The sequence below is a fragment of the Iodobacter fluviatilis genome, assembly GCF_900451195.1.
GTDB lineage: Bacteria > Pseudomonadota > Gammaproteobacteria > Burkholderiales > Chitinibacteraceae > Iodobacter > Iodobacter fluviatilis.
The window spans coordinates 2,703,112-2,818,454 of record NZ_UGHR01000001.1 but is presented as its reverse complement, the minus strand read 5'-3'; the positions used below and the strand labels follow the sequence as shown (position 1 = coordinate 2,818,454).

Genomic DNA, 115,343 nt, shown 5'->3' with positions numbered 1-115,343 from the left:
GGCGCGAATTCGCGTTTTGCTACGCCGCCATACGCGCGGGCAGGGCGCACAGCAGTCTATCGAGTTTGGCCAGATTAAAATCGACCTAGTAAATCGTCAGGTTTATAAAAGTGACGTGCCGGTGCATCTTACGCCTATTGAATATCGCTTACTCACTACCCTGACACGCTTCCCCGGCAAAGTGCTTACGCATCGCGAGCTGCTCAAAGCCGTATGGGGGCCATCGCACTCGGAAAGCAGCCAGTATCTGCGCGTATATATGGGCCATTTGCGGCAAAAGCTGGAAACCGACCCCGCTTTGCCACAGCATATCGTTACCGAAACCGGCGTGGGCTATCGCTTGATCAGTTAGAAAGACGTTTGTAGGTAGTTATAGGCAGTGTGGCTAAGGGCGTTAAGTGCAATAATTTTGGCTTGCGAAAGCTGCAAGAAAAATTACTTTCAATTATTTTGGATTAAATTGTGCTTAGTTCTTCCTTACGTGGTAAGTGTTCTGCCTGTGCTTCGATGTTTGTTTTGTTGGAATACGAATGTTTTTTGTTTGATAACCGTATTGATCTTGTCTGGGAGCGTCTTGGAAGCGCGCAGGGGGATTTAAGTGTTCAGTTTGAAAATAGCTCACTCAGAGACGCCCTTGATTGGTTGGTTCGGCACGGGGATACGGATGAGCCCCTAATTAAGCTGGCGCTTGATGTGCTGCTGGATGAAACCACGCCTGAAAATGCACTCTATCTTGAGAAGTTCTTAAGCCTTAATCCGGTACTGATCGGCAAGAAAATTCAGCAATTGATGTTAGATCTTCTGATAAAGCATCAATTTTTGAATGATGAAAACGCGGCTCTGGCCAAGCCGCATTTAGAGCAGGCAGGCTCTCTTTCGCATGAGCATTATTTGCTGAAGGATGTGCTTAACTGGCTGGTTGCGGAGGGGTATTCCAGTGCATCCCAGGTGCAAAATGCGATTGATACTTTGCTGGCCGAATATGCGTTTGATGCAGATACATTATTGCGAATGCGCCCGATTGATCCTGAGCGCGTTAATCCCACTTTGCACCCCTTGCTTAGCCAGCGATATCTTCAGCAGTTGCAGGAATTGGGTTTTCTCGCTCATGCACAATATCAAAATCTGCAAGCCCACTTTGATGAAGGCGTATTGCCGGAGTATGACGATACATCCATCAATGGCCTCTTAGATTATTTAATAGCCAGCCATTACATTCAGCAGCAAGAGGCGGAGCAAAGAAAAACCTATTTGTTTAGTGGGCAAGTTGAAACAAGTCTGCTGACAGAATCATTTATTCATGCTTTAAAAGCGCTGGATTTAGATCGCACGACCTCGATGTTGCAGGTGCGTCTGGAGCAAAATAAGGCTTCGGATAAAAGAATAGTTCGGTGGGGCTGTGCCGCACTGGTTCTTTTTATCGTGGGTGTGATTGGATTTAAGGGATTAAAGCAGCAACCTGTAACGGAGCCGCTACCTGCAACGACACTATTGTGCAATGCGGAGAACGTTGAAAGTAGTGTCTCTGTGACACTTTATCAAATTGAGGCCAAAAATAATCTTTTCCGCCCTTCTGCAAATAAGAATAAGGAGCAGCAAAGGTCTCATATTCATCCAGCCGAAGAAATTGGATACGATAAGCTGAGCCGATCTCGTGCCTGTCGTGTTGTTTTTGAAAGTGAGGGTGAAAAAATAGCTCTTGGTTATTTGATTGCTCCTGAGAAAGAGAAAGAGAAAACCGAGTCATTTAGTCTTACGTTTAAGCCCGTTGACTATCTCAATGTTCGTTTTGGGCCTAAAGCACTTGATCCGGCGCTGAGCGGGCCTTTGAGTGGCGAAGTTTTAAATCAGGCGGTGCGGGATGGCTTGAAGTCTATTGATGCTGCAATGGATAATAAATTGGCACGGGGCTTGAAAGATAAAACTTCACGAGTTGATGGCTTATGGGGTGTTCTGCCTGATGGAAAATGTACTTCATCTGCAAAAGAGCAGCTAAGTTGCCCAGTATTGATTGATTACACCGATTCGTTACTTTCTGCTTTGGGTGGTTCGGCAGAGGTGCAGTTTAAAGCAACGATCGATTTGAAACAGGTGGGGGATAAGTGGGTGGTGGGGGATGACTTCATATCGCAGTTTATGAAGCCTTTGGCGCTTGCCCGTGCTAAAAAAATGGTGGCTGGTAAAGGCTTTTAAGATAAAAGCGGAGAGGGCTTGCCTCTCTCTGCTTTTTGGCTAACGCTGTGCTTTATTGAGCAAACTATCAAGCGCCCGCGCAAAGTTTTGCCGGTCTGCCGTGCTCATTGCACTCGGGCCGCCGGTGTCGATGCCGCTGGCGCGTAAGGTATCCATAAAGTCACGCATATTCAGGCGCTCGCCGATATTCTCTTTACTTAAACGCTCTCCGCGTGAATCCAGTACCAATCCGCCTTTGGCGATCACATCCGATGCAAGCGGAATATCCGAGGTGATAATCAAATCCCCTGCTGTGCATAGCTCGACAATTCGCCGGTCGGCAACATCAAAGCCTTGCTCCACTACCAGCGACTTTAAAAAAGGTGAATTAGGCGTTTGAATATACTGATTAGCCACAAAAGTGCAGACGATTTTGCAGCGTTCGGCAGCGCGAAACAAAATCTCTTTAATCACCTTGGGGCAGGCATCGGCATCAACCCAGATTTGCATGGCTTAAACTCGTGTATTACATAGAAGCGGCAAATTATAGCGCGAGTGTTGATGCATCCAAACCTAAGTTTTTAATCACGGAGGGCGCGGCGAATACGGCGTTTCACGCAGAAAAACGAATGTTGATTGTTAATAGAGGAAATAACATCCGGCGATAGACAGTGATACCCTTATCCCATGATTCAATTCCGATTATGCCAATGACCTCATCTAATCATCTTTACCAGGCCATAGAAAGTGCCGAAATCGCGCTTAAACGCCAAAAATTAAAGCAAGCCAAGCTCTTGCCACTGGCATTATTGCTATTCTTTGCCGTGGTGTTTGTGATGGCTACGATATATAAATCACGCTATCCGGCGCTGGCCTATATTACGGCGTTTGCAGAGGCGGCCATGGTGGGGGCTTTGGCGGATTGGTTTGCCGTGGTGGCGTTATTTCGCCGCCCCTTAGGTTTGCCGATTCCACACACTGCCATTGTGCCTAGGAATAAACTCCGCATTGCCGATAGCATGGGCAGCTTTATTCAAAGTAATTTTTTATCGCCAGAGCGCATTGTTGGCAAAATTCGCGAATTTAACCCCGCGCTTAAAATGGCCGCATGGCTTACACAAAACGCGCGGCCTTTTTCTAATTTATTAATCAGAGTGCTGAGCTATAGCCTTCATTCACTGCATGACGGACGATTACTGGCTTTTTTAAAAAGCACTTTAATTACCGAATTACAGCGCATCGATATCAGCCAGTTTAGCGGCCATATTTTAGAATCGCTCACGCAAAATGGCCGCCACCACCATGTATTAAGCGAAGTATTGCACGAATTACAAAAAATACTTGGCCGCACCGAAACACAAGAAGCAATGGCCCATGTGGCCGCAGAGGAAATCTCATTTCTAAAATATATGGTGCTGGATAAAGTAGCAGGTAAATACCTTGCCGAAAAAATGCTTGGCGCGGTGCAAAAAGAATTAAAAGCCATGCAAGATAATCCAGACCATCATTTGCGCCTGCAATTTGATTGCTATATTGCGGATTTTGTCGATAAATTAAAGCACGATCAGCAATTCAAACAAAGAGGCGAAAAGCTTAAGAATGAATTGCTTGCCCATCCGGCGGTAGGTGAATATATCGAAACACTGTGGGCGCAATTACTGCGCTGGTTGCATAGTGATTTGCACCGGGTGGATTCCACCATCCGTGCCAATATCATGTTATTGGCTGCTGATATGGGTAAAAAACTCAATGAAAATACCGAAATGCAAGAATGGATCAACACCCAATGCGAACGCGCCATTCCGCCCATTGTTGAAGAATACCGCGAAACAATCGGTATCTTTATCTCTGACCAAGTCAAAACATGGGACGAGCAATATATGGTGGAGCGCATCGAATTAAATATCGGCACCGACCTGCAATTTATTCGTGTGAGCGGGACGTTGGTGGGGGGATTGGTGGGTTTGTTGATCTATGTGGTGGCGGGGTGGTTGGGGTAGAAAGTATGTGGTGAGAGAAAAAATATCCGTACGCAGTTGACATACGGTTGCTTGGTCTTTAGGCTGCAAAGTCTTACACGAATCTTGATGTATGGTGCTTCTGGCAATCGTGACGCTGAATTTTTGTGTTTGCTTCGCTGGTCGTAATTTATTTCATATATTGGACACGGATAAAGCGTGGTTTTTATTAGCGTTATGATATTGGTATGAATAAATATACATTTTAGAATGCGTATGTTTATAGTTTGGAATTATTTAAATATATCTGAGGTATTGTCGTGGAAGTAATTCAAAAAAAGGGTTCAAATAAGCATACATTTTTGTTTAAGGATGATGCGATCAACTTTGCATATAAAGATAAAAATGGTTCAGGTGATGTGGACTTATATTATGCAGATATACCTAAAAAGTCGAGTATTCGTATTGAACAAAATGACTGGCTTAAAAACGTGGGTTGTTTATGGCTGATATTAGGTGTATTTCAGGCAGGGTTTGCTATATATGCAGGCTACTTTACCATCGCTAAAGCCCTCTGGGTTTTTTTGGGCGCCATGTGTCTTGCTTGGTTTTATTTTACAAAGATTAAATATACTGTTTTTCATGCAGAAAAAGGCAGCTTGTTTATTGTCCAGACAGATAGTCATGACAGAATAATAGAAGAAATTATGGCCAGAAAAAACAAGCAACTATTAGCTTGGTATGGAAATATTGATTTTGATAATGAGCCTGAAAGAGAAAAATCAAAATTCAAATGGTTGTGTGATCAGGGTGTAATAACAAATGAAGTTTTGGAGATGAAAATTGCACAAATTGAGTTATACCGGCTAACGGACAGTACAAATAGCACTCGTGTCTTAAACTAAATACGTATGCGGTTACTTGAAGGCAGCCTGAGCTGATTAAATGAACAGCCCTTGCTAGTTCCTTTTATTGACTTTTGTTTGCTACTTGGCTTTAACATTGCCCCTAAGCTGGGAGCTGGAACCAAATTGATGAATCATGTAAGGATGGCTACGCCAACGGATAGTAATCGGATAGCTGAACTCTACGCACAGTTGGTTGAGAATCCGGCAGTTAATGTTCTGCCCGAATGCATTGCGAAGATTTCAGCTGACCCAAATACCTGCCTTTTTGTCTTTGAGCACAATGGATTGGTGGAAGGAACAGCATTGGTATGTCTTTGTACTGATGTTATGTTTGGTTTTCAGCCTTTCGCAGTCGTTGAAAATATTGTTGTCAGTCAAATATACAGAGGCCGTGGTTTAGGGGCTGCTTTGTTGCAGCATATTGAAGGATTTTGTTTAAGCAGAGATTGTTCAAAGATCATGCTTCTAAGCTCCGCACAAAGAACTGATGCTCACCGTTTTTTTGAGCGAGCGGGTTTTGCGGGTTCTTCAAAACAGGGGTTCGTTAAGTACAGAAGTAATTTTGAGAGTAAGCATGCCAGTGCCTGATCCTTTTTTAAAAGGCCGCCTGTTTGCAAGGCCATTTAGCCCCCATCATTAACGATCGCGGTAAAAATTATGGATTTGAAGTTTGTATGGATGGCAGTTTTGTTTTTAGCCTCTGCTGCAGCATCAGCTGAAACCTACAATACAGAGGAAAATCCTCTTTTTATAAAGCTGCCGGCAAGAATAGAGAAAGCCTTGTATGGCTCTAAAGAGAATGCAGAGTTTTTTAAAGATTCCGGGTGCAAAGTTGTTGGTGTAGCTATTGGGCTTAAAGATTCGCAAAAGAAAGATGCTTATGTGGTAGCAACCCGTGACGGTTGTGGATGGGGATCGGCTGGTGGCTCTGTTTGGATTGTTCAGGATACTGGTTCTGCCCCCGGTATCGTCCTTGATGGATTTGGGGTTTCAATCACGCTGAATGACAAGATTAAGAATGGATTTCGTACGATCAGTACATTAGAAGGAAATGCAGGCTCATGTTCAAAAAGCTTTTATGAGCATAGCGGTAAAGGATATTCATTAGTAAAAGGTAAGGGCTGTTAATTGCTTGGAAAATTCCGTAATTCCTTGAAAGGATTAAGCTGCTGCTGTACTTATTATTCAGCTATTAGGCATTTTCAACGAAAACCATAAATGAGCTGTTTGTACAATTGCAGGTACTTGGGGCAAACAATATAGCGTGTATGGGCGGTTTATACTATGTCGTAGATATGTACTTGGAATGCTTGATGCAGTGATGTGAACTTACTTTTGCTAATGTGCTGAAAATGGCCAGAGGCAGTGCGGAATTCATTTCAGAATATGGCGAGTGGGCCGCTTGTTTGTCTTTCTAGGCGAATGTTATGTTTAGTCGGTACACATCTGACTTGAGTGCATATCGCAGTATGTTGTGTTAAATATTGTCTTATTGTTTAAATAAGCAGATGCATTAAAGTATTTTACTTACTTTCTGGGCCGTAAATTTCAGGTAATTAAATGAAACAGTTAATTCAAATCCAATATGCCTTTGCATTGATGGCTGGTTTTTCTGCAACCTCAGCACAGGCAGCAAGCTTTCTTATTTCTGATGTAGCGAATGAATACACAATAAAAGTCATTGCCGAATGTAATAGTGAACAATGCGAAGGGCCCGCTGAAATTCGTATTACAAAAAAGAATGGTGCCTTGGTCCAAACCCTTAAAACACCTGATCTTGCTGTTTATTTAAATACAAACGGAAAGTTGCCAGCTAATAATACTGTGCTTTATGGCGATCAAAGCGCGGTGGTGGCTGATGATTTTAATTTTGATGGCTCCACAGATATTGCAATCAGAAATGGTAACAATAGCGCATATGGTGGCCCTTCCTATGACGTTTATGTTTATAACATAAGTAAACGGAAGTTTGTTTTAAGCGATGAGTTGACAGAATTAGCCACTACAAAGCTAGGCATGTTTTCAGTTGATAAAGCCCGCAAGCGGCTTATTACTTTTGAGAAAAGTGGGTGCTGCTGGCACCAGACCACGCATTACGCGGTATCTCCTGGGCGGGGGCTTTACGTTGTTTATTCGCTGGTTGAGGCGACTACTTCCGATGGCAAGAATGTGGAAGTGACTACTTCGTCACTTGTTGGGAAAAAGATGAAATCAAAAACGAAACTCTACCCCGTAAATTCTTATTATAAATGAAAACTTTTTGGCTCGATTTAGGTACTAGGTATATTATTCTTATTGTATGGGCTACAAAAAAATAATTCTGCTCGGTATATCTGGTGTGTTGCATGCAATGATTGCGTTCTACGGCTTTTAATATCGAATATGATGGGTGTTTTAGTTTGAAAGCATAGCGTTAGTCCAAAGTGCATATTTTGGATTTTTGCTTTTTTGTATATCTAGGTATTCAATTTCTGTTTGTGTATGGAACTGATCTGCAAGTAGATTACTCGCGACGTCTGCTTGTTCAGCTTGTGAATGTGCAGGTTCAATATGCAATATGTACCCTGTTAAATCAGGTCTGTATATATTTTTTGATTCAGCCAGTTTTATGATAAAGGCTGCTGACTCATTGTCGCTCTCTGCTCTCCAGTAGCGGAAAAATAGCAGGCAATTGAATGGTGTTTTTCGGGTTTGAGTGCCATTTTTTCTATTGGGAAAGTGCTCTTTAATAATAAGAGTGCGTAACGAAATGTCTATCGTCACACTTCGCTCCCCTATGCTTCTCCATGAATCGAGGGTGATTCCTAGATAAATGCATGCAGCAATGATTTTCGGAATAATCCAATGGACTGCATTGTTCCAAATCATAAGTGGTATGATGATAATACCTGCCCAAATGATTGTGACTGCAACTGCACCATAAAAAATATCAGCAATAAATCTACTTTTGGTATGGGTGTGTTTTTCTAAAGTAGCAATGTTGTCGTGTAATAGGTCTTGTGCAATAGACATTTAATACGTTTTCTCTGAATGATTTAATTGATAATTATATAGGGTGAGATAGCTTGCATTTCATTAGATGCTTAATAAAAAGAAGTTGGTTCGTCGTGGTGCTTGAAATGTAAGTTACCGATGGCACAATCACAGTTGCAATTGTGCTTTCGGTTTATTGGTATTTTAGTTCATATCCCTTAATCAACCACCCTCAAAACCTCATAACACGCGCCCATGGTGTGGTAGTCGGTTTTACCAGCGGGGGATTTGTGCTGGTCGATTTTCTGGTTGTCTGGGCTGAGGATGCGGTACCACGCGCCGTGTTGGTGGTCTACGAAGTGCTCCCAGCTGTAGGCCCAGATTTTATCGTAGGCTTGCCAGTATTTTTCATCCTTGGTTTGGTTCGCCAGCAGGGCAGCGGCGGCGAGGGATTCGGCTTGCACCCAGAAGTATTTATCCTGATCGTAAGGCTCGCCGTCTAAGTCGTAGCCGTAGATGAGCCCACCGTGCGCCTCATCCCAGCCAGATTCCATCGCCGCATCAAATAATTCCCGGGCGCGGGCCAGATGCCAGGGCTGCGGGTCGTGGCGGTCTAAAATCAGCAGCAGTTTGGCCCATTCGGTTTGGTGGCCGGTCTGGATGCCCCAAGGACGGAAGATGTTGGTCTTGTTGCCCCTGTTGTATTGCAAATTGGGCGTCCAATCGGTGCGGAAATGCTCCCAGATTGCGCCGCCAGTAAGGGCCGCCTGGCGCTGGGTAAAGTTGGCTGCCAGTAGTTTTGCACGGTCTAAATAGCGAATTTCGCCGGTGGCTTCAAAGGCAGCGAGCATGGCTTCGCAGCCGTGCATATTGTCGTTTTGGCCGCGATAATCATCCAGCACCCAATCTCTGCTGGCTTCGCTGGCGTATACGCCGTATTCGGGTAGCCAAAAGTGTTGCTCCATAGTGTCGTAAGTTTCATCCAACCATACTTTGGCTTCATCCATGCCACAGCGATAGGCGCAGGCGTAAGCCAGCATCACAAATGCGAGGCCGTAGCATTGATTGGTGGCATCCGTCACTTCGCCGTTTTTAACTTCCCATGCGTAGCCGCCGGTCTGCGGGTTGAAATGCACCTTGCGGATAAAATCGATGCCGTGTCTGACGCGTGCCTGATATTCTTTTTCACCAAACGCCTGCCACGCCATGGCGTTATTAAATACAAAGCGGGTGGACGAGACGAGGTGGCGGTTTTCCTTATCGTAAACGCGGCCGTCATCCATATAGTAATGATAAAAACCACCCGCCGGATCGACCGAAATCGGGTCGTAAAACGCCATGGTGTGGCGAATATGTTTAAGTAGAAATTCTCTAGTGCGAAACATGGCGATCCTTGGCAGAGAGTAAATGGGGGCGCTCTTGGGCGATTTTGCTGATCAGCTCACCCAGTAGGGTGTTGGCCCATGCAAACCAGCTGCGGGTAAATTGCTGTGGCTGATGGACGTGAAATGATTCGTGCATAAAGTAAGTTTCGGCGTGGCTATTTTTAAGCATGTGCAAGCAGTGGCTGATTTCCTTGTCCTGATCGCTGGTCATCGCGCGCATGATGATGGACATTGGCCAAATCATGGGTGCAAGGGTGTGCGGGCTGCCGTTGCCTTCAAACAGGTCCCCTTTAAAAAACCACGGGTTGTCTGTGGAGAGCGCAAAGCGGCGGGTGTTTTGATAGACCTCATCATTCCGCGCTACAGCCCCCAGATAGGGTAAGGACAATAGGCTAGGAATATTAGCATCGTCCATCAGTAGCGCACTGCCGTAGCCGTCTACTTCATAGGCGTAGATGGGGCCGTGTTTAGGATGTTGAACAATAGCGTGGGCTTGCAGCGCTGTGGCGACTTCATCGGCCAGAGCGGTGCATTCGGCGGCAAAGGCAGTCTCATAAAAGAGGTCGACCACCATGCTGGCAAGCTGGCGCAGGCTGATCACGGCAAAAAAGTTAGATGGCACTAAAAATGGTAAAACGGTGGCGTCATCCGATGGTCTGAACATCGAGGCGATCAGCCCCACCGGCCGGGCAGGATTGCCCCAGCCATCGCAAGCTAAGGTATCGGCTTGCCAGCTGCCGCTGCGGGTAAAGGAGTAAGGCCCGCGATTCTCTTTGCGCTGCTGTGCTTTCATGGTGGCAACAACCAGCTTCATGGCTGCCAGCCATTGAGCATCAAAAGGTTTACGGTCAGTGCTGCTTTGCCAATAACCATGTGCCAAGCGGATGGCGTAGCACAGCGAATCTAGCTCCCATTTGCGCTCGTGTAATTCGGGTAACATGGTGGTGCTATCCGATTGCCATTCGCTCTGGGCGGGGCCATCGTTAAAAGCATTGGCGTAAGGATCGATCAGGATGCAGGCGCTGTGGCGGCGGATCAGCCCAGCAATCATGTCGGCAAGCCTAGGGTCTTGCTGGATATGCGCTAAATAAGGCCAAACCTGCGCCGCGCTGTCCCGCAGCCACATGGCATGGATATCGCCGGTAATCACAAAGGTATCTGGCAAATTGTTTATTGTTTTAAACACCACGGTGGTGGCTAGGGTGTTGGGGTAGCACTGGCGGAATAAGCGCTCTAATGCGGGATCAGCGATGTGCTGGCTGATGTTTTCGATATGGTCGTTGACGGCGGTGCTATGGAAATTTTGTGGCTGCAAGGGATGGCTCGGCTATGGAAAGGTTTACGGTACTTGCCAGGGACTGCAAAAGTAGTCGGCGCGGGTATAGGTATTTATATCATTCAGGTGGCACTTCAGCGCTGTAGCATCCCCCTTGGTAAAAGGGGATGGAGGGGGGCTTTTTGCATTGGCGTGTGCTTTTTATATCAAAAGATGAAGTGCCCAATCCCCCTAGCCCCCCTTTTTCAAAGGGGGGAATACATCAAGATGATCTCGGTACCGGTACTCGCGGAGTACCCGCAGTCAGGATGTGAAATTAGCTGTTTTTAAGTAACTACCTTACAGCTGATTCACCTTGTGCTTTCTCAGTCTTGCCGTCACCTTGCCATTGCTATCTGTAGCAAACAAGACAGCACGCTCGCTTGCGATGGTGAGTGAGTAGCTGCAGCCACTGGCTTTGTCTTCAAAGCTGATGGCTTCTTCATGGCCTGATTCGTTGACCAAAATCCATAATGCCCCAAGCTCAAAGCTGAGTTTCTGCGCGAATACGCCGGGCTGCTCACCCGACAGCCAGTTTAAGGGGGAGCTTAGTCCCGCCCAATCCATTGCGGCCTGATAGAGCGCAAGCAGCGGCTCGGTGCGATCGTTCATTTCCAAGGGGAGCGGGCACCACATGATATTGGCGCTGGTTTGTAAGCTCCCCAGTGCATTGCCCTTGCAGAGCTTGGCGATTTTATCGCCGCCAAAGCTGGCGCGATACTTGTGGCTGCCGATATGGATGGATTCTTCACGCTGCAGATTACGCGTGTCTGATTCGCTCATCAGGGCTTGGCAAGGCTGCCAGTAAGCGTCTAAATCGCAGGGGCCGGTCAATAAGATAGGTGTTTTGCATTGGCTGATCCAATCGCGAGCGGCTTGCGAAAGGGCGTGCGGGCTGGGGATGATAATCAGCTTGGCGGGGGCGTGGTCCAGATCGGCAAGATGATATTCGCTGATGGCGCGTACCGGCACTTTTAGCTCGTACTGCATCACGCGCACCAGGCGCTGCGTGGCTTCTAGCGCAAAGCGGCGGTTGCCGTAATCGTTGCTAAAGGGGTAAATCACCGCCACGTCTTCCAGCTGTCTGCCTTGCATCATCGGGGCAATGGCTTTAAAAAAGCTGCCGAAATCTTCGCTAATCATCGCTTCGGGCTTACGGGTGCCGTCGGCGCGGCAAGCCCCAATATGCGATTCGTTGATGTTATCCATGTGGTAGTTGATATTCCACAACCACTGCACCGCACCCGCGCCGCCATTAATAAAGGCGTAAGCATATTTGCGTTCCAGCATATGGGCGAGTTCGGTTTCGCTGCGCTTACTGCGCCCATTAGGGCTTTCGATATGCATCATGCCGGTTTCTTGCACCAGGCTTGGCTTATTAGGCGTTTTGCTAAAGATGGTATCCCAGGCTAAGTCATCATTGAGCCACCAGCTGTGCACATTGGTGTAATCCACTGTCTCGGCAAAAAACATCGGCGAGGGGCGCTGCATGCCCAGTGCCTCGTCTTGGCCGACGGTAATAAGGCGGTTCGGGGCGATGGCACGGATGGTGGCGCTTAAATCGGCGATCCAGCGCTTGAGCATGGCTTGGCTAAACAGGCTGTAATCCAGCCAGATGCCGTGTTGTTTGGGCGTGATCTCGGTGGGATTAAACGCTACTTCCTGCGCCAGCGGCGGCAGTACGGCATTCCAGTCGGGCAAATCTGCGGGGCTGCGGTTCCAGCGCTGTTGCCAGCTGGCGATGTCTGCATCTTGCTCTTGCAGCCATGTTCTGAATGCGGTGATTTCAATGGGGTCTTGTACGCTGCGTGGCCCAAGGAAAATCTGTTCGGGGTTAAACATGGATGGCTCGTTGATTAAATCCCAGTGCACATGGCTGCTGTCTTTGTGGCGGCTAACAATGGCAGAAATAAAACGCTTCTGTGCGGCGATGGCGCGTGGGTCCAGATAGGGGTTCTGGCCTTCCCATGTTTCTGGGGTAAAGGTGAAAAAGGTAAAGCAAGTTTCCAGATTATGGCGTTTGGCGCAGTGTAAGAAGGCGTCGATAGCGCGTAAGGCGGCTTCTTGGGCGTGGCCGTCGGCAAACATCACTTGCCGCCATGCGGTCCAGATGCCGGTGCGAATATAGTTGATGCCCATACGGGCAAATTCGGCCATATCTTTGTCCCAAACGGCCGGGTTGGGTAGCTGCAAAAATTTGCGATGCACATCGCTGGCCATATAGGTCATGCCGACAATTGGCACTGGTTTGCCGCCACGGGTGAAGTAATCGCGGCCCGCGCACAGTGGCTGACCTTCTTCAAGTAAACGGTGATCCCTGCCCCAAAAGCCCTGCTGTAATTCACGGATTTCACCAGAGGAGGAGACGGCACGGCAGTGAATACTGTAATAGCCGTGCAAAACTACAATGGGCAACGTGCTGCGGTGAAATACGGGGCCGTGCGCGGTGGTGTTGAGGGCCAGCGTTTCCTGGATCAGTATCTTGCCCGCGTGCATGATTTTGATTTCAAATTGCCACTGACACGCCGTGTTGCTACGTAAGGCTTCAATTTGTAAGTTGAAGGTAGGTACTTCGCTGGGGTAGTAGCAGGCAAAATCGGGTTTGATCCAGATCTCTGTGACACCACGGGCGCAAAACTTGGCCCAGGCGATCAGCGCTTCGCCCCCGCCCTGGTCCCAAAAAAGGGCTGTGGCGTCGGTGTTTACAAACAGCCAGCGGCTGCCGGCAAATACACCGCGATGGTTTTCGATCAGCACTACTGGGGCGGCAATTGGGCGGCCAGTGCCATCTTTGGCGGTGAGTAAAGGGTAAATCCGTGCGTCCATTGGCCCATTGGAGCTGGACTCCTTAGGGTGATCCTTATGCTTGGTTGGCATCAGTACAAAGCCGCAGCAGGCGTCTTGCGGTGCAAATAAGCTGCAATGCTCACTCAGTAGTGGATATTCTTCAGAGGGCTCAAGACTAAGGGCTTCACTGCTGTCTATCGCCAGCATTTCGTGAATGTTTAAATCTCTGAACAAGGTGGTCGGGGCAGAAAAGGGCATATTGCCCATGCTAAGTAAATTGCCGCCGTTTTTTAGAAACTGCAGTAGTGCAGGCCAAGCCGCAGCCGGGAAGTAAGCGCCGTGCATGGCAATTAAGCAGCTGCCTGCTGATGCGCTGTTTAAAGCATTTAACAAGGTGCTGCAGTCAGCCAGGGTGCCGGATTCTTGCCAGCGGGCCAAATCATCTTGGCGTGGGCGCTCGCCGTGACAGGCCAGGTGTGCATCGTAAAAAAATATGGCGCTCATGCGTTTTCCTCTTAAACAGCGTTTGCATCAATTTGGGCCCGGGCAGCATGATGGTTCTGGTTTTGCAGCAGCAGAGCCTCTCTGCCCACCCCTTAGTATTGATTACATTTTCTTGGTTTGTATGGGTAATTTACTTTCTGTCATCTGCTATTGTTTGTAATTAAGTGCGTGGGTGTGTATAGATGAAAAGAGAAGCAAGGCCTTCACCGCACTGATATTGCCTGGCGTTTGCCTTCTGTTGATTTAAGGTGGACGAGCCTTAGCGAAGAAAGTTTCATTGAATGGTAAATTGCTGATAGTGCCAATATTTAAGGTTGCCTGATTTATTGGGTTTTACTCATTGTCTGAAAAGCAGGATATGATGGAAATCAAAGAATGAGCGCTTTGTATCGGGCTGTGTTAAAGAGTTTTTGAATTAATCGGGTATGCAGCATATCAGCTAATTAGAATTGCCAATGGCATTGAGAGCGTTTATTGATTACGCTTATTTCAATATGGCTTATTGTCGTGCTGCAAGAAAACAGGGAAGTTGATGCAATGAAAATCTTAATTTTGATGGCTTTGCTGATTACAGCAAGCGCACATGCAGAAATTTATAAATGGAAAGATGCTGACGGGATGATGCATTATTCTGATCAGCCGCCTAAGGGTAATAAAGCAGAAGTGCTAAAAACCAAGGACTTGCCTGTTAGCTCGATGTCAGGCCAACAGAAGCGTGAGGCCTCTGCTGCAAGCACCGTTGCGGTGAAAGCCAGCGCTCCGGCCAGCGCGCCAGTGGCGGCTGCTAAAGGTGAAAAAGACGAAAAAGCTTGTAAAGAAGCCATGGCCAGATTGGGGTATTTACAAGGTTCAAAAAAATTCTCCAGTGTGAATGAAAAAGGCAAGCTTGAGTTTATGGAAGCCTCACGGCGCAAAGCCGAAACTGCAAGCACAGAGGCAAATATCAAGCGTTTTTGCCCATAATCTGTAAGCAAGCCAAAACCGCCTCTTCAGGCGGTTTTTTTTCGTCTGGACGGACTGTTTTTTTTGACTGCGCTTTTTATCTTACATCAGCATGATTTGTTGTTTTATTGCTTTCATCTTGCTTTCTTTTTGCTGTAATTAATCACTAGGTCTGGAAAGTTTGAGTTTATGTATTGCTAAAGTTCTTTCGTCTGCCTATCTAGAAAGACAGCAGTTTTATCTTTTTTTTGCTTTCAGAAAATCCCTTGAGAAAAGTTGGCCATGTTTTTGTTATCCAACATGGTTTTTTGTCAGTATTAAGTTGTGCGAAGGAGAATGAAGATGCATGAACATACCAGCCAAACATCGATTAAAGACGTAATGCGTTTGCATGATATTGACGAAGTTGATCTTGAAGTGGTTCGTAAATATGGCGCTTTGGTTGTGCCCAGGATGAGTGAGTACATTACGCATTTTTATGAATGGATGCGTGAGCTGCCAGAGTATCAAACGCTGATGGCGAATGATGAAGTTAAAAAACGTGCACAAAATGCCCAGCTTACCTATTGGAAAACATTTTTTGCGGGGCATTTGGACGATGCTTATATGGAAGATCGGCGCCGTTTGGGCGAAACGCATGCGCGGATTGGTTTATCTTTGCCCAGCTATTTTGCAGGAATGAATTACTCATTTGTCCTGTTTACAAAAAAACTATACGACGGTGGTTTATTTAGTGAGGAATACGGTAAAGCAGTGGCGGCCATTACCAAGCTATTGCATCTGGATACCACTATTGTGGTTGAAACCTATAGCCGTTTGATTAATGAAAGAATTAATGAGCAAAGCCGCGCATTAATGGAAATGTCTACGCCAGTGACCATGATCTGGCAGGATATTTTAATGCTGCCTGTGGTGGGGATTATTGATTCAAAACGGGCGCAGGATATTATGGCGGCCATTTTATTAAAAATTGCCGAAACGCGTTCACGCGTATTTATTATGGATATTTCCGGCGTGGCGATTGTGGATTCAGGCGTGGCGAATCATTTAATTAAAATTACTAAGGCAACACGTCTGATGGGCTGTACTAGTCTGATATCAGGTGTCTCTCCTTCAATTGCCCAGACAATTGTGCACCTTGGCATTGATATTGAAGGAATGACGACTCATGCCACATTACGGGATGCCTTGGAACAAGCCTTCAAGAGCGTGGGCATCAGAATGAAAAGACTTGATGAGGTTTAGGGGGCGGTAATGGATGAGCGTGAATCCGGGGGAGGAGTTGCGATTTCTGTTGTTGAAGATGCTTTGCTTGCCTGTGTGCAGAGTGATTTGCGGCCCGCTACGATGATCGCGCTGCAAAGTAAATTATTGCAACAGGTCACGAAAATGGCGGCAAAAGGGGTCATGCTTGATTTATCCGAAGTAGATGCGCTGGATGTAGACGGGTTTGCAGCCTTGGTAGATTTAACGCAAATGCTGAAAATAATGGGGGCAAAAACAGTATTTATCGGTTTCAGGCCCGGGGTCATTGCCGGTTTGGCAGCGTTAGATAGCGATTTATCTGCGTTGCGTGGCTGCCAGACCATTAGGCAAGCACTGGATTTACTTCATGAAACCTAGCATGGAAATGGCAACGGTCTGGCGAAAAATCCGCAATGACGCTGATGTGGCGATGTTGGTGGCTTATACATTTTCTTTAGCTAAGCAATGCGGTTTTTCGCCTGTGGCGATCACAGAAATAACAACGGGTGCATCTGAGCTGGCCACCAATATTGTGAAATACGCTGGCGAGGGTGTGATGTCTTTTTCGTGGGTAGTGATTAAAAATCGTGAGGGGCTGGAGGTGATGGCCGAAGATCGGGGGCCTGGCATAAAAGACCTAGAGCTTGCCATGTCTGAGCACTACAGTACCAAGGGCACATTGGGGCTGGGTTTGCCGGGGACGCGTCGTTTAGCGGATGAATTTGAGATTAGCTCAGAGCCAGAAATAGGGACCCGCGTCCTGTTTCGCAAATGGAAATAAGCCATGCACTTTGAATATGCACGTTGTTTGCGTCCATGCTATGGAGAAGTAGTGTGTGGTGATGGCACTTTTATTAAGCAAATGGAGCATGGCGTACTGGTTGGTATTCTGGATGTGCTGGGGCATGGCCCTGAGGCGCATGAGCTGGCAAGGCTTTGCGAGCAGTGGCTGGAAGAAAATAGCAGCGAAGATCTCGAATGGATGCTTAAATCTTTGCATGAGCATATCCGCGGATCGCGTGGTACGGCCATTACGATGGCTTTTTTGGGTGATGATGGCAATGCGCAGTGCATTACCATTGGCAATACCGTGATGCGTAAATTGGGAAAAGACTGCTTTACCTTTCCGGCGCAGGCGGGCACTTTGGGTATTATTTTACGCAGTATAAGAATTGAGACATTTAACTTTAAAAGTGACGATGTTTTTGTTCTGGCGACGGATGGCATACAGGAACATATTGCTGCGGATGATATTTTGCTTGAGCGCAGAAATAGCCTGAACCAAATGGTTGCAAATTTGCTAAGCCGTTTTGGAAAGCTTTACGACGATGCCACTTGTCTGGCGATAAAGTGCACATTATGACTGAACTTGGTGTATTGGATCTGCGATCCGAAGAAGGTGTTTTCATTGCCCGCGATAAATTGCGCCGGGCATTGGGATGCTTAAAACTTAACCGGATGCGCAGCGATTTTCTGCTGACGGGGTTTTACTCGCTTTGTCAGTTTGTCCGGCAGTCAACCTTAAATCACCTTTTGCCGGTGGGGATGGATGGGGATGCGCTGTGCTTTCTGGTGCAGTCTGAAGGTGGATGGGCGAAGCACTCGCTCTCCGCCTTTTTTGATGTTCAGAATACTTTATCGGATGGTACGGTACAGCTGGCATTCCGAATTGATCATCAGGATCCTGATGCGATCTTGCAGGTTAAAAACATTGTTAATGAGCAAACCCGTGATGAGCTGATGTCTGTGCTCACTGTGAGCAATGCTGAGCTGGCCGCTCACAAACAGGGGCTGGAGCAGGAAGTAGGTCGTCGTGCCATGGCTTTGCAGCAAAGTGAGATGCAATCAAAGGCCGTGATTGAAGGTGCGCCGATTGCCGTTATTTTGCTTGATAAGGACTGCTGTGTTACAGATTGGAACCGTGCAGCAGAGCTGACTTTTGGTTTTGCTGCTGCCGAAGTGGTGGGGCTAAAACTGCAAAGCCTGATTCATATTGAAGGGGATGGTGATTTGCCCTTGGTGCTGGAGCGGGGATTGAGCGAAGTCACCTCTCGGATTACCACCGCAAGATTCTGGGAATTACTCGCAAGAAACCGCTCGGGCAGCCTGCTGCCTATTGAAGTAGGAATGACTGTTTTAAGTATGGATGGGCATTGCAGTGGCACTTTATTTGCAAGGGATATCAGCCAGCGCAAAATTGTGGAGCAAGAGCTGCAATTGGCTAAAACCAAGGCTGAAGAAGCCGCCTCTGTGAAATCAAGCTTTCTGGCCAATATGAGCCATGAAATTCGCACGCCAATGAATGCGGTGATTGGTTTATCTCATCTGGCATTAAAAGCAGAAATGCCACCTAAGCAGCGCGATTACCTTTCTAAAATACATCATGCAGGCACGTCTTTATTGGGGATTATTAATGACATCCTTGATTTTTCTAAAATTGAAGCGGGCAAATTAAATATTGAAATTGCACCTTTTGATTTAGAAACAGTACTCAATAATGTATGCACGGTAACCACCCAGAAAGTGTTTGAAAAAGGTTTGGAATTCGTTATTCATAATCCGGTTGATATTCCGCCTTGTTTGTTGGGGGATTCTTTAAGACTGAGCCAGATTATGATTAATTTAGTCAATAATGCGGTGAAGTTTACTGAAACAGGCGAGGTTGAAATTACGATTCGCTGCATGGAAAAAAACCATGAGCAAACACAATTAGAATTCAGAGTCAGGGACACTGGCATTGGTATGACCCAAGAACAGCTGGGTAAATTATTTATGCCGTTTACTCAGGCTGACAGTAGTACTACCCGCAAATTTGGGGGTACAGGGCTGGGGCTTTCAATTAGTAAAAGGCTGGTTGAATTAATGGGTGGGCGTATCTGGGCCGAAAGTGAAAGCGGCATAGGTAGCCAGTTTGTATTTACTGCGTGGTTTGGTGTAGAGCATAAAGAAATCAGAACACGTGCTATTCCGGCAGAAATCAATAATATGCGTGTGCTGGTGGTGGATGATCATGAACATGCACGCCTCGCGATTATTGAAGTTTTAAAACGGTTTTCGGTTCGTATAGAACATGTGGGCTCAGGACAGGGGGCGGTGGAATTATGCAGTGCAGCCCATCAGCGGGGTGATCCGTTTGGCCTAGTTTTACTGGATTGGCAAATGCCCATTATGGATGGCGCTCAGGCGGCCAAAAAAATCCAAGAGGTATTGGAAAATGACACGCCTAAAATGGTGATTGTAACGGCGTTTGATCGCGAAGATATTTATATCCAAGCTCAAAGCCTAAATATCAGCGCCATTTTAACTAAACCGGTGAATTCATCTTCATTGACAGATTGTTTGATTTCTATTTTTGCGGATGATGATGTTTCTGATGCCCAGGCCGCTCCGCGTGATGAGGAGGAAGTCGGGCTGAAGGGCATGAGGGTATTACTCACCGAAGACAACCCGATTAATCAGCAAATTGCTACAGAATTACTCAGTTCGGTAGGTGTTGATGTGGTGGTGGCTAACCACGGCAAAGAGGCGTTGGAAAAACTGGAATCAATGGGCGACATCCATTTCGATGCTATTTTGATGGATATGCAAATGCCGGTTATGGATGGCTACGAAGCATCAAAGCATATTCGTGCGGATGCTCGCTACAGCCATATCCCGCTGATCGCCATGACTGCACATGCCATGGTGGAAGAGCGCGCGCGCTGCCTTGATTTGGGTATGAATGACCATGTTTCAAAACCGATAGACCCGATTCAGTTTTTTGAATGCCTGAAACACTGGCGGGTCACAGCACCTGATGGCAAGCCCAAACTCTTAAAGACCAGTGTTGTGTCAGCAGAAATCACGCTGCCTCTGCAAGCTGCGCCAGCACCTGCATCTGCTGCGTTTGTGCCGCCTCCCTTGTCGCAAGTAGTCGCTCCTGTAGTGACGCCAGCACCTGCAACACCGGCAGGCAGGCAGGAGCTGGATGTAAAAGTAGGGCTGGGCTATGTGCTGAATAATCCTTCGCTTTATTTGCGGATGCTGAAGCAGTTTTGCGGTAGTGAATCCGATTGTGTGCAAAGAACACATGCCGCATTGCTTGCTAATGAGTTGGAGCCTGCTTTACGTTTTTCACATACATTAAAAGGGCTCAGTGCAACGCTGGGCGGGACACGGGTTTCTGAAATAGCGGGGCGGATTGAATCGGCCATTTCGCACGGCGGTGGCTTAAATGAGGTGAGGGAAGATTTGCTCTTGCTCGAAAAACATCTGAGTGTGCTGATGCGCGAGGTCAATGAATATATTAATGGCGAAGATCCCTTTGCCAATGCGCCTGCACCCTCGGGCAGAATGCCTGTCAAAGAATTGCAAAACCTGCTGTCTTGGCTGGAGCGTTTATTGATGGATATGGATGCTGAGGCGCTTACCGTCATGGGTAAATACGGAGATGCGATGGCCGATTTTTTTGATCCGGCTGAATTTGCGGCATTTAGAATTGCGCTGGAGAAATTCAATTTTGGTGATGCTTTGCCTATCCTGCAAAGAATGAGCTCAAGCATCACGGTATCTTGATTAGCTGGCGGCCTGCTTATCCTGCGCCGCCTTTTTTTGTTACTTTGCCTTCTAGTGCGCGCTGCCTGCGTATTTCTTTAGGATCGGCCAGCAGGGCGCGATAAATTTCTACCCTGTCTTTTTCGCGCAAAACGGTATCTGCTTTACAAGCTTTGGAAAAAATGCCGATTTTATTGTCCGATAAATCAATTTCCGGAAAAAAATCTAAAATGCCTGATTGCAAAATGGCTTGCTCAGCCGTGGTGCCCGCAGCCACTTTAAGAGCAATTAGCTTTTGCAGCGCAGGTGTGGCATAAACGACTTCCACATTAATTAATGTGCTCATGATGACTCAGCGAATCTTTAAGGGTAAATTTTATCGGCTTGTTTAATAAATGCATCCACAAAGGTGCTGGTGATTTTATTAAAGACCGGGCCAATTATCATTTCTAAGCTGCGGCTGGAGAATTCGTAATCCAGCTCAAATTCAACTTTGCATGCGTCTTCCATTAGCGGAATAAAACGCCACACGCCATGCAGAGCCTTAAATGGGCCATCAACAAATTGCATGTCGATCATATGCTTGGATTTGATATCACGGGTGCGGAAAAAAGTTTTTACTTTGAGAAACTCGATTTTTACCGTGACATCTAAAATGGTTTCGCTGCGTTCATGTACCTCAACGCCGCCGCACCATGGCAGAAACTGAGGGTAGTTCTCGACGCGATCGACCAAGTCAAACATGCGATCTGCACAGTGGGTAACGAGTACGGTTTTACGAATAGACTGCATAGTTTGTCTTTATATGGCAGCGTGAGATATTACTATCCGCCGCACCGTTGTTTGTAGCGTAAAATGCCGGACTTCCAGCAAGCACACCAGATGTAAAAAAATGACCGAGCATCGTAACCCCGACCACTCCATGACGCAACTTGAAAACATCCGCATGCCACCGCATTCGGTTGAGGCTGAGCAATCTGTGCTTGGTGGCCTGATGCTGGATAACAGCTCTTTTGATAAGATTGCTGATACCTTATTTGAAGCCGATTTCTACCGTGATGATCACCGCCGCATCTTTGCTGTGATCGCCAAGTTGGTTGAATTAGGCCGCCCCGCAGACGTGATTACCGTAGCCGAAGCGCTCGATACTCACGAAGAATTGTCTTATGTGGGGGGCTTGGCGTATTTGGGCTCCTTGGTGCAAAACACCCCATCTGCGGCCAATATCCGCCGATATGGTGAGATTGTCCGCGAAAAATCTGTGATGCGCCAGCTTGCATCTGTGGCTACCGATATTGCCGATGCCGCCTACAGCCCCAGCGGACGCGAAGCCTCCGAGCTCTTGGATCAGGCCGAATCGGCTGTGTTTCAAATTGCAGAGCAATCGTCCCGCGGGCAGAAAGGCTTTATCGGCATGCCACCGATTTTAAAAGAAATTGTTGAGCGCATTGATCATTTGTTTCAGCAGGATAATCCATCTGAAGTCACTGGCGTTGCGACGGGATTTTTGGATCTTGATCGGATGACTTCGGGTATGCAGGCAGGCGATTTAATTATCGTGGCGGGCCGACCTTCCATGGGTAAAACCGCGTTTTCGGTAAATATTGCCGAGCACGTTGGCATTGAGCTTAAGTTGCCGGTGGCAATTTTCTCCATGGAAATGGGCGCAACCCAGCTGGGTATGCGTATGGTGGGTTCGATTGGCCGGATTGATCTGCATAAGCTGAAAACTGGCCGTTTTGAAGATGAAGATTGGGTGCGCCTTACCCACGCCGTGGGCCGCATGAATGAAGCGCCGATTTTTATTGAAGAAACCGGCTCGCTGACCGCGCTGGATATTCGTACTAAGGCCAGACGGCTTGCGCGGCAATGCGGCGGCCAGCTTGGGCTGATTGTGATCGATTACTTGCAGCTGATGGCGGGGCGGGCGGGGGCGAAAGATCAGAACCGTGCTACCGAGCTGGGCGAAATTTCGCGTGGCTTAAAATCGCTGGCTAAAGAGTTGAAAGTGCCGATTATCGCGCTCTCGCAGCTTTCTCGTTCGGTGGAGCAGCGTACCGATAAACGCCCGATGATGTCCGACTTGCGAGAATCGGGCGCGATCGAGCAGGATGCGGATTTGATTTTATTTATGTACCGCGATGAATACTACAACCCAGACAGCCAGTTTAAAGGCCTTGCCGAATGCATTATTGGTAAACACCGTAACGGCCCGGTAGGTAAGATTCCGCTGGTGTTTGTGGGCCAGCATTCCCGTTTTGAAAACGCTTTGGTTCGTCCGGATGGCTGGTCGAGTGATCTTGAGTAAAGGGTGTGGTGGACAGTAAAATGCAAAAAGGCAGCTAGGCTGCCTTTTTGCATTTTAGGACAGTGAGTTTATTTCAGCTCTGGCAGGATGAGCTGGGCGATTTCAAAGTAAATAACGAGGCCTGTTCCATCCACAAGTGTGGCAATAAAAGGCGCGGACACTACGGCGGGGTCAATTTTTAGGCGCTTCAGAATTAATGGTGTGATGGAGGAAACAATCGCACTCCACATAATGATGGCGACAATGGTTAAGGTAACGACTAGACCAATCTCAGGCCCAACGCCGAGCGACCAAGCACGAACCCAAGCGGCCAAAGCAATCCCCATCGAAATTAATAGCGCAGTGGAGGCCTCTTTTCTAAGGACTTCGCCGATATTGCGCATGGTCACTTCACCCACCGCCATTGCACGAATAATGGTGGTGGTGATCTGGGTGCCACTATTGCCGCCCGTGCCGATTAAGAGTGGGATAAAAAAGGCGAGGGCAATGGCGGCTTCTAATTGCTCTTCAAAGGCGCGTAATACCGTCCCTGTGTAGCTTTCAGCAGCAAACAGCAGCAGCAGCCAGCCAATGCGTTTACGCCAAAGTTGCCAAGGTGTTGCTGCTAGGTAGGACGTTTCTAATGGGGAAGAGCCGCCTTGTAGCTCAGCATCCTCGGTGGATTCTTGCTCTAGAATATCTGCCGCTTCATCAACGTGAAACACCCCGATTAGCTTGCCTTGATCTTCTACGGGTAGGGATGATAAATCCCGATCCACCAAGAGGCGAGCCGCTTGTTCTTGATCTGTTTGTGCATCAATACGCACGAGGTTTGGATCCATCAAATCACTTAACTTGATTTGCGAATCGGCAATCAATAGCGTCTTAAGCGGGATGCCGCCAATTAATAGCCCGTTGGAGTTGGTAATATAAATATGCTGGAATAACTGAGCTTGGTGCCAAGCATCATGGATTACTTGCTTTGCATCACTGACTGATTGCTCAACGAGGATGCTGATATAGTTATTGCGCATATGCGCGCCAACTGATTCGCTAGGCCATTTAAGCAGAGCGGTATAGTTGTGCTTATTTTGCTCGGATAAATACGAGAGCAAATTGCCGCGATCGTTGTTTTCCATTTTGCGCAAAATAGTCAGCATATCGCGGCGGGGAATGCCGTCCTGAAGCGCGTTGATGATCTTGCTGTGCAAACGCAATAACAATTGGCCAGCATTTTCTGTGCTTAAAGAGGCAATGAGCGCACTGCCTTCATTTACCGGTAAGGTGTTGAATGCGTCGTTGAGGTCTTCTGCGCTTAGAGCCAGCAATTGATTGGCTCGTTCAGAAGGGGGTGTGGTGGCAATCCAGCTTCTCAATGCGGTTAAATCGAGAACTTGAATAGTGTGGGCGTGCTGGTGTGTTTTCATTTTGAATGGCCTCAGATCATGACAGGCAAAATCGCAAGCACCTTGATGGGTGCGTGTTAAAAGAAAACAGCAGTTGATGGACGAGTATGGGACAGGAAATAACGTCGAATGGCGCTTTTTCATCTCCACGTTCTAGCTTTAGCACTGTGCAACGTATCTGGTAAAACCAGAAGCCACTTGGGTTAACACCTTAATCCGATGAAAACTGTCCTGATCTTGGGCGTCTCTGGACGTCGTGAGATCAGTGGCCTGTATTTGCGCAGGAGCCTCGCCTAACGAGATGCTGCATAGGGTAAATGCTTATGCCCCTGGTTGGGGCAGGGGCATAGTGTTCAGATTGATCTTCAAAGTCAACGTAACGATAAATGGTAATTGTTATCACTACACAATTGCTGGGTGTGTATGGTATACCGCGTCGCCGTGCTGCCTGCTTTGTCTGAGCTTATCCCCCGCTCGCCAAGGATAGGGTAGTCGTCTTGGCATAACGCTGGTTTTTTGCTGGCCATAATGGGCTGTTAATTCAAGCTGGGGAGGTGTGTTTGAGGCGAGAGTAAGCAAAAAAACCGGAATGGTAATAAGTACGAGATGCGTTTTTTGAGTGCAGGGGTGTTTACGAGGCTTATGTTAATGGATTAAAGCATAGCTAGTATGATGAGTGGGTGGGTGCAAGGGTTTGATTGCATTGGCATAAATGCCCACCCTGCATCTGCTTTGTTGCTTGTAAATCTGCAGGGTGGGCTAAGTGCCTAGTGTTTAAGCCGCCACGCCGCCCGTCCCAAATGCCTCCGCATGAATGCGCTCCGCACTAATTCCCATTGCATGTAATGATTTGATCTGGGCTTGCATAAAGGCCAGTGGCCCACAGAGGTAGTAATCGGCGTCGGGCAAAATCATGCTGTCGGCTATTTTAGCCAAGTCCACATAGCCCAGATGGTCGTGGCTATGGTTTGGGCAGGCGTCACCATAAAACACTGCTTTTTCGACGCTAGATGCTTGAGTCGCTAGCCGATTGACCACGTCTTTAAAAGCATGTACGTCGCTATTGCGGCAGCCGTGTACAAAGCGCACGGCTCGATTGCTGCCGGTTTTTACTAAGTGTTTGAGCATTGCCATCATCGGGGTAATGCCCACGCCGCCACTAATTAAAACGACAGGCGTTGTTCTATCCTGATGCAGTACAAAATCACCCGCTGGCGGAGCTAAATCAATCACATCGCCAATGTTTACTGTGTTGTGCAGCAGGTTAGACACCTGACCGATGATATTGCCGGTTTGTTCACGTTTTACTGAAATACGCAGGTAATCATTGCCCGGTGCGTCAGATAAGCTGTATTGGCGCGGCTGCATTAGATTCCATTCCGGCACAAACATCCTGACCGAAATATATTGCCCGGGTGCGTAATCGGGCACACCGCCACCATCTGCCGGGCGTAAATAGAAAGAGGTGATTTCGCTGCTTTCTACTTCTTTTTTTGCGACAACAAAACCACGCCAGCCTGTCCAGCCGCCTTGTTTAAAAGCCGCTGCGGCATAGAGCTGCGCTTCTTCGGCAATCAAGACATCAGCAAGCTGGCCATAGGCTGCGGCCCATGCGGCGATTAATTCATCCGTAGCTGCAGCGCCCAATACTTCACGGATAGACGCCAGCAAATGGTGGCCCACAATCGGGTAGTGCTCTGGGCGGATGCCAAGGCTGATGTGCTTATTGGCAATATGGGTGAGCACGGGGGCCAGTACGCTGGGGTTGTCGATATGCTCAGCGTAGGCTGCTACGGCCATGGCGAGGGCCTGCTGCTGAGCGCCTGACTGCTGATTGCCTTCATTAAAAATTTGTTTCAGTTCCGGATTGTGCTGAAACATCCGTGCATAAAAATGCGTGGTGAGCGCAACGCCGTGTTGTTTGAGGACAGGAGCGGTGGCGCGGACTAGATCACGTTGGGCGGCATTTAGCATGGTGTATCTCAGTGTTTTTTTAAATGTGCATTTAATTTACCCATTAAAGGCTGGGGTGTATAGGTAAAATTACACGTTTAAAAAACTAAGTGATTAGATTTTGATTTATGCGCTTGCGTGTTGCTGACTAAAGTGGCCGTTACTTAGGCTGGCTGAGTTTGTGAGGTCTGCACCGCTTATCGCTGAAAAGGTGGTAAGTCTTATTGTCAGCCGAGGTTTGCCCACCACAATCCATAAAGCTTATTACTGCCTGATATTTATGAGGAGTGGACGATGGATCAGCGTTTAAAAATGTTGGCTTTAGCCTTGGTGGTCAGTGTGGGGCTTTATGCCTGTGGTGGCGGAAGCAGCGGCTCGTCGTCTGGCACTACGCCAGTGGCTACGAACCCAACATCCCTGCCGACAACGGTACCCACCGCCGTTCCAACGCCCACCCCAGCCCCCAGTGGTGGCGCATACGCCCAGGGTACCGTTACTGGCTTTGGTAGTGTGATTGTGGATGGCGTTACGTTGGACGACAGCAGCGCCAGCTTTAAGGTAGAGCAAGATCCGTCAGTCAGCAGTACCGGCACCAGTAATGACATTAAGCTGGGCATGAAGGTGGAATCCGATCAGGGCAGCGATGACAAAATCAAAACGCTGACGGCCTTGCCCGAGGTTTACGGAAAAATCACGGAGTTAGTGGTGGGCACAGGCTTCAAGTTGGCGGGGCAAACCGTCAGAGTCTCCACCGATGCGGCCGCTCCCACAGTATTTGAAGGTGCCAGCGTGCTGGCTGATTTATTGGTTGGCGATATTGTGGAAGTGCATGGCAGCCGCGATGCCACGGGCGTGATTGTGGCAACACGAATCGAGCGTAAAGACCCTGCAAGTACGGTGATGGTGCGGGTGGTTGGCGTCGTGAGCGCGCTAGACAACACGGCTAAAACGCTGGTGGTGAGTGGCCTAACGGTGAACTTTAGCGGCGCAAAGCTGCGCCCGGATGGCGTGGTGTTGGAAAATGGTCAGTTAGTCGCAGCATGGAGCGATCAGGCGATAAGTGCCGCCAGTGTGATGACAGCTAAAGCGCTGAAAGTGAAAAAACCACAGGCTGGTGATGGGCTAAAAATGCAGATCGGTGGCCTGATTGCCGGTTTGGATGCTAAGGCGCTTAGTTTTAAATTGGGCGAAGTAGTCGTGGATGCCAGCAAGGCCAAGTTTGAGAGCGGCGTAGTGGTCGATCTGGCCAATGGCAAGGCGGTGCGGGTGGGCGGTGTGTGGCAGACCGATAAATTGGTGGCTGCAGGTGTGAAATTTGTAAAAGACAGCGCAGACGCTAAGGTGTCGCTCAGCGGTGTGGTCACTGATTATATTTCTCTGGCCAGCTTTAAAGTGCGTGGCGCTTTAGTCGATGGCAGCGCGGCGACGTTTGATGGCGGCGCGGCAAGCAATCTGGCCAATGGTGTGCAGGTGAAAATAGAAGGGAGTGTCAGTAATGGTAAGGTGCAGGCTAAAACGGTGAAAATTGATACGCCTGTTGCGACAACACCGCCGCCCAATGCCAGTGCGCCGACCAATGCCAGCCAAACCGCCAGTGCAGGTGTACGCACCATTACTGGTGAGGTGAAAGATTACGACTCGAAAACGGGTAAGTTCACCCTAAGTGGTGTGAAGCTTAACTTGCAAATTAATGACAAAACAGAATATGGCACGATAGGCTCGGATGTAGTCACCAGTAAGAGCGACTTTATCAATGGGGCTAAGGTGCTGGTACGGGGTGAAATGCAGGCTGATGTATTGGTGGTTAAGGAAGTACGCTTCCCGCCTAAAGTTGAGCCACCCGTGAAATTGGGCGGGGTGATCAGTAGCGTGACGGCCAGCCAGTTCAAACTCAATGGCGTGACGATTCTTTGGAGCGCAACAACGCCTGTGGATGGTGGGAAAACGGCTGATGTGGTCAATGGGGTCAATGTCAATGTGACCGTGCTTAAAAATGGCGATAAGTTACAAGCGCAGCAAATTGAAATCAAAGGCCGTGTTGCAACTACCTTGGAAGTAAAAGGCGCGGTAAGTGACTTTGTGTTGCTGAGTAATTTTAAAGTAGCGGGTCAAAAGGTTGACGCCAGCAAGGCTGAAATAAAGGAAGGAAAAAGCGGTAGCTTGGCAAATGGCCGTGTTGTAAATGTGAAAGGCGTACTGACAAATGGCGTGCTGATGGCTAGTCAAGTGTCCTTTGCTGATTAAGGGCATACCGAGGAATGAGTAAATTCATAACTTAGCATCGGTGTTTTAGAGGAAGAAAAGCCACTCTTGGACGAGTGGCTTTTTCTTGAACCTTGCAGGGCGGGTGAAAATCAACTCCGACAGGATGCTAGCAATTTAACTGATGTTACGCAGTGATCATCTTTTTAGTGCCTTCGGCACGTTAATTTAGGAGCGGTAGCCACCGCGGGGCCTTCCTTTCTTGCTTCGCTGTATAGACCATAGACATGGGTAACACTTGTACGAGGACATAGGTAACACTTTGGCGGTGTTTTTAACCGCTTGGGATGCCTACTTACCATGCCTTGGATGCCCGTGAATATCATGTCTATTCGCTCAGAATTTGTACTCCTTACACTGCAAGATAACTGTAATTTTAAAGCGCTTTGCCAGCGTTTCGGCATCTCAACTAAAACAGGCTACAAGTGGCGGCAGCGCTATCTGGATACCCCCCAAGAAGGTTTTCAAGATCGATCTCGCCGCCCCAAATCATCGCCAACACTGACCACCGCAGAGATTGAAGCCCTCGTTGTAGACCTGCGCCAGAAGCACCCTGTTTGGGGAGGGCGCAAACTCCATCGAAGGCGACCATTCTCGCTTTAATCTCACCTTAACTGCTTGTGGTCAAACCACGGCAGCCATTGTCCAGACTCACTTAACGGATGTATTTCTTCGCTATGGCTTGCCTGCTCGTATCAACGCTGACAACGGTTCTCCATGGGGAAGCCCCAGTGATGCCAGCCATGGCATCAGCCAGTTATCTATCTGGCTGATCCGCTTGGGTATCCATGTTAGCCATAGCCGCCCAGGGCATCCGCAAACTAATGGCAAAGAAGAACGCTTTCATCGCACGCTAAAAGCCGAAGTATTAAATGGCCGGGCATTTCGCGATTTAGCCCATGTTCAGCATGCATTTAACGACTGGCGCACGGTCTATAACGAGCAGCGCCCGCATGAAGCCTTAGGGCTAGCCACACCGATTACCCGCTATAAACCGAGCTTAATTGCCATGCCTTCTGCTTTGCCTGAAATTGAATACGGCCCCAACGATCAAGTCATTACTGTGGGCTGGGGCGGTGCAGTAAAATTACAAAATCATAAATTTAAAGTGTCTAGTGCCTTACATCGTTTACCTATTGCACTGCGTGCAGATAGTCTGAACGACGGGGTGTTTGACCTCTATTTTTGCCATCAGCACTTCGGAAGAATCGATTTGAATACCTTGCAGTTAAACAACTAAAATGTGTTACCCATGTGTCCGCACGTGTGTTACCTATGTCTCCGGTCTATACATGTGGCCAAGAAAGGAAGCGAAAGAAGGCCACCCCACGAAACACGAAGGCCCCTGCGCTGCGGACAATCGAGTCGGCGGCGGGCGGGATTGGCTCGCTGCCTCGCTCCCTAGCCGAAACCCCGCCCCGCTTGTTCCTCGCTCCGGCGTGTTTCAAGGGGTGATTTAAGCCCCGTGCCGTTAGCTGCGATACGAATCCAGATTTTCAAGATTTTAAAATTTACAAAACAACTTAATTTAAGCCTTGTTCTTCTCCGTGAAACTCTGTGTCCTTCGTGTTCTCTGTGGTTCAAGATTTGGGTTTTTACTGCATAACATCAGAATTTAAGCAAAATTCATCGCTCAGTGGCTTTATCGCGTAATCCAACATTCTTTTGCGCCCAATGTTGGATTACGCTGGCTTATCGGCCTTAAATGCGTGAATAAACCCGCTGACCAAGGCGACAAAACGCCGGGGTGTTGTTATTCCGCCAATAGCAGTGCCAAAGCCGCGCTGACATCCTCAGGCGCAACGCCTTCGCTCAGGCTGACTGGCGCACCGCCTGCAATGATGGTCACACCTTCGTTTTTAAGCTTTGCAATCCATTGCCCGGCTTCCTTGCCCTGGGCAAAGCCTGTGCTTTGCAGTAACAGGCGGCCATCGGCTGCGCTGAAGTTAAAGTAAAACAGGCCGTCTTCTAAGCGGAACTGTTTAAACAGCGGCAGCGCGGCTTTTTTCTCTGCTTTGGCAGTAGGCGCAGCAATGGCTTGCATGGCACGCAGGCCCAGTGATTCGCGAACTTTCTTTAGCAGTGGTGCGGCCGTAGCACGGGCTTTGGCGGCTCCGGTTTGCAGCAGTGCTTCAATTTCTTCGGGATGCGCCATCAGGGCGTTGTAGCGCTCACGCATCGGTGCAATATCGCGCTCAATTAAATCCAGTAGGCGTTTTTTTGCATCGCCCCAGCCTAGGCCCGCACGCAGCTCGTCTTTAAATTGCCGGGTTTCTTCTTTTGAAGCAAAGGCTTCAAAAATCGTGACCAGATGCGAGTTATCCGGGTCTTTGGCATCCCCTGGCAAGAGGCTATTGGTTACAATTTTTGCGATGGCTTCTTTCATCGCTTTCTGGCCGCCTTCAAACAGCGGAATGGTGTTGTCGTAGCTTTTGCTCATTTTGCGGCCATCAAGGCCGGGCAGTGTGGCGACGTGCTCTTCGATATGGGCTTCTGGCAGCACAAATAAATCACTGCCCTGACCAAATAAATGGTTGAAACGGGCGGCGACATCACGTGCCATTTCAATATGCTGAATCTGATCACGGCCTACTGGTACTTTGTGCGGGTTAAACAGCAGAATATCGGCGGCCATTAAAATAGGATAGCAAAACAGGCCCATAGTAATGCCTGCGTCAGGGTCTTCACCTGCCGCCTCGTTGGCATCTGTGCTGGCTTTGTAAGCGTGGGCACGGTTCATCTGTCCCTTGGCGGTGACGCACGTCAGCAGCCAGTTCAGCTCGGTGACTTCAGGTACATCACTCTGGCGGTAAAAAGTAACGCGTTCCGGGTCCAGCCCTGCTGCTAGCCAAGTGGCGGCAATTTCAAGGCGAGAACGCTCTATGCGTGCCGGATCATCGCACTTAATCAGTGCATGGTAATCAGCCATAAAAAAGAAACAATCACTATCCGGGCTTTGGCTGGCAACAATTGCCGGGCGAATCGCCCCTACATAATTGCCCAAGTGGGGCGTACCCGAGGTGGTAATACCGGTAAGAACACGCAAACTCATCACTTTTTCCTATATCGCACGCTGCAAGAATGGCAGCAAGTCTAGCAGGCGACGGGCGCTTGTGTAAGCACAAAATGATTGAATAAAATCGTGTGTTGGTGATTTTTTGAAAAATATAAAATATGCTGTTTAATTAAAAACATTTTTTAATATTCTAATATTTTCTGTATTTATCCAGATATTTACAGTTGCTGTTTGATATTTGTTTTATTTTTTTGCGCTTTTTTTAACGTGTTATGTGCTGTGCGGCCATTGTATTTATGCCTGACAGTGGCTTTGTTGTTTTTTAAAATAAGTAGAGCCGGCTCAGATATAAATGTGGTATTAAAAAATAAAATGATTGTTGTGATTGATTGGGGTGTGTATTCTCTTGGCTTAAACATGCCATTTGCATTGCGTGTGTTTGCGTAAAATTTCGGGGTGAATCATGAAGAAAGTTTTCGTGCATGTATTGTTCGTTTTTATATCGGGGGTAGCCTGGGCTGATGCTGCCCGTGGTTATTTTGGCTATGGATATTCAATTGAAGCAGATGGATTTTTTTGGGACCCAACTTTGCAGTCAGTTACTATTACAAAAATAGTACCTGCTTCACCCGCTGCCAAAGCAGGAATATTAGAGGGTGATCAGGTGCTTGAGTTAGAAGGTCGTGCAATTGCAGGGGATAAAAGTGCTGTGTAAGTCTTTAAATATAGGTAAGTAAATTAAAAAATAAAATTTTATGTTTTTTTACAGTATGAATATTTTTAATTTAACTTATTATGATTGGCGAAATTATAATATTCGCGCTATAAATTCTACTTATACCACTTTGTGTTGTCTTTTTTGGACCGGCGGAGGCAGTCAATGTTGTTTTGAATTGAATATCAACAGGCTTGGGGATGGTTCATTGAAATCGCCAAGTTTTTCTCTCTTGGCTGGAAGGATAGTTGAATCATGTCTGATCTCCATTCTTTGGTTTACGTAAGCACCGCTACCCATTTAATGAGCGACGCAGAGTTAGAAGCTTTATTGCTGGGTGCTGTTGAGCAGAATAATAAAAATGATGTAACAGGTGTGTTGCTTTATAACGATGGTGATTTTATGCAGTGTCTTGAAGGCCCGGAGCGTGTATTGCGGGAGACCTTTAAGCGTATTTCAGGCAGCCGTCAGCATTCAGGTATTATTTGTTTATTTGATGAGAAAATAAATAAACGTAGTTTCTCTGATTGGCATATGGGATATGCAAAAACCAGTAAATCACAAATGTTGGCATTGTCTTCTGCTCAATGGAAGAAAATCGCAGAAGCATCAGCGGAAGAAGAAAAAGAGTGGGAGGGCTTGATTTTGTTAAGAGATTTTTGGAGTCGAAGATAGTTTTAATCCAGATTTGTTTTTTTATTAAAAACAGCCTCAATCCGGTAGCCATCGGGATCAATCACAAAGGCGGCGTAATAGTGCCCACCATAATCTGGCCGTAATCCGGCGGGGCCATTATCCTTGCCGCCATTTGCTAGGGCTGCTGCATAAAATGCTTCGACTTCTGCGTGACTCTTGGCTGAAAAGGCCAAATGAAATCCTTGCCCTATGGCAACGTCTTTGCATAATTTGATTGCAAATTTGTCGCCGCCGCCTTGAATGCCATAGCCCACTGCCGCATCATCGCCTTCAAAATCTTCCCAAACCCGAATATAGCCAAGCGGGGCGAATATGGCATCATAAAAAATAGCGGAGCGTTGGATGTCTGTGACGCCGAATGATAAATGGTGAAGCATGTTTTCTCTTTAATTAATATGAGTGGTTTTATTTGATGAGAAATAATAGATCAGTGGAACACAACCATAGGGTAGTGGTGTGGCTAAATCGAAATTATCAAATCCGGCCTGAGTATAAAAGCCAACAGCATTGGGCGATGAATTAACCCGTAAATGGCCACGGGGCGATTGAACTTGGCAGATTTCCAATGCTGCATTTAATAGCTTTTTTCCTACGCCTTGGCCATGAAATTCGGGTAATACATAGAGCTCGGCTAAGTTCCAAAAGTGTTTTACTAAAATGGTGCCAATAATCCGTTCTTGATGCACGCATTGCAAAAACAAATGTGCTGCTTGATTTGATTGCCAAAGCGAGTAGTTGGCTGCGATATGGGGTATTAATTCATCGCATTCTGCTTGGCTAAGGTTATCCAGTGAGCCTATTGCTTGGGCTGCAATCAATAGGGCTTGTTCGATATCGGTGGTGGTGGTGATTTGCATAATCGTCTTTTTTTATGGCAATGGGCGGCTGCGCTTTGATTTAATTTAGGAGTAGTTCATAACACACTTCATGTAATGGAAAGCCTGTGAGGGTTGTGGTATTGCGTGTTTCGCCAGTACTTTTAAAACCACAACGCTCATAAAGCCCCCGTGCTGCGTTAATGCCGTTCACTTAAGGTCTGTTTTCAAGATTTTTCGTGTCGGATAGCGCTTCGGCTGGGCTTTGACTACACGGGGGCATTCTCGCCCCCGTCTTCGTCCTGCAAGTAGTAAATCTCCAACCCGATTACGCTGATTTAACAGCTTTTTCGGTAACGTACCTGGGCTATTCAACGCCAACCAACTCCACTCACACAGTAAGTAGCGCAGCGCCATCTTGAAGCTCAAATCCGTCGCCGCAGCGCCCGCTTCTTTTGCGATTTCAGCCATCTCCAAGCGCACCAAATTATACGCAATCAGTGCTCCCCAAATCTCTTGTCGTACCCGTTCTGGCGTGCCGCTGCGCAAAGTAATTTCGTCGCCCAACATCGCCTGCTTGATTTCTCGATAACTCGTTTCTATGCGCCACCGCTCGCTGTATTGAGCCGCAATTTCACTCGCAGGGTACTTTTCTGCCTCAAGCAACGACGTTAATAAGATACGCTTTTGTCCTTGTCGAGTGATCGCTTCAATCGCACGAGCTTCCCAATACTCTGGCAAATCAGCTCGCTTGGCTCTGGCTTGCGGTGAGACTTTCATTCGCACCCGATAATCGTGAGGATCATTACTCAGGCGCTCCCACTGGGTATTGCTTTTGGCCGGAATCAACCAATGCCGCTGCCGACCTAGCTGTTGCAAGGGCAGCAAAATCTCGGCACTTAAAAAGCCTTTGTCGAATAGGGTCAATGAGTTATCTGGAATTTGTTCGATGATGTCATGCGCGTAGCGCATCTCATTTTTGCCGTACTCACCGAAGACGGCCTCTCGTACTAAGTGCGTTGCCAGCGCCGTGAGCGTCACTGCGCGCACCTGCGGATAGCTCGATACCACGCCTGAGGCGTAACTTTGTGCACCAAAATGAGCGCGATTTTCTGGTGAGTCTGCGGCACGTAGCGTCGTGCCATCGACGGCGTATCGACTCAAGCCACGCCAACTCTGTCCGCGTTGATGGCGCTCATCCCAAGCCGCAGCACACAAGCCGAATAAGAGCGCTAAGGGTTCTTCACCTAAGCGTTGCCGAGCTTGGGTCAGACTACTGGCGGAGATGTCTGGATTGATCTCATCAGGCAAAATCAAATTCAAATGAGCGACCACCTCGGGCATGGATTGGCGACGAAACAAGGCCATGGCAATCACGAGCCAGACTACGCGTTCAGCAGGCATTTTGCGGCGTCGCACGCTGGCCGTTCCGGTTGCAGTGAGCGCATCGTTGAGCCAGTTGGGGTTAATGCCGCGAGCGAGGATGGCGGGGTCAAAATCTTCAGGGGAGCGAACACGATGGCTGGGCATAAACAAATGCAAATTTAAACAAAAGGGCGTAATGATAAGCATAAAAAATGCCGCTCACTTGGCTTAAGTGAACGGCATTACCCGTGCTGCGTGGTTTTCGCTGATGCACCACAGCAAAATACGTTGGTAAGCAAAGTGCTTCGCCTTGGTGATGGCGTCTTGCATCAATTCAAATCCAAGCCCGCTGCGCCATGCGCTTGGGGCAACGTTAAGCGCCCAGAGTTCGGCGCTGTTGCCACTGCTTTCAAAACGAGGCTTGCCCAGCGCATAAAAGCCCAAAGATTGATTCTGCTGATCGGCTATCGCCAGATAAAAATCTCGCGATGGTGCGGTTAGCTTGGCTTGTAGCGATTCAAGCTGGGAGGCGGGATTGAGCGCTTTTAGAAAATCTTCTGGCATAAACGGCGTATAAGCGGCTTGCCATGCAGCGACACGGATCTGGCTGATGGCCAGTGCATCGCTTGCTTTGGCTTGGCGGATAATCGCTGTGCAAGTTTTAGTAAGGAGCATGAAATTATTTATGTGGGCAAAATGTCAGGTTTTGAATTATTGCGAGATATCTGCTCCCCGGCAAATTAATCTTGTTTGCCTGAGTGATTTAGAGACAATCTCAAGAACAGGCATAGCCAACGCCTATTAATAGATCGTATTCGCCTTTATATTAATTGGCGGGCTAACAAAGATAAAGTTGAGTCTTGCTCACAGGCGGGGCGTGCTGCCGTGGTTTCTTTACTGGAAACGCCAGCACAGTAATCATTTTTTACGGATACTTTTTCTTGCGGAGTTTTTACTTTGGATTTATTCAGAATGATTTAATTGGGCATTTACTGATGTATTCAGCAGCCCATTACAAGGGGGACTGCTGAAGTGCTGTTTTTTCTGATTTTTAAAACGAGTAAAGTCATTAAACATATCCGCTTAATAAAGCCTTAGCCCATTCCGGCCTCTGTCTTGCCTGCGCGAGTTTGGCCATGGCTTTATATTTATAAGGAACGGCAATTAAACTGCCAGACCAGCTGCCTTTGTCTTGCTCCACAATGGCATAACGGGCGTCGGGGCTGCCGTTTTCTACTTTATGCGGATAAGGGTGAATATCGTCGTAAGCGGGCAGGCCCACGCTGCCGGGGTTGATCATCAGCTGGCCTAAGCTGCTGCGCATCATTCTGGGGAGATGCGTATGGCCACAGGCAACTAAGCCTGCCCGCACATCGCCCATGCGTTGCTGGATTTCTGCCTGAGTAGCTAGGCGCAGGCGCGCTGGCTCTATGGTTTCCATAAAGTATTCAATATCGCTGCGCGGCGTGCCGTGGCAGAGTAGGACATCAGAATTAAGGGGGGCGCAGCTTCGCAATGTAGACAGCCAAGCCCATTCTTTGGCCCCCAGCTTGCTGTGTGTAAACGCATCGGATGCATTCATATTCTTTGCTGCCAAAAGCTGGCGCTCGTGATTGCCTGCTAAATGCACCCAGTCTTGCGCCATTAAAAACTGCGCCGTTTCTAGCGGCATCAGGGGGCCGGAAAGGCTGTCTCCTAGGTTGACCACCGCGTCCACTCCCCGGCGGGACATATCTTTAACCACGGCCTCTAAGGCGGGCAAATTACCGTGAATATCTGAAACAAGGGCAAGGCGCATGGGGTGTCCTGTGTTTGAGTGGGGGGCTTATGATTTGCCAGATGATGAGTATTCTAGGGTGGTTGCTGCCAAGATATAGCAGGGCTCAGCCCATTGGCTGGCCAGCCCCACCCAGCATCTTTTTACTTATTCAACTCCTTCAACTCTGCCTCACACCAGTGTTGTTCATCAGCGGGGACTTGCTCAAGACAGACGATGGCTGCAGCGCGGTGTAGTTCAAAGGCATCGTTCTGGTCTTTTTGAGCGATGGCCAGTACAGCATGGGCAAAAAATAGCTCAAAGGCCGGTGCATTATTTTGCGTGCAGATCTCTAAGCAGCGCCGGGCCGCTTGCACCGCTTGATCTTTAAGCCCGGCTTGCAAGTTGCTGCGGCAGAGGCGGTATTGAGCGCGCTCGGTTTCCAGCCAAGAGCCTGCCCGCTGCCAGTGCTTAAGGGCGCTTTGCGCGGCCTGCAGCATGGCGGCCGTTTCGGTTGTGCTGCGCTGCTTTTGCTCCTCTAATACACAGGCCAGATGATTGCCCCCCACGGCAAGCGCGCGATGAACGGGGATTTCTTCAGGCAGGCCGGTGAATTCTGGATAGCTCATCAGCGCTTGTGAATAACTGTCTATGGCCATGGCTAGTTTTTGCTGTGCGGCAAAGAGGCTACTTGCCGTTGCTAGTGTAATGGTCTGCTCAAGTGGCGTAAGCGAAGCCAGCGCATCCTGATCGCCCCGGCCATATTTGAGGGTGGCGGTGCTGACGGCAATGGCGCTGAGCGCGGCGGGCTCGTTTGCTAAGCGGGGGAGTGATTGCAGCAGGGCAATGCCCGCATCCCAGTCCGCAAGATGCTCGCCATACACATGGGTAATTAAGCGGGTGAAAGCCTGAATCTGGCTGCTTGTTTGTGCCAGCTGGGGCGAGGTGCTTAGTCGCTCTGCAACGACTAAGGGCTGATCGCCGTGATCTGCCCATGCTGTTTTAATAAAATTATCAAAAGTCATTAGTCATCTTGCTGTATGTGTAAGTACCCAGAGGTTAAAGGACGTTTATGACATAAGCAAGGTTGGCGTGGGGATTGCTAAAAATTACACCGCCATTTCTCCACACCGCACTGGCCCAGCGGCTTGTTTTACTGTGAAAGTGTAAGAGAATGACAGAATATCCTCACCCCAAGTCTCTTTGTTTCATGTTTTCAGTGGCTATGCGCTGCTGCTCTTGCTGATATCTTCAGCATGCAATCTGCAAAAGCCACTTTCCCATCGTCTTCACATAGCGCTGCTAGCTCTTGCAAATAGGCCGCATGAAATTGCTGGCGTGGCTCTGTGGCTAAAAATGCCAGGTCATAGCAGCCTTCAAACCAGGACCAGACTTCATCCGGGGTGTAGCGGCGGCTGATTGTGATTTTTTCAATTTTAATTTGTGTGAAATAAGGCGTCAGTGTGCTGATGATGCTTTCTTCTTTAGCAAGGCGTTGGTCGCCAAAACGCAGCGCTTTTGCGCTTTCGTGCTGATAAAGTGCCCGAAGCCGCGTTATATAGGCATCCATCACCGCGCTGGGCGGTGCGGCCGCGCCAATGACAAAAGAGAAGTGCCCGCTTGGTTTAAGTACGCGCTGGATTTCGCCGAGCACATCATCCAGCTGATCCATCAGCATCAGGGCCATATGGCAAAGCACGATATCGCAGCGTTGGTTTTCTACAGGCAGAGATTGTGCCTTGCCGTGGTGCAAAATGGTGCGATCCCCCAGCCTTTGCCGCGCAGCGGCCAGCTCGCCAGTGCTCATATCAACACCGATAAGGGTGCGGGCAGGCAAAATGGAGAGCAAAAAGCCATCGCCACAGGCCAAATCAAGTACGGTGGCATCGCTTGCCACGTCTTTTGCAAGGCATTCGTAAGATGATGTATAAAGCTGCCCGCTCATGGTCGCGCTCAGCGATTGAAAAGAATGGGAAGTAATGCCGGGTTGCTGATTATGAAAATCTATTAAAAATTGCTCGGCTGGGGAGGTGTTCATTGGGTTTTCTCTGTGTGTGCGATGCAGGCCTGTGCTGCTTTTAAGCCGTTTGCATTGTTTTCAAAACTAAGCATTTCAAGCGCGGCTTCAAAGGGATACCAGTGCCAGTTTTTATGCTCGGTTGACAGGATGGGGTCGGTATTGATTTGGGCGCAGAAAATATACTCGGTGACGTGGCTTGGCTCTGCGCCGTAAGCGGCACGCCATTGGGGCTTGATCGGATAGTGATGATGAAAGCCTGTGTTGCGGAGCTGCAGTAAACGAATGCCTGTTTCTTCCCATACTTCACGTAAGGCAGTATCGCAGAGGCTTTCTCCCACTTCCATTGCCCCAGAAACACCTTGCCAGAAATCCGGTAAAGCTAAATCAGGCCTTGCATGGCGCTGAAGTAATAGCCAATACCGTTGGCCGTGATCTTCTTTAAATAAAAAGACCTGCACGGAATGGGCTAAGCGTGCAGGAAGTGGGCCTAATTTACAAAGCATCAGACAGTAGCCGTTTCTTTGCCCCACTTCCTGAAAGCCATATTTTTCATACAGGCGCTTGGCAGGATTTTCTGGATGCACCGTCAGTGACACCTGACGATATCCTGTGGCACGGGCGGAATCCAGCGCACTGCGCAGCAGGCCAGAGCCGTAGCCTTGCTGTTGATAATCAGCAAAAAGAGCAATAGCAAGCTGGGGTGTCGTTTCATCAATCCATGCCAAGCCTTGTTGCCTAGGCAATAGACGCATCCAGCAAGCGCCGATGACGTGTGTGCCGAGTAAAGCCATAACGCCTACGTCGCCATCCTTGCCCCAATCTGCCGCATAAATACGCACGCGCTCATCGTTCAGCACTTCCTTTGGCCGCAAGCCTGAGGGTGGCGGGTCCCACAGTGCAATGTGGAGTAAATCCCAGATGAGGGCTTGATCGCTGCTTTGAATGGGGCGGTGGTGGAGCATTTTATTTGCTAAGGGCATGGTTTTTAATTGTGTTGAATGCCGGGGGAAGAAAATAAGCCCCGGATATGCCGGTGCCAAAATAGATATAAAACTGGGATGGCTAATAGTCCTGGCAGGGCGAGCCACCATTCACTTTGAAACTGGCTTAATGCATCTTGCGGATGAATTGAGGCGTTATCTGTCAGTGATACCCATTCCCAGATGCAGGAAATAAAATTATTCAGCATATGAATAGCAATGGGCAGCCACAGACTGCGGGTTTTGAAGTAAATCAGGCTGAATGCGATGGAGGAAAGAAAGTGACCTAATAACTCAGGGTGTAAGCTGGCAAATAGCGCCGAGCTTAAGATGATTCCCCAGTACACCCCAAAGCGATTGGCCCAGCGGTTTAGTAAATAGCCTCTGAATATAAACTCTTCAAGAACAGGACCAATGATAGTGATGAGGATGAAGATTAAAAAATTATAAAGTACCTCACCTTTTAGCATTTTGACAGAAGAATCATTGCTGATCCAGCTGCGTACATAGTCAGGAAAATAGACCGATATTGGATAAAAAACAGCGTAGGTACAAGTCAGTGTGAGTGCTACTAAGGGAATAGCAAGTAAAACCCACCACCAATTTTCAGGTGGCTTGCCGAGTAATTCGCGCCAGCTTAAAAACTCATTCTTTAAAATATATAAGTGCAGCAGAAGAAATATACTGGTAAATGAAAAAATATTTGAAATAAGTTGCTGGATTAAATTGCTCTGTAATGCGTGTACTACTGAAAAAAATATAATCGAGACTATTACAAATATACAAGATAAGGCTACTGAAAATAGTAAAACAATACGTGAAGGGGTGTTGTTAAATAAATGAGGAATATTAAATTTTTTCATTTTTTATTTTTAATGAGTCGGAACGAGCGATATTCGATGTATTTCATGCCATTTAGTGCTAAAAAATACTCTGACCAATTGGATTACATACTCTGCATCCCCTGATTTAAATCTGAATATTTTCAGGCAATAAGAGGGGGCTTTTTCGCTTCAATCACAATGGTTTTCGCGACCACATCATGAATGGCCCGGCGGTCTTTGCGTGCGGGAATAAGGAGCAGGGATACGATGCCTAAGCTGCATTTTATAGAAAAGCGGCCATAGGCTTGAGGCCCGCTTATTCTGCTTAGATCAGAATGGTTTCTGACCCTAAAACGCATCAGATACTGGCCAAGACTGCAGGCGAGCAGGGTAGCAATGGGCTCATAGCAAAGCAGCAGCACAATAAACAGCCCGAATGCTGATTCGTGAAAGAGAGGCTCCAGCGGTGAGTTGGAAATTGCCCACAGGATCAGTAAAACCATCAAAAAATCAATCAAGGATGCGGTATAAGGCCTGAAAATGCTGGGGTATTGCATTTCAATCACTTGTGTTTGTAAGTATGTCCAAGTATCTCTGCTTTGAATTACTTACACAAGTATTAATTATGCACATGGTATGAGGTGATGCATGGAAATAAGGAGGCGGAATGAATCCGCTCTCCTTTTGATTTTTGCTGGCACTCTTAAGCTATTGCCCGTAATCAGGGTTTAGAAGCGGCCATTAATTGCAAAGCCAAAGAATGGGATTTTCTTGGCTTTTTCATTGTTTAGCTCGTTGCCATTGCTATCCAGAATGGTGAACTTGCCGCCAGCAGCTACACCGGTGTAAGCATCAAGCCGCCAGTTGGGCTGAATTTTATAAGCAGCGTGTAAAAAGACCGGGGCGTATTGCTCTTCTAATACACCATCCGGTGCGAGGGGATTATTTTTGGCTAAGCGATACTGAAACTGACGCATGGCAGCACCGGCTCCAATCTCAAATTGAGGCGTAAGGGCCCAGCTCAGCTCCAGCCCGGCAGGGCCAACGGGGCCAACGGTAAAGGGATTGGCTAGTGTAAGGCTAGGGGTGATTTTCCAGTCGATAATCAAGAAAGGAAAGCCCTGCGTTTTTTCTAATTGACGGTATACCCCCGCGCCCACGCCCAGCAATAATGTAGGCGAAAAAGCATGTGCCACAGAGGCATTCATGCCGTAAATCCAACTTTCTTTGGTATCGGCATTTTTTTCTTTGCTATTACTTGCGTCAAACGTAGCAGAATAAAACCAGCCATTTTGGGAGTTATAACGATAGGGTACAGAAAAAGTAACTCTTTCTAATTGCTTCCAAGGCTCGCTGACTTTCCATGGGTTTTGGTCAAAGTGCCATGTTTCACGGGCCACTTGAAGATTAACCCCAATATTGTGCCGCTGGTTAATATCGTGATTGATGCCAAAGTTTGCTTGCAGGCTTTCCAGTCTGGCCTGACCACCATCATCAAAATCAAACTTGGGCGTGCCAAGCGGAGTAATGGTCATGTCAACATTGGTGCCTGCATGGGCAAAACCAATCGATGCAAGTAATAGTGTGAGCAGTGATGATTTAAGCATTGGGGCTCCTGAAGATCTGGCTTAGGTAGTAGGCGGTTTACGCTAGCTATCATAATGAGCCTGGGTGAAGTTTTTTGTGTTTGCGACAGAAAGCCGTCAGAGAGGATTAAGTGCCGAATTTAAGGGGCCAGTGGATTGGAATTATTTACTCATCAGTCATCTATACATAAGCTTGGTAGTATTTATATTTCAAAATTGCTTACATTTTTTTGCTATTTAAGGTCAGATATTTTGTCTGGCTGGAATGCTTATGTGTAAACACAAAAAACTCCGGCTTTAGTGCAAATCTGAGGGAGGTGCTTTTTTATGCTGATGGATGGCGCGGAGCACCCTCATTTTTTTAACAAAAGAGGACAGGCTAAAAAAGAGGGGAGTTGCTGGCACAATGAAGTGCATCCCTTTGCATGCAGCAATGTTTAAAACAGGCATTGCTTATGGGTAGAGTCATTGCATATCAGGCTTTAACGATTGGGGTATTGCGGGCTTGATATGCAATGAGGACGCTACTTAATTCATATTTGGCGAAACGGCAGGGCGGTCTTGTAATTCGCGTAATAATTCTTTGTCATACACTTTAACGTTGCTGCGATCTTTGCGTGGAATATTGCTGCCGGTTACATATTCCTTTTCATCCATCTCGGCATATTGCTTATTTTCTGCCGGAACACTGCTGCAGGCGCTGGCTAGTAAGCTTAAGGCAATGATTGCGATGTTTTTTTTACGCACGGTTTTACCTGCTTGTCATGTTGAGAAGTATTCTTATAATGTGCAAAGATTTTTCTGTCAACGAGGGTAAGATGGTTTTGCTGGCTTTAAGTGAAAATCACTCCTTCCTGATTCTTAGCGTTCGCTGATGAAGCGCTTGGAGGGCAGCTTTGGTAGAATCACTCTTTTACGCCAACGAAACAGCACCCATGTTAAATATCTACAACACACTGGCCCGCGAAAAACAGCGTTTTCAGCCGATTACAGACGGCAAGGTGAATATGTATGTCTGCGGCATGACCGTATATGACTACTGTCATCTGGGACACGCCCGCATGGTGGTGGTGTTTGACATGGTGTCGCGCTGGTTGAGGGCATCGGGTTATCAGCTTACCCATGTACGCAATATCACCGATATTGACGACAAAATCATTAAACGTGCTTTAGAAAACGGCGAAGCAATCAACACGCTGACTGGCCGTTTTATTACGGCAATGAATGAAGACTTTGATGCGCTTGGTGTGATTCGCCCAGATCACGAGCCACGCGCGACAGAACATGTGCAAGGTATGCATGATTTAATCGCTAAGCTGATTGCCAATGGCTTGGCTTATCCTGCACCTAATGGTGATGTGTATTATGCCGTGCGTAAGTTTGAAGGCTACGGCAAATTATCTGGCAAATCGCTGGATGATTTACGCGCAGGCGAGCGGGTAGATGTGGATGTCAATAAACAAGATCCGCTGGATTTTGTGCTGTGGAAAGCCGCTAAAAGCGATGAGCCGCAAGATGCAAAATGGGCTTCTCCTTGGGGCGAAGGGCGCCCTGGCTGGCATATCGAATGCTCGGCCATGAGCTGCCATCATCTGGGCAGCCATTTTGATATTCATGCGGGTGGCTCAGACTTGCAGTTTCCGCATCACGAAAACGAAATCGCCCAGTCCGAAGGCGCACATGGCCATGCTTATGTGAATTACTGGATGCATAACGGCTTTATTCGTGTAGATAACGAAAAAATGTCCAAGAGCTTGGGCAATTTTTTCACTATTCGCGAAGTGCTAGAAAAATACGACGCCGAAGTCGTGCGCTTTTTCATCTTGCGTGCCCATTACCGCAGCCAGCTGAATTACAGCGACGCCCATCTGGATGATGCGAAAGGCGCATTAAGCCGCTTTTACACCACACTGAAAAATGTGCCTGCTACTGAGTCAGTAATCGATTGGAGTAGCAGCTACGCCCTGCGTTTTAAAGCCGCAATGGATGATGATTTCAATACTGTTGAAGCGGTAGCGGTGTTGTTTGAGCTGGCGCTAGAAGTGAATAAACAGCAATCGGGCGAATTGGCAGGGCAATTAAAAGCCTTGGGCGCCATTTTGGGCCTCTTGCAGCGCGAGCCGCAAGCATACTTGCAAGCCAGCATCGGCGAAGCAGAGGGCGAATATAGTGCTGCGGCCATTGAAGCGCTGATTGAAGGGCGCAAAGCAGCCCGCGCCGCTAAAAACTTTGCCGAATCGGATCGCATACGTGACGAGCTGATTGCTGCCGGTATTGTGCTTGAAGACAGCGCTCAGGGTACAACTTGGCGTCGTGGCTGATTTGCATGGCGGGTTAAAAGCCCGCCGTGCAGCAACAATCGTGTCGGCGCTTGCTAAAGCCAATAGGGTTTTGATCTTGGGTCTTACTCACTCCTTTTTATGGAAATAAAATGAAATTTCTTGTGCTTTTGCTGTTGATTGGCGCTGTTTTTATGTTTATTTCCATCTTAAAAGCCAGGGCACAGGGGGCTGATACGGCGGGGGTCTGGCCGTTTTATGCTAAAAATCCGCTGACTACACCAGAGCAGGTGCTGTATTTCCGGCTGCTAAAAGCGATGCCAGAGCATATTGTGCTGGCGCAGGTGCAGCTCTCTAGTTTGCTGGGGATTAAAAAAGGGAATAACTATCTCGCATGGTTAAACCGGATTAACCGTATGAGCGCTGATTTTGTGGTGTGTAATAAGGATTCCAGCATCGTTGCGGTGATCGAGCTGGATGATGCCAGCCATCAGCGGCAGGATCGCCAGCTGGCCGATGCAAAAAAAGATAAGGCCTTAAGCTCGGCAGGGATTCCTGTCATTCGCTGGCAGGCAAAAGACTTGCCTGATGAAGCCACTATCAGGGCGGCGCTTAGACCGGTGATTACATTAGACGCCTAATTGTCAGGCTATATTCAGAGAAAGCACTCTTTATCGAGTGCTTTTTTTATTTTCATCGTGGGGGCAGCGCTGAAATTGTTTGATATTCACCAGAGGCTGTTGGCGTTTCATTCATGGCTGCGTGAATGAAACGCCAACAGACCCTAAGGGTTTTTCGGTATTAATACGGAGAACAAAGGGTAAAAAATTGTGTTATTTGGTGTTGAAAATTATGCCGTCATGGCTGTTTTCATGCCCCTCTTGCGATGAATATGCAACTGACTTTGTACAACTTCTCCTTCGTTTTTATTTGGTATATTTTCCTACAGCGCGCTCCGACCCAAGGCGCGTTAACGAGGAGCTTTACAATGAAACAACGCAGCATGTTAGCTGTTGTATTGGTACTGGCTTTAAGTGGTGCCGCACAAGCAAAAGACTTATTTAAAAAGAGTGAAGTAGAGGCTGCACTAACGGCCGCTTACGATAATTACAAAGGCTTGCAAGAAGGCAAAAATGCCGATTACATCCCTGCGCTGGCAAAGGTTGATCCAAAAGTATTCGGGATCGTGCTGGTGACCGCAGATGGCAAGGTTTACACCAAGGGTGATGTGACGACGGAAGTTTCGATTCAGTCTATCTCTAAGGTCTTTACCATGGCCAAGGTGATTGATGAGTCTGGTACTGACGCTATTCTGAATAACCAGGGCGTAGATGCCACTGGCCAAGCGTTTAACTCTATCGTTGCGATTGAGCAAAACCGTGGTGCAGAAATGAATGCCATGGTGAACCCGGGCGCGATTGCTGCCACCAGCATGGTAAAGGGCGCAAATTACGATGAAATCTGGAGCAAGATTTTAGGTTATTACAACGATTTCGCCGGCCGCCATCTGACTGTTCTGGATGAAGTGTATCAGTCTGAAGCAGCTAGCAATCAGCGTAATCAGGCGATTGGCCGCTTGATGTATGCCTACGGTAAGATTAAAGCCGATCCAGATCGCGCAACAGATATCTATACCCGTCAGTGTTCTGTAGGCGTGAATGCCAAAGACTTGGCAATGATGGCCGCAACGCTGGCTAATGGCGGTAAGAATCCGGTGACTGGCAAGCAGGCATTAAAAACAGAAAACGTGCCTGAAGTGTTGGCTGTGATGGCCACTGCTGGCCTTTATGATGATTCTGGCAAATGGCTGTACAAAACCGGCTTGCCAGCCAAGAGCGGTGTAGGCGGCGGGATTATCGCGGTTTCACCGGGTAAATTTGGTATTGCAGTGATTTCACCTCCTTTGGATGGTGCAGGCAATAGCGTACGTGCTCAAAAAGCGATTGCAGATATCTCCAATGCATTGGGCGGCAATCCTTTAGCTGCGCAGCCATTGAAGTAATCTGTACTTTGCGTAAAGCATAAAAATGGCCCGGCTGAATGCCGGGCCATTTTTTATAACGCTATTTGCTTAGTAAAACACCACAATTGAATATTTGTATTTTCTTGCATTATTTCTGTGATTCATTTTCCGCATCGTTTTTCTTTAAGTTTAACCATGCACCCATACTTTGATATGCGCGCTGGCATTCTTCTTTGACCAGATTTTCTAAATTTAAAAATGCATGGGGCAGGTCGGCAAAGTGCAGATGATCTGATGCCACACCGGCTTTTTTTAGTCGGGCCAGATAGGCAATGCCTTCGTCTCTGAGCGGGCAAAACTCTGCGCTGATCACCAGTGTGGGGGGGAGGTTGGCGCTGAATTCTGCAAAGAGTGGCGACGCCGCTTTTCTGTCTTCATTGTGCTGAAAATAGTTATTAAAGTACCAAGTCACTTTTTCTTTGGTGACTAAATAGCCTGTGCCATTTTCATCCAGCGAAGGGGCGCTGAGCGTGTAATCCAAGCTGGGGTAAATTAAGAGCTGAGCGTGGATACGAATCGACGGATCAAATTGCGCGATGCTGGCAATGGTGGCAGACAGCGCGCCCCCGGCAGAATCGCCGCCAATGGAGAGCTGCCGTTTGTATTGCAGCTGGCGCTGATCCAGTATTTCCCAAATATGTTTAACTACTGAAAAAGCATCGTCTGCGCCTGCCGGGTAGGGGCATTCCGGGGCCAGCCGGTAATCAACAGAGACCACAATATGCTGTGCTGCGGTGGCGATTTTGCGGCAAATGGCGTCATACACCGTAATGCCGCCCGCCATATGCCCACCCCCGTGAAAATAAACCAATACAGGCAGTGTTCGGCTGGGGTTGGGGTGGTAAATCCGCACGGGCACTTTATAGCGGGACGAGGGCGCCAGATCATCCTGTACCCATGGGATGGGGGGGATGTCCGTGACAAAAACAGCGGTTAAATAAGCCAGCCCTTCACGAATATTGGTACATGTGGGCTTGTAGCCATTAGCCTGCAGCTTGCTGAGCTGTTGATTAAAAGTAGCAAGCCATGGGCTGATTTTGGGGCTGAGTTGTCGCATTACTTATCTCGGTCAGTTTGTAAGAGGCTGGGTCATTGGCAAGCTGCAGACGCTTATTGCGCTATCCAGCCGCCATCAATATTCCATGCTGCACCGCGTACTTCTGCGGCTGCATCGCTGCATAAAAACAACAGTAGTGCGCCAATTTGCTCTGGCGTGACAAATACACCCGAGGGTTGCTTTTCTAGTAAGAGCTGAGACTGAGCCTCGGCATAGCTGATGCCCTGCTGGGCGGCCTTACTGGTAATTTGCTGCTCTACCAGCGGGGTGAGCACCCAGCCCGGGCATATGGCATTGCAGGTAATGCCTGTTTGGGCCAACTCTAAGGCTACACCTTTAGTCAGCCCTATCATGCCGTGTTTGGCCGCAACATAGGCAGATTTATGACTTGATGCTACCAAACCGTGTACAGAAACGATATTAACAATTCGCCCCCAGTTTTTCTTTTTCATGCTGGGTACAGCTAGGCGAGTAGTGTGAAAGCCAGCGGATAAATTCAGCGCAATAATGCTGTTCCAGCGCTCGGTAGAAAAATCCTCTACAGGTGCTAAATGCTGAATACCTGCGTTGTTGACTAAGATATCAATGCTGCCGAATTCTTTTTCGGCATAGCGCATTAAATCGGCAATCTGATCAGGGTGGCTTAAATCTGCACCGTGATAGATCACTTTACCGCCAGCCTGCCCGACAAATTCTTTTGCGGCCAGTACGTCACCAAAGCCGTTCAGTACAACATTTGCCCCTGCGTCAGAGAGTGCACGGGCAATGCCCAGCCCAATACCGCTGGTGGATCCGGTAATTAAGGCGCTTTTTCCTGATAGGGTTTTCATAACCGCCATTTCCTTTTTGGGGCTGCTTGCTGGCGGGGAGAAGCACCGCCAGCAGAGGCTCTGTTTATTGAGGGATAGTCAGTGTGGTATTGCTAAAACGAATTGCATCACTGCCAGGCGCTGCAGCAAAAGCAGGCAGGGCGCTGGCATTTAAGTTATCGCTAGCTGATGTACGTGGTGTTGTGCGTACCACCTGGCTGTCAGGCAATGCCGTACTATTGTTCAGATGCGCCCACATCGCATCTAGAGCACGGCCTGCATAGACATGCAGCGGTATAAAGCGGGTTGGAAAGCCGCTCAGGGCAAGGAAGGAATCAAAATGCTGCCCGTTGGTGACTTCGATATAGCGCAGCTTAGAGCCGCTGCCTTCTTGTGACTGGTTGAGTGCGTAATAGGCGCGGGCGGCGTGGTTTACGGGGATTAAGGCATCCGATCGCCCCGCCACAATAATGGTGGGTTTGCCATTGAGCCTTGCCGTGCGCTGCGCTTCTTTGATACCCATGGCGACGCGGTCGGCTAGCAGTTTTTCATTGCCGGTCAATGCTGCGCCGGTAAGGGGATTCAGCCCCGTGGCGAGTTTACGCAGGCAAATTGCCCCATCCAGATTGTAATCAGCCGTATTGCTTGAGGCCGAAATCGACATGGCATCGGCTTTAGCGCCACCCACGGATAAATTATTGACAATGGAGATGCCCGCTGTAGGCGGCACGCCGTTGCCGCTGCCAAAAATACCCGCCAGATTATTGGCCAGCGGTGCAATCACATCGCCGGTGGTGTTGGTGAAGGCATAGCTATAGCCACAAATATTGTCTTTGACCGAAAAGCGGCCATAGGCATTAACGTAAGTCAGTGCTACACCCAGTGTGGCGTTCAGCCCGTAATGGCTGGCGTGTAAAGCATCGGCTTCCGCCAGCCAGCCGGCAGCAATCAACTTGTTATAGGCTTCATTGGCTTGCGCTTCGAGCGTGCTACCGTTTAAAAAACCTTTGGCCGCCAGCGATGCACAGCGTGCGCTACCCAGTAACGGGGAAACCGCCGTGCCAAAGGCTGAATTTACGCCGCTTAAACGTGTCGATTGCACGGCGCAGGGCTGGTAGAGATTGGCTAGGGTGAAGTAATCAATCAGCGGCAGGCCAATAGCGGGCATTTTACTGCTGCCTTGCATAATGCTTAAGCCAGCGACTGAGGCGGGCTGAACCTGTGGCTCGCTCACGGCCACGCCATCGATTAATCCTTTTGTATCTTGCTCGGCGGCGGCTAATGCCGCACCGCCCCCATTGGATGCGCTGGCGGCAATCACCGTGACGGTGGAGGGCGTAGCGTAATCTGCTTTACGCAGGCCTGATTGAATAGTGGCGTATTTTTCGTTTAGCAACCAGAAAGCAAACTCCACCGCCCGCAAGGTATCTCTGCCCCAATCTTTTTCAGGGTTTTGCTGCGAGTGGGCGTGTTTGGATGCAATACGATAAGGAAATTGCGTGTTAAAGCTGGCCAGCTCGCTGCCCGATAAACCTGCATCAAAATTACCGCCGCCAAAGCTGCGGTTGGCGCGTGTGCCGTCGATCAAATTAACCGTATCGCTGCTTAAATCATGAATGCCTGTGCCGCTGCCTTTATCGGCATAAGCCACCGCACAGCCATGTTTCAGCCCCCATTCGCCTGCCGCTGACACCGCGCCATACACCCCGCGCGAGCCAGATGAAGTGGCGGTGACCACGCAAGGTTTGCTTTGATTAAAGCTGGAGGGGATTTGCACCATTAGCGTGACATTTTGTCGGCCCGATCCATCATCGGCATAGGCGAGGTATTCCTCTCCGGCTATTTTGCCTTCGCCCAAGGTGTCATTGCCGTTGATATCTAGATTTGGGCCGTACAGCCTGCCGTAGCCGCCGCTGCTGCTGATGTCGACAAGGGCGCGGTAATTATTATAAATAGCAGCCCGGCGCAGCTCGGCTGGGGTGGGGGCCGCCGGATCAGCGAAGGCGGGCAGGGCGAGTGCCAAGCCGCTTTTGCCTAAGCCTGCAGTCAGTAAATCATTGCTTACGCCATCAAAACGACTCTGGCTGACATTGCCCAGCCAAGATGGGCGGATATTGTTGTCAAAATAATCATTGCTATTGCAGGCCGATAATAAAACGACCATGCCTGTCAGGAGTAATCGCATTTCCTACCTCTTTGCCAATGATGGCGTGGTTTTGGGGTGAGGGGATCGTTGGCTCCCCATGTGCGCTAAGCAAAGTCACAAAGATCTTTTTTAGTGCCTTCGGCACGGTGTTTTGGTGCGGGATTCCCCCGCGTGGGACTTACTTTCTTGCTTCGCCAAGAAAGTAAGCAAAGAAGGCGACCCCACGAAACACGAAGGCCCCTCATCTGCGGACAATCGAGCGGCGGCTGCGGAACTCGCTTCGCTCAAACAGTCCTCGCCGAAACCCCGCCCGCTTGTTCCTCGCTTCGGCGTGTTTCAAGGGGAGGATTTAAGCCCCGTGCAGGGAGTCGCGGTATCCATCCATTTTGCTTAGAGTGAAATAGCTCAAAACCCAATAAATGACTCAGTTGCAAAATGTTTTTCTCTGTGAAACTTCGTGTTCTCTGTGTCCTCCGTGGTTCAGGGTTTGGGTTTTAGGTGCATAACATCAGTTGCTATTACAAATCCCGTTTCAAGCGATAAGCAATTTCACCCACAATGCCGCGCCTGAATGCCATCACGCACACCACAAATACCACGCCAATGGTGACGGTAACCCAAGAGCCGAACGAGGCCAGCTCGTGATGCAGCGTGCCTACTGTAACCGCGCCAACGACCGGCCCAAGCAGCGTTCCCATGCCGCCAAGCAGCGTCATCAGCACCACTTCGCCCGACATATGCCAGGATACATCGCTCAGTGAGGCAAGCCCTACGACCAGTGCTTTAGTGGCACCGGCCAGCCCCGCTAAGGCGGCAGACAGTACAAAAGTGGCAAGTTTGTAGCGATTCACCTGATAGCCCAGCGAGAGTGCACGCGGTTCGTTTTCTTTGATGGCTTTGAGCACCATACCAAAGGGGGAATGCACAGTGCGCCAGATCAGCCAATAGCCGCCAAAGGTAATCGCCAGCACAAAGAAATACAGTGCCAGAGGGAGCTGCTGCTGGCCCACGCTGACGGTGGCGGATAAATCAATTAAGCCAAATAGATGGCCTTTAGGGATGCCCTGTAAGCCATCTTCGCCACCGGTAAAAGGCAGTTGCAAGCATAAGAAAAATACAATCTGTGCCAGCGCCAAGGTGACCATGGCAAAGTAAATGCCCTGGCGGCGAATGGCGATGCTGCCGATGGCCAGCCCCAGCAGCGCTGCGCCGCAGGTGGCAAATAAAATACCCAGCTCCGGGCTGAGCCCCCAATTTTTAATCGCATGCCCGCACAGATAGGCTGCACTGCCAAAAAAGGCTGCGTGGCCAAAGCTGAGTAAGCCACCAAAGCCTAAAAGCAGATTAAATGCACAGGCAAAGAGGGCAAAACACATCAGCTCCATGGCAAAAATGGGGTAAACCACAAAGGGCGCAAGCGAGGCAAAAATAAGCGCCGCAATCCACGGCGTGAAGCTGGTTTTTTTTCTGGATAAGACAGCCGCCGGGACGAGTTGAACTATCGGTGCGTTCATCATGCTTCCTTACCAAAGAGGCCAGACGGACGCCAGAGTAAAACCAGCGCCATCACGATAAAAATCACGGTGTTTGCCAAAGGCGGGTAGAACACTTTTACTAGCCCTTCCAGAAGTCCCAGCAGAATGCCGGTAAGAATCGCACCCATAATCGAGCCCATGCCGCCAATCACCACTACAGCAAAGACGATAATGATTAAGTCTGAACCCATCCTAGGGCTGACTGAGTAAATTGGCGCGGCCACTACGCCTGCCAGCCCGGCCAAAGCCACACCCAGGAAATAAGTCAGGGTGCGTAATGACGGCACATCAATGCCAAAGGCGCGGGTGACATCAGGGTTTTCTGTACCCGCCCGCAGGTGGGAGCCAAACTTGGTCTTTTCGATTAAGTACCAGACGGCAAAACAGACGGTTAGCGATAAAATAATCGAAAAAAGCCGGTATTTAGGAAACACCATAAAGCCCAGATTGATTGCACCCTCCAGAATTTCTGGTTTGCCGTTGTAAGGCTCACCGGCCACATTAAAGTAATTGGTCAGCAGGCCTTCAAAAATCAGCGCCAGCCCAAAAGTGAGCAACAGTCCGTAGAGGTGATCCACTTTATAAAGACGGCTGAGCATGGTTTTTTCAATCAATACGCCAAGCAAACCCACCACAATTGGCCCCACAATCAGCGCGGTCCAAAATGACATATGAATGCTTTCATCGCCCAAAATCCGCCCCAACTGGTCGTAGCCCAATAGCGCCACAAAAGCACCCAGCATATAAAAAGCGCCGTGAGCAAAATTGACCACATTTAGCATGCCAAAAATCACGGCAAGGCCAAGGCTGAGTAAGGCATAAAAAGCGCCATTGTTTAAGCCGAGTAAGGCTTGCGACATGATGGCTTGCAAGGGGATGTCCATTTAAACCTCGATGCGATTTTTGATCTGTGAGCTGATAAAAAATGCCTAGTAAGACCTCAAACCACAGAGGGCACAGCGTTTTACAGAGAAAAGCATGACGAATGAGTCGAGCGCTTGGGTGTTCTCTGTGTCGCTCTGTGCCACTGTGTGTTCTCTGTGGTTCAAGATTGAGCTAACTGACCGTTATTTTTTAATCAAAGGACATTCGCTGCCAGCCAGCGGTTTGAATGCCACATCACCAGGAATGGTGGCAACCAGCTTGAGCTGGTCCCACGCGCCTTTAGATTCGCTGGGTTTAAGCACTTCAACCAGGTACATATCGTGCACCATGCGGCCGTCTTCGCGGATCACGCCGTGTTTAGCGAAGAAGTCATTCACTTTGGTTTCGCGCATTTTCTTCATTACCGCGTCGGCATCATCGGTGCCAGCTGCTTTCACCGCATTTAAATAATGTAGTGTGCTGGAGTAAATGCCCGCGTGGTCCATCGTTGGCATAAAGCCTGCCTTGGCAAAGAATTTCTTACCAAAGGCTTCCATTTCTGGGCTTAATTCCCATGAGTAGGCTGTGGTAAATTTCATGCCTTGTGCGGCATTCAGGCCCAGCGCTTTCACATCACTATCAAATACCAAAAGCCCTGCGATGGTTTGCTTCAGGCCAAATTCCTTGGCTTGCTTTACTGCGTTCACAAAATCGGCACCGGCATTGGCAAGGCCGACCACTTTGGCCTTGGAGTCTTGTGCCTGAATCAGATAGGAAGAGAAATCGGTAGAGGAAAGCGGATGTTTGACGGTGCCCAATACCTTGCCGCCCGTGGCCGCCACAATTTTGCTGGCGTCACCCTGTAGCGCTGCACCAAAGGCATAGTCAGCCTGCAGGAAGTACCAGCTGTCTAAACCTTGCTTCATCAGCGCGGTGGCGGTGCCTTTGGCTAGCGCATAGGTGTCATAAGCGTAATGCACGCCGTAAGGGCTGCATTCCTTGCCGGTGAGTGCGGTAGAGCCCGCGCCGTTATTGATGGTGATACGCTTTTTTTCTGCGCCCAGCTTTTGTACGGCAATGCCGACGCCAGAGTTGAGCAAGTCGTTCACCATGTCCACTCCTTGGGTATCAAACCATTCGCGTGCCTTACCTGCGCCGATGTCGGCTTTGTTTTGGTGATCTGCGCTGACCAGCTCGATGGGCTTATCTAGCACCTTGCCACCAAAATCGGCAATCGCCATTTGCGCCGCAATCACCGAGCCTTTACCGCCCACACTGGCATACACGCCCGACATATCGGTGAGAATACCGATCTTGACCATGTCGCCAGAGATAGGGCCAGCAATAGTGGTGGCAGGCAGGGCAAGTGCTAAAGCAAGAACAAGAGGTTTACAGCTTTGCATGGGGTGTATCTCCGTTTGGGGTAGATCTTGCGGGGACTGCGGTAAGTTTGTTTTTTTAATCATTAAATGCTTGTCGATGGGAGGGGTAACCCTCCTGTGTGAAATATTTCAAGCGTTAAGTAAAAGACCTTTTTAGTGCCTTCGGCACGTTGATTTTGGTGCGGGCGTCCCGCTGGACCTTCCTTTCTTGCTTCGCCAAGAAACGAAGCCAAAGAAGGCGACCCCACGAAACACGAAGGCCCCTGCGCTGCGGACAATCGAGTCGGCGGCGGGCGGGATTGGCTCGTTCCTCGCTCCCTTGCCGAAACCCCGCCCCGCTTGTTCCTCTCTCCGGCGTGTTTCAAGGGGGAAATTTAAGCCCAGTGTCGAGAGCGTAGCCATCATCTTTTGCCTTTGTTTGCGACTAATAACCAAACTGCTTAACGCACATGGGGTGCAACCTGCTAGCGAGGTTGAATAAATACGCCGGTTGCACCCGCCCTACAGTATGGCGTTGGCTTAAATTGAGGCTTCGATTAAACCCCAAGATAATGATTCAGCCTGCCTGCACTGGCAGATAGCTCGTCTGCGCTGACTGAATCCACCACTTGGCCGTGCTCAATCACGTAATGCCGGTCGGCGATGCCTGCGGCAAAGTGAAAATTTTGCTCGACCAGTACGATGGTGTAGCCGCGCGCTTTCAGCAGTTCTACCGTTTCGCCCAGCTTTTTAACAATCACAGGGGCTAGGCCTTCGGTGATTTCATCTAGCAGTAAGAGGCGCGCACCGGTGCGTAAGATTCGTGCCATGGCCAGCATTTGCTGCTCGCCGCCGGATAATCGTGTGCCCTGGCTTTTGCGGCGCTCCCACAGATTAGGAAATAAGGTATAAATCTCTTCCAGACTCATGCCATCGCTGCGTACTTTGGGTGGCAGGTTGAGGTTTTCTTCCACGTTCAGGCTGGAAAAAATCGCCCGCTCTTCAGGGCACCAGCCCACGCCAAGGTGGGCTATTTTGTGTGTGGCCATGCGGATGACTTCACGGCCATTCACCATGATCGATCCGGCGCGCTGGCCGGTTAGGCCCAAAATCGCTTTCAGTGTGGTGCTGCGGCCTGCACCGTTTCTGCCCAGTAGCGTAATCAGCTCGCCACGGCGTACGCCAAAATCAATGCCGTGCAAAATATGTGATTCGCCGTAAAAAGCATGTAAGCCGCTTACACGCAACATTTCACCGCTATGGTCCTGGCTGTTAAGCATGGAGTGTTTCCTGTGGGCTGGCGGAAATTGCAGGGCTAATCCCCAGATAAGCTTCCATCACGCGTGGGTCGGCCGACACGGTGGCGTAATCGCCTTCGGATAAATGCTGACCACGGGCTAATACGGTGATTTTGTCGGCCAAGGTAGAGACCACCTTCAGATTGTGCTCCACCATCAAAATGGTGCGCCCGACAGACGCGCGACGGATCAGCGCGGTCACGCGTTCCACATCCTCGATGCCCATGCCCTGTGTGGGTTCATCCAGCAGCATTAGCTTGGGTTTGAGTGCTAGGGTGGTGGCGATTTCTAAAGCGCGTTTTCTGCCGTAAGCCAGCTCGCCTGCTAAGACATGCGAAAACTCGGCAAGGCCTACTTCCTCCAGTAAATCCATTGCCGTATCGGTGAAAGCGTTCAGCTCTTGCTTAGAGCGCCAAAAGCGATGCGCGCCGCCATGAATGCGCAGTAGTGCCACACGGATATTGTCGAGCGTGCTCATATTGGGAAATACGGCTGATATTTGGAAGGAGCGGATCAGCCCCTTGTTGGCCACTTCGGCAGGTTGTGCTGCCGTGATATCAACACCATCAAAAATAACCTGCCCAGAAGTGGGGGCCAGAAATTTAGTCAGCAAATTAAAAACGGTTGTTTTGCCCGCACCATTAGGGCCAATCAAGGCATGGATGCTGCCATGCTCCACTTCAAGATGAATATCGCTGACTGCCGCAAAGCCTTTAAATTCTTTACAAAGGCCGCGCGTTTGCAAAATAGGATCTGACATTGTGTTTATCCTTGAGCTGAAATGCAGGGCGCACTACTTATATTTTTTATGTGGTCAGCTTTTCTGAAAGGTGTATTAATATTATTTTATTTGTAGTAAAGCTGTAGTTATATAGTAAGCATAATGTGTGCCAGTTTTAAGAAACGAGCAAACATGCGGTATGGTGAGTGTATTGAAGGATTTTTAGTCTACAAAACGAGACAAAAAATCGAAGATGGTGCGGTGAAATGAAAAGAAAGTGATAAATGCCCTCAGAAGAGAGGGAGTCTAAAAAATGAGACTGTAATCTCATTTCGTAGAATGTCGGTTTTGTAAGCGGGTGCTTAGCTGCAAAGACGGATATTTAAGGGCCAAGGGCAATGTAGGTAAACCGGTGATTATTCCTCCGGTTTAAACCCCGCAATCTTTTTATAAAGCGTGGCTCGTGCAAGGCCGAGTTGCCTGGCGGCAGTGGGGATATGGCCTTTGCAGTTTTTGATGGCGTCGCTGATGAGCTGTTGCTCAAAAACCTGCATGGATTCGGCATGGGTTTTGGCGCTGCTGTGGCTGGGCTGGGCTCCGGGGTAGAGCAGCGGCGTCAGGTCTTCGGCTTCTAAAATGGCTTTGTCGCATAGCATCAGTGCCCGTTCCAAAATATTGTGCAGCTCCCGCACATTGCCTGGCCAGGCGTATTGGGTCAGCAGGGCAATGGCAGAGGGGGCAAGGCGATGCTGGCCAAGACCGCTGGCGGCCAGTTTATTCATCATGGAATCGGCCAGCAGGGTTAGATCGGCCAGTCTGGCACGTAGTGGCGGCAGCTCAATGGTCAGAACATTCAGGCGGTAGAATAAATCAGCCCTGAATTGTCCTTCGGCGATGAGCTTGGTTAGCGGCGCTGAAGTGGCGGCGATAATGCGTACATCGGAGCGTTGTATTTGATTAGAGCCCAGCGCTTCAAATTCCTTATCCTGCAAAACGCGTAATAATTTGACTTGCAGTGCAGGCGGCATATCGCCAATTTCATCAAGAAACAGCGTGCCGCCGTGGGCGAGTTGAAATTTACCGACACGGCCTTTTTTATCCGCGCCGGTGTAAGCACCTGCGCTTGCGCCAAACAGCTCGGCCTCAAGCAGGGTTTCAGGGATCGCCGCCATATTGAGCGTAACCAGTGGCTTATGGGCGCGGGGCGATGCGGCGTGAATGGCGTGCGCCAGCACTTCTTTGCCTGTGCCGGTTTCACCCAGTAATAAAATGGGCGCATCTCTTTGCGCAGCGCGCAGGGCCTGACGTTTAAGCTCCTGCACTGCATCGCATTCACCAATAAAATGGCCAAAAGAATATTTAGCGCGGCGTGCCTGGGCAAGGGACTCATGCGCTACGGCCAGCTCTTTTTGCAGGCCGGAGAATTTAGCCACTAAGGGTGCAAGTGATTGAATTTCATCAAATAAGGCAAAGCCAATGGCGCCAATCAGCTTGCCCTGCGGATCTTTTAGCGGCAAGCGGGTGACCACCAGTGTTCTGTCTGGAGCCTCCATTAAATCTAATAAAATAGGCTGGCCGGTTCTAAGCACTTCTCTGAGCTGGCTTTGCGGAATCACTTCTTCTACGGCCTTGCCTATGGCGCTAGCAGGGTCTTTAAAGCCAAAACGATCGGCATAGCGGGCATTAATCCAGACGATTTTGCATTGTTCATCCACAATGACCGTGCCTTCAGAATTGTCTTCTAAAGTGCGGAATAAAGATTGCAATGCTAATTGCCGCTCATTATGGCCATCTGTTAATGAAGCTGGAAAAACATCTGTCATTGTTTTGAATCCCCTGCTTGCCGTCATGCCAATACATTAACACGCAAGGGGCAATTCGCTTTATTGCGGCACTTTTCCGGGCTGAATCTGTTGTACAAAATCAGCGGGTGAATAATCCCAATGCCATCAGCCATACGATCCACGAGCAGAATGTGCTGATTAAAAAATAACGAATCAGTTTTTGAATGCCAGACATGCGTATTGCTAAAGCACGCGGAGGGGTGTTTATGTTAAAGAGGCTGTTTAATACTTTATCCAGCTGCTGCAGATCAGCTTCGCTTTGCAACTGATTTAATAGTTTTTCATCTAGGGTGATCCGCCAATAAAAATAGTACTGAATGGCTGAGGCGACGCTGCAGCAAATAAGCAGTATTGTTTTAGCTGTACTGATTAGCTGGCCAGATGCAAGCCAGTAACTGATTAAAAATAAAAATGGCGTGGGCCAGATCAGGCTTTTGCAGGAAGAGAGCGCTGCTGCGCTTAATTTAAAAATAAGTGATTCTTCGGTATTCATTGTATGTCATCGCAAAGCCGGGCCAATTGATTTAATTGAGCGCTATTTAATACAAACTGGCTGCGTTTTGTTTGTAAAAAGGCCACGGCCTCATCAATATCTTTGGCTTGCCTGCTGACGACCAGCCATGCCAGCAGCACCGCTGCGCTTCGGGTCATACCAAGGGCGCAGTGAACGAGTACGGGCTGAGGCATGGATTGCAGCGTGTGCACACAGCGCTGCAGGGTTTGCTGATCGGGTAGTTGCAAATCCAGCAGCGGGTATGAATGATAAATTGCCTCAGCCGGTGCCTGCCTGTCATATTCGGCGGCCAGATCCAGTACGGATTTAAAGCGTGGATCGGCAGCTGCGCTGATGGGCCCTAGCCAGACGCCTCGGCTGATTTCTTCGGCGGCGGGTAGCGATTTTAATAAATAGCGGTGTACCTGCTGCGTGACAATAGCGTAAGGCCAGAGCAAAACCTGAGCTGAAAAACGTCTTTGCCCGTGATCTTTTTGCATTGCCTCTGGCCCCAGCCCAAGATAGGCCGCAGTGAGAATCAGCAAAGAAGTGATCGGCCAGAGCAGCAGCCAAGCCCAGCCCTGCAGGCAGACAATGCCAAGGGATAACAGCAGTGCTCCGGAAAAATAGCGCAGGGCGAGCTTGGGTGAGCATTGGCGGGGCTTGGCTGCAAACAGGCGCACGCCGGGGCTGGGCAATAAATAGCAAACGATAAAGCCAAGCAAAAACCCGCTGGGTATATCCCAAAAATGATGTTGCCATGTGGTTAATACTGATAGGCCGATCAGTGCAAACCAGACGTGCAGCAAAGGCCGCCAGCGTGCAGGGATATGGACGGCATAGCGTAGCCAGAGTACGGTAAGCAGGCCGATATGCAGCGAAGGTGCCTGATTAAATGGCTTGTCAAAGCCCATCAGCAACGTAAATAGCTGGCCAAAAAAGCCATCTAGCTCTGGGCGCTCAAAGCTGAAGCGAAGAGGAAACAACACAAAAAATAAGCAAGAGAGCAGCGATGTGGCCAGAAGGCGCTTGGCGTGGGTATTGAGCTCGCCACGGCTGGTGCATATAAAGAGAGAAATGCCATAGAGCAGATCAATGCTCCAGTAAGGCACGATGGTCCAGGGCCAGAGCGGGATATGCCGCTCCCAGCTCATCACAATACTGCCTACTTTTGCAGGGGCTAAGGAAGCGGTGTAATGATTGGCCGCCCCGTAAAAAATAAAGAAACCCGGGCCCAGTACCAGCAGCCACAAAAGGGCGAGCCGCCACGGACGCGGCTCTTTTACTTCGCTGTTTAAAGCTTTACTCATTTATTTTTAATCCGGCGTGCAAGGCTAACGGTAAAGATGCCCCATTCATCAATGCGCTGGGTGATTTTTTCAAAGCCTGCCTGCTCAACCAGCTGATCCATTTCGTACTGGGTGCGTCGGCGCATGATCCAGTCTGCGCCGCCCCTGTGGCTGCTCAGGGTGCGGGCAATCAGCTCCAGCTGCGGATGCCATGGCTGATTGGTGTAAACCAGAAAACCACCATCGGGCACGGCCTCGGCAAGCCCCGCCAGCGAGGCTTTAATCGGGGCGTTTTCAGGGAATAACTCGTAAAGACCCGAAACCACGGCCAGCGTGGGCGCAGGGGAAAGACTGGCTAAACTGGCCTGATCAAATGCATCGCCCTGTTGAAAATCAGCCAGATGCGTTAAGCCTTTTTCTTTGATCAGCTCTTTGCCTGCTTCAACATTAATAGGGCTGTAATCCCGCAATAAAACGCGGTCGATTTTATGGCCGGCAATGGCATCCAGAATATAGCGGCCATGCCCTGCGGCGATATCCACAATCCTGATGCTTTGTTTGTTTTCTGTGAGCGATTTAATCGCGAGGCCAATCAGCTCTTCTAGGTTGACTTTGCGCTGGCGTATGCCTTTCCAGCCTACGCTGTCCAGATAAGTGCGATCGCCAAAGCGGCCCAGTGGGGTGCGTCCTGAGGTTTTGTTTTTATAGACATAATCTAAGGTACTGCCCGAATCAAAGCCGGTTTCCCAGCCCAGCCTAATGCCGTCTGATAATTTGCCCACGGTAGAGAGTGATAAGCGGGTGAGGGCAAAGTGCCAGTGTTTCAGGGTAAGGGGCGAGCCACTTTGCTGCAGTTGCAGATATTCATTGGCGGTGTAGCCACTTTTGTCTGCGTGGCTTAAATCCACTTTGGCTACGCCCGCTTCCACCTTTTGAATAAAGCTGCGGATCAGTGTAAAGGCTTGGGCCCGGTCTTTTTCGCCTAGGGTGTCGTGGTAGAAGCCTTGCAGCGTATGCATTTCTTTGCACGGGCTGCCTAAGCGTTCAAAAAATATACGTTGCGGTGCTTGATGCACCACAAAATCTGCGCCTGAGATCAAAAGCTGGGTGGGTGTCTGAATCGCTCCCGCATCGGCAATAATCCGCTCTGCCGTATCGTAGAGGCCCAGCAGGATATTGACTGAAATAGGCCGGGCAATCAGCGGGTCTGCATTGTAGGAGGCAATACGCTCCGGATCATGCGTCAGAAACTTGGCTTTTACATAAGAATTAACATAAAAATTGCCGCGTAGTTTTTCCATCAGCCGCAGGCTGGGGCGGGCCAGAGGCACGTAAAGTTTTACTTTAAAAGCTGGGGACGCCAGGATCAGCGCGCGGATTTTGGGGGCGTAATCGTGTACCCAGGTTGATGCTAGGATCGCGCCCACGCTTTGCGCGATAACGATGATTTCTTCTATGGCGTAGCCATAAGTCTGGCAAAGATAGTGAATAAATGTATCCAGATCGCGCACGGTGGTACCAAGGCTGGGGCTGTAGCCGCGTGGCCCGCTGTTCTGGCCGTGTCCGCGGGCATCCCATGCAAAAAAGGGCGTGTCTGTCATGCCTAGCTCATCCACAATATGCTGTAGTCGGCCAGAATGCTCATGTCCGCGGTGAAGCAGCACAATGGCGCGGCGTGCTGCCGTGCTGGTGGCTGGCCAGTGCCGGTAAAACAGCGTGCTTTGATCAAAGCTGTTAAATGTTTTTTCCTGAGGCGTGCGCATAAAGGGGTCCTGTTTATGAGTTGGGCAGTGCGTGCTTGGCGCTATTGCGGGCCGGGAGCGGAGAGCATGGTTTTTTGCTTTAAATTAAGCAGGGCGTCTTTGATGGAGGCCCGGAACAGCGCTTTTTCGGGCAGCCAAGGCAGAGCGCGGCCAATGGCGATATCTACAAAAAAAGGAATAGGGAACCATTGCCCCTTGCCCATCGCGCGGCCCAGCCCGTTTAAATAAACCGGCACAACCGGTATCTGCGGAAAATCACGATATAAATACCAAATGCCAGATTTGATTTCGGAAAGCATTTCTGGCTCGCCGCGTGTGCCTTCAGGAAATAAAATCAGAATTCGCCCTTGGCTGAGCGCTTCTTTACAGCCCAAAAGCGGATCAAACCCAGCGGCTGCCCCGCCTCGGACCACGGGGATAATGCCCACGACCTCGGTGGCAAACCAGGCAAACAGGCGGTTTTTTAAAAAATAATCGGCTGCGGCGGCAGGCTGTACATTAGAAATAAGCGCCAAGGGAAACAAGCTGTATAAAGCCAGAATATCCAGGTGGCTATTATGATTGGCCAGCACAATGGCTGGACCTTTTAAAGGCAGGCGTTCCTGATGCCGCACGGTGACACCAAACCACAGCCTGACAAGAGGCCTTGCCAAGAGTAAGACAAACAAGATTCTTAAAAAACGCTTCATATGCTTTGGTGATTTGCCTCAGTAATATAAGTAATGGGTGTAATGAAAAAACAGGGGCGCGGTATAGGTTAGAGAATCCAGCCGGTCTAAGATGCCGCCGTGCCCTGGCAGTAAGCGGCCGGAATCCTTCACTCCGATATCACGCTTGACAGCTGAAATCACAATATCGCCAATAAAGCCCATTACACCAATCAGTAAACCGGCTAATGCCGCGTGCAGCGGGGAAAAGGGCGTGAGCAAGGGCCCAAGCAGCCAGCCTAATAGGCAGGTGGTGAGCGCGCCGCCCAGAAAGCCTTCCAGTGTTTTATTGGGGCTGACTTTGGGCGATACCTTATGCTTGCCCAATGATTTCCCCCATAAATACTGAGCCACATCATTAAGCTGAGTGAGCGCCACTAAATAAAACAGCAGCATAGGGCCATGTTCTGCCTTGCCGATGCCGGTTAAAAGGGGTAGGGCGAGCACGGCGCCCATATGGCTTAAGCAAAATACGCAGATCATCAGCCCCCATTGCAAGGAGGCGGCGGCTTTTAGAAAGCCCTGGGTTTCACCGACTAAAACCATACGCATTGGCACAAATAAAAACACATAAACGGGAATAAAAATAATAAACATCCCGTACCAATGAATACCCAGCCAGTAGTATTGCAGCGGAATACATAAATAGGCCCAGAACAGCACCACATGGTCGGCGGTGCGCGTAGAGCAAAGCGTCAGGTATTCCTTCAACGCAAGGAAGCTGACCAGCCCAAGCACAACGAGGGCAATGGGCATATTGCCCAGCAGCGTTAAAGAAAAACACGCCACAATCCACCACCAAGTGCGGATACGCAGCTTCAGCTCCAGCCAGTTTTTTTGTGGGTAGCGCTTACCTAAAACAAATAGGGTAAGGCTGGCTGTAATCAGCAGGGCAAATACGCCTTCTAGGGCGGTAATGAGTGCGGGGGGTAAGAGCAGATTAATCATCATGACCTAGCCAATATTCCTTTAGCGCGGTTTATACAAGTCCACAGCATCATCCCCGCCGTGATCGCAAACAGCGCGCTGGTCCATGAGGAAAGCGCAGGAAAAAATCCAAAAAAGAGTGCAAAGCCACCGTAAACAAAGGCCCGGTCGCTTTTACCCATGGGCCCGTCGTAGCGCCTAGCTGCGCCCATTGAGGGGCCAAGTACGCCAATAAACTCGGTTAAAAACGCCAGAAAAACAGCCAAAATAATCCATGCAGGCTGATTACTGATCAGACAAAAAGGCAGGTAAAGCGCGATATCAGAAACCACATCGCCTACTTCATTCAAAATACCGCCCAAGGCCGATTGCTGATTGAATTCGCGCGCCAGCATCCCGTCTATTGCATTAAGTGCCATCCGCAACAGCAAAAATAAGGGCAGGATTAGCCAAGGCAGGCGGGAGTCAGATTGCAGGCTCAGCCAAAGGCCCATCAAGATGGAAGCCATCATGGCAAACAAGGTGACTTGATTGGCGCTGATACCCAAGCGGGCGATCAGGGTGCACAGTGGCCTGAGCAGAGATTGAAACCGGGATTTTAATTGATAGATGCTGGGCATTTGAGTGCGGTGAGGCTCGGTTTATTGAGTGCTGAATAGATAAAACACGCATTGTGTTTTTGTAAGCTTTGTGTATGTTTGCACCTAGTTTGAATGTAAATTATTGTCTATGCAACTGTTTTTATGCACTATTTTAAGCGAGCTTACACCCAGTATTTGCAGAATGATGGCAATAAGATATTCATTGTATGGCTGGATAAGGGACGGTCTGTTTAAGACAAATAGCCGAATCAGCGTATTTATCTAGGCCTTTTGATTAGGAGGGCATATCAATCTCAAGTTGCGGCGTGAGTGCCGCTATTTTGGGCTTTCATTGCAAAGCTTGGCTGCGCTGTTACGCCCACTTTTAACACTTGGTTCTTTAGTAGGCAGAATCGAGGCAGATAAATGATGGCTAGCGGTGAGTAAAACGTGGGATGAGAAAGTATTTATAAAATGACCAATAGGCATGCCATATTGGCATGCCTTTTAATCTTTTAAATCATGGCTTTATTTTTGAAACAATTCTTTTTCTGAAGCAGGGCGCGTTCTTGGCTGGGCCGAGATGGCTTTCATAAATTCAAACAGTGCGTTGATTTCATTTTTACTCAGCCCGAGTGATTTAATCTCTGGTGAGGTTTTAGGAAAGTCTGGATTAAATTTATCTAATCCCGTGGGCAAGGTTTGCACCATCCCTGCGTTATACATGGCTAAAACGCCCACGCCATTCCCCATTGAGAACAAGCCATTGTGCATATAATTGCCGCTGTAAATAATATCGCGCAGCATTGGCGTGCGGAATTTTCCGATATCGGCCGGGTTGTTCGTGACGTTATAGCGGCCCAAATCTTCTAATTCACGGCCGTAATAATGCAGGCCATTGCTGTGATATTGGTTGTCCGACATTAAAGGTGTGTTATGGCAATTAATGCAACGTGCTTTGGTGCGGAATAATTGCAGGCCCCATAGTGCGTCATTGCTCAGCGCCTTGCGATCGCCTTTTAAGAAACGGTCGAAATCACTCTCTTGGCTGGTGATAGTGCGCTCAAAAGTAGCGATGGCTTTGGCAATGCGCTCAGCATTAATGGTTTGATCGCCAAAGGCTGCGGTAAACAGCGCGGCGTATTCCGGAGCTGCGGCAATCTTGTAAGCTGTCTGGCTCAGGCTCTGGTGCATTTCCAGCGGATTACTGATCGGGCCGGTGGCTTGCTCTTCCAGCGATTTGGCGCGGCCATCCCAGAATAGTTCTTTGACGTAAGCGGTGTTGATAATGGTCATCGCATTACGGCTGCCCAGCTGGCCCACATGGCCTTCGGATAATTCTTTCGGATCGCTCCAGCCATTTTTAGGGTCGTGGCAGCTGGCGCAAGAGATTAAGTTATTCCGTGAAAGCCGCGGATCAGCAAAAAGCTTTTCACCCAGCGCTACTTTCTCTGGAGAATAGGGGTTATTCGCAGGGAAGCTTGGTGCGGGCAGCAGGCCTAAATCGGCAAAACCTTCCTTGGTGCTGGCATCTAGCGTGGGTGCTGGCCAGTTGGGCTGGGTGCTGCTGCCCGGCTGGTAGCGTGAATACTGATCGCGCCAGCTGGCAAGCTCTGCCTCGCTTGGGCGCGTGTTCGGGCTGCTTGGCACGCGCTCAAAGAAGGGGCGGGCGGTCTGGGAAATCAGCACAACGCGTGCCGCAGCCGGGTTTTGGGCGTTGGGCGAGTTGGCAGAAATACTGCTGAGCTGATCGGTGGTGCCAACCCAATAGCTGGCTTTGTTATCCAGATAAGGCATGGCCTGGCGCAGCTCTGTGTTTTCTGTATCCAGCGCCATGGTAAGGATTTTGCTCATTTCGGCGCTGGTGGGTAAGCGCCAGTTGCTTACGCCACACGCACCTGCATTGCTGGTAGCCAGCAGTGTTTTAACTTGCTCCGGGCTGAGGCTTTGATTGGCGGGCGCGTTTTTATCTGAAGGGGTGAGCAGGCGGATTTCTGCTTTTTGCTTGTTGGCCAGCAAAGCCCGATCGTTGATATCTACGCAGGCATAAGGCTGGCCAATTTTTGGCAATTTGCCTTCATTTGTCAGCGGAATATAGTTTGGGTCTTCTTGATCTTCTTTACTTGGCGCATCAGGAATCATCGGGCCGCGCACCAAGCGCAGCGCACCGTAACGCTCTTTGGCCAGTATCGTTGAATCGAGTGTTTTATGCGTGTCGTTAAACCATACCGCTAGAAAGCCATGCACTTTTCTGAGCGTGTCGCTCCAGTAAAATGTCGGCTCCGCATCAGGAAATGCACGTCGGTCAATCGCGGCCAGCTGCTTGCCCGCATCGTACTGCGAAGGATCGAGCAGGGTTTTTAGCTCGGCTTCGCTTGGGGTGCGCCAGTCTTCAAAGCCGCATAGTCTGGCCTCGTTTACTTTTTCGCTGTAATCCCCTGCAGTGCAGACTTCTAAGCTTGCATCGCACTGGCCTTCATTGCTTGCACCTCGCACCATGGCGGGTAGGTAGCGGTGTTTGGCTGCACGTAAGCCATCGATGGTTTTAACTTCCCAGCTTAAACCCGTCTGGCTATCGGCCACGCAGCCTGCGCGAGTGGCTTCATCGCTCAGTGTTGCACCGCTTACGGCATCTTTGCGGGTATAGCGCTGGGTGGGCTTCACACCGCTGATGGCCTGCATGCTTAGATTATAAAACTGACGCGCATATTCAGCACTGACCAGCGTATGTGCTACGCCGCTGGCATCGAGTAATTCTGAAATATTTGCAGACTGAATGGTCTGGGTTTTAACAAAGCGTGCCGCATCGCTGGCGGTAATCTGAATGCCATTGTTGCCGTTATCGTCTTCATCTAGCGTAAGCAAAAGCTGCATGATTTTATGTGCGCCCGCTTCGCTTCCGGCCAGACTTAGCGGAGTGATGGCGGCTCCTGCTGCCACCTTACCTAGTTCCAGCGCGCCTATACGAAATGTAATGTTTTCACCTTCAAGATATTGATACTCGCCATTGGCCGTCGTGCGGCCATGCTGGCTGGGCGTATCGTAATCAAGGCCGGAGATGTTTTGTAAGCTGCCTGTTTTGATTTCTGGTGAAGAATCGCTGCTGCAGGCGGTGATAAAGGAGAGTGAACAGAGGAGGAAAGCGAGGTGACGCAGTTTCATTGTGGAATACGAATAATTATCAATTCAAGATTGTACGCCGTAGATATTCTATTTGGCTATTGATTTGTAAGTTAATGGCTGGTGAATGGGCGAGAATCTTACAGGTGTAAGGGATGCATGCCAGTATGCGTGTTGGGGATTTAAAAGAGTGCAAGTGGTTTTTCCTGCACTCTTTTAATGGCAAGGCTGGATTTATGCTGCGGCCATTCTGCCGCTCATTAAGTAATCGATCAACTCACGAACGGGGCGTATGGCTTCTCCGAAGGGGAGGCTGCCGTTGCCACGGAAAAACAAACCTTTATCGATTTCACCATGCATGGCGGATGCCAGCTTCAGGTCGATGCAAAATTGGCCGACCTTATTGAGGCCATCACGCAGGCCGCAGTGGCTCAGGCAATCCATGCGTTGGGTACAGCGGCGTGGGTCGGCTTTGGCAATGGCTTGCAAATGGCTTTCGCGGCGTAAATATTGTTTCATCCAGGGGGTGGCAACGGCACGGGCAGGTAGGCCGGCTACGCTGACAAACTCGGCCAGATCGCTGGCTTTAGCATTGATCAGGGTTTGTTTAAAGTTGATATGCGCATCGCCTTCTTCACATACGGCAAAGGCCGTGCCCAGCTGTACTGCATCGGCACCATTTTTGAGCCAGTGGCTGACTTTATCGTGGCTGTCTATGCCACCTGCCACAATCAGCCGGGGGGCGTCACGACCTAGGCCCAGCTCGGCAAAGAGGGCATGGCAATCGGCCAGCACCTTAGCAAAATCAAAGCGCACATCGTGTATATCGCTGATACGGGCCGCACCTAAATGACCGCCGGCATGGCCTGGATGCTCGATCACAATGGCATCGGCCTTGCGGCCTTTTTTCAGCCATTTTTTTAAAATAATCGCCACGCCACGCGCATCAGACAAGATTGGGATAAGGGCCACTTTGGGGTGGTCGCTTGTCATTTCGGGCAAATCAATCGGCAGGCCCGCGCCCATCACAATGGCATCTGCACCGCTTTCACAAGCTTGTTTTACAAGGGCAACGTGATCCCGCACGGCTTTCATAACATTCACTGCAATCATGCCACAGCCATTGGCGATTTCTTTTGCGGCGCGAATTTCCCTGTCAAGTGCGGTTAAATTGGTTTTGTCGATCAGGTCAGCATCAAGGCAGCGATGCGTTTGGGCCAGCAAATCAGGGTGATGTTGGCGTAAATCTACACTGGCTATGGTGCCGAGGGCATTTTCTTTAGCAACGGCTCCGGCCAGTTTATGCGCCGAAATACCCACGCCCATGCCGCCCTGAACAATCGGTAAGAGGCTGCGGTCAGAAATCTGAAGTGGTTTAAAACTCATTATTTTTATCCTTACGTAGGTAGGGACCAGCTTATGCGCTCTGTGTGTTTACGTATTGCTCAGGGTCAAGTGTGTCTGTTGCAGTGGGATTTGCATGTGCGCATCAGGCTAAGGGATAAATCGCCCAATGTTTGCGGTTTCAATTATGATAACTGTGGGTCTTTGTAAGTTTATTCACTTAGGGGCATAAGATGGCTGAAGAAGCAGCGGTAGCAGGGGGCTCGCAAGATGCTTTTCTGGAAGAAAAAGCGTTCGAATCTCGTTTTGTTTTTATTATTGGCACCATTAATGATGTTTTAGCCAAAGATACGGCGCGGCGCCTGATTGCTTTAGCTACCGAATCGGCCAAGCCCATTAATGTGTTGATCTCGTCCCCTGGCGGCCATGTCGAATCGGGTGATGTGATTCACGACATCATCAAATTTATTCGCGCGCCGGTGAATATGATAGGCAGCGGCTGGGTCGCCAGTGCAGGAGCGCATATATTCCTTTCTGTGCCAAAAGAGCGAAGGGTATGCCTGGCAAACACGCGTTTTTTGATTCACCAGCCCAGCGGCGGCATGGGTGGGTCTGCTTCTGATGTGGAGATTCAAGTTAAAGAAATTATTCGTATGCGTGAGCGGATTGCTGCTGTGATTGCTAAAGAAACTGGCCAGAGCCTAGAAAAAGTGCTCAATGATATTGAGCGCGATTACTGGATGAATCCGGAAGAAGCGATTGAATACGGCCTTGTTTCACGTGTGATTCAAAGCCACGCGGATTTGGAATAATCGCCAGCTTGCTAGCAACAGCCCTCAGTGATTACTGAGGGCTGTTGTTTTTTAAGCATGGGCAGGCAGAGTCATCTGGCTAAATGCCGGGCAGTTTTGTAGAGATTGTTGCAGGGCTGTTTGTGACCTGCGGCAGGCCACAATATGCATACGATTTGCGACGGCTGCAGCACGATAGTTTTTCATGACGTTATGGCCTAAAAAATCGGTAAATAAAATCATGATATCCATCTCTTTTAGGCAGCCGGGCTTGCGCTGATGCGATGGATTTCTGCCGGTAATATGTTCGCCAATTGTAATGCCATACAAGGCAAGTAATTTTGGAATATGGCCTAGGTGATCGGCACCTACAATATATGCTTGCATATCTGCCCTTTATTCGAAAGGTATGCAGTGAGCGTAGCAGTTCTTTATATCTCTATTTAGACTATTAAATTTGATTTATATATCGTTATGTAATTTGCATGGAGTGGGTTTACAGCTTAGCTGTGTGCATGGGGCGGGAGGTTTGCATATACTGAATTTAGCTTGGAGGAAGCCATGTCTTATTTGCATATTCGTAGCTATCGTCCCGAGGACGCCCCTCAATTGCATCATGTCTATTACACCAGTATTCATCAGTCCTGCCAGAATGATTACACACCGGTGCAGCTGGATAGCTGGGCACCAAAGGCTTTTGATCCTGTGTGCTGGGGGAAAATTCTTGAGGGGCTAATGCCAAGGGTGGTGGAGTGTAAAGGCCAGCTGGTGGCCTATGCCGATTTACAAAAAAACGGGCTGATCAGCCACTTTTTTGTGCATGGTGACTGGCAGGGCAAGGGCATTGGCAAACGTCTGCTCAGACATCTGGAAGACCGTGCGTTTGAAAAGAATCTGCCGGAAGTATCCAGTTTCATCAGCATCAGCGCCCAGCCTTTTTTTCTGGCGCATGGCTTTACCTTTGACCATACGCTTTCAACTGAAGTGCGTGGGCAGTGGATTGAAAACGCTCTGCTGCGAAAACGAATTCTGCCGCCATCCCCGCTGTAAAGTGCTCAGCGCTGAGAGGTGCTGTCCAGCCGGTACAGTAAGCCCATTTCCTGAGCAATTTTAAATTTTCCCTTTATTTGCATTCTGTCTGTACTCACTTTAACCGGCCGCTGGCTGTTCACCAGCACCATTTCATCTGCGCCGCCGGGCATACAGGTGGCACAAGTGGGCTGCTTTGCAGACAAAATAAAGCGTCGTACTTTCTCTCCAGATTGCAGTGGAAACATAAACCCTGCCAGCCTGATGTCTTTTTGCTCCAGCGATTTGATGGCTGGATCAAAGGTGGTTTCTGTTTCCCCAAATAATCCCTGCTTGATTTCAACCTTGGCTAATAGTGACCAACTCACTAGATTGTCTTCGGCATTAAAAGCCAAAGACGCGAGCAGGCCCGCTAAGGCGAGCAGACTAAGAGGAAGAATGAGTTTATGCATGCTTGGGGCGCTTATTTGGCCATCTTATAAAAGGGCTTTAGCCCGCCTTGCTCGCGAGCTAAACCTTAAACCACAGAGTAAAACGAGAGTACAGAGGCCATCGAGAAAAGCATCGGATCAATTATTTCTTTTGTGAAACGCTGTGTTCTCTGTGGTTCGAAGTTTGCTCACGTAGTTTAAAGCTGAAGCGTCTTTATAATCATGTAAGTTGAATAGGGTCGGCTTATTTTAAAGCATCCAAAATCGCCTGCGTATTGTGGCTGAACATAGCCAGCCAGCTGGGGGCGTTTTTAGACAGGGCATCGGTATAAAGTGCCGGGCCAACTTTGGCCTGAGTCTCGCGGGCGATTTGCTCGATCAGCTTGGGGTTGCTGATATTTTCGGCAAATACAGCGCGGATATTATTGTTGCGGATTTCACGAATCAGCGCGGCCATCTGGCGGGCGCTGGGCTCGGCTTCAGTAGAAATGCTTTGCAAAGGCAGCAATTGCAGCTGATAACGCGCACCTAAATAGCCAAGTGCATCGTGTGAAGTCACCACTTTGCGTTTTGCGGCCGGAATCGCTGCAAAAGCGGCACTGATTTTTTGATCAAGCTGAGTAATTTGCGTGGTAAAACGCGCGGCATTTTGTGCGTATTCTGTCGCGCCTGCTGGGTCTGCCTTACTTAATGCCAGTTTGATTTCTTCAACCATTGATACCACAGCACGTGGATCATGCCAGGCATGCGGGTCGGTGTGGCCATGCTGGTGGCCTTCATGTCCGTGATCATCCGCCATTTCGCGCGGCTTGATGTTTTTGCTAACGGTAATGACTTGCCCTTTATAGGCCGAAGCCTGCTCAACGCGCTTTAACCAGCCCTCAAAGCCCAGACCATTCACAAAAAAAAGTGAGGTTGCGGAAAGTTTTTTTAAGTCTGCAGGCCTAGCCTGCCACACATGCGCATCTTCATCCATGCCCACGAGGCTGCTGACTTCCACGCGCTGGCCGCCCACTTCCTGTACCAGATTGGATAGCACGCTAAAACTGGCCGCGACTTTAAGCGGCGCGGCTTGGGCAAGGCTGCTGGCAGCCAGCAGCAGGGCGAGTAAGTGTTTATGCATGGGGAGTGTCCTTCTTTTGTGTGGATTGTTTTTTTAAGTGCCTTCGGCACGTTGATTTTGGTGCGGGAGCCCCCGCGCGGGCCTTCCTTTCTTGTGTGGCCAAGAAAGGAAGCGAAAGAAGGCCTCCCCGGCGTCTGCGCCCCGCTTCGCGTGGTTCAAGATCTGGGTTTTGCTATCCATCTAAACCGCATGGTGCCTCGCTTTTCGGCGGATAAATAAGCCGAAGGGGGCGAAGAGGAGCGATAAGCAGTACAGTCCGCCAGCGATCAGCACAATGGCCGGGCCTGAGGGTAAATCCCATTGGTAAGATGCGATCAGGCCCGCGATGCAGGCAAATAATGCGACCAGCCATGAAACTGCAAACAACATTGGTAATCGTTCTACCCACAGCCGGGCGGTAGCGGCGGGGAGCATCATCAATCCCACGGCCATCAGCGTGCCCATGGCCTGAAATGCGGCCACAAAGTTGAGTACGGCAATCACCATAAAGCCAATATGAAAGCGCATGCCATTGCCGCTGGTGGCGGCGATAAAGCCAGAATCGGCGCATTCCAGCACAATGCCGCGGTATTCAATGGCCAGCCAAAGCAGGGTAATACTGGCCACGCCACTCACAATCAGCAGTGAGGGGTCGTCAATGGCCAGTACCGAGCCAAATAAAAGGTGGATCAGATCGACGCTGCTGCCCCATTTAGAAACAATCAGCACGCCAATGGCCAGTGCCAGTAAATAAAATCCTGCAAAGCTGGCGTCTTCATTGAGGCGCGATTTTCTGGCCGCCACGCTGGCGGCAAGGGCAACCAGCAGGCCCGCGATCAGGCCGCCGCCGGCCAGCCAGGGCAGGGTTAGGCCGCCAAGTAAAAAGCCAATCGCAGCACCAGGTAGAACGGCGTGCGACAGGGCATCGCCAAACAAGGACATACGCCTGAGTAGCAGTAAGACGCCAACAGGGGCGCAGCCCATGGCCAGCGCCATGCTGCCAACCAGTGCGCGGCGCATAAAGGCAAATTCGCTGATTGCAGTGATGATTTCAAATTGAGCCATTATTCGCATACCTCGCACCAGGCCGCATCATTGCGCCAGTGCTGAGCGCGGCGATTGGCTTCGGCCAGCAGCGGTTCAGTCAGCACCTCAGGCGTGTTGCCCCATGCAATGGCCGATTGGGCCAGCAGCAGGGTTTGCGGGTAATGCGCCCGTACTTGCGAAATATCGTGCAAAACGGTGATCTGTGTTTTTCCCATGCGATGCCACTGATGCTGCACTTCCAAAAGCTTGTCTATGGTATTGCTGTCAACATTGGCAAAGGGCTCGTCCAGCAGCAGCACATCGGCGTCTTCTACAATCAGCCGGGCAAAACGGGCGCGTTGCAGCTGACCGCCGGATAAATTGCTAATGGGGGCATTGGCAAAGTCACTCAAACCAACCTGCTCTAAGGCGCTGTCTGCTTGCTCACGGTCTTGTTTGGATAAGCCGTGCCATGGGCCACACCTCGACCATGCACCGGCTAGGGCTAGCTCTCTGACGGTAAGGGGGAATTGTTTATCCAGTGTTGAAAGCTGCGCCAGAAACGCCACCTTGCCGTGGGCATGGATATGGCCTTCATCCGGCGTTTTGATGCCTGCAAGGGCAGAAAGCAAGGTCGATTTGCCTGCGCCGTTCGGGCCAACGATGGCGGTGTGACTGCCGGTTTCAAAGCGGCCAGAGAGGGAATGTACCGCAGCCCGGTCGCGATAACACAGCGTAAGGTGGTGGACTTCCATCATGCTTGCAAAGCCCAGTCTGTCAACACCCAAAGCAGCAATAATAAAGGCAGCACGCACAGTACTCGCTGCCATGCTGCCATTTCAAATAAACCTTTCACAAACGTATCCTTTTTACTTGTTTTTATTTTTCCTTTTTTACAATAGCAATTTATTGCGCTTCTGTGCAAGTCAGTTGCATTTGAGGTGAATATTACTGACGCATACTAAAGGGATAAGCGATGTTGTTGCTGTATGAAAAGGTTGTTTTTACAACTGAAGCGGCATTTATCCACACGGCGATAGGGTTAAACGATCATTCGTTCTCAGAATGGATAAAAAAGGGCCGCTCGAAGATGAAGAGCGACCCTTTTTTTAAAGCTAATAGCTCGCTTAGAGCTTGCCTTCCAGCCAAGCTGGAACGCTTTCCAGTGCGCTTGGCAGGTTTTCTGGTTCGCTGCCGCCCGCTTGCGCCATATCCGGCTTGCCGCCGCCTTTGCCGCCCACTTGTTGGGCCACAAAGTTGACTAACTCGCCCGCTTTTACTTTGCCAGTTAAGTCTTTGCTGACTCGGGCGATCAGGCTGACTTTGCCTTCTGATATATTGGCAAGGAGGGCGATGCCGCTTTGCAGGCGGTCCATGAGCTTGTCGCTCATTTCACGCAAGACAGCGCCTTCTGCACCTTCCACCACGGCAGCCAGGCATTTGATGCCGTTAATGCTGCGCAGACCACCACCAATCAGGCTGTCGAGCTGGGCAAAGGCCATTTGGCCTTTTAGGCTTTGCACTTCTTTCTGGGCCAGCTTCAGCTCGGCTTGCAGTTTTTCTAGCTTAGCGATTAGCTCGCCCGGCTTAGATTGCGTCATTGCAGCCAGCGCTTTGATTTCGCTGTCCTGTGCTTGCACTAGAGCTAAAGCGGCTTCACCCGTGATGGCTTCAATGCGGCGAATCCCTGCGGCAATGCCTGCTTCGGCCACAATCTTAAATAAGCCGATATCACCCGTGCGACCAACGTGCGTGCCACCGCATAGCTCGGTAGAGAATTCACCCATTTGCAATACGCGTACATCGTCGCCGTATTTTTCGCCAAACAGTGCCATCGCGCCAGCGGCAATCGCATCGTCAAAGCTCATTTCTGCTGCAGAAACGGCGTCGTTACGCATGATTTCTTCGTTCACCAGCGCTTCAATCTGGGCGATTTCAGCTGGGGTGACCGGTTTTGGCTGGCTAAAGTCAAAGCGTGTGCGCTCAAAGGTGACCAGCGAGCCTTTTTGTTCTACATGCGTGCCAAGTACGGTGCGAAGTGCGGCGTGCAAAAGGTGAGTGGCGCTGTGGTTGCGCTGGCTGGCTTGGCGTTTGGCCAAATCAATGCTGGCGGTGACGGCGTCGCCTACTTTTAGGCTGCCGCTATTTACCGTGCCTTGATGACCAAATACATCGGATTTCACTTTTTGCGTGTCAGTCACGTCAAACAGAATATCGCCAGCAGCACGAATGCTGCCTACGTCACCCGCTTGGCCGCCTGATTCGGCGTAAAACGGGGTGTGATCCAGCACAACCACGCCTGTTTCGCCTGCGTTCAGTGCTTCAACCGGCTCGCTGCCACGGAAGAGCGCCAATACTTTGGCGGCTTGGGTGCTTTTGGTGTAGCCGTGGAAACAGCTGGCCTCACCGTCGTATACAAGGCCGGTTACGGCTTTAAATTGACCGGCTGCTTTGGATTGCGCGCGTTGGGTGTTCAGCGCCACTTCAAAGCCTTCCATATCCACGCTGACATTGCGCTCGCGGCAAACGTCGGCAGTTAAGTCGATCGGGAAGCCGTAGGTGTCTGAGAGTTTGAAGGCGGTTGCGCCATCCAATACCGTTTTGCCACCTGCTAGGGCAGTATCGAGCAGGGCCATGCCGTTTTCCAGCGTTTTGGCAAATAGCTCTTCTTCGTATTTTAGTGTTTCTTCGATCAGCGTTTGTTTTTGTACCAGCTCTGGGTAGGCGTGGCCCATTTCGGCTACGAGTGCGGCAACCAGCGTAAAGAAGAAGGATTTCTTTTGGCCCAGCTTATAGCCATGACGCACGGCGCGGCGAATGATGCGGCGCAATACATAGCCACGGCCTTCATTGCTTGGCAATACGCCATCAGCAATCAGGAAGGAACACGCGCGGATATGGTCAGCAATGACCTTAAGCGACGGGGTGGTCTGATTGTAAGGCACGCCCGTTGCGGCCGCTGCAGCTTGCAAAAGGGCCACAAAGGAATCTGTTTCGTAGTTGGTATGTACTTTTTGCAGCACGGCAGACAGGCGCTCCAGCCCCATGCCGGTATCAACCGATGGCTTAGGCAGCGGGTGCATGACGCCGTCTGCATCGCGGTTGAATTGCATAAAGACGTTGTTCCAGATTTCTACAAAGCGATCGCCGTCTTCTTCCGGGCTACCCGGAGGGCCACCCCAGATATGATCGCCGTGGTCGTAGAAAATTTCCGTACAAGGGCCACAAGGGCCGGTGTCGCCCATCGCCCAGAAATTATCTGAGGCATAGGTACCGCCTTTATTATCGCCAATGCGGATGATTTTATCCGCAGACACGCCCATATCTTTATTCCAGATTTCAAACGCTTCGTCATCCGAGGCGTAAACCGTAACTAACAGTTTTTCCTTAGGAATAGCCAGCCACTCTGGGCCGGTCAGAAATTCCCAAGCGTAATGAATCGCATCACGTTTGAAGTAATCGCCAAAGCTAAAGTTGCCGAGCATTTCAAAGAAGGTGTGGTGACGCGCGGTGTAGCCCACATTTTCCAAATCATTATGCTTGCCGCCTGCACGTAAGCATTTTTGGCTGGTGGTGGCACGGGTGTAATTGCGCTTATCAAAGCCCAGAAACACATCTTTAAATTGCACCATGCCGGCCACGGTAAACATGATCGTTGGATCATTACCTGGCACAAGTGGGCTGGAGTTAACAACTTGATGGCCTTTAGAGGCAAAGAAGTCGAGGAATTTCTGGCGGATTTCGTTTGATTTCATAGTGTGTAGGGTCGGTATTCGGTGAATACGAAAGTATTGATTCTAAATGAAAGCCCATCATCAGGGTAGCGCCCTGTTAATAAGGGGGTGAGCTTGCATCTTAGTAGGGGGAGCTGACGGTGTGCTGGCGGTGCTTATATTACTTTGTCATTGTTTTTGCAGGGTGGCGGCTGGCCTGCTTAGTTTTGAAATCTAATGCATCGATTCGCTTTTATAAATTTAGAGTAGGCCCATTTTTAATGCGCATGAATGTGCTAGGAAACAGTATGGGTACTAAGCAAAAAGACCGCCTGCCCGCACTAGGGCTCCTTAGTGCGGGCAATCAGGCCTGCGGCAGCCGGACTCACTCGCTTCGCTCGCTTAAGCAGATTCAAAGAAACCCCGCCTTGTTTCTCGAGTCGTGGCCTCAAGGGGGGGGGCTGAGCCCCATGCAAAGTAATACCGGTCATTTAAGCCGTTTTTGTTTGAGTTCCCCCTTGTGAAAGGGGGCTAGGGGGCGGGCTTTCTCTGTGAGTGCGCTGTCTTTGTTATTGCTCTTAAGGCCTAGGCACCATTTTCTTGATGTTAGCTATTTGCCACAAGTAAACGTGGGTGCCCCACACGATTAAGCAGCCATGCTCCACCACCACAAATCGCCAAAAGGGTGAGCAGGGGAAGGGGGGTGCCGTCGTGCCATACGCCAATCATTAGCCCTGCTAAAGTGGCGCAGCCAAATTGCAGCGTGCCCATCAGTGCAGAGGCAAGTCCTGCTTGTTTGCCATGGTTTTTCATGGCCATTGCACCGGTATTGGGCGTGATAAAGCCGGTGCTGGCAATAAATACAAATAAGCCAATTAACAGGAGTGGGAAATTCAGCAGGCCCGTGATTTGTAAGAGTAATAATCCCAGGCCAGAGAGCGCGGGCAGCCAAAGTGCATGCTTGACAATGGCTTCAGTATTGTTGTTTTTAAGCAAGCGTGCGTTTAGTTGGCCGCTGATAATAAAACCAGCTGCATTAGATCCAAACACCCAGCCGTAGTTTTCTGGAGCCACGCCAAATAGCTCGATAATAATAAAAGGTGATCCGGCGATATAACCAAAAAAGCCACTCATAATAAAAGCGCCGGTCATGGTGTGGTGCATATACTCTTTATCGATTAAAAGCGTGCCATAGCCTTTTAATACCTTGCCTAATTCCAGTGCGCTGCTGTGCTGGGTATCGTGGCTTTCTTTAAAGCTAAAATGCAGGCTCAGTAAGCAGCCAGCAGCAAATAAGGCTTGAAAGGCGAAGATAGAGCGCCAGCCGAGTACGCCAAGCATCCAGCCACCCGCAAGCGGGGCCAGAATTGGGGCAAGACCCATAATAAGCATGAGGGTAGAAAAAGCTTTGGCAGAATCTTGCACATTGCAGCGGTCACGCACCACGGCACGGGCAATCACCATGCCTGAGCAGCCACCTAGGGCTTGTAAGAAGCGCAATACGATCAATTGGTTTACATCGCTTGCAATAGCGCAGCCTATGCTGGCCAAAATATAAACAATCAGGCCGAAATAAAGGGGAGGCTTACGGCCAAAGCGGTCACTAAACGGTCCGTAAATGGCCTGCCCTAAAGCAAGGCCTGTGAAAAAGCTGGCCAGGGTGAGCTGAACCGAGCCGGTATTGCTGCCTAAACTGTGTGCAATAGCAGGAAAGCTTGGCAAATACATATCTATAGAAAGTGGCCCAAGCGCAGTTAGTGCACCTAGTAAAATCAGCCAAGGGGGGAAATAACGCATGCTTCAGGCTTTTTAAAAGAAGATAAGGGTGCGTGATTGTACGCTGAGTTAAGTGCGCACAAATAGCGGGACATTTTATGATTGAGTGACTTAATGATCGTTAATGACGATTGTTTGAATTTTTATACGCCATGCCGTGGATGGCATGGCATTAACTGGCAAACCCAAGAGGCTGCTCACCTTGTTTATTTGGGGTGAGCAGCCTCTTGCTTAGGTCAGCTGGGTAGGCTGAAGCGTGAGCTTAGTAGCCTACGGTGAAGCGTTGACGGCTGTGCTGGGCATTTTCTGCTTCATCGAGCATGGCTACGGCAAAGTCTTCTACCGAGATGCGGCTCTCACCCTGAGCGTCAAGTAATAATTGATCGCCACCTAAGCGGAATTGACCGGTACGTGTGCCCGGCTCTAAATGAGCAGATGGGCTGAGTAGTGTCCAATCCAGTGTGCTTTCTTTACGCAGTAATTCTAGCGCTGTACGGGCACCCAGTGCCGAGCCTTTCCATTCAGCAGGAAAACTAGGGGTGTCTACTACTTGCACGCCAGGGGCGACCTCTAAGCTACCCGCGCCGCCCACAACTAAAAAGCGGGGTACAGCAGATGCTTTTACGCTGTTCAGAATGTGCTGAAAGCCATCTACAAAATATTGATAAACATCGCCTGCCGCATGGCCGCTGAATGCGCTGATCACCAAATCATGGCCCGCTAATTGTGCGCTTAAGCTTGCTTCGTTGTTGACGTCTGTTTTAACGGCTGTGAGGGCTGCGTGAGCAGGTAGTTTGCTGATGTTTTGTACCAAGGCGCTGACTTGATGGCCACGCTCAAGTGCTTCGTTTAAGAGCTTAGAGCCGACATAACCTGTTGCGCCGATGATTGCGATTTTCATGGTGTTTCCTTGTTTGAATATAAGTTAAGAGTGAAGCGGGTGTTGCTTTGCTACAAAATCGATTAAATCTTGCGGGTCCTGGTACATCAAAGCGCTGGGAACAACAGACAGTTGCTCGCCTTTTTGCAAGAGGAGTGTGGGTACACCGCGTAAGCCGTTTTCTTGCATTAGGGCCTGAGCCTTCTGTGTTATAGCGCGTAATTCTTTGGGCCATCCTGCTGCAAAGTCTTGGGCAAATTGTTCGGCATCTAAGCCAAACTCGACTGTCAGCTCAATAAAGGCGGCTGTGTCTTGCGTGCCTTTGGCGTAGCGCAGTTGTTGTACACGGTGCAGTACATCCACCGATTGATCGGGTACGGCCTGACTGATCAGGTAGTAAGCCAGAGTGGAGGCGCTTGAATCAAATGGCGTATCTAGGTCGGCTAAAATTTGTTCTTTATAAGCCTGGCTGAATTCCTGACCTGTCATTTGGGCGATGCGCTGATCGTTGCTCCAAAAGTAGCTTGCCATCTCTGCATTCATCGCTTGAGGATGGGAAAACAGCCCCGTTGGGTGCAGTTGCCATTGCAGCCGGCTGTTTGCTTTTAATGCAGAAAGTGCCGGCGCTGCGCCGTAACACCAGCCACAAAGGGGATCAAATAAAAGATGCAGCATTTTGTGTGTCCTGAAAAATATGCTGCTATCTTGCCTGTGTTGATTGATTAGATAAATACGCCAATTAAGAATTGAATGTTTATAAATATGGAACAATGTAGGATGGAAAGCTTCGGTGTGCGAAGTAAATTCAAAAAGATCTTTTTAGTGCCTTCGGCACATTGATTTAGGTGCGGGCGTCCCGCCGGACCTTCCTTTCTTGCGTCGCCAAGAAACGAAGCCAAGCGACAAACTCACAACCACGAAAGCCCCTCGCTGCGGACAGCGGCGTTGTGTCAACTCGCTTCGCTCAAACACGAATTGACGACAACCCCGCCCCGCTTGTTCCTCGCTCGGCGTGTTTTCAGGGGAGGATAAAAGCCCTGTGCCGAGCGTGGAGTTATTACGCTCTAGCTTTGCTTGCGGATGTAAAAGCAAATTGGTGAGTGCATGCGTGGGCTATTGCCCATTTCATAAACCAATAAACGAGAACAGCCTTATGTTGGATTTAAATCGCCTAGCCACTTTTGTGGCGGTGGTGGAGTCGGGAGGGTTTACTGCGGCTGGCGACAGGCTGGGGATGGCTAAATCCTTGGTGAGCCAGCAGATTAGTAAGCTGGAATCTCAGCTTGGGGTGGCGCTGCTGACGCGCAGTACCCGTAAAGTACTGCTTACCGAAATTGGCGAGCAGCTTTATGCCGATATTGCCCCGCTGCTGCTAGCGGCCAATGAAGCGCTTGATCGGCTTGGGCAGGTGAAGGCATCGGGCCTGCTGCGTATTACCGTACCGGTGGATTATGCCGGTGCGGTGCTGGCTCCGCTTCTCGCTGAGTTTGCTGTGTTGCACCCTCAGCTGGAAATTGAATTACTGGCCACGGATGAGGTGCTGGATCTGCTGGCCGAACGGATTGATGTGGCGTTTCGTTTGGGTCGATTGCAGGATTCTGCCCTGCATGCGGTTAAGCTGGCGCAGTTTGCCGAATGCGTGGTGGCGTCGCCTGGTTGTTTGGCACAGCATCCTGAGCTCAAGCATCCTCAGGATTTAGCCACACTACCCTGGGTGGCGATGACTCGGTTACAAGCGCCGCTGACTTGGAAGTTTAACCATGGAGATGAATCGTGCACAGTCAGGATGAGGGCGGTGATGCGGGCCAGCGCGCCGTCTTCTGTGCTGGCGCTGGTTAGAAGCGGTGCAGGCTTGTCGGTCTTGCCCGATTTTATGGTGGCTGAAGATCTGGCGGCGGGGCGCTTGGTGCATTTGTTGCCCGAATGGACGATGCCTGCAGGCGGCATCTATGCCGTCTATCCGAGTGCCCGCTATCTGCCAGCGAAGGTCAGAATTTTGCTTGATTTTATGCGTTCAAGGCCGATGACTTAAGAAAGTGGGCTGTTAGGGGGCTCACTGTTTTATGCTCCTCTGGTCTGTTGGAACCATCGGTTTGTTGTTGCAGTAATAAGCTGTTAGCAGCTTATTACTGAGGGGGTGATGATGCTGAGTTTGATTTTTAGCACGGCACTGGTGCTTGCCCCTGTCTCTGATGTAGGTGATGCACCTTTGCTGCAGGAAAGTTTACTGGCCGCGGCAAAGCTGGAGTCGCAGGATGCCTGGGGGGCTGCGGTTCTTTATTGTGCTGCGGCAAGAAAGGGGTCTGTTGAGGCGCAATATCGCTTGGGTATGTTGTATGCGTTTGGCGAGGGCGTACCGGAAAACAGGAAAATGGCCTCCACTTTGTTCTCCAGCGCTGCAGAGCAGGGGCATGTGCGTGCGCATGCGATGTTGGAAACAATCAGGCTTGGCGCAAGCGTGCTGCCACCTTGCATATTGTCTGAGGTTAAACCGGAAAAATTGCCCGAGCTGGCTGCGCCTACTTTACCTGCACTGAATGCCAACCAGCAGAAAATTGCCCGCATCGTGCAGCAAATTGCTTTATGGCACGATGTTGATCCGCAGTTTGCTTTGAGCATTGCTAGGGTGGAATCTCAGCTTAATCCGCAGGCTTTGTCGCTTAAATCAGCGCAGGGGGTGATGCAGTTAATTCCGGGAACAGCAGAACGCTTTAATGTGCGCGATGCATTTAATGCCAGTCAGAATATCAGGGGCGGGGTGCGTTATTTACGCTGGCTGCTTGATCGCTATCAGGGCAATGTGGTGCTGGTGGCCGCCAGCTATAACGCAGGAGAAAAAGCAGTAGACCGCTACAAAGGGGTGCCGCCATACCCTGAAACACAAAGCTACGTGGCTAAAGTGATGAAGCTTTACCCCTATGCACAGCACAAGATGAAGCAGCACTACATCAATAAGGCGCAAATGCGGCCAGTTTTGTAGAGGCTTCACAGATGAGATGCAACGATCATTGCCTTCGGTACGTTGATTTTGCTGTGCTATCCCCGCGAAGTATTTGATTATTGAATAGCCAGAAACCCTAATGCTTGTGCCCTTTGTGGTTCAATAGTGGGTTTCAATGGGCAGATCTCCCTCAATAATCCTCATCCTCCCCTCCCACGACTTTGTAAATCACAGATACAGAAAAACCACGGCTGATGAGAAAGCGCAGCTGTTTGTTTTTTTCCTTGGGGTCTTGGGGCGGGCTGCCAAATTTTCTTCGCCACAGTGCACGGGCTTGTTCCAGCTCGGTGTCACCGTGTTCTTCCATTACGCTGGAAATAATGTCGCTGGAGACCCCTTTTTGTTGCAACTCGGCACGCAAGCGTTGCGGGCCATAGCGCTGGGAGCGGTAGAACACCCATTGCTCGGCAAAGCGGATGTCAGATTGCCAGCCTCGCTCGATGAAATCGTCGAGTACCGCATCAACTTCACTGGGGTCATCTGCAAAAGGAAGGAGTTTAAGTCGCAGCTCACCGCGCGAATGGTCCCGGCGGGCAAGGTGTTGCAGGGCTTTGTTACGCAGAACGGTCGTCATTTATAACTCTGTTTATTGCACCGGTTCGTATGGGTGAACCGATAGCCGTCCCCTCTGGGGAAGAGGGGACGGGTCAAACTACTTAAGCATCCAGCTCTTCTTCTTTGCCATCATCAAGCAAAGCGGCAGGATCGATTGGCAGTAAGCCGCCTGCGCCTAATTTTGCACGAATTTTCTGTTCAATTTCAGCAGCAACTTCAGGGTTGTCTTTCAGGTATTGACGGGAGTTTTCCATCCCTTGGCCAATCTTATTGCCGTTATAGCTATACCATGCACCGGCTTTTTCAACAATTTTATGCGTTACGCCGTATTCAATGATTTCGCCTTCATGGCTGATCCCTTCGCCGTAAAGAATATCAAAGGTCACAATACGGAAAGGCGGAGCCACTTTGTTTTTAGCGATCTTCACTTTGGTTTGGTTACCAATGATCTCGTCGCCTTTTTTAACCGCGCCAATACGGCGGATATCAAGACGAACCGATGCGTAAAATTTAAGCGCATTACCACCGGTGGTGGTTTCAGGGCTTTGGCCTGGCATCATATTGCCAATCTTCATACGCAGCTGGTTAATAAAGATCACCAGTGTATTGGTACGCTTGATATTGCCGGTGAGCTTACGCAGTGCCTGGCTCATTAAGCGCGCTTGCAGGCCCACGTGCACATCGCCCATTTCGCCTTCGATTTCGGCTTTGGGAGTAAGGGCTGCAACCGAGTCGACCACGATGATATCTACGCCGCCGGAGCGAACCAACATATCGGCGATTTCTAAGCCTTGCTCGCCGGTGTCGGGTTGTGAAATCAGCATTTCGGATACGTTTACACCGAGTTTGCTGGCGTAAACAGGATCAAGTGCGTTTTCGGCGTCGATATAAGCGGCTACACCGCCAAGTTTTTGTACTTCGGCTACAACGTGCAGACAGAGCGTGGTTTTACCAGAAGATTCTGGCCCGAAAATTTCAACAACGCGCCCGCGGGGTAAGCCGCCAACACCAAGGCCCAGATCTAAGCCAAGGGAGCCGGTGGAAACCACTTGCAGATCACCTTGAATCTGATTTTCGCCCATTTTCATGATGGCGCCTTTGCCGAACTGACGTTCGATTTGCGCGAGTGCCGCGGCGAGTGCCTTGCTCTTGTTGTCGTCCATGTGTGTGTCCCGAGCGCTGTTTAAATAGATGAGTGATTATAGAACAATCGTTCTGTAAATGAAAAGAGATTTACAGATTTTGTGGATCTTGCCACTTTGAGTCAATGCGGCAAACGGTGATCTGCCAGAGGTTTATTGGGCAGGGTGAAGTAGAAAATGGTTTGGCTGTCTGCCTGAGATTTGGCCCAGATGCGCCCGTCGTGGCGGTGAATAATCCGCTGGACGATGGCCAGGCCAATGCCATTGCCAGTGAGTTCGGTATGAGAGTGCAGGCGCTGGAAAGGCGAAAATATTTTATTGGCATGGGCCATGTCAAAGCCGATTCCGTTGTCTTGAATATAGAAAACGGTCTGGCCATTGATCTCATTTGCACCAATGCTGATTTTTGCATCCTGGGTGCGCTCGGTAAATTTCCATGCATTATCAAGTAAATGTCTGAGTGCAATCAGCATCAGCTTAGGGTCTGCATGGGCCCTGAGATTTTCTTCAATCTGAATATCAATTTGCCGCTGGGGTTGCAGACTGCGGAATTCATCAACAATTTCTTCGCTTAAGGCGCTCAGATTAATGTTCTGGCAGCGCACTTCAATACGAGTCAGCTTGGACAGATTGAGTAAATCATCAATCAGGCTGGTCATATTGTGCGTTGTGCTGCGGATACGCGCTAAATAGTTGCGGGCATTTACATCTAGCGAGCCGATATAGTCTTCTAGCAGCACCTGACTGAAGCCTTCTATGGTGCGAAGCGGTATGCGCAGATCGTGCGATACCGAGTAAGAAAACGCTTCCAGCTCGTGATTGGCAGAGGCTAGCGCGCGGGTGCGGGCTTCTACGACTTCTTCAAGGTGGTTGCGGTAGCGCTCCATATCCAACTCGGCCTGTTTGCGCTCGCTGATATCAATAATAAAACCCTGCAAAGTACGTTTGTTATTGGCATCGCATTGTGCGGAGGCCGTGAGCAGTACCCATTTCTCTTCGCCGCTGCTGCTTAAAAAACGGCATTCAAATTCAGAAACACCTGTTTTGCTGGTTTCGCTGAATAGACGATAAGCATGATGCCGGTCGTCCGGGTGCAGATAGCTGGATAAAAAGCCTTCTTGGTACCACTGGGCCAGCGGATAGCCCAGCAGTGCTTCAGCCTGCGGGCCCACATAGGTGAGCCGCCACTCGTCTGGGTTGGCATCCCATGGGATGATATGTGTGGATTCAACCAGCCTACGGTAGCGATCTTGGCTGGCGCGTAGGGCCAGCTCAATTTGCCTGCGGCCGAGGATGTCGGTTTCCAGCTGTAGGTTTTTTTGTTCCAGCGTCAGAATCAGGTCTTTCAGTGATTTTCGCGTGGTTTCCAAGTTCTGCCCTAAGGTGCCGATTTCATCGCTGCGCCGCCAGACAAAGGCTTCATCCAGCTCACGGCGGGCCAGCTGAATGGCTTGGCGGGATAGTTCGGCCAGCGGGCGGATAATCCTAGATTCAAGCAGTAATAAAATTAGCCCGAGGCTAAGCACAATCTGCAGCAGTACTGCTGCCAGATAAAGGCGTTGTTCGCTGCGGATGCGGGTGGTGGCATTGCCATCATCCAGCTCAATCGTAATGGTGCCAATATTGCTGCCCTGCTTGCTCACCACCCGGGTGAGTGAGTGCAAATGTCCGCGGCGGCGCTCAGGCTTATTGGCCTCAATAAACAGGCCCAGTGTGGAGTCGTTGACGGTGATGCGCACAATACGCTCATCGCTGATGACGGATTCCAGCAGGGGTTTGCCAGCATCTGGAGACAGATTCCAGAGTGGCTCTTGCATGCCCAGTACCAGAATATCGGCAATACGCTGGTGATCCAGGCTGATCTGGCGCTGGGCGTTGTCCAACTGGCGGGTCAGGCTGATATAGCCATTTACACCAGAGGGCAGCAATAAGCCCAAAAGAGTGGCAAAAATAATTGCAGTTCGAAGCGACAGATTCATAGCGTGGCGAGGCTTGGTTTTTCGTAAGTAGAGAGTTTCAGATGTTAGTTTAGATCAAGTAACGGCTTTCTAGTAAAACGTATCATCATTTCATGATTCTTAATCAAGTATTATGAATCGCATTTGTTAATCTTTTTGTAAAAAATCATTTAGTACAGGGTTTGTGGCGTGGCTTGAATCAATCTGTTTGCCGGGCCCAGTATATTTTCTAATACAAGTCATATTGTCTGCTTTGATTTGCGCGTATCAATTCATTTTTTTGCTGCCGGATAAAAAAATGATGAGTGGCTGCGATATTTTTTGCCTGGTTTTTGCTTGAAAACGTATTCGATTTGAAATTGATTCATAAGGGAAAAACATGAAGGTGATTGTACTGGGGGCGGGCGTAATAGGGATTACTTCGGCATGGTTCTTAAGCCAGGCGGGGCATGAGGTGACGGTGATTGAGCGTGCGCCGGAGGCGGCAAGGGAAACCAGCTACGCCAATGGCGGGCAAATATCGGTGTGTCATGCGGAGCCATGGGCTAATCCCAAGGCTCCTTGGAAAGCATTGCAGTGGCTGGGTGAAGAAGATGCGCCGCTTTTGTTTCGCTTTAAGCTCGATTGGCATCAATGGCGCTGGGGTTTGCGTTTTTTACAACAGTGCACCCGGGAGAAAGCGCGTTACAACCTGCAAAACCTAGTGCGCCTTGGTTTATATAGCCGCGACACCCTGCAATCCTTACGGGCGGCTACCGGAATCGAATACCATCAGCGCACTGAGGGGATATTGCATTACTACACTGAGCAGGCTGAGTTTGAATCGGCTATTCCTGCGGCAAAGCTGATGGGGGAGCTGGGTCTTGATCGGCAGGTAAAATCTGCGGCCGAGTGTTTATTGATTGAGCCTGCTTTGCGCAATTCGATGCGGCCTATTGTGGGGGGCACCTATACGCCGAGTGATGAATCGGGTGATGCGCGTTTATTTACCAATGAACTGGCCATTCTCTGCGAGCAAGCCGGGGTGAAGTTTCGCTATGATTGCGAAATCGCTGGTTTTGATTGTGCGGGCGGGGATGTGGTAGCGGTGCGGGTAGAGGGGGCTGAGGGGACAGAGTCTCTGAGCGCAGATGCTTTTGTGGTGAGCTTAGGCAGCTATAGCCCACTGCATTTGCGCCCCTTGGGGATAAATCTGGATATTTATCCGGCCAAGGGCTATTCAGCCACGATTCCGGTGCGTGCGGATCATTGTGCGCCAACTGTCAGCCTGACAGATGATGGGCATAAGTTGGTTTTCTCGAGACTGGGGGATTATCTGCGCGTGGCCGGGACTGCAGAGTTCGATGGGTATAATCTGGATCTGAATGCAGTACGCTGCAAAGCAATTATTGATCGCGTTAGAGATATTTTTCCAAATGGTGCCGATTATGCTGCGGCCGAGTTCTGGACAGGTTTGCGCCCGGCAACGCCCGGCAATTTGCCTTATATTGGCCGTACACGCTATCCGAGTTTGTGGCTCAATACCGGGCATGGTACCTTGGGCTGGACAGAATGTTGTGGCTCGGCACTGGCTATTGCCGATTTAATTTCCGGTAAAAAGCCTGATGTTGATTTTTGTTTTCAGTAATTAATCATGTCTGAATAAATGGCCGGGCTGTTTATTCAGACTAATTACCTTGCGATATGTTTTTTCCAGAGAATATGATGCGATCTGTTAGCTGCTGTTTATTATGCTGTTTGTTTACCCAATCAGCATGGGCGATTAATATCAAAGTGCAATCTAGGGTGCTGCCCCGTTGCACCGTTTCTGATAAAGCAGTTGTATTAACGACAGCTGCTTCAATTTGCTCTCGGTCTTTAAATTTTGTGCGCACATTTAAGCGCACTGAAAATAGCGGTGCATCGGCCGTAGAGCGGGTTGTGATGGAGTTTTAAATGAATAGTAATATCTGCCGGTTTTTTTCTTGTTTGTTTTTTACTGCACTTTCTTTTTCTGCGTTTGCGGAATCTCAGCGTGTGAGTGCTGAAGTCGCAGGGAGCTGTGTTTTTGCTCGGCCTGATGATGTGGTGCTTAATTTTGGTGGTTTAACTCCCGGGCAGGGGGATCGCCAGGTGATCGGTGAGGTGAGTTTTTCCTGCTCTAAAGGCACGCATTACAAGGTGGAGCTTGATAATGGGCGCTACTTTAATCAGGGGCTGGGGCAGGGCAGAAAAATGGGCAGCATCAAAGGGGGGGATTATCTGCCGTATAACTTGCAAAGCAGCCTGAGTAGCGGCACTGGTGCGGGTGAGGCCGTGCTGATTCCTTTAAAGCTAAGTGCTAGCGTACGTGGTGCGGATTATCTTGCAATTAAAACCGGGGATTATTCTGATTTGGTTGTTTTAAAGATAAATCCATAATTTATTATCCTTGTGATAATTTTTTATTTCTGCATTAGTCTATTCTAATGCAATGTAAAAGTACCTCTCGATCAGCATTTAAATGATATAGATCACTCTTTTTTTGTAAAGTATTTAGCTTATTGCCGTAGGAAATTTCTTATAGAATTACCTCTCTTATTACTGACTTCATTTAAATAAAAGAGGGATTCAATGAAAAAAATGATTTTGGCTTCTTTATTTGCTTCGGCTGCTTTTCCTGCCTTTGCTGCTAATGTAAATGTCCATGTATTAGGCAAAGTATTGCCTGTTTGTACTTTTGTAAATCCATCCGATGTCACGATGACTATTCCGGATATGACGCCTGGTGTTGATGCACAAAAACAAACAACAGCAGATATCAGCTTTTGGTGTTCCAAGGGTACAAGCTATACCGTTTCAATGAACGATGGTTTAAATGGTGCCGAAGGTAAAAAAAATATTAAATTAAGTGATGGCGATGCCAGTGATTTGATTGAATACAATCTGACGGCAGATAAAACATCTGGCGTGGGCGAGGGCGGCTTAACAGAAAATAAAGTATTGCTGACTGCGGTTGTTGAAGGCGCTGCCTATCAAAATGCCAAGGCGGGTGATTATGCTGATACGGTTGTGCTGACAGTCGCACCTTAAATACTCTGCTAAAGAGGCATTCTATGTGTATTGCCTCTATTTTTAAACAATCTGGTGTGCACGCTGGGTTTTTTAAAGACGCTTCGGGTCGAGGGAAAATCAGTCTGTTTCTGATCTTGTCATTCCCTAGTTGGAGTCCGGTTCTCGCACTGGGCCCTGATAAGACAACTTAATCAGCTTTTTCCTTAAGATGCGGGCCACTTTGCTGCAAGGCAGGGTTTGTGGTGTCTGTGTCTTTCTCTGCGCTATGTTTGCCACGTTCTATTCAGAGTGGCAGGTTGGCGCGATCAAAACTTACTTAAATAAAGGGCCTGATATGCAAAAGCTCTTGATGCTCTTATTCGCGGGCTGGATTAGCCTGCTTTGTGCCCCTGCGTTTGCCGCGCAATTTTCTGTGTCGCCAGTTCGGCTAGATTTTACGGCGAAAGACAAGACGTCTTCTATTACGATTGCCAATGTGGGTGATACGCCGCTGCGGGTGGCGCTGGATGCCAAGCGCTGGGAGCAGGATGCGGCTGGCGAAGATCTTTATAACGAGACCAGCGATCTGCTGTTTTTCCCAAAGCAGGCAGAAATCGCCCCGCACAGCCAGCGTGTTGTGCGTATTGGTTTACGCGTGCCCAGAGCCGCTGATGAGCTGGCTTACCGCTTGTATGTGAATGAGCAGCCGCCGCTTAAAAGCGAGGCGGGCAGCTCTCAGTTGTCGATGGTATTGAGTTTTGGCGTGCCCATTTTTGTACAACCTGCGGTTTTGAATAGGGCGGCCACGATGGACAACATCAAACTGCAAAAAGGGGATTTAAGTTTTACACTTAAAAACACGGGCAATGCCACATTAAGATTGTCTTCGCTTAAAAGCGAAACGCTGAAGCTTGATCAGCAAGAATTCAGTGCATGGTATTTACTGGCAGGCACAGAGCGCGAATACCATTTCCCTTTGGCGCACTGCTCGCCAGGCCAGCATCTTATTGATGTGTCTTTTGATCGTCACAGCCTGAGTGTGCCCTTGGATATTGCCACATCGGCTTGTAAATAATGGCGCGTAAAATTGCTCTATGGGTCTTGTTATTATGTAGCTGCCGTTTTGCAAGTGCCGCTGCCGAGCCGCTGATTATTAATATCATGCTCAATGGCATGGCGAAGGGCGATCTTGAGGCCAGAGTAGATGCCGATATTTACTGGCTGGATGCAGATGCTTTAAAGGGCATGGGGCTGAGTGAAGTGAAAGGCAGCAGCCAGCTTTTTTCTGGGCGTCGTTTTGTGCGGATGGATCAGATTAGCGGCGTAAAAGCTAATCTTGATCTGGATCTGCTGCAAGCCAGTCTTCAGGCCGAACCGGCTTTATTGCCCTTACAAATCTCTAATTTCTCGCAGCAAAATCATATCCGCCCCTGGGAGGGTGGTACATCGGCCTATTTAAATTACACCGTATCAGCAAGGCGAGATGCCAGCGGGCAAACTGGGATGGGCTTTGCGCCCACTTTAAATATTGCCTCGGAGGGCTGGAACCTGCGCAGTCGGCACGATTACCAAAGCCATGATCAGGGCTGGCTGCGGCTGGATAGTACGCTGAGCTACGATAGCCCAGATCAGATGATGCGTATCACGCTGGGTGATCTTTCCCCCACGGCAGGAGCATTGGGGCGTGGTGTGCCGATGGCGGGGATAGGGGTGAGCCGCGTGTTCTCCATGCAGCCTTATTTTGAAACAAAGCCGGGCTTAAATGGCGGAGCGCCTATCACCAGCCCATCCACTGCCGAAATCTATATCAATGGTGTGATTGTTAAAAATGTTGATCTGCAGCCGGGGATGTATCAGTTTCAGGACTTAAGCTATTTTTCAGGATTTCAGGATATTGCTGTGGTGGTGAAAGACCAGTACGGCAATCGTCAGGTTTATAACCTGCCTTATTATTTTGATGATTCCCTCCTGAAATCCGGCTTGAACGAGTTTAATTACAACTTAGGTGCAGAGCGCAAAGAGGGCTTTGATCACTATCAGGGCCTTGCCTTTTCGGGCCTGCACCGTTACGGCGTGAGTGATTATCTGACCGTGGGTGTGCGTGCGGAGCGTACTCCGGGGTATCAGAGCGCAGGCGCTCTAGCCAATCTCCGCCTAGGTGATTACGGCGTACTGGGTGTGGCCGCATCATGGGCTAAAAATGGCGGAGAACAGGGGCAGGCAAGCCTGTTTAACTATCGTTATGAAGAGCAGGCTTTTAATGTACGCGCCATGCTACAGCAGCAAAGCGCCCATTACCTGGCATCTATGCTTGATTTGCCTGTGCCTGCATGGAATGGCAGCGTGGGCTTTGGTTTTGGCAATCAAAGCATAGGCAATTGGGGTGTGGATTTGATGCGCCAGGCGGGGGGTACGGCAGAAACAGCAAATGCTTTAAGGCTGAGTTTTTCTGCAAGCCCGGCGCGGGATTTCTCAGTATCAACATCGTTTTCAATTCGGAATAATGGAAGTCAGGGTTTTGTGAATCTGACTTGGCTGTTCGATGGCAATCAATCGGCAGGCACCAGTTTTCAGCGTGATGAATTTAATCAGCAAAGAATGAATGCCTATTACGCCAAAAATACCCCTGCAGGCGAGGGCTGGTCCTATCGGTTTAATGCAGAGCATGATCGGATTGGCTCATCACAGGATGCCTATGTGCAGGGGAGGTTTGCGCAATCTCAGCTCACGGCCAGCGCAAGGCAATATGCAGGCCGCAGCAGTTACAGCGTGGCCGCCGAAGGCGCTGTGGCTTATGTGGATGGCCATTGGGGCGTAAGTCGTCCCATAAACCAAAGCTTTGCCTTGGTGCAGAGTGAGGGTTTGTCCGGGGTTGGGGTTACGCAAAATAGCCAGCTGATTGGTCATACCGATGAAGAGGGCTATTTGTGGGTGCCCGAATTAAGCAACTACGGGCAGCAGCAAATTGCGCTGGTGCAGGATGATATTCCTATTGAATATACCCTGCCGAAGCTTAGGCTTGATGTGATGCCGGGGCAAAATATGGGGCGGCACCTTGTTTTTGCGGCGAAAAAATTACGGGCTTTTGAAGCGCGAATTGTAGATGCTCAGCAGCATGCTTTGGTCAACACCACCCTGAGCTTAAAATTGCCTGAAGGTGATTTATCCGCCATGACCGATATCAATGGAAAAATCTACTTGGAAGACATCGCGCCTGGAAAATACGCGTTTGAAATACAAAACAAAGGATTGCCTTGCTCGGCCTGGATTGAAGTGCCTGATGCTGCGGGTGATGTGCTGGATCTGGGTGATTTAATCTGTAGCAGGGAGTAGCGTATGTTCATTAAAAAAATCATCGGTATTGCAGTGGCCTTGCTGCCTGCGTATTCCATGGCGGGGGCTTGCTCTTTTGGATCAGTGCAGGAAGTGGCTTTTGGGCAATATGCCCCAAACTTAGGTACCGAAACCATCAGGCAGGAGCTCATTACTGCAAGCTGCACACAGGCTGGAAAACTGTCTATCTCGTTTGGTCCTAGCCAGGTTTCTGGCACCATTACTGACAGGAGAATGCGTAATATCAGCGGCGGCAGCAGCCAGCTTCGCTATCACCTGTATAAATCAACGTGCAAATCGCCTGAGCTGGGTACGGGTAAAGATGCTTTAAGCGTTTCAGTTTCGGCTGGCATTGTAACGCCCATTTATTTTTGCGGCGTTATCCCTCCTTTGCAGCAGGTCGATGTGGGTAATTATGAGGATTATGTGGTTCTCACTATTTCGCCTTAGTATCGGCGCCATTTATTGCTAATGTATTTCTTGTTTTATTGAAGCTTTAAAAAAAAGGCCGGAATCAATTCCGGCCTTTTGTATATCGGGTAATCAGATTGATTAATCGGTATGGTAATTTGGTGCTTCTTTAGTGATTTGCACATCATGCACATGCGATTCACGAATACCTGCGGCGGTGATTTGCACAAATTCGGCTTTTTCGTGGATCTCTGTGATGGTTTTGCAGCCCAGATAACCCATAGATGAACGCAGGCCACCCATCAACTGATGGATGATGGCGGTAATCGGGCCTTTGTAAGCAACACGGCCTTCAATGCCTTCTGGAACCAGCTTGTCGGCGTTGTTTACATTGTCTTGGAAGTAGCGATCAGACGAGCCATTGCTGCCGGCCATTGCACCTAAAGAGCCCATACCACGATAGCTCTTGTAAGTGCGCCCTTGGTATAGCTCCACTTCACCTGGCGCTTCGTCCGTGCCGCCAAATAAGCCGCCCAACATCACCGAGCTTGCGCCCGCTGCAATAGCTTTAGAGATGTCGCCAGAGTAGCGAATACCACCGTCTGCAATCAGAGGAATACCCGTGCCTGCCAGCGCATCGGCCACATTGGCGACCGCAGTAATTTGCGGAACGCCCACGCCAGCCACAATACGCGTCGTGCAGATTGAGCCTGGGCCAATCCCCACTTTAACCGCATCGGCACCGGCTTCAGCCAAAGCTAAAGCGGCAGCAGCGGTGGCGATATTGCCGCCAATCACTTGGATGTGCGGGAAGTTTTGCTTAACCCAGCGCACGCGATCGATCACGCCTTGGCTGTGGCCGTGGGCGGTATCTACCACAATCACATCCACACCGGCTTCTGAAAGCAACTTCACGCGCTCTTCAGTGCCTGCACCTACGCCAACCGCTGCGCCGCAACGCAGGCGACCTTGGTCATCTTTGGCGGCATTGGGGTGCTCGGAGGTTTTGATCAAGTCTTTAACGGTAATCAAGCCTTTGAGCTTGAAGTTTTCGTCGATCACCAGCACGCGCTCAAGGCGGTGTTCGTGCATCAGTACGCGGGCGGTTTCGATTGAATCGCCTTCGTTGACCGTAATCAGACGCTCTTTAGGCGTCATGATGCTGCTGACCGCCACATCAAGGCGTGTTTCAAAGCGTAAATCGCGGTTGGTGACGATACCGACCAATTGGCCTGTTTTATCGATGACAGGCAAGCCTGAGATTTTGTGCTGACGGGTGAGTTCGTGAACGTCGCGTACCAGCATGTCTGGGGATACAGTAATCGGATCCTTTACAATGCCTGATTCATAACGTTTTACTTTGGATACTTCTTTTGCTTGCATTGCAGGGGTCATATTCTTATGAATAATCCCCATGCCGCCTTCTTGGGCTATTGCAATGGCGAGGCGGGCCTCGGTCACTGTATCCATCGCGGCAGAAACCAGCGGCAGATTCAGGCGAATATTGCGTGTGAATTGCGTCGATAGATCGACATCACGTGGGAGGATGTTTGAGTGGGCCGGGACGAGAAGTACATCGTCAAAGGTGAGGGCCTTCTGAATCACGCGCATGGTGCAGAATCCTTAGTCGCCAAAACGGCATTATACCGAACTGCGCGTAATAAGACCAATCCCTGTTAGTACAGTTTTTAATAATCTGCAATTTTGCACTTTATTTAAGAAAATATTTGACGGCCATTTTTGTGATCTTTTGATGCCTGAGCATGAAATCTGCAAGTGAACCCTGCTATTTTTCTGACAATCTTGCAGCCTTGCCCGCTAAGAACTAGCGTAAGAGAGAGACTGGTTTGTTATGCCTGTTTAAAAATAAAAAAGAAACAAGAGGCGCAAGATGGGGATCAAACGAATGCAGACGCATCCCTCCAGTACGGCTTTAATTTTGTCGGGAGGGGGGGCAAGGGCTGCTTATCAGGTGGGCGTGTTGCTGGCCATTGCAAAATTATTGCCCAAGGGCGCGGCCAACCCCTTTCCTATTATCTGTGGCACTTCGGCAGGAGGCATTAATGCGGTGGCGATTGCAGCTGGGGCCGGCCATTTTCGCCGCTCTGTGTTTGAGCTGGCAAGGCTCTGGCAGGGATTAAGCCCGGAAATGATTTATCAAGCGTCACTTGGGCAATTATTGGCGACGGCAGGTCATTGGTTAGTGTCTTTGTTTTTAGGGGGCTTGGGTAAATATAATCCGCGTGCTTTTTTAAATAATGCGCCACTGCGTGATTTGCTGGTGGACAGGGTGGATTTCTCTGGTATTCAGCAAAGCATAGAGGCGGGGGCTTTGCGTGCTTTATCGATCTCTGCTTCAGGCTATACATCGGGGCAATCGGTGTCTTTTTTTCAAGGTGCTGCAGATCTGGATATCTGGCACCGCGCTTCCAGAGTGGGGGTAAAGGCCAGTATTTCCGTTGATCATCTGATGGCTTCGGCGGCGATTCCTTTATTGTTTCCTGCTGTGCGTTTACATCGCGAATACTTTGGGGATGGCTCGGTGCGGCAAATCGCCCCAATCAGCCCTGCAATTCATTTGGGAGCTGATCGTATTTTAGTGATTGGAGTCGCGCCGCAAGTGGCAGATCCCTCGGCCAGAGAAAAGCACACCCGCTACCCCACGTTGGCCCAGGTAATGGGGCATTTAATGAATAGTATTTTTCTGGATGGTCTGGATACCGATTTAGAGCGCTTAACCCGAATCAACCGCACGCTGGCGGCTGTGCCTGCTGATTTGGTGCGGCAGTTTCCCTTGGGCTTGCGGCCGATTAAAGTCCTGGCGATTTCACCTTCACAGCCTCTGGAGCGGCTGGCTGTGGCTTTTAAATCAGAGTTTCCCATGGGAATGCGTTTTCTGCTTGGCGGGATGGGGGCATTTCGTCATCAAGGCTCGGTTGTGGCCAGCTATCTGCTTTTTTGCAGTGGCTATTCGCGCAAACTGATAGAGCTGGGTTATCGGGATGCCATGGCCAAAGAGCAAGAGTTGCGTGACTTTTTGTCGATTGAAACGTCAGAATAAGCAATATTACAGTCAGTGCAGTGTAGGTATCGGCAATTCTTGCCTGATATCAACTCCCTCTTGATCGAGTTGGCTGATAGAATAGTCTGTATCTATTGACTGGCTATTGGAGTACACATGTTGCGCTGGCGTCTGGGCCATTTGGCCCTGTCTCTTTTTTGTGCAGGCACCATTGCCTTTGCGCTCTATCTGGAAAAAACCCAATTTTTAAGCCCATGCCCGCTGTGTATTTTTCAGCGAGTGGGTTTTATTACCTTTGGCCTGCTGTCTTTCTGCGCCGCTGCGATTCCCCTGCCTAAAATGAGCCGTTTCTGGCCCATTGTACTGACCCTTGTGGGCCTTGCTGGGGCGGGCGTTGCCGCAAGACATGTGGCGATTCAGTATTTTATTGATCCAAGTAAACTGCCTTCCTGCGGGCCAGGGCTGAACTACCTGATGGAAACGCAGCCATGGCTGCAGGTTTTTAAGGGCGTGCTGACCGGGCATGGCGAATGCGGTGTTATAGATTGGAGCTTATTCGGCATGTCTTTACCCGTATTGGCTTTATTGGGATTTAGCGGGCTGATAGCGGCAACTTGGGGTATTCGTTTCTGGCAGGCCAAAGCATGACGCTGACCGAGTTAAGGTACATCGTGGCCGTGGCGCGGGAGCGCCATTTTGGCCGGGCTGCCGCCAGTTGCTTTGTATCGCAGCCTACATTATCGGTAGCGGTAAAAAAGCTGGAAGAAGAGCTGGGCGTGGCATTATTTGAGCGCTCTGCCAGCGACGTTACCCTGACACCGATTGGTGGCCGTCTGGTTGAGCAGGCGCAGCGAGTATTAGAAGAAGTGCAGCTGATTAAGCAGCTGGCCGAGCAGGGTAAAGATCCGCTGGCTGGCGCTTTGCGCTTGGGCATTATCTACACCATCAGCCCTTATTTGTTGCCGCATTTAATTCCGCAGCTACGGATCGCTGCGCCGCAAATGCAGATTCTGTTGGAAGAAAACTACACCGCGCGTTTGGTCGAGATGCTCAAACAAGGCGAAATCGACGTGGCGATTGTCGCTGAGCCGTTTTTTGAAGCGGGCCTTGCCACGCAAGCCGTTTACGACGAGCCTTTTGTGGTGGCTACGCCTAAAGGCCATCCTTGGGAAAAGGAAACGGAAATCGATTCATCTGTTTTGGCTGATGAGAATGTTTTACTGCTCTCTTCAGGCAATTGTTTCAGAGATCATGTCTTACAAGCCTGCCCAGATCTGAACCGCGAAAGTTTGCCCGCAGGAAGTTTGCAGCGCACCTTACAAGGTAGCTCGCTGACGACGATCCGGCATATGGTGGCAGGCGGGATAGGGGTGACCGTCTTGCCTGCGTCTTCAGTTAGCGCTGCAGATGATGCTTTACTGACTATCCGGCCTTTTAAAGAACCTATCCCCAGCCGGCGGGTGATTCTGGCTTGGCGGCGCAATTTTCCTCGAGCGGCTGCCATAGAGGCGGTGCGCCAAGCGGTTTTGAATACCCGCTTGCCATCCGTGCAAATATTGCCGGATGAGCCGGTGCATTAACAGGGCTTAGTTTTGCAGTAAAAGAAGGACCTAGCGCGGTGTGTATAAGTAAACCGCAGGCCGTGCTGGGGTTTTGCTGATCCTTGCCGTAATAACGATCAGCAGGAGCAAAGGCGCTGGTTTTTTTGATCTACAAGTGCATCACACAGGAAAAGACAATGAGTCATCCTATTATCATTATTGGTTCAGGGCTTGCGGCCTATAACTTAGCACGAGAATTCCGAAAATCAGATCAAACCACGCCTTTAACGATTATCGCTGAAGATTCTGCAGATTTTTATTCCAAGCCCATGCTGTCGAATGCATTAGCGGGCAAAAAAACGCCCGCTTCTTTGGTTATTAAAGCCGCCAGCAAAATGGCCGAAGAATTAAGCGCAGCTATTTTGCCCTATACCGAAGTCGTGGGAATCGATAGCAATCATCAACAGGTTTTATTGATTGATGGGCAAGCGCTGGTTTATCGGGATTTAATTCTGGCGCTGGGTGCTGATCAAATTTATTTACCGCTGGGTGGCAATGCAGGCGACGATGTAATTTCTGTGAATAGTTTGCAGGATTACGCAGAATTCGCCGCAAAACTACCAGAATTAAAAACGGTTGGCATTTTAGGGGCTGGTTTAATTGGCTGCGAATTTGCCAATGATTTATTAGCGCTTGGCATTAAGCCCCTTGTGTTCGATCCGGCAGGCTGGCCCTTATCCCGCTTATTGCCTGAAGCCGCTGGTCGCTATTTAGCGGCGCAACTAACTACTGCCGGTGCAGAGTTTCATTTTGGATTTTCTGCAAAAAACTATGATCATATGGAAGGCCGTTATTTGCTGGGCTTAAACGATGGATCGATTATCGAAGTGGGGATGTTGTTGTCCGCAGCCGGATTGCAGCCTCGTACTCATTTAGCGGCTAGTGCAGGTTTAAAAGTGAATCGCGGTATTGTGGTTGATCAAACCCTGCAAACCTCGCAGCCGCATATCTACGCGCTGGGGGATTGCGCCGAAGTGATGGGTCTCAATTTACCCTTTGTGATGCCGATTATGCACTGCGCCCGCGCCTTGGCTGCTACGCTGGCCGGAACACCCACCCCGGTTAAATATCCCGCCATGCCGGTAGTGGTTAAAACCCCGGCCTGCCCAACCATCGTCGCCCCACCTGCCATCGGTGCGCAGGGGGAATGGCAAGTGTCGGAGATTGAAGGCGGCATCGACGCCCGTTTTGTTGATGCAAAGGGGCAGTTGCTGGGTTTTGCATTATTGGGAGCTGCAAGCAAAGAGAAGCAGGCTTTAACAGGGCAATTACCGCCTGTTTTGTCCTGAGAATAGAGCGCTAGGCTGGGTAATCCAGGCGCGGTTTTAGCCCTGAATGTTGTAACAAAAATCGTTTTTTTGCAGTCCACGCCCGTGCTTTTGATTAAAGCGCGGGCATTTTTTATGCGTGTGTTAGTTAATAGAATGGCCTTGCGTCGCTGTTGCGAAAAATTCATGCTGAAATAGCCGCATTCTGAATACATTGTGATAACGGCCATTGCAGAAATATTCTTCAATTAATTCGGCTTCTTTAGTAAAGCCGCATTTCTCATAAATATGTACCGCTGCTAAATTAGAAACATCAACAACTAAATAAAGTTTGCGCAGATTAAGCACTGCAAAAGCATAATCTGCAGCCAGCAGCGTGGCTTCTGTCGCGTAGCCTTTTCCCTGCTGATCAGGTGCAATCATGATCTGGAATTCACCACGGCGGTGTATATAATCCAGCTCAATTAATTCTACAAAGCCTACCATTTCATCGTTGCTATCTACGGCCACAAAACGGCGTTCGCGCACATCGTGTACATGCTGATCGTAGAGCTGGGTGAGCTCAGAAAAAGTCTCATAAGGCTCTTCAAACCAATAACGCATAATCTTGGCGTTATTATTGAGCTCGTGGGCAAAACGTAAATCGGATCGTTCTAAAGGACGCAGTTTTAAATGGCTACTCATATAAATCGCTTAATGATGAAGGTGTTTCTCTGACTTTAGGTAAAGAGGTGAGTTCAATATTTTTCGGAAAGCGGTATTTGTGTGGGGAAATAGAGGGTGAAAGATGAAGAATGCCAGGCTAGATATATGCAATATTATTAAGTGATATTTGAGCAGGTATAAAAAACCCACGATCTGCATCGTGGGTTTTTTATACATTATTCCCAGCTTAAAATCACCTTACCGCTTTGCCCTGACAACATCGCCTCAAAGCCTTGCTTAAACTCATCCACATGGAAGTGGTGGGTGATGATCGGGGTGATATCAAGGCCAGATTGGATGAGTGCGACCATTTTGTACCAAGTCTCAAACATCTCGCGGCCATAAATGCCCTTGATTTCTAAGCCTTTGAAAATCACCTGATTCCAATCGATGGCGGTGTCTGCAGGTGGAATACCAAGCAGCGCCACTTTGCCGCCGTGCTGCATGGTTTCTAGCATGGTGCGGAAAGCTTGTGGGTTGCCGGACATTTCCAAGCCCACATCAAAGCCTTCGGTCATTTTTAAGTCGCTCATCACGTCTTTTAAATCTTCATTTAAGACGTTGACTGCGCGGGTTGCACCCATTTTACGGGCTAGATCGAGGCGGTATTCGTTGACGTCGGTAATCACCACATGGCGCGCGCCAACGTGCTTGGCAATGGCCACTGCCATAATGCCGATCGGGCCTGCGCCAGTAATCAGTACGTCTTCGCCGACCATATTGAAAGACAACGCGGTATGCACGGCATTGCCAAATGGATCGAAAATGGCGGCTAAATCGTCCGAAATATCGTCAGGAATGGGGAAGGCATTAAAGGCGGGCAGCACCAAGTATTCGGCAAAAGCGCCGGGGCGATTTACGCCCACGCCAACGGTATTACGGCAGAGGTGACGGCGGCCTGCGCGGCAATTACGGCAATGGCCGCAGGTGATATGGCCTTCGCCGGATACGCGATCGCCAATTTTAAAGCCTTGTACTTCTGAGCCGATTTCTACCACGGTGCCTACATATTCATGGCCAACGTGCATGGGCACAGGGATGGTTTTTTGTGCCCAGTCATCCCATTTCCAAATATGAATATCGGTGCCACAGATGGCGGTTTTTTTAATTTTAATCAGCAGGTCATTATGGCCGATGGCAGGCTTTTCGACTTGATTCATCGTCAGGCCGGGTGCTGCTTCTAATTTTGATAAGGCTTTCATCTGGTGCTTCCAATTGTTATTTGTATATAAAAACTAAAACCTAAAATCTGTAGACACGGAGAGCACGGAGGTTAAAAACAGAACACAGAGAAAACCCTGAAAAAACATAAAAGACCACTCATTTTTGTTTTCTCCGTGAAACTCTGTGGCCTCCGAGGTTAAAGATTTGGGTTTTCTCTGTGTCTGCAGAACTTTTTTTATTAAGCAATCACTTTCAGCTCGCGGCCTACTTTAATAAAGGCGTCCACCGTTTTTTGGATTTGCTCTAGTGTATGACCTGCCGACATCTGGGTACGGATGCGGGCTTTGCCCTTGGGCACGACGGGGAAGGAAAATCCCACCACATAAACGCCTTCTTTAAGCAGTGCCGCAGATACGGCTCCAGCAAGGCGGGCATCGCCCAGCATCACAGGGACAATCGGGTGCTCGCCTGGTACTAGGGTAAAGCCTGCTTCAGACATGGCACTACGGAAGTAGTCAGCATTGCGTTTTAAATTACTGCGCAATGCTTTGCCCTCATCGCTGGCTAAGATTTCCAGCACTTTCAGGCTGGCTGCGGCAATGGCGGGGGCGAGGGTGTTGGAGAACAAATAAGGGCGTGAGCGCTGGCGCAGTAAATCAATCATCGGTTTGCGGCCGGAAACATAGCCGCCTGAAGCGCCGCCTAGTGCTTTGCCCAAGGTGCCGGTGTAAAGGTCGATCCGATCCTGCACGCCGCATAATTCTGGGGTGCCTGCACCGTTTTCGCCGATAAAGCCCACTGCATGAGAATCATCCACCATCACGATGGCGTTATAGCGTTCGGCCACATCGCACAGCGCTTTCAGGTTGGCGATAATGCCATCCATAGAAAACACGCCGTCGGTGACAACCAGCTTAAAGCGCGCACCCGCTGCATCTGCGGCGATGAGCTGCGCTTCAAGGTCTTGCATGTCGTTGTTTTTGTAGCGGAAGCGCTTGGCTTTACAGAGACGCACGCCGTCGATAATCGAAGCGTGGTTCAGTTCGTCTGAAATGACTGCGTCTTCTTCACCCAGCAGCGTTTCAAATACACCGCCGTTGGCGTCAAAGCAGCTGGAATACAAAATGGTGTCGTCGGTCTTTAGAAAGCCAGAAATCGCTTGTTCTAAGTCTTTATGCACCTGCTGGGTGCCGCAAATAAAGCGTACCGATGCGCAGCCGTAACCATAATCATCCATGCCCTGTTTGGCGGCGGCGATCAGGCGGGCATCGTCGGCGAGCCCTAGGTAATTATTTGCGCAAAAGTTCAGTACTTCCTGGCCGCTTTGCAGGGTGATATCTGCGCGCTGCTTGCTGGCAATCACACGCTCTGGCTTGGCAAAACCATCGTTGTGGATTTGTTCGAGAGTGGCATTAAGGTGTGAAAGGTAAGCGTGATTCATAGTCATCCTGTGTGCGGGGAAACGATCTGATGTTCAGATTGTAGACTGCAGGGGGATGGGCGATTAGTAGCAGTTCTTACAAATAAATGATGCCTAACTGTTTTAGGCTATAAAAAAGGCCGGACATTGCCGGCCTTGTGTTTAATCAATCCGCATTTATTGAGTTTTGCGGCGGCGTGCAGCCAGTAATCCAATGAGACCCATGCCCATTAATGCGTAGGTTTCAGGCTCTGGAATGGGGGCAGTGGCGGTAGCAAGAGATAAATTATCCAGACTGTATTGCTCCCCGTTTACGAATGCGGTGCCCTGTGTGCCGGCCATTAGTTTAAGTGATGTGAAGGCTGTATCAGAAACCAGGCCAAAAAAGCCGCCGGTGGCGTATTTGTTGATTTCCTTGGGGACCAGAAAATGGCTGAAAGTGTCGCCGCTGAGTACCAACTTGATGCCCATGCCTGGCTCATTGAGGGAGAGGTCAAAATCGCCACCAATTCCAAGCAGTTTGGATGTGTAATTGATGCTGGTGCTGTGTTTTTCGGTTAGCCGGTCGACTAATTTTCCACCTGTAACCGTGTAGCTATGGGAAAAATCGCTAGGGTCTGTAGAGCTTGCTTTGATTGACAGGCCTTTTATAAACGTGCCATCAGCAAAATCTTCACCAGCAATAATATTTTTAAGGGCTTTTGTCCATTCTGCTTTATCAGTAAATACTTTCACGCTGATTGCCTGCGCCGGAGCAGAAATAATCAGTGAGCTTAAAAGAACGGCAATGTAAGATTTCATTGCAATAACCTGTATCTGTAATTGAATCATTAAATTATATTCGATTTTTTAATTTTTTCTTGATGAAACTTAATTGGGTTTAATGATAAGAATTGTCTGATTGAGTGCGTGTAGTTGTTTTAATGTATTGTTTTTATTCCTTACTGATTAAGTGGAAATACCATGATTTTTTGGGGGTGAAATAGTTTAATTGTAAGTATCAACTGCTGTTTTTCTGTACTTTAAATAAAAAAAATAAATATACGGTTCGGCATTTGGATAAAAATACAACAGCACTCATTGCTGATTTTTGTGGTTTTATACGATAGCGCTGTGACCTGCTCCATGGTAATGAGAGACAAGGCGTTGCTTTATGGACTCACTAGGTCGGATTTTCCGCATCTTCTGTTATGGCTAATGCTGAAAATGAAGGGTTTTTTTCAATAGGAGGGAGGGTAAATACTAAATAAAAAAATGCCGCCCAAATTTGAGCGGCATTGCGTGTTTATTTAAGATTTAAGCTGCGGCTTTGGCCAGTGTGGGGCTCAGCATTTTTTCCTCGCGCTTGGTTTTATTGGCTGGCGTGTCATGAAACATCGTCAGTGCCAGTAAAATCATTGCGGCGATGCATGAGCCGATCAGCAGCATAAAGCCGCCATCCCAGCCAAAATGATCCACGGTATAACCCACCACCGCGCTGGCGGCAACCGAGCCGCCAAGGTAACCAAAGAGGCCGGTGAAGCCTGCCGCTGTCCCTGCGGCTTTTTTAGGTGCCAGCTCCAGTGCATGCAGGCCAATCAGCATCACAGGGCCATAAATAAAGAAGCCAATGGCAATCAGTGAAAGCATGTCCACGGTAGGATTGCCTGCCGGGTTCAGCCAGTAAACGATGGTTGCGATGGTAACAAGGCCCATAAAGAACAAGCCCGTTGCGCCGCGGTTGCCTTTAAACACTTTATCTGACATCCAGCCGCACAGCAGGGTGCCCGGAATACCCGCCCATTCAAACAGAAAGTAAGCCCATGATGATTTATCAACCGTAAAGTGCTTCACTTCTTTTAAATAAGTGGGAGCCCAATCCAGTACGCCATAACGCAGCAAATAAACAAATACATTGGCAAAGGCAATACACCAGAGCAGCTTATTGGGCAAAATGTATTTTTTAAAGATTTCTTTGGCGCTCAGCTCTACTTCATGCGCTTCGTTGTAATCTTTCGGGTAGTCGTTTTTATATTCTTCTACTGCGGGCAGGCCGCAGGATTGAGGGGTGTCGCGCATCACCACAAAGGCCAGTACTGCAATGGCAATGGCAGCCGCAGCAGGCACATAGAAGGCCGAGCGCCAATCATTAAACCAGCCCATACCTAAGATAAACAGCGGGCCTATCATGCCGCCGCCCACATTGTGCGCGCAGTTCCATACCGAAACCACCGAGCCACGTTCTTTCTGGCTCCACCAGTGCACCATGGTGCGACCGCATGGCGGCCAGCCCATACCCTGTACCCAGCCGTTTAAAAACAGCAGCACAAACATAATGGTGACACTGGATGTAGCCCAAGGCACAAAGCCCATAAACAGGAAAATAGCGGCAGACAGGAGCAGCCCAAGGCTTAAAAACACCCTTGGATTAGAGCGATCTGATACCGCGCCCATTAAAAATTTAGATACTCCGTAAGCAATCGCCACGCCCGACATGGCAAAGCCTAAATCGCCACGGGAATAGCCCTGCTCAACCAAATAGGGCATGGCAAGAGAGAAGTTTTTGCGGACTAAATAGTAGCCCGCGTAGCCAAGAAAAATACCTAGGAAAATTTGCCAGCGTAAACGCTTATAAGTGCTGTCAACTTTTTGCTCGTCCATTCGTGCGAGATGGCTGGCAGGTTGTAAAAATTTAAACATGAAAAATCCCTGTGTGCAGGCATCGGAACAGGATGCCTGCATTGGAAACAAGCTTCAGGAAAATGCGAGCAGACAACAAGCCCGCGGATAAAACCGCATTTTTCCTGGCGGGTAAGGTTTAATGAATGCCGTGGGCAAGGGCTGCTAGTGCGGCACCAATAATCGAGCCTGCAACAGGAATCCAGGCGTAGCCCCAGTCGCTGTTGCGCTTGCCCGAAATCGGCAGAATGGCGTGCATCAGGCGCGGGCCCAGGTCACGGGCAGGGTTCATGGCGTAGCCTGTTGTACCGCCTAAAGAAACACCAATCCCCAGTACCAGAAGCGCTACCGGCAGGGCATCAATTGCACCCAGCGACATTTTGGGTGAAACCATGCTTAAAATCGCAAATACCAAAACAAAGGTGGCAACGATTTCTGAAACCAGATTGCCAGCTACATGGCGAATCGCCGGGCCGGTACAAAATACGGCGAGCTTGGTGTCGCCACATTCGGTACTTTCAAAGTGTTTGTGATAAATCAGCCACATCACAAAAGCGCCCGCCATACCGCCTAGCATTTGCGCCACGATATAACCGCCCACATTGCTCCAAGCAAATTTACCTGCCACAGCCAAAGCAATGGTTACGGCCAGGTTGAGGTGGGCGCCACTAATGGCTGCCACGCTAAATACACCCACAAATACGGCCATGGCCCAGCCAAAGGCAATCACAATTAGGCCGCTGTTCTGGCCCTTGGTTTTATTGAGTAATACATTGGCGACAACGCCATTACCTAAAAGTACCAGTAAAGCGGTGCCAATAAACTCTGCAAATAATGGAGTCATTTTGAAGTCCAGTTTGAAGCGGGCAGAGGCCCGGATGATGAGGGTGTTGTTTGTTTTTGTACTTCAGGATTTTGATCGAAATAAATCCCGAATTAAGCCTGCTGGTAAAGCGTGCCCGAAGCTGCGCTGAGCGACGAATAAGTGTCGCCTGCAGTGTTTCGGGAACGCTCAGCCGTCCTCTTAATCCGCTTCGTGATTGGCCCAGGTTTTGGTGGCTTCTACTGCGCGGTGCCAGCCTTTCAGCAGCTTGCCCGAGCCTTCTGCGCTCATCTGGCTGCTAAAACGCTTATCCAGCTGCCACTGGCTTTGTACATCGTCAATGCTTTTCCAGTAACCCACGGCAAGGCCGGCTAGGTAAGCCGCGCCCAGTGCTGTGGTTTCGGTGATTTTGGGGCGGATGACATCGGTGCCTAGGATGTCGGCCTGAAATTGCATCAGCAGTGGGTTCACACTTGCGCCGCCATCCACTCGCAGCTCAGGAATACTGATGCCCGCATCGGCTTCCATCGCTTTTAATACATCGGCAGTTTGGTAGGCGATGCTATCGAGCGCAGCGCGGGCGATATGCGCTGATTTTGTGCCCAGCGTTGCGCCAAAGAGCGAGCCGCGAGCGTCTTGATTCCAGTGTGGTGCGCCAAGACCAGCAAAGGCAGGGACCAGATACACGCCATCGCTGTCTTTTACTTGGCCTGCTAATTCATTGACTTCGGAAGACTTGCTGATCATGCCTAAGCCATCACGCAGCCATTGCACCACCGCGCCGCCAATAAAAATACTGCCTTCTAGCGCGTATTCAACACGATCGCCAATTTGCCAGGCGATGGTGGTCAGCAGATTGTTCTTAGAGATGATGGGGGTAACACCGGTATTCATCATCATAAAGCAGCCCGTGCCGTAGGTGTTCTTCACCATGCCGGGGCGGGTACATTGCTGGCCAAACAGCGCGGCCTGCTGATCACCGGCAATACCTGATAAAGGCACACGGCTGCCCAGCATCGATTCATGGGTGTAGCCATAAATTTCGCTGGATGAGCGCACTTCCGGCAAGATGCTGGCTGGAATATCCATCAGCTCTAGCAGGTCTTTATCCCAAGTCAGTGTTTGGATATTAAACAGCATGGTGCGGGACGCATTCGATACATCGGTCACATGCACTTCACCGTGGGTGTAGTTCCAGATCAGCCAGCTGTCTATCGTACCAAACGCCAGCTTGCCCGTATTAGCCAGCTCACGAGCGCCTTCTACATTATCTAATATCCACTTGATTTTGCTGCCGGAGAAATAAGCATCAACGGGCAGGCCAGTCTTGCTGCGGATCGATGTCTCAAGTCCCTGGGCTTTGATTTCATCGCAATACTGTGCGGTACGGCGGTCTTGCCAGACGATGGCGTTATACACCGGCAGGCCGGTTTCACGATTCCACACCACGGTGGTTTCGCGCTGGTTGGTGATGCCGATGCCAGCGATTTGGGTGCTGTCAATGTTGGCGCGGGTAATGGCTTCGTGCGCTACGGTAGATTGCCCAACCCAAATTTCTAGTGCGTCGTGTTCTACCCAGCCTGGCTGAGGATAAATCTGTTTGAATTCTTTTTGCGCCATCGAAATGATGTCGCCTGCCTGATTAAACAAAATTGCGCGTGAGCTGGTTGTGCCCTGGTCAAGCGCCAAAATGTATTTGTTTTCCACTTCTATCCCCTTTGCTTTAGCTGGCAAGCGATGTGTTATTGAGTGTGTTTTTTATGGTTGAATTGTCGGCCTCACAGGCTGCATGAGGCAAGCAATTGAGAGCAGAAAAGGCTTGTTGTTTGTGTAATGTTCTTTTCTGATCGTTTCTGATTTTAATCGTTGCAAACTTGTTTTATATCAGGGGATACCGCAACTTGTAATCGAAAAAAATTGACTACAAAAGCGAAAAGGTGAGGTTTTACGCGGTGTGCAGCGGGGTAAATGTTTTTTTAGATTTGTTGCAATTTTATGCGAAATGAGAAAAAAATAGTTCGGCTCAAGGAAAATTTTCTGTTTTTTTGTACGGGCGACTTCTCGTTTTTGATTGAAAGGTGTGTTTTTCTTTGCATAAGGGGAGTTGGAGATCAAAAGTTCTTGTTTCAAAGTTGGCGCTTGTTGAGGGGGCGCCCTTAGTGCGCTAAGCAAAGTCAAAAAAATCTTTTTAGTGCCTTCGGCACGTTGATTTTGGTGCGGGCGACCCGCTGGACCTTCCTTTCTTGTGTGGCCAAGAAAGGAAGCGAAGCCACAACCCCAAAACACGAAGGACCCTGCTGCGGTCCAATCGAGTCGGCGGCGGGCGGGATTGGCTTGATCCTCGTTCCTCGATCCCAAGCGATCCCCCGCCCGGCTTGTTCGGAGCTTGCGTGTTTCAAGGGGTGATTTAAGCCCCGTATCGAGAGCGTAGTTTCCTTCTTTTGTCTTTGTTTGCTACTAAGTACAAACTGCTTAGCGCAATTGGGCTGAAGCCCGTGAGCACTGCTGAATAAATACGCGGGTTTCACCTGGCCTGCGAAACCCAGCATCAATCCCTTATTGAGGCGTTTCTGCAATATAGAGCTGGGTTTTTGATTCCTTAATCACCGCGTCCATGGCTGCATCTACCGGCTGGTCGGTAAAGAGGGCGGTGATTTGCGATAAATGGCCCTGGCGGGCGAGGGCGGGGCGGCCGAATTTGGAGTGGTCTGCCACTAAAAAAACATGTCTTGATTGTTTGATGATCGCTTCGGCAGTGCGTACTTCTCTGAAGTCAAAATCGCGCAACGTGCCATCGGCCTCAATGCTGGAAATGCCGATAATGCCGTAATCCACTTTAAACTGATTGATAAAGTCGATAGTGGCCTCGCCCGTAATGCCCCTGTCCCTACCGCGCACCATACCCCCCGCAATAATGACTTCGCATTCATGGTAAGTACACATGATGGCCGCGACATTCAGATTATTAGTAATCACATGCAGGCCGCGATGATGGCGCAGCGCTTTGGCCACTTCTTCGGTGGTGGTGCCAAGGTTAATAAACAAAGACGCATTATTGGGAATATGCGCTGCAACCAACTCGGCGATTCTTTGTTTTTCTTCGATCAGCAACACTTGCCTTGCTGCATAGGCCACGTTTTCTACACTGGATAAGGTGCTGACACCCCCGTGCAGCTTTTGCACCAGCTTGTTTTCAACCAACTGGTGAATATCACGGCGTATGGTTTGCTGCGTGACATCAAAGTGTTCTGCCAGCTTTTCAACGCTGACATAAGCCTCTCTTTGCACCCATTTTAAAAGTTCCTGCTGGCGTAGATTCAAAATCATGCTGCGTCTCGTTGGCTGAAAAGAGTTGTACAGAGTTTAACAAGCCATTGTGGACAATGCGATGGGGGAAGCTTACAAGATGCAAAAAAGGGTATAGGGGTTTTCCATAGCAAACATTTGCGAAAATATAATGTTAGTATTTTGTTGTTTTGTATTTGTTTATGTACAAATAGAATCAATAATGAATCATTGAATCGCATCTGGGGCAGAAAAGCGTGGAAGATAAAATTTACGATGTACTGGTCGTGGGCGGGGGCATTAACGGAGCAGGGATCGCGCGTGACGCGGCTGGCCGTGGCCTTTCTGTCTGCCTGTGTGAAAAAGACGATCTGGCGCAACACACCTCATCGGCCAGCTCCAAGCTGATTCACGGCGGCCTGCGTTATCTGGAATATTACGAATTTGGTCTGGTGCGCAAAGCGCTGCAAGAGCGCGAAGTGTTGCTGGATTTAGCCCCGCATATTATCTGGCCACTGCGTTTTGTGATGCCGCACGATCCTACTGGCCGTCCTAAGTGGCTGATCCGTACCGGTTTGTTTCTTTACGATCACTTGGCAAGTCGCAAAGTTTTACGCGGCACAGAATCAATCCGTTTTGACCGCCATGCATCAGGAAAATCGCTCAAGGCCGGTTACCGCCATGGTTTTGCTTACTCAGATGGCTGGGTACAGGATGCCCGTTTAGTCGTGTTGAATGTGATGGACGCGGCAGAGCGCGGTGCGCTGGTGCATACCCAAACCGCCTGCGTGGCGGCTAAGCGTGAAAATGGCGTTTGGCATTGCACCTTGCAGGGCGTAAATGGGGTGCAGCAGGTCAAAGCGCGCACGGTGGTGAATGCGGCCGGTGCCTGGGTGGAGTCGGTGCTTAAAAATGTGGTGGGTCAGAAATCAGCCCATGCACTGCGCCTAGTAAAAGGCAGCCATATTGTGGTGAAAAAACTGTTTGATCACCCCGATGCGTATATTTTTCAAAACCCGGATAAGCGCATTATTTTTGCGATTCCCTATGAAAAAGACTTCACGCTGATTGGCACCACCGATGTGGAATACCAGGCCGACCCGGCCAGAGTCAGCATCGATAAAGACGAAATCGCCTATCTTTGCCAGATGAGCAATCGCTATTTTGAGCAGCAAATCAGCCCAAGTGATGTGGTGGCGACGTTTTCAGGTGTTCGCCCGCTGCTGGATGATGCTTCCGGCAATGCGGCCAGCGTAACCCGTGATTACTCACTGGAGTTTGATGCCAGCGAAGGCTTGTTGTCCGTGTTTGGCGGCAAAATCACGACCTATCGCAAGCTGGCCGAGCAGGCTGTTGATTTGCTTGCGCCGCATCTGGGCAATCATAACGCAATTTGGAGTGCAACTAAACCCCTGCCTGGTGGCGATTTGCACGGTAGTTTTGAGCAATTTATGCAAAAGCTGGCAAAAGATTATGCATGGATGCCAGGCGATTTATTGCAGCGCTATGCGCGTACCTATGGATCAAGAACGGCTGTTTTGCTTAAAGGTGCACGATGTGTGGCCGATCTGGGCGAGGAAATCCTGCCTGCGCTTTACGCCGCCGAAGTGCGCTATTTAATGCAATTTGAATGGGCAAAAAGCGCTGAAGATATTTTGTGGCGCAGAACCAAGCTTCGCCTGCATTTGCCTGCCAATGCAGATGAAATCTTGAGTCAGTGGCTGGCAAAAACGGCGGTCCGTTCAACAGATACAGCGCTTGTTTTATAAAAGGACACCATGATGCAAATCACAATAGATAGCCCAGATGCAACCATCAGTTGCCCAGTTAATTTAGCTGCGCCACGCGCCAGAATGGTGGTCGCCAATTGGAAAATGTTTGGCAATCTGGCGCTGTGCCGTGAAAGCCTACCGCGTCTGGCTGCTGCAGCCATGGAGAGTGTCGAGCTGGTGGTTTGCCCGCCCGCGCCTTATCTGGGCGAAGTAGGGCGCTTGGCCAGCAGCTCTGGCGTGCACTATGGCGCGCAAGATGTGGCGGAAGTGACGCATGGTGCACGCACGGGCGAATGGTCGGCCGATATGCTGGCAGAGTTAGGTTGCCGCTACGCCATTGTTGGGCATTCCGAGCGGCGGGATCGCCACCGTGAATGTAATCAAACCGTGGCAGTAAAAGCGGCCATGTGTATTGCCGCCGGGGTGATCCCGATTGTGTGCGTGGGTGAAACCATGAGTGATCGGGAATCAGGGCAGACTGAGGTGGTACTGGCAGAGCAACTGAAGGCCATTTTGCAGCTGATGAAAAAAAATGCCATGTTTGTTCTTGCTTACGAACCCGTCTGGGCGATTGGTACCGGCCTTGCCGCTACGCCAGAAATGGCGCAGGACGTACATGCATTCTTACGCCGACAGCTGGCGCTGTTTTCATCCGCATGGGCCGAATCGGTCACTATTTTATACGGCGGTAGTGTCAAGGCCGACAACGCCGCATCGTTGTTTGCCATGCCTGATATTGACGGTGGATTAGTCGGCGGGGCCTCGTTGAATGTGAATGATTTGCTGAGTATTTATAAGGCTGCCCATATTTAAGCTGAATTTTTGCCCAATTAAAGCCCCGCCGTACATCGTACTGGCGGGGCTTTTTTGCATTCATTTTTTGTAAGATTAATTGTTAATCTCATTTTTATCCTTGCGTGTGCTGTTGATATGCTTACAAATTTATTTTTTTATTCTTTCTTATAATTAAATATTCCATGGCGTAATAAGGGGCTCAACCTATATTGGTTTCACTTGTCTGGCTGGGTATTGCCTTGGGCAGGATGGGCTGGGTGATGTTTAGTGCTGACGGTACGGTGAAGCAGTTTGGTTTGGGTGCGGAGCACCTTCATGCTCTCTCTTATCAGGCGAAAGAGAAAGGCATCCCTTGTTGGTCTGTTTAATTGGAGCAAAAGATGCAAAACACATGGGTCAAAACGAATAATGTCGCTCAGTATCAAGAAGCTAACTGGGCCAACTGGATTGGTACTAAAGCATGTGGCAGCGTGGAAGCCGCACAGGCTTATGCAGCGCAAAATGCTGAAATCAGCTTCTTTTTTTACTGCCGCCAGAATATGGTTCTGACCAACGGCCGCAGTTTCAGCCCTGGGGATGCTGCGTTCTTCTCCGGCCAGCCCTGGTATGGCAGCGCACCACAATGTGATTCTTATCAGAAAGTGGTGTTTAATACCCCCGCATTTATTAATGATTTCCCGGTTAATTCGGCACAAAACGATGCAGTTTGCCTGCAATGGAATACCAATATCAGTGGCTTTACCGCGCAGGCCATCATGGGCGACCCGTGGAATCTGCTCTATGCCAGCAATCAGACTTCTTACTTTGATACAAATTTCACTACTATTCCCAGCACCGCAACGGCGGCTTTAATTCACTGGACGGCTTTTCCTAATCGCCTGAGCCAATATCTGGGCAAGGGTGCTTACCCTGCCAATCCTTACAATTATTCTGCCAAGCAGCTGTTTGCGATAGCTGATCAATTTGGCACAACAGAAGTGCCAGTACCCGCTTTCCAAAATATCCCCACCCAGCTTTGCCCGCAGGCCACATGGAATAGCGAGCTGCATATGTACGGCCCCTATGGCCCGCGCGGCTGGCAGGATGAGTATTGCGAATGGAGCGTGGTGCGTGATCCGCAAAGCAATAAAATCACCCGCATTGATATGACCTGCGAAAACCCGGAATACTGGAACACATTGTGGATGATTGATCCGCAAAAAGTAGCCGATGTGTATTCATCCACCCTTAGTTTTGGCGCGCCAGCCTCGGCTCAGGTGGTTGTACCAGTCAGTGATTTGTATTTGCTTGATCCGGTAACAAAAGCCGTGGTGACAGATCCTTCAACAGGACGCCCAGCTTATAACCCGCTGAATAAATGGAATAGCGGCCCCGTGGCCGTGCGGGGAAGTGGCAGCAATTATGGCGGTGCGATGCACCTGACCAGTACCCCCAATACCCTGCAAACCGAAATGGCGCTGGCGGGTGGCGCGACAATTCAGCGTGCGTGTGGCAATAGCGTGCCGCAAACGCTGATTTGCTGCGCGCAATACGGGCAGGCTTATCGCAATAGCGATCCGCATATCGGGCAATCGGTGAATCAAGCCATTGGCGGGCAGCTTACTGGTTTTCCCTGCAAGGCGGCACTTGCTAATCCAACCGGTTTATATATTCAGGTGCCTGACTTAAGCGGCTTTACCTTACCAGCAGACCCAAAACTACCAGCGGGCGCATCGGCTCAGGATTGCTGGCAAATTGTGCGTGGCTCGGCTGAATTAACTGATCCGGTGACCGGCATGTTGTTCGGGGCGACAGCGGCATCGCCGCAAAATGGCGGTAATTTTGTACTGCATGCGGTGTTTCAATTGCCGCAATCCTGGGTGGATGCAGGCGTGTCGTTTACGATTGGCGATATCACTGATGCAGCGGGTGAGCCGATTCAGTGGGGCGGGCAGGTCACTCAGCAAATGTCGATTGGTCTGTGGGCGCGCCCGATTCAGGTTTCGGCAGCACCTGCCAATGAAGCCTGCGTTTTACCTCCTCCAACGGGCGTTACCCCGCCTGCAAACCCTGTGCCGCCAGATTACGCCCAGCCCTTACAGCTGTTTCACTCGGCTATTTGGAATGCTTACTTTAATACCGAAGTTAGCAATCCCATGAATACGCCAATTTCACTGGCCAGTAATTCCACCCTGATTGCACCGATTGTCCGGCTTGGGCAAAGCAATATCCCCATGGTGCTGACCTGCACCACCACGCAGCTTGGGCCACAGGGGCAGTTGCCAACGGTGGATTTTGGGCCGGATATCACGGTTGTGGTCAGCAATTTTAACGACAACGTCAATTACGCTGTGCCAGGTAATTCTTATCCATCTCAATGCGCTTCACTTAATTTAAAAGTCAGTGTGGGCGCAAATGCTGAGCTGGGTTTACGTGGCTTGACGCTGACTAATTATGGGGACGAGGTGCAAGCGCCAATGTCCGCGTTGCTGAATATTATTCCGGCGTGATCGTGATGGATTAAAGGGGCTTGCCATGCGTGTATTGAATCGTTTGCGGGTGTTTGCTTATCTTGGTGGTTCGGTGGGTTTTTTGCTGGCTTGCAGCCCGGTGCAGGCCGCTTGCCCAACGTGGGCTGGCGTGCCGGTGTTGCAGCCGGTTATTCCTTGCGATTCGCTGGGCACCAATCAAAACGCATTTAATAATCTGGCATGGCAGCAGTTTATTACCCTTAACTGGGCGGCTGACCCCAATGCACCGGGGCAGCCTGATACCAGCGTGCCTGCTTCCTCTTTCGGGGTGGCGGGCTCGCTCAACCCGGTGGTGTGGGAAAGTTATAAAGAATCATCTGAAGTGTTTCGCCCTAATGGCGCGCCTCCTTTGCCTTGGTCTAGTAAGCAGGCTATCCCTCTGGCGATGCGCGCTTTAATGAAAAGTAAAACCCTCAAAGCCACCTCGGCGCTGGGTATCAAGAGCCTTTATCACACGTCTAAATTTACGGGTACCTCGCCGGCGGCATTAAAAGACATTGCAGAGGCGGGCACGAATGGCGCGTGGCTCACCGCTCAGCCCAAAATGAATAACTATGTCACCCTGTTTGAAAAGCGGCTTAATCAGGATGAATACAACTATATCAATCAGAATCAGCTGTATATCGCCAGCAAGCAGCCCCCATTTGCCACCACACAGGGGCTGAATCTGCCCGATGGCCCAGGAACGTTTGTCTCTTATAGCTCGGTGGGGGCGATTGAAATCAAGGCGGCATGGATAGAGCTGGATGATCCCACGCTGTGGCCGATGTTTAAAACATCCAAAGCGTGGGTGAGTTATCCGATCACGGGTGGCGGCAGTACTCCGCCCAAGCAGGTGACGGTGGGGCTGGTGGCTTTGCATATTATTCGCAAAACACCCAATGCCCAGCAGTTTATGTGGAGCACCTTTGAGCATGTTTATAATGCGCCCAGCAAAAATGAGCTAAGCGCGCCACCTCTGCCTTGGTATACCTATTACAACCTGAGCTGTGATCCGGCGACTGATTACTACAAATGTGTGCAAAATAAAATGCCGGTGCTGGGGACAGACCCATACAACGCGCCGGTACAAGTGGTGCGTACTACGCCGATCAGCAATACCACCGCCAATAATATCGCCGCCCTGAATACCAACACCTGGGCCACAATTAAAGCGGCTAATCCTAATTCGGTATTTCTGAATTATCAGCTCGTGAATGTGCTGTGGCCCAATAGCAATACCCCCATCTACCCCGGTGCAACTTCGCCGTTGCCTGATGGCAATGCCCAGCCCCCCGTCGCCCAACAGCCAGTGGCGAATACGGTATTGGAAACCTACCACCAAGATATCAATTGTCTGAGTTGCCACACGGGGGCGACTGTAGCAGGGCAAAAGCAAACGCTTGCCAGCGATTATTCATTTTTATTCGGAGAAGCCAGTAATCCGACAACTCAATCTAAAAAGAGTAAAAGTAAACTGATGCGGGTGAAGTTGCCTTAAATCGCCAGTAGTTTGTCAGTGTGGATGATGGGGTACTCTTGAGGCGTGCTTAGCCTTCCCCTTTGCAAAAAGGGGGGGGCTGAGGGGTAATGCCGTTCACTTAAGCCGTTTTGCTT

General features: G+C 49.6%; 100 protein-coding genes, 1 pseudogene and 1 riboswitch (1 of these 102 running past the window's edge). Of the genes and pseudogenes, 40 read left to right on the top strand and 61 right to left on the bottom strand.

Annotation, left to right across the window (positions count from 1 at the left end):
- Together DYD62_RS13035 and DYD62_RS13030 are read left to right on the top strand one after the other, a co-directional pair.
- A protein-coding gene (locus DYD62_RS13035) for a response regulator (RefSeq protein ID WP_115227737.1) crosses the window boundary here: on the top strand, positions 1-352 show its 3' portion. Its footprint begins 338 nt before the window's first position; only the last 352 of its 690 coding nucleotides appear in the window; its start codon lies off the left edge, out of view; it ends in the stop codon at positions 350-352.
- A gap of 110 nt (positions 353-462) precedes the next feature.
- Positions 463-2,193, top strand: a complete 1,731-nt coding sequence (locus DYD62_RS13030) for a hypothetical protein (RefSeq protein WP_132038743.1) — start codon at positions 463-465, stop codon at positions 2,191-2,193.
- 39 nt (positions 2,194-2,232) lie between these two features.
- Here DYD62_RS13030 and DYD62_RS13025 read toward each other — a convergent pair whose 3' ends face one another.
- A complete protein-coding gene (locus DYD62_RS13025; RefSeq protein ID WP_115227735.1) occupies positions 2,233-2,682 on the bottom strand; it encodes a YaiI/YqxD family protein in 450 nt (149 codons plus the stop codon).
- Between the two features lie 200 nt (positions 2,683-2,882).
- Here DYD62_RS13025 and DYD62_RS13020 point away from each other — a divergent pair, with 200 nt between their 5' ends.
- The 5 genes from DYD62_RS13020 (at position 2,883) to DYD62_RS13000 (ending at position 7,291) form a co-directional block, all read left to right on the top strand.
- A complete protein-coding gene (locus tag DYD62_RS13020; protein ID WP_165928781.1) occupies positions 2,883-4,172 on the top strand; it encodes a DUF445 domain-containing protein in 1,290 nt (429 codons plus the stop codon).
- Positions 4,173-4,450: 278 nt separating this feature from the next.
- Positions 4,451-5,035: a hypothetical protein gene (locus DYD62_RS13015; RefSeq protein WP_115227733.1), complete on the top strand. Its 585-nt coding sequence runs from the start codon at positions 4,451-4,453 to the stop codon at positions 5,033-5,035.
- Positions 5,036-5,086: 51 nt separating this feature from the next.
- Positions 5,087-5,626, top strand: coding sequence for a GNAT family N-acetyltransferase (locus DYD62_RS13010; RefSeq protein ID WP_207916780.1), 540 nt, complete (start codon positions 5,087-5,089; stop codon positions 5,624-5,626).
- A 69-nt stretch (positions 5,627-5,695) separates the two neighbouring features.
- Positions 5,696-6,166, top strand: coding sequence for a hypothetical protein (locus DYD62_RS13005; protein WP_132038745.1), 471 nt, complete (start codon positions 5,696-5,698; stop codon positions 6,164-6,166).
- A gap of 432 nt (positions 6,167-6,598) precedes the next feature.
- Complete coding sequence (locus DYD62_RS13000) at positions 6,599-7,291, top strand: FG-GAP repeat protein (RefSeq protein WP_115227730.1); 693 nt, start codon at positions 6,599-6,601, stop codon at positions 7,289-7,291.
- A 141-nt stretch (positions 7,292-7,432) separates the two neighbouring features.
- Here DYD62_RS13000 and DYD62_RS12995 read toward each other — a convergent pair whose 3' ends face one another.
- The 4 genes from DYD62_RS12995 to DYD62_RS12975 all read right to left on the bottom strand — a co-directional run bounded on the left by DYD62_RS12995 (position 7,433) and on the right by DYD62_RS12975 (position 14,002).
- On the bottom strand, positions 7,433-8,050 hold the full coding sequence (locus tag DYD62_RS12995; RefSeq protein WP_115227729.1) for a hypothetical protein: 618 nt from the start codon (positions 8,048-8,050) through the stop codon (positions 7,433-7,435).
- Between the two features lie 179 nt (positions 8,051-8,229).
- Positions 8,230-9,396 (bottom strand): AGE family epimerase/isomerase, encoded by a 1,167-nt coding sequence (locus DYD62_RS12990; protein ID WP_115227728.1) that lies wholly within the window; start codon positions 9,394-9,396, stop codon positions 8,230-8,232.
- The gene (locus tag DYD62_RS12985; protein ID WP_115227727.1) at positions 9,383-10,711 is read right to left on the bottom strand and encodes a glycoside hydrolase family 125 protein; all 1,329 of its coding nucleotides are present in this window, start codon (positions 10,709-10,711) and stop codon (positions 9,383-9,385) included. Before DYD62_RS12985 ends, DYD62_RS12990 begins: the two co-directional genes overlap by 14 nt.
- 300 nt (positions 10,712-11,011) lie before the next feature.
- A complete protein-coding gene (locus tag DYD62_RS12975; RefSeq protein WP_115227725.1) occupies positions 11,012-14,002 on the bottom strand; it encodes a beta-galactosidase in 2,991 nt (996 codons plus the stop codon).
- A gap of 537 nt (positions 14,003-14,539) precedes the next feature.
- Between DYD62_RS12975 and DYD62_RS12970 the strand changes: the two genes are divergently transcribed.
- The 6 genes from DYD62_RS12970 to DYD62_RS12945 all read left to right on the top strand — a co-directional run bounded on the left by DYD62_RS12970 (position 14,540) and on the right by DYD62_RS12945 (position 20,743).
- Positions 14,540-14,965, top strand: coding sequence for a DUF4124 domain-containing protein (locus DYD62_RS12970; RefSeq protein WP_132038746.1), 426 nt, complete (start codon positions 14,540-14,542; stop codon positions 14,963-14,965).
- Positions 14,966-15,286: 321 nt separating this feature from the next.
- Positions 15,287-16,189, top strand: coding sequence for a protoglobin domain-containing protein (locus DYD62_RS12965; RefSeq protein ID WP_207916782.1), 903 nt, complete (start codon positions 15,287-15,289; stop codon positions 16,187-16,189).
- Positions 16,190-16,198: 9 nt separating this feature from the next.
- Complete coding sequence (locus tag DYD62_RS12960) at positions 16,199-16,567, top strand: STAS domain-containing protein (protein WP_115227722.1); 369 nt, start codon at positions 16,199-16,201, stop codon at positions 16,565-16,567.
- Positions 16,557-16,970 (top strand): anti-sigma regulatory factor, encoded by a 414-nt coding sequence (locus DYD62_RS12955; protein ID WP_115227721.1) that lies wholly within the window; start codon positions 16,557-16,559, stop codon positions 16,968-16,970. The genes DYD62_RS12960 and DYD62_RS12955 overlap by 11 nt, the downstream gene beginning before the upstream one ends.
- A gap of 3 nt (positions 16,971-16,973) precedes the next feature.
- On the top strand, positions 16,974-17,552 hold the full coding sequence (locus tag DYD62_RS12950; RefSeq protein ID WP_115227720.1) for a SpoIIE family protein phosphatase: 579 nt from the start codon (positions 16,974-16,976) through the stop codon (positions 17,550-17,552).
- Positions 17,549-20,743, top strand: coding sequence for a PAS domain-containing hybrid sensor histidine kinase/response regulator (locus tag DYD62_RS12945; protein ID WP_115227719.1), 3,195 nt, complete (start codon positions 17,549-17,551; stop codon positions 20,741-20,743). Before DYD62_RS12950 ends, DYD62_RS12945 begins: the two co-directional genes overlap by 4 nt.
- Positions 20,744-20,759: 16 nt before the next feature.
- On the opposite strand, the gene DYD62_RS12940 is transcribed toward DYD62_RS12945, so the two are convergent.
- Positions 20,760-21,068, bottom strand: a complete 309-nt coding sequence (locus DYD62_RS12940; protein ID WP_115227718.1) for an RnfH family protein — start codon at positions 21,066-21,068, stop codon at positions 20,760-20,762.
- 17 nt (positions 21,069-21,085) lie between these two features.
- Complete coding sequence (locus DYD62_RS12935) at positions 21,086-21,514, bottom strand: type II toxin-antitoxin system RatA family toxin (protein ID WP_115227717.1); 429 nt, start codon at positions 21,512-21,514, stop codon at positions 21,086-21,088.
- 100 nt (positions 21,515-21,614) lie between these two features.
- Here DYD62_RS12935 and dnaB point away from each other — a divergent pair, with 100 nt between their 5' ends.
- Positions 21,615-23,030, top strand: a complete 1,416-nt coding sequence (dnaB, locus tag DYD62_RS12930) for a replicative DNA helicase (protein WP_099399493.1) — start codon at positions 21,615-21,617, stop codon at positions 23,028-23,030.
- A 68-nt stretch (positions 23,031-23,098) separates the two neighbouring features.
- Here dnaB and mgtE read toward each other — a convergent pair whose 3' ends face one another.
- Positions 23,099-24,436: a magnesium transporter gene (gene mgtE / locus DYD62_RS12925; protein ID WP_115227716.1), complete on the bottom strand. Its 1,338-nt coding sequence runs from the start codon at positions 24,434-24,436 to the stop codon at positions 23,099-23,101.
- 116 nt (positions 24,437-24,552) lie between these two features.
- A riboswitch (M-box (ykoK) riboswitch) is annotated at positions 24,553-24,723 on the bottom strand.
- A gap of 466 nt (positions 24,724-25,189) precedes the next feature.
- The gene (gene hmpA, locus DYD62_RS12920; protein WP_267896130.1) at positions 25,190-26,401 is read right to left on the bottom strand and encodes an NO-inducible flavohemoprotein; all 1,212 of its coding nucleotides are present in this window, start codon (positions 26,399-26,401) and stop codon (positions 25,190-25,192) included.
- A 261-nt stretch (positions 26,402-26,662) separates the two neighbouring features.
- On the opposite strand from hmpA, the gene DYD62_RS12915 reads away from it, so the two are divergent.
- Positions 26,663-28,612 carry a DUF5666 domain-containing protein gene (locus tag DYD62_RS12915; protein ID WP_115227714.1) on the top strand — a complete coding sequence of 650 codons (1,950 nt, stop codon included), beginning with the start codon at positions 26,663-26,665 and terminating at the stop codon, positions 28,610-28,612.
- A 318-nt stretch (positions 28,613-28,930) separates the two neighbouring features.
- Positions 28,931-29,870, top strand: a pseudogene (locus DYD62_RS12910) (integrase core domain-containing protein).
- Positions 29,871-30,383: 513 nt separating this feature from the next.
- Here the strand turns inward: DYD62_RS12910 and DYD62_RS12905 are convergent.
- The gene (locus tag DYD62_RS12905) at positions 30,384-31,685 is read right to left on the bottom strand and encodes a tryptophan--tRNA ligase (protein WP_207916845.1); all 1,302 of its coding nucleotides are present in this window, start codon (positions 31,683-31,685) and stop codon (positions 30,384-30,386) included.
- Between the two features lie 424 nt (positions 31,686-32,109).
- Between DYD62_RS12905 and DYD62_RS12895 the strand changes: the two genes are divergently transcribed.
- Together DYD62_RS12895 and DYD62_RS12890 are read left to right on the top strand one after the other, a co-directional pair.
- Entirely contained in the window at positions 32,110-32,361 is a 252-nt protein-coding gene (locus tag DYD62_RS12895) for a PDZ domain-containing protein (protein WP_115227711.1), read from the top strand.
- Positions 32,362-32,616: 255 nt separating this feature from the next.
- A complete protein-coding gene (locus DYD62_RS12890) occupies positions 32,617-33,036 on the top strand; it encodes a BLUF domain-containing protein (protein WP_115227710.1) in 420 nt (139 codons plus the stop codon).
- Between the two features lie 2 nt (positions 33,037-33,038).
- Here the strand turns inward: DYD62_RS12890 and DYD62_RS12885 are convergent, their stop codons facing one another.
- The 12 genes from DYD62_RS12885 to DYD62_RS12830 form a co-directional block, all read right to left on the bottom strand.
- A complete protein-coding gene (locus tag DYD62_RS12885; RefSeq protein ID WP_115227709.1) occupies positions 33,039-33,434 on the bottom strand; it encodes a VOC family protein in 396 nt (131 codons plus the stop codon).
- A 9-nt stretch (positions 33,435-33,443) separates the two neighbouring features.
- The gene (locus DYD62_RS12880) at positions 33,444-33,914 is read right to left on the bottom strand and encodes a GNAT family N-acetyltransferase (RefSeq protein WP_115227708.1); all 471 of its coding nucleotides are present in this window, start codon (positions 33,912-33,914) and stop codon (positions 33,444-33,446) included.
- Positions 33,915-34,082: 168 nt separating this feature from the next.
- Positions 34,083-35,444 carry an IS4 family transposase gene (locus DYD62_RS12875; protein WP_207916853.1) on the bottom strand — a complete coding sequence of 454 codons (1,362 nt, stop codon included), beginning with the start codon at positions 35,442-35,444 and terminating at the stop codon, positions 34,083-34,085.
- Positions 35,445-35,465: 21 nt separating this feature from the next.
- Positions 35,466-35,912, bottom strand: coding sequence for a GNAT family N-acetyltransferase (locus tag DYD62_RS12870; protein ID WP_115227707.1), 447 nt, complete (start codon positions 35,910-35,912; stop codon positions 35,466-35,468).
- Between the two features lie 394 nt (positions 35,913-36,306).
- Positions 36,307-37,035 (bottom strand): metallophosphoesterase family protein, encoded by a 729-nt coding sequence (locus tag DYD62_RS12865; RefSeq protein WP_115227706.1) that lies wholly within the window; start codon positions 37,033-37,035, stop codon positions 36,307-36,309.
- 122 nt (positions 37,036-37,157) lie between these two features.
- Entirely contained in the window at positions 37,158-38,018 is an 861-nt protein-coding gene (locus tag DYD62_RS12860; RefSeq protein WP_115227705.1) for a hypothetical protein, read from the bottom strand.
- Positions 38,019-38,209: 191 nt separating this feature from the next.
- The gene (locus DYD62_RS12855; protein ID WP_115227704.1) at positions 38,210-39,031 is read right to left on the bottom strand and encodes a class I SAM-dependent methyltransferase; all 822 of its coding nucleotides are present in this window, start codon (positions 39,029-39,031) and stop codon (positions 38,210-38,212) included.
- Positions 39,028-39,975, bottom strand: a complete 948-nt coding sequence (locus DYD62_RS23645; RefSeq protein ID WP_207916405.1) for a bifunctional GNAT family N-acetyltransferase/NUDIX hydrolase — start codon at positions 39,973-39,975, stop codon at positions 39,028-39,030. Before DYD62_RS23645 ends, DYD62_RS12855 begins: the two co-directional genes overlap by 4 nt.
- 23 nt (positions 39,976-39,998) lie before the next feature.
- Positions 39,999-40,856, bottom strand: a complete 858-nt coding sequence (locus tag DYD62_RS12845) for a CPBP family intramembrane glutamic endopeptidase (protein ID WP_115227703.1) — start codon at positions 40,854-40,856, stop codon at positions 39,999-40,001.
- 122 nt (positions 40,857-40,978) lie between these two features.
- Entirely contained in the window at positions 40,979-41,374 is a 396-nt protein-coding gene (locus DYD62_RS12840; RefSeq protein WP_132038631.1) for an RDD family protein, read from the bottom strand.
- 171 nt (positions 41,375-41,545) lie between these two features.
- Positions 41,546-42,424, bottom strand: coding sequence for a DUF6268 family outer membrane beta-barrel protein (locus DYD62_RS12835; protein WP_115227701.1), 879 nt, complete (start codon positions 42,422-42,424; stop codon positions 41,546-41,548).
- A 507-nt stretch (positions 42,425-42,931) separates the two neighbouring features.
- Positions 42,932-43,150 (bottom strand): hypothetical protein, encoded by a 219-nt coding sequence (locus DYD62_RS12830; protein ID WP_115227700.1) that lies wholly within the window; start codon positions 43,148-43,150, stop codon positions 42,932-42,934.
- Positions 43,151-43,338: 188 nt separating this feature from the next.
- Between DYD62_RS12830 and cysS the strand changes: the two genes are divergently transcribed.
- From cysS to glsA, 3 genes are all read left to right on the top strand, one after another.
- Positions 43,339-44,724, top strand: coding sequence for a cysteine--tRNA ligase (cysS, locus tag DYD62_RS12825; protein ID WP_115227699.1), 1,386 nt, complete (start codon positions 43,339-43,341; stop codon positions 44,722-44,724).
- 110 nt (positions 44,725-44,834) lie between these two features.
- Positions 44,835-45,323: a DUF2726 domain-containing protein gene (locus tag DYD62_RS12820; RefSeq protein WP_115227698.1), complete on the top strand. Its 489-nt coding sequence runs from the start codon at positions 44,835-44,837 to the stop codon at positions 45,321-45,323.
- Between the two features lie 347 nt (positions 45,324-45,670).
- Complete coding sequence (gene glsA / locus DYD62_RS12815) at positions 45,671-46,684, top strand: glutaminase A (protein ID WP_115227697.1); 1,014 nt, start codon at positions 45,671-45,673, stop codon at positions 46,682-46,684.
- A gap of 109 nt (positions 46,685-46,793) precedes the next feature.
- Here glsA and DYD62_RS12810 read toward each other — a convergent pair whose 3' ends face one another.
- The 17 genes from DYD62_RS12810 to DYD62_RS12725 form a co-directional block, all read right to left on the bottom strand.
- Positions 46,794-47,762, bottom strand: a complete 969-nt coding sequence (locus DYD62_RS12810) for an alpha/beta hydrolase (protein WP_115227696.1) — start codon at positions 47,760-47,762, stop codon at positions 46,794-46,796.
- 53 nt (positions 47,763-47,815) lie between these two features.
- On the bottom strand, positions 47,816-48,592 hold the full coding sequence (locus DYD62_RS12805; protein ID WP_115227695.1) for a 3-hydroxybutyrate dehydrogenase: 777 nt from the start codon (positions 48,590-48,592) through the stop codon (positions 47,816-47,818).
- Between the two features lie 64 nt (positions 48,593-48,656).
- Entirely contained in the window at positions 48,657-50,756 is a 2,100-nt protein-coding gene (locus DYD62_RS12800) for a 3-hydroxybutyrate oligomer hydrolase family protein (RefSeq protein ID WP_115227694.1), read from the bottom strand.
- A gap of 479 nt (positions 50,757-51,235) precedes the next feature.
- A complete protein-coding gene (locus DYD62_RS12795; RefSeq protein WP_165928630.1) occupies positions 51,236-52,234 on the bottom strand; it encodes a branched-chain amino acid ABC transporter permease in 999 nt (332 codons plus the stop codon).
- A complete protein-coding gene (locus tag DYD62_RS12790; RefSeq protein WP_115227692.1) occupies positions 52,231-53,136 on the bottom strand; it encodes a branched-chain amino acid ABC transporter permease in 906 nt (301 codons plus the stop codon). The genes DYD62_RS12795 and DYD62_RS12790 overlap by 4 nt, the downstream gene beginning before the upstream one ends.
- Before the next feature lie 183 nt (positions 53,137-53,319).
- Positions 53,320-54,519 carry an ABC transporter substrate-binding protein gene (locus tag DYD62_RS12785; protein ID WP_115228299.1) on the bottom strand — a complete coding sequence of 400 codons (1,200 nt, stop codon included), beginning with the start codon at positions 54,517-54,519 and terminating at the stop codon, positions 53,320-53,322.
- 515 nt (positions 54,520-55,034) lie between these two features.
- Positions 55,035-55,757, bottom strand: coding sequence for an ABC transporter ATP-binding protein (locus DYD62_RS12775; RefSeq protein ID WP_046349991.1), 723 nt, complete (start codon positions 55,755-55,757; stop codon positions 55,035-55,037).
- The gene (locus DYD62_RS12770; protein WP_115227690.1) at positions 55,750-56,535 is read right to left on the bottom strand and encodes an ABC transporter ATP-binding protein; all 786 of its coding nucleotides are present in this window, start codon (positions 56,533-56,535) and stop codon (positions 55,750-55,752) included. The genes DYD62_RS12775 and DYD62_RS12770 overlap by 8 nt, the downstream gene beginning before the upstream one ends.
- A gap of 377 nt (positions 56,536-56,912) precedes the next feature.
- On the bottom strand, positions 56,913-58,319 hold the full coding sequence (locus tag DYD62_RS12765; protein ID WP_115227689.1) for a sigma-54 interaction domain-containing protein: 1,407 nt from the start codon (positions 58,317-58,319) through the stop codon (positions 56,913-56,915).
- Between the two features lie 100 nt (positions 58,320-58,419).
- The gene (locus DYD62_RS12760) at positions 58,420-58,833 is read right to left on the bottom strand and encodes a hypothetical protein (RefSeq protein ID WP_115227688.1); all 414 of its coding nucleotides are present in this window, start codon (positions 58,831-58,833) and stop codon (positions 58,420-58,422) included.
- Positions 58,830-60,143, bottom strand: coding sequence for a phosphatase PAP2/dual specificity phosphatase family protein (locus DYD62_RS12755; RefSeq protein ID WP_115227687.1), 1,314 nt, complete (start codon positions 60,141-60,143; stop codon positions 58,830-58,832). The genes DYD62_RS12760 and DYD62_RS12755 overlap by 4 nt, the downstream gene beginning before the upstream one ends.
- Positions 60,140-61,885, bottom strand: coding sequence for a bifunctional alpha/beta hydrolase/class I SAM-dependent methyltransferase (locus DYD62_RS12750; RefSeq protein ID WP_115227686.1), 1,746 nt, complete (start codon positions 61,883-61,885; stop codon positions 60,140-60,142). The genes DYD62_RS12755 and DYD62_RS12750 overlap by 4 nt, the downstream gene beginning before the upstream one ends.
- Before the next feature lie 41 nt (positions 61,886-61,926).
- Positions 61,927-62,574 (bottom strand): lysophospholipid acyltransferase family protein, encoded by a 648-nt coding sequence (locus DYD62_RS12745; RefSeq protein ID WP_115227685.1) that lies wholly within the window; start codon positions 62,572-62,574, stop codon positions 61,927-61,929.
- A gap of 18 nt (positions 62,575-62,592) precedes the next feature.
- A complete protein-coding gene (locus DYD62_RS12740) occupies positions 62,593-63,543 on the bottom strand; it encodes a phosphatidate cytidylyltransferase (RefSeq protein ID WP_233702912.1) in 951 nt (316 codons plus the stop codon).
- Positions 63,540-64,139, bottom strand: coding sequence for a CDP-alcohol phosphatidyltransferase family protein (locus DYD62_RS12735; RefSeq protein ID WP_115227684.1), 600 nt, complete (start codon positions 64,137-64,139; stop codon positions 63,540-63,542). Before DYD62_RS12735 ends, DYD62_RS12740 begins: the two co-directional genes overlap by 4 nt.
- A gap of 489 nt (positions 64,140-64,628) precedes the next feature.
- On the bottom strand, positions 64,629-67,262 hold the full coding sequence (locus DYD62_RS12730) for a cytochrome c peroxidase (protein ID WP_115227683.1): 2,634 nt from the start codon (positions 67,260-67,262) through the stop codon (positions 64,629-64,631).
- Positions 67,263-67,454: 192 nt separating this feature from the next.
- Entirely contained in the window at positions 67,455-68,606 is a 1,152-nt protein-coding gene (locus DYD62_RS12725; RefSeq protein ID WP_165928631.1) for an NAD(P)H-dependent flavin oxidoreductase, read from the bottom strand.
- Positions 68,607-68,797: 191 nt separating this feature from the next.
- On the opposite strand from DYD62_RS12725, the gene DYD62_RS12720 reads away from it, so the two are divergent.
- The gene (locus DYD62_RS12720) at positions 68,798-69,376 is read left to right on the top strand and encodes an ATP-dependent Clp protease proteolytic subunit (protein ID WP_115227681.1); all 579 of its coding nucleotides are present in this window, start codon (positions 68,798-68,800) and stop codon (positions 69,374-69,376) included.
- A 51-nt stretch (positions 69,377-69,427) separates the two neighbouring features.
- Here DYD62_RS12720 and DYD62_RS12715 read toward each other — a convergent pair whose 3' ends face one another.
- Entirely contained in the window at positions 69,428-69,742 is a 315-nt protein-coding gene (locus tag DYD62_RS12715; RefSeq protein ID WP_115227680.1) for a DUF2325 domain-containing protein, read from the bottom strand.
- A 174-nt stretch (positions 69,743-69,916) separates the two neighbouring features.
- Between DYD62_RS12715 and DYD62_RS12710 the strand changes: the two genes are divergently transcribed.
- Positions 69,917-70,405 carry a GNAT family N-acetyltransferase gene (locus tag DYD62_RS12710; protein ID WP_115227679.1) on the top strand — a complete coding sequence of 163 codons (489 nt, stop codon included), beginning with the start codon at positions 69,917-69,919 and terminating at the stop codon, positions 70,403-70,405.
- A 5-nt stretch (positions 70,406-70,410) separates the two neighbouring features.
- Here the strand turns inward: DYD62_RS12710 and DYD62_RS12705 are convergent, their stop codons facing one another.
- The 8 genes from DYD62_RS12705 to DYD62_RS12665 all read right to left on the bottom strand — a co-directional run bounded on the left by DYD62_RS12705 (position 70,411) and on the right by DYD62_RS12665 (position 79,987).
- Positions 70,411-70,836: a DUF3299 domain-containing protein gene (locus DYD62_RS12705; protein ID WP_115227678.1), complete on the bottom strand. Its 426-nt coding sequence runs from the start codon at positions 70,834-70,836 to the stop codon at positions 70,411-70,413.
- A 223-nt stretch (positions 70,837-71,059) separates the two neighbouring features.
- The gene (locus DYD62_RS12700; RefSeq protein ID WP_115227677.1) at positions 71,060-71,938 is read right to left on the bottom strand and encodes a metal ABC transporter solute-binding protein, Zn/Mn family; all 879 of its coding nucleotides are present in this window, start codon (positions 71,936-71,938) and stop codon (positions 71,060-71,062) included.
- Positions 71,939-72,118: 180 nt separating this feature from the next.
- A complete protein-coding gene (locus DYD62_RS12695) occupies positions 72,119-72,982 on the bottom strand; it encodes a metal ABC transporter permease (protein ID WP_115227676.1) in 864 nt (287 codons plus the stop codon).
- Positions 72,982-73,773 carry a metal ABC transporter ATP-binding protein gene (locus DYD62_RS12690; RefSeq protein WP_207916408.1) on the bottom strand — a complete coding sequence of 264 codons (792 nt, stop codon included), beginning with the start codon at positions 73,771-73,773 and terminating at the stop codon, positions 72,982-72,984. The genes DYD62_RS12695 and DYD62_RS12690 overlap by 1 nt, the downstream gene beginning before the upstream one ends.
- A 297-nt stretch (positions 73,774-74,070) precedes the next feature.
- Entirely contained in the window at positions 74,071-76,698 is a 2,628-nt protein-coding gene (alaS, locus tag DYD62_RS12685; RefSeq protein ID WP_115227674.1) for an alanine--tRNA ligase, read from the bottom strand.
- 564 nt (positions 76,699-77,262) lie between these two features.
- The gene (locus DYD62_RS12675; protein ID WP_115227672.1) at positions 77,263-78,453 is read right to left on the bottom strand and encodes a multidrug effflux MFS transporter; all 1,191 of its coding nucleotides are present in this window, start codon (positions 78,451-78,453) and stop codon (positions 77,263-77,265) included.
- A 241-nt stretch (positions 78,454-78,694) separates the two neighbouring features.
- Positions 78,695-79,333, bottom strand: coding sequence for an NAD(P)-dependent oxidoreductase (locus tag DYD62_RS12670; protein WP_115227671.1), 639 nt, complete (start codon positions 79,331-79,333; stop codon positions 78,695-78,697).
- A 24-nt stretch (positions 79,334-79,357) separates the two neighbouring features.
- On the bottom strand, positions 79,358-79,987 hold the full coding sequence (locus DYD62_RS12665; protein WP_115227670.1) for a DsbA family protein: 630 nt from the start codon (positions 79,985-79,987) through the stop codon (positions 79,358-79,360).
- Positions 79,988-80,465: 478 nt separating this feature from the next.
- Here DYD62_RS12665 and DYD62_RS12660 point away from each other — a divergent pair, with 478 nt between their 5' ends.
- Positions 80,466-81,344: a LysR family transcriptional regulator gene (locus tag DYD62_RS12660; RefSeq protein ID WP_115227669.1), complete on the top strand. Its 879-nt coding sequence runs from the start codon at positions 80,466-80,468 to the stop codon at positions 81,342-81,344.
- A gap of 108 nt (positions 81,345-81,452) precedes the next feature.
- Positions 81,453-82,292 carry a transglycosylase SLT domain-containing protein gene (locus tag DYD62_RS12655; protein WP_115227668.1) on the top strand — a complete coding sequence of 280 codons (840 nt, stop codon included), beginning with the start codon at positions 81,453-81,455 and terminating at the stop codon, positions 82,290-82,292.
- Positions 82,293-82,443: 151 nt separating this feature from the next.
- On the opposite strand, the gene recX is transcribed toward DYD62_RS12655, so the two are convergent.
- The 3 genes from recX to DYD62_RS12640 all read right to left on the bottom strand — a co-directional run bounded on the left by recX (position 82,444) and on the right by DYD62_RS12640 (position 85,989).
- Positions 82,444-82,887 (bottom strand): recombination regulator RecX, encoded by a 444-nt coding sequence (gene recX / locus DYD62_RS12650; RefSeq protein ID WP_115227667.1) that lies wholly within the window; start codon positions 82,885-82,887, stop codon positions 82,444-82,446.
- A gap of 82 nt (positions 82,888-82,969) precedes the next feature.
- Positions 82,970-84,031 (bottom strand): recombinase RecA, encoded by a 1,062-nt coding sequence (recA, locus tag DYD62_RS12645; protein WP_099397616.1) that lies wholly within the window; start codon positions 84,029-84,031, stop codon positions 82,970-82,972.
- Between the two features lie 101 nt (positions 84,032-84,132).
- On the bottom strand, positions 84,133-85,989 hold the full coding sequence (locus tag DYD62_RS12640; RefSeq protein ID WP_115227666.1) for an ATP-binding protein: 1,857 nt from the start codon (positions 85,987-85,989) through the stop codon (positions 84,133-84,135).
- A gap of 358 nt (positions 85,990-86,347) precedes the next feature.
- On the opposite strand from DYD62_RS12640, the gene DYD62_RS12635 reads away from it, so the two are divergent.
- The 6 genes from DYD62_RS12635 (at position 86,348) to DYD62_RS12605 (ending at position 92,763) form a co-directional block, all read left to right on the top strand.
- Positions 86,348-87,595 carry a D-amino acid dehydrogenase gene (locus tag DYD62_RS12635; protein ID WP_115227665.1) on the top strand — a complete coding sequence of 416 codons (1,248 nt, stop codon included), beginning with the start codon at positions 86,348-86,350 and terminating at the stop codon, positions 87,593-87,595.
- 308 nt (positions 87,596-87,903) lie between these two features.
- Positions 87,904-88,368 (top strand): spore coat protein U domain-containing protein, encoded by a 465-nt coding sequence (locus tag DYD62_RS12625; RefSeq protein ID WP_115227663.1) that lies wholly within the window; start codon positions 87,904-87,906, stop codon positions 88,366-88,368.
- Positions 88,369-88,560: 192 nt separating this feature from the next.
- Complete coding sequence (locus DYD62_RS12620) at positions 88,561-89,019, top strand: spore coat protein U domain-containing protein (protein WP_115227662.1); 459 nt, start codon at positions 88,561-88,563, stop codon at positions 89,017-89,019.
- Positions 89,020-89,335: 316 nt separating this feature from the next.
- Positions 89,336-90,055, top strand: a complete 720-nt coding sequence (locus tag DYD62_RS12615; protein ID WP_165928632.1) for a fimbrial biogenesis chaperone — start codon at positions 89,336-89,338, stop codon at positions 90,053-90,055.
- Positions 90,055-92,313, top strand: a complete 2,259-nt coding sequence (locus tag DYD62_RS12610) for a fimbria/pilus outer membrane usher protein (protein ID WP_115227660.1) — start codon at positions 90,055-90,057, stop codon at positions 92,311-92,313. The genes DYD62_RS12615 and DYD62_RS12610 overlap by 1 nt, the downstream gene beginning before the upstream one ends.
- Before the next feature lie 3 nt (positions 92,314-92,316).
- Positions 92,317-92,763: a Csu type fimbrial protein gene (locus DYD62_RS12605; RefSeq protein WP_115227659.1), complete on the top strand. Its 447-nt coding sequence runs from the start codon at positions 92,317-92,319 to the stop codon at positions 92,761-92,763.
- Between the two features lie 102 nt (positions 92,764-92,865).
- On the opposite strand, the gene guaB is transcribed toward DYD62_RS12605, so the two are convergent.
- Positions 92,866-94,335, bottom strand: a complete 1,470-nt coding sequence (gene guaB / locus DYD62_RS12600) for an IMP dehydrogenase (RefSeq protein ID WP_115227658.1) — start codon at positions 94,333-94,335, stop codon at positions 92,866-92,868.
- A gap of 295 nt (positions 94,336-94,630) precedes the next feature.
- Here guaB and DYD62_RS12595 point away from each other — a divergent pair, with 295 nt between their 5' ends.
- From DYD62_RS12595 to DYD62_RS12580, 4 genes are all read left to right on the top strand, one after another.
- Complete coding sequence (locus tag DYD62_RS12595; RefSeq protein WP_115227657.1) at positions 94,631-95,785, top strand: patatin-like phospholipase family protein; 1,155 nt, start codon at positions 94,631-94,633, stop codon at positions 95,783-95,785.
- A 117-nt stretch (positions 95,786-95,902) separates the two neighbouring features.
- On the top strand, positions 95,903-96,394 hold the full coding sequence (locus DYD62_RS12590) for a disulfide bond formation protein B (protein ID WP_115227656.1): 492 nt from the start codon (positions 95,903-95,905) through the stop codon (positions 96,392-96,394).
- Entirely contained in the window at positions 96,391-97,326 is a 936-nt protein-coding gene (locus DYD62_RS12585; RefSeq protein WP_115227655.1) for a LysR substrate-binding domain-containing protein, read from the top strand. The genes DYD62_RS12590 and DYD62_RS12585 overlap by 4 nt, the downstream gene beginning before the upstream one ends.
- A gap of 158 nt (positions 97,327-97,484) precedes the next feature.
- A complete protein-coding gene (locus DYD62_RS12580) occupies positions 97,485-98,636 on the top strand; it encodes an FAD-dependent oxidoreductase (RefSeq protein WP_115227654.1) in 1,152 nt (383 codons plus the stop codon).
- A 123-nt stretch (positions 98,637-98,759) separates the two neighbouring features.
- On the opposite strand, the gene speG is transcribed toward DYD62_RS12580, so the two are convergent.
- The 9 genes from speG to DYD62_RS12535 form a co-directional block, all read right to left on the bottom strand.
- Positions 98,760-99,299, bottom strand: coding sequence for a spermidine N1-acetyltransferase (gene speG / locus DYD62_RS12575; protein ID WP_115227653.1), 540 nt, complete (start codon positions 99,297-99,299; stop codon positions 98,760-98,762).
- 197 nt (positions 99,300-99,496) lie between these two features.
- Complete coding sequence (gene tdh / locus DYD62_RS12570) at positions 99,497-100,522, bottom strand: L-threonine 3-dehydrogenase (RefSeq protein ID WP_115227652.1); 1,026 nt, start codon at positions 100,520-100,522, stop codon at positions 99,497-99,499.
- Between the two features lie 200 nt (positions 100,523-100,722).
- Complete coding sequence (locus tag DYD62_RS12565) at positions 100,723-101,925, bottom strand: glycine C-acetyltransferase (RefSeq protein ID WP_115227651.1); 1,203 nt, start codon at positions 101,923-101,925, stop codon at positions 100,723-100,725.
- 156 nt (positions 101,926-102,081) lie between these two features.
- Positions 102,082-102,705, bottom strand: a complete 624-nt coding sequence (locus tag DYD62_RS12560) for a PEP-CTERM sorting domain-containing protein (RefSeq protein ID WP_165928633.1) — start codon at positions 102,703-102,705, stop codon at positions 102,082-102,084.
- Between the two features lie 495 nt (positions 102,706-103,200).
- Positions 103,201-104,583, bottom strand: a complete 1,383-nt coding sequence (gene glpT, locus DYD62_RS12555) for a glycerol-3-phosphate transporter (protein ID WP_115227649.1) — start codon at positions 104,581-104,583, stop codon at positions 103,201-103,203.
- Between the two features lie 118 nt (positions 104,584-104,701).
- Positions 104,702-105,406: an MIP/aquaporin family protein gene (locus DYD62_RS12550; protein WP_115227648.1), complete on the bottom strand. Its 705-nt coding sequence runs from the start codon at positions 105,404-105,406 to the stop codon at positions 104,702-104,704.
- A 180-nt stretch (positions 105,407-105,586) separates the two neighbouring features.
- Positions 105,587-107,092, bottom strand: coding sequence for a glycerol kinase GlpK (gene glpK / locus DYD62_RS12545; protein WP_115227647.1), 1,506 nt, complete (start codon positions 107,090-107,092; stop codon positions 105,587-105,589).
- Positions 107,093-107,269: 177 nt separating this feature from the next.
- Positions 107,270-107,671 carry a hypothetical protein gene (locus DYD62_RS23445; RefSeq protein ID WP_132038632.1) on the bottom strand — a complete coding sequence of 134 codons (402 nt, stop codon included), beginning with the start codon at positions 107,669-107,671 and terminating at the stop codon, positions 107,270-107,272.
- A 270-nt stretch (positions 107,672-107,941) separates the two neighbouring features.
- On the bottom strand, positions 107,942-108,712 hold the full coding sequence (locus tag DYD62_RS12535; RefSeq protein WP_099399036.1) for a DeoR/GlpR family DNA-binding transcription regulator: 771 nt from the start codon (positions 108,710-108,712) through the stop codon (positions 107,942-107,944).
- A gap of 215 nt (positions 108,713-108,927) precedes the next feature.
- Between DYD62_RS12535 and glpD the strand changes: the two genes are divergently transcribed.
- The 5 genes from glpD to DYD62_RS12515 all read left to right on the top strand — a co-directional run bounded on the left by glpD (position 108,928) and on the right by DYD62_RS12515 (position 115,227).
- Entirely contained in the window at positions 108,928-110,439 is a 1,512-nt protein-coding gene (gene glpD / locus DYD62_RS12530; protein WP_207916411.1) for a glycerol-3-phosphate dehydrogenase, read from the top strand.
- A gap of 9 nt (positions 110,440-110,448) precedes the next feature.
- Complete coding sequence (gene tpiA / locus DYD62_RS12525) at positions 110,449-111,255, top strand: triose-phosphate isomerase (protein WP_207916414.1); 807 nt, start codon at positions 110,449-110,451, stop codon at positions 111,253-111,255.
- Positions 111,256-111,446: 191 nt separating this feature from the next.
- Positions 111,447-111,605 (top strand): hypothetical protein, encoded by a 159-nt coding sequence (locus DYD62_RS23640; RefSeq protein WP_165928634.1) that lies wholly within the window; start codon positions 111,447-111,449, stop codon positions 111,603-111,605.
- A 12-nt stretch (positions 111,606-111,617) separates the two neighbouring features.
- Positions 111,618-113,726 (top strand): DUF8225 domain-containing protein, encoded by a 2,109-nt coding sequence (locus tag DYD62_RS12520; RefSeq protein ID WP_207916417.1) that lies wholly within the window; start codon positions 111,618-111,620, stop codon positions 113,724-113,726.
- A gap of 25 nt (positions 113,727-113,751) precedes the next feature.
- Complete coding sequence (locus DYD62_RS12515; RefSeq protein ID WP_115227643.1) at positions 113,752-115,227, top strand: hypothetical protein; 1,476 nt, start codon at positions 113,752-113,754, stop codon at positions 115,225-115,227.
- Positions 115,228-115,343: the final 116 nt, after the last annotated feature.

Excerpts from the sequence above, each read along its gene's own strand:
- DYD62_RS13025 (WP_115227735.1), bottom strand. The coding sequence starts at position 2,682 with ATGCAAATCTGGGTTGATGCCGATGCCTGCCCCAAGGTGATTAAAGAG.
- DYD62_RS13020 (WP_165928781.1), top strand. The coding sequence starts at position 2,883 with ATGACCTCATCTAATCATCTTTACCAGGCCATAGAAAGTGCCGAAATC.
- DYD62_RS13005 (WP_132038745.1), top strand. The coding sequence starts at position 5,696 with ATGGATTTGAAGTTTGTATGGATGGCAGTTTTGTTTTTAGCCTCTGCT.
- DYD62_RS13000 (WP_115227730.1), top strand. The coding sequence starts at position 6,599 with ATGAAACAGTTAATTCAAATCCAATATGCCTTTGCATTGATGGCTGGT.
- DYD62_RS12995 (WP_115227729.1), bottom strand. The coding sequence starts at position 8,050 with ATGTCTATTGCACAAGACCTATTACACGACAACATTGCTACTTTAGAA.
- DYD62_RS12990 (WP_115227728.1), bottom strand. The coding sequence starts at position 9,396 with ATGTTTCGCACTAGAGAATTTCTACTTAAACATATTCGCCACACCATG.
- DYD62_RS12975 (WP_115227725.1), bottom strand. The coding sequence starts at position 14,002 with ATGAGCGCCATATTTTTTTACGATGCACACCTGGCCTGTCACGGCGAG.
- DYD62_RS12970 (WP_132038746.1), top strand. The coding sequence starts at position 14,540 with ATGAAAATCTTAATTTTGATGGCTTTGCTGATTACAGCAAGCGCACAT.
- DYD62_RS12965 (WP_207916782.1), top strand. The coding sequence starts at position 15,287 with ATGCATGAACATACCAGCCAAACATCGATTAAAGACGTAATGCGTTTG.
- DYD62_RS12960 (WP_115227722.1), top strand. The coding sequence starts at position 16,199 with ATGGATGAGCGTGAATCCGGGGGAGGAGTTGCGATTTCTGTTGTTGAA.
- DYD62_RS12955 (WP_115227721.1), top strand. The coding sequence starts at position 16,557 with ATGAAACCTAGCATGGAAATGGCAACGGTCTGGCGAAAAATCCGCAAT.
- DYD62_RS12950 (WP_115227720.1), top strand. The coding sequence starts at position 16,974 with ATGCACTTTGAATATGCACGTTGTTTGCGTCCATGCTATGGAGAAGTA.
- DYD62_RS12945 (WP_115227719.1), top strand. The coding sequence starts at position 17,549 with ATGACTGAACTTGGTGTATTGGATCTGCGATCCGAAGAAGGTGTTTTC.
- DYD62_RS12940 (WP_115227718.1), bottom strand. The coding sequence starts at position 21,068 with ATGAGCACATTAATTAATGTGGAAGTCGTTTATGCCACACCTGCGCTG.
- DYD62_RS12935 (WP_115227717.1), bottom strand. The coding sequence starts at position 21,514 with ATGCAGTCTATTCGTAAAACCGTACTCGTTACCCACTGTGCAGATCGC.
- dnaB (WP_099399493.1), top strand. The coding sequence starts at position 21,615 with ATGACCGAGCATCGTAACCCCGACCACTCCATGACGCAACTTGAAAAC.
- mgtE (WP_115227716.1), bottom strand. The coding sequence starts at position 24,436 with ATGAAAACACACCAGCACGCCCACACTATTCAAGTTCTCGATTTAACC.
- DYD62_RS12915 (WP_115227714.1), top strand. The coding sequence starts at position 26,663 with ATGGATCAGCGTTTAAAAATGTTGGCTTTAGCCTTGGTGGTCAGTGTG.
- DYD62_RS12895 (WP_115227711.1), top strand. The coding sequence starts at position 32,110 with ATGAAGAAAGTTTTCGTGCATGTATTGTTCGTTTTTATATCGGGGGTA.
- DYD62_RS12890 (WP_115227710.1), top strand. The coding sequence starts at position 32,617 with ATGTCTGATCTCCATTCTTTGGTTTACGTAAGCACCGCTACCCATTTA.
- DYD62_RS12885 (WP_115227709.1), bottom strand. The coding sequence starts at position 33,434 with ATGCTTCACCATTTATCATTCGGCGTCACAGACATCCAACGCTCCGCT.
- DYD62_RS12880 (WP_115227708.1), bottom strand. The coding sequence starts at position 33,914 with ATGCAAATCACCACCACCACCGATATCGAACAAGCCCTATTGATTGCA.
- DYD62_RS12875 (WP_207916853.1), bottom strand. The coding sequence starts at position 35,444 with ATGCTTATCATTACGCCCTTTTGTTTAAATTTGCATTTGTTTATGCCC.
- DYD62_RS12870 (WP_115227707.1), bottom strand. The coding sequence starts at position 35,912 with ATGCTCCTTACTAAAACTTGCACAGCGATTATCCGCCAAGCCAAAGCA.
- DYD62_RS12865 (WP_115227706.1), bottom strand. The coding sequence starts at position 37,035 with ATGCGCCTTGCCCTTGTTTCAGATATTCACGGTAATTTGCCCGCCTTA.
- DYD62_RS12860 (WP_115227705.1), bottom strand. The coding sequence starts at position 38,018 with ATGACTTTTGATAATTTTATTAAAACAGCATGGGCAGATCACGGCGAT.
- DYD62_RS12855 (WP_115227704.1), bottom strand. The coding sequence starts at position 39,031 with ATGAACACCTCCCCAGCCGAGCAATTTTTAATAGATTTTCATAATCAG.
- DYD62_RS23645 (WP_207916405.1), bottom strand. The coding sequence starts at position 39,975 with ATGCTCCACCACCGCCCCATTCAAAGCAGCGATCAAGCCCTCATCTGG.
- DYD62_RS12845 (WP_115227703.1), bottom strand. The coding sequence starts at position 40,856 with ATGAAAAAATTTAATATTCCTCATTTATTTAACAACACCCCTTCACGT.
- DYD62_RS12840 (WP_132038631.1), bottom strand. The coding sequence starts at position 41,374 with ATGCAATACCCCAGCATTTTCAGGCCTTATACCGCATCCTTGATTGAT.
- DYD62_RS12835 (WP_115227701.1), bottom strand. The coding sequence starts at position 42,424 with ATGCTTAAATCATCACTGCTCACACTATTACTTGCATCGATTGGTTTT.
- cysS (WP_115227699.1), top strand. The coding sequence starts at position 43,339 with ATGTTAAATATCTACAACACACTGGCCCGCGAAAAACAGCGTTTTCAG.
- DYD62_RS12820 (WP_115227698.1), top strand. The coding sequence starts at position 44,835 with ATGAAATTTCTTGTGCTTTTGCTGTTGATTGGCGCTGTTTTTATGTTT.
- glsA (WP_115227697.1), top strand. The coding sequence starts at position 45,671 with ATGAAACAACGCAGCATGTTAGCTGTTGTATTGGTACTGGCTTTAAGT.
- DYD62_RS12810 (WP_115227696.1), bottom strand. The coding sequence starts at position 47,762 with ATGCGACAACTCAGCCCCAAAATCAGCCCATGGCTTGCTACTTTTAAT.
- DYD62_RS12805 (WP_115227695.1), bottom strand. The coding sequence starts at position 48,592 with ATGAAAACCCTATCAGGAAAAAGCGCCTTAATTACCGGATCCACCAGC.
- DYD62_RS12800 (WP_115227694.1), bottom strand. The coding sequence starts at position 50,756 with ATGCGATTACTCCTGACAGGCATGGTCGTTTTATTATCGGCCTGCAAT.
- DYD62_RS12795 (WP_165928630.1), bottom strand. The coding sequence starts at position 52,234 with ATGATGAACGCACCGATAGTTCAACTCGTCCCGGCGGCTGTCTTATCC.
- DYD62_RS12790 (WP_115227692.1), bottom strand. The coding sequence starts at position 53,136 with ATGGACATCCCCTTGCAAGCCATCATGTCGCAAGCCTTACTCGGCTTA.
- DYD62_RS12785 (WP_115228299.1), bottom strand. The coding sequence starts at position 54,519 with ATGCAAAGCTGTAAACCTCTTGTTCTTGCTTTAGCACTTGCCCTGCCT.
- DYD62_RS12775 (WP_046349991.1), bottom strand. The coding sequence starts at position 55,757 with ATGCTTAACAGCCAGGACCATAGCGGTGAAATGTTGCGTGTAAGCGGC.
- DYD62_RS12770 (WP_115227690.1), bottom strand. The coding sequence starts at position 56,535 with ATGTCAGATCCTATTTTGCAAACGCGCGGCCTTTGTAAAGAATTTAAA.
- DYD62_RS12765 (WP_115227689.1), bottom strand. The coding sequence starts at position 58,319 with ATGACAGATGTTTTTCCAGCTTCATTAACAGATGGCCATAATGAGCGG.
- DYD62_RS12760 (WP_115227688.1), bottom strand. The coding sequence starts at position 58,833 with ATGAATACCGAAGAATCACTTATTTTTAAATTAAGCGCAGCAGCGCTC.
- DYD62_RS12755 (WP_115227687.1), bottom strand. The coding sequence starts at position 60,143 with ATGAGTAAAGCTTTAAACAGCGAAGTAAAAGAGCCGCGTCCGTGGCGG.
- DYD62_RS12750 (WP_115227686.1), bottom strand. The coding sequence starts at position 61,885 with ATGCGCACGCCTCAGGAAAAAACATTTAACAGCTTTGATCAAAGCACG.
- DYD62_RS12745 (WP_115227685.1), bottom strand. The coding sequence starts at position 62,574 with ATGAAGCGTTTTTTAAGAATCTTGTTTGTCTTACTCTTGGCAAGGCCT.
- DYD62_RS12740 (WP_233702912.1), bottom strand. The coding sequence starts at position 63,543 with ATGATGATTAATCTGCTCTTACCCCCCGCACTCATTACCGCCCTAGAA.
- DYD62_RS12735 (WP_115227684.1), bottom strand. The coding sequence starts at position 64,139 with ATGCCCAGCATCTATCAATTAAAATCCCGGTTTCAATCTCTGCTCAGG.
- DYD62_RS12730 (WP_115227683.1), bottom strand. The coding sequence starts at position 67,262 with ATGAAACTGCGTCACCTCGCTTTCCTCCTCTGTTCACTCTCCTTTATC.
- DYD62_RS12725 (WP_165928631.1), bottom strand. The coding sequence starts at position 68,606 with ATGAGTTTTAAACCACTTCAGATTTCTGACCGCAGCCTCTTACCGATT.
- DYD62_RS12720 (WP_115227681.1), top strand. The coding sequence starts at position 68,798 with ATGGCTGAAGAAGCAGCGGTAGCAGGGGGCTCGCAAGATGCTTTTCTG.
- DYD62_RS12715 (WP_115227680.1), bottom strand. The coding sequence starts at position 69,742 with ATGCAAGCATATATTGTAGGTGCCGATCACCTAGGCCATATTCCAAAA.
- DYD62_RS12710 (WP_115227679.1), top strand. The coding sequence starts at position 69,917 with ATGTCTTATTTGCATATTCGTAGCTATCGTCCCGAGGACGCCCCTCAA.
- DYD62_RS12705 (WP_115227678.1), bottom strand. The coding sequence starts at position 70,836 with ATGCATAAACTCATTCTTCCTCTTAGTCTGCTCGCCTTAGCGGGCCTG.
- DYD62_RS12700 (WP_115227677.1), bottom strand. The coding sequence starts at position 71,938 with ATGCATAAACACTTACTCGCCCTGCTGCTGGCTGCCAGCAGCCTTGCC.
- DYD62_RS12695 (WP_115227676.1), bottom strand. The coding sequence starts at position 72,982 with ATGGCTCAATTTGAAATCATCACTGCAATCAGCGAATTTGCCTTTATG.
- DYD62_RS12690 (WP_207916408.1), bottom strand. The coding sequence starts at position 73,773 with ATGGCAGCGAGTACTGTGCGTGCTGCCTTTATTATTGCTGCTTTGGGT.
- alaS (WP_115227674.1), bottom strand. The coding sequence starts at position 76,698 with ATGAAATCAAACGAAATCCGCCAGAAATTCCTCGACTTCTTTGCCTCT.
- DYD62_RS12675 (WP_115227672.1), bottom strand. The coding sequence starts at position 78,453 with ATGCGTTATTTCCCCCCTTGGCTGATTTTACTAGGTGCACTAACTGCG.
- DYD62_RS12670 (WP_115227671.1), bottom strand. The coding sequence starts at position 79,333 with ATGAAAATCGCAATCATCGGCGCAACAGGTTATGTCGGCTCTAAGCTC.
- DYD62_RS12665 (WP_115227670.1), bottom strand. The coding sequence starts at position 79,987 with ATGCTGCATCTTTTATTTGATCCCCTTTGTGGCTGGTGTTACGGCGCA.
- DYD62_RS12660 (WP_115227669.1), top strand. The coding sequence starts at position 80,466 with ATGTTGGATTTAAATCGCCTAGCCACTTTTGTGGCGGTGGTGGAGTCG.
- DYD62_RS12655 (WP_115227668.1), top strand. The coding sequence starts at position 81,453 with ATGATGCTGAGTTTGATTTTTAGCACGGCACTGGTGCTTGCCCCTGTC.
- recX (WP_115227667.1), bottom strand. The coding sequence starts at position 82,887 with ATGACGACCGTTCTGCGTAACAAAGCCCTGCAACACCTTGCCCGCCGG.
- recA (WP_099397616.1), bottom strand. The coding sequence starts at position 84,031 with ATGGACGACAACAAGAGCAAGGCACTCGCCGCGGCACTCGCGCAAATC.
- DYD62_RS12640 (WP_115227666.1), bottom strand. The coding sequence starts at position 85,989 with ATGAATCTGTCGCTTCGAACTGCAATTATTTTTGCCACTCTTTTGGGC.
- DYD62_RS12635 (WP_115227665.1), top strand. The coding sequence starts at position 86,348 with ATGAAGGTGATTGTACTGGGGGCGGGCGTAATAGGGATTACTTCGGCA.
- DYD62_RS12625 (WP_115227663.1), top strand. The coding sequence starts at position 87,904 with ATGAATAGTAATATCTGCCGGTTTTTTTCTTGTTTGTTTTTTACTGCA.
- DYD62_RS12620 (WP_115227662.1), top strand. The coding sequence starts at position 88,561 with ATGAAAAAAATGATTTTGGCTTCTTTATTTGCTTCGGCTGCTTTTCCT.
- DYD62_RS12615 (WP_165928632.1), top strand. The coding sequence starts at position 89,336 with ATGCAAAAGCTCTTGATGCTCTTATTCGCGGGCTGGATTAGCCTGCTT.
- DYD62_RS12610 (WP_115227660.1), top strand. The coding sequence starts at position 90,055 with ATGGCGCGTAAAATTGCTCTATGGGTCTTGTTATTATGTAGCTGCCGT.
- DYD62_RS12605 (WP_115227659.1), top strand. The coding sequence starts at position 92,317 with ATGTTCATTAAAAAAATCATCGGTATTGCAGTGGCCTTGCTGCCTGCG.
- guaB (WP_115227658.1), bottom strand. The coding sequence starts at position 94,335 with ATGCGCGTGATTCAGAAGGCCCTCACCTTTGACGATGTACTTCTCGTC.
- DYD62_RS12595 (WP_115227657.1), top strand. The coding sequence starts at position 94,631 with ATGCAGACGCATCCCTCCAGTACGGCTTTAATTTTGTCGGGAGGGGGG.
- DYD62_RS12590 (WP_115227656.1), top strand. The coding sequence starts at position 95,903 with ATGTTGCGCTGGCGTCTGGGCCATTTGGCCCTGTCTCTTTTTTGTGCA.
- DYD62_RS12585 (WP_115227655.1), top strand. The coding sequence starts at position 96,391 with ATGACGCTGACCGAGTTAAGGTACATCGTGGCCGTGGCGCGGGAGCGC.
- DYD62_RS12580 (WP_115227654.1), top strand. The coding sequence starts at position 97,485 with ATGAGTCATCCTATTATCATTATTGGTTCAGGGCTTGCGGCCTATAAC.
- speG (WP_115227653.1), bottom strand. The coding sequence starts at position 99,299 with ATGAGTAGCCATTTAAAACTGCGTCCTTTAGAACGATCCGATTTACGT.
- tdh (WP_115227652.1), bottom strand. The coding sequence starts at position 100,522 with ATGAAAGCCTTATCAAAATTAGAAGCAGCACCCGGCCTGACGATGAAT.
- DYD62_RS12565 (WP_115227651.1), bottom strand. The coding sequence starts at position 101,925 with ATGAATCACGCTTACCTTTCACACCTTAATGCCACTCTCGAACAAATC.
- DYD62_RS12560 (WP_165928633.1), bottom strand. The coding sequence starts at position 102,705 with ATGAAATCTTACATTGCCGTTCTTTTAAGCTCACTGATTATTTCTGCT.
- glpT (WP_115227649.1), bottom strand. The coding sequence starts at position 104,583 with ATGTTTAAATTTTTACAACCTGCCAGCCATCTCGCACGAATGGACGAG.
- DYD62_RS12550 (WP_115227648.1), bottom strand. The coding sequence starts at position 105,406 with ATGACTCCATTATTTGCAGAGTTTATTGGCACCGCTTTACTGGTACTT.
- DYD62_RS12535 (WP_099399036.1), bottom strand. The coding sequence starts at position 108,712 with ATGATTTTGAATCTACGCCAGCAGGAACTTTTAAAATGGGTGCAAAGA.
- tpiA (WP_207916414.1), top strand. The coding sequence starts at position 110,449 with ATGATGCAAATCACAATAGATAGCCCAGATGCAACCATCAGTTGCCCA.
- DYD62_RS12520 (WP_207916417.1), top strand. The coding sequence starts at position 111,618 with ATGCAAAACACATGGGTCAAAACGAATAATGTCGCTCAGTATCAAGAA.
- DYD62_RS12515 (WP_115227643.1), top strand. The coding sequence starts at position 113,752 with ATGCGTGTATTGAATCGTTTGCGGGTGTTTGCTTATCTTGGTGGTTCG.